Origin of the sequence: Oleiagrimonas soli, assembly GCF_000761445.1 — a bacterium.
Lineage (GTDB): Bacteria > Pseudomonadota > Gammaproteobacteria > Xanthomonadales > Rhodanobacteraceae > Oleiagrimonas > Oleiagrimonas soli.
The window spans coordinates 654,519-769,861 of record NZ_KN196470.1 but is presented as its reverse complement, the minus strand read 5'-3'; the positions used below and the strand labels follow the sequence as shown (position 1 = coordinate 769,861).

General features: G+C 63.9%; 102 protein-coding genes, 1 tRNA gene and 2 pseudogenes (2 of these 105 cut by a window edge). 47 read left to right on the top strand and 58 right to left on the bottom strand.

All coding sequences use genetic code 11. From position 1 onward, the window contains the following. The 13 genes from LF63_RS03350 to LF63_RS03290 form a co-directional block, all read left to right on the top strand. On the top strand, positions 1-929 hold the 3' portion of the coding sequence (locus LF63_RS03350; RefSeq protein ID WP_043099628.1) for an electron transfer flavoprotein subunit alpha/FixB family protein. It extends 16 nt beyond the left edge of the window; only the last 929 of its 945 coding nucleotides appear in the window; the start codon falls outside the window, past its left edge; its stop codon occupies positions 927-929. A gap of 64 nt (positions 930-993) precedes the next feature. After that, positions 994-1,818 carry a class I SAM-dependent methyltransferase gene (locus tag LF63_RS15450; RefSeq protein ID WP_081945065.1) on the top strand — a complete coding sequence of 275 codons (825 nt, stop codon included), beginning with the start codon at positions 994-996 and terminating at the stop codon, positions 1,816-1,818. A gap of 204 nt (positions 1,819-2,022) precedes the next feature. Beyond that, positions 2,023-3,975, top strand: a complete 1,953-nt coding sequence (locus LF63_RS03340; RefSeq protein ID WP_043099624.1) for an acetoacetate--CoA ligase — start codon at positions 2,023-2,025, stop codon at positions 3,973-3,975. A 97-nt stretch (positions 3,976-4,072) separates the two neighbouring features. Further along, the gene (locus tag LF63_RS03335) at positions 4,073-4,786 is read left to right on the top strand and encodes a phosphoadenylyl-sulfate reductase (RefSeq protein ID WP_043099622.1); all 714 of its coding nucleotides are present in this window, start codon (positions 4,073-4,075) and stop codon (positions 4,784-4,786) included. Between the two features lie 236 nt (positions 4,787-5,022). Continuing rightward, positions 5,023-5,961: a glycosyltransferase family 2 protein gene (locus LF63_RS03330; protein ID WP_052394633.1), complete on the top strand. Its 939-nt coding sequence runs from the start codon at positions 5,023-5,025 to the stop codon at positions 5,959-5,961. Positions 5,962-6,058: 97 nt separating this feature from the next. Continuing rightward, positions 6,059-7,009: a DapH/DapD/GlmU-related protein gene (locus LF63_RS03325; RefSeq protein ID WP_161782317.1), complete on the top strand. Its 951-nt coding sequence runs from the start codon at positions 6,059-6,061 to the stop codon at positions 7,007-7,009. Continuing rightward, the gene (locus LF63_RS03320; RefSeq protein ID WP_043099619.1) at positions 6,999-7,559 is read left to right on the top strand and encodes a hypothetical protein; all 561 of its coding nucleotides are present in this window, start codon (positions 6,999-7,001) and stop codon (positions 7,557-7,559) included. The genes LF63_RS03325 and LF63_RS03320 overlap by 11 nt, the downstream gene beginning before the upstream one ends. Further along, complete coding sequence (locus tag LF63_RS03315; RefSeq protein ID WP_043099617.1) at positions 7,556-8,482, top strand: ketoacyl-ACP synthase III; 927 nt, start codon at positions 7,556-7,558, stop codon at positions 8,480-8,482. The genes LF63_RS03320 and LF63_RS03315 overlap by 4 nt, the downstream gene beginning before the upstream one ends. A 19-nt stretch (positions 8,483-8,501) precedes the next feature. Then, positions 8,502-8,747, top strand: a complete 246-nt coding sequence (locus LF63_RS03310) for an acyl carrier protein (RefSeq protein WP_043099616.1) — start codon at positions 8,502-8,504, stop codon at positions 8,745-8,747. A 152-nt stretch (positions 8,748-8,899) separates the two neighbouring features. Then, entirely contained in the window at positions 8,900-9,229 is a 330-nt protein-coding gene (locus LF63_RS03305; RefSeq protein ID WP_152569239.1) for a hypothetical protein, read from the top strand. Continuing rightward, positions 9,226-9,534: a DMT family transporter gene (locus LF63_RS03300; RefSeq protein WP_043099612.1), complete on the top strand. Its 309-nt coding sequence runs from the start codon at positions 9,226-9,228 to the stop codon at positions 9,532-9,534. The genes LF63_RS03305 and LF63_RS03300 overlap by 4 nt, the downstream gene beginning before the upstream one ends. Before the next feature lie 21 nt (positions 9,535-9,555). Continuing rightward, entirely contained in the window at positions 9,556-10,689 is a 1,134-nt protein-coding gene (gene rffA / locus LF63_RS03295) for a dTDP-4-amino-4,6-dideoxygalactose transaminase (RefSeq protein WP_043099610.1), read from the top strand. Positions 10,690-10,723: 34 nt separating this feature from the next. Next, a complete protein-coding gene (locus LF63_RS03290) occupies positions 10,724-12,259 on the top strand; it encodes a hypothetical protein (protein ID WP_043099609.1) in 1,536 nt (511 codons plus the stop codon). A gap of 153 nt (positions 12,260-12,412) precedes the next feature. Here the strand turns inward: LF63_RS03290 and LF63_RS03285 are convergent. The 13 genes and pseudogenes from LF63_RS03285 to cyoA all read right to left on the bottom strand — a co-directional run bounded on the left by LF63_RS03285 (position 12,413) and on the right by cyoA (position 29,300). Beyond that, positions 12,413-13,475 (bottom strand): annotated as a pseudogene (locus LF63_RS03285) (IS3 family transposase). 286 nt (positions 13,476-13,761) lie between these two features. Continuing rightward, entirely contained in the window at positions 13,762-13,950 is a 189-nt protein-coding gene (locus tag LF63_RS03275) for a hypothetical protein (protein ID WP_152569238.1), read from the bottom strand. A gap of 242 nt (positions 13,951-14,192) precedes the next feature. Then, a complete protein-coding gene (locus LF63_RS03270) occupies positions 14,193-16,328 on the bottom strand; it encodes a glycosyltransferase (protein WP_081945064.1) in 2,136 nt (711 codons plus the stop codon). Between the two features lie 21 nt (positions 16,329-16,349). After that, positions 16,350-17,486, bottom strand: coding sequence for a non-hydrolyzing UDP-N-acetylglucosamine 2-epimerase (gene wecB, locus LF63_RS03265; protein ID WP_043099603.1), 1,137 nt, complete (start codon positions 17,484-17,486; stop codon positions 16,350-16,352). Between the two features lie 32 nt (positions 17,487-17,518). Beyond that, positions 17,519-20,806, bottom strand: coding sequence for a glycosyltransferase (locus LF63_RS15160; RefSeq protein WP_081945063.1), 3,288 nt, complete (start codon positions 20,804-20,806; stop codon positions 17,519-17,521). Next, positions 20,803-22,230 (bottom strand): ABC transporter ATP-binding protein, encoded by a 1,428-nt coding sequence (locus LF63_RS03255; RefSeq protein WP_043099601.1) that lies wholly within the window; start codon positions 22,228-22,230, stop codon positions 20,803-20,805. Before LF63_RS03255 ends, LF63_RS15160 begins: the two co-directional genes overlap by 4 nt. Then, positions 22,220-22,972, bottom strand: a complete 753-nt coding sequence (locus tag LF63_RS03250; RefSeq protein WP_052395167.1) for an ABC transporter permease — start codon at positions 22,970-22,972, stop codon at positions 22,220-22,222. The genes LF63_RS03255 and LF63_RS03250 overlap by 11 nt, the downstream gene beginning before the upstream one ends. 139 nt (positions 22,973-23,111) lie before the next feature. After that, entirely contained in the window at positions 23,112-24,278 is a 1,167-nt protein-coding gene (locus LF63_RS03245) for a trans-sulfuration enzyme family protein (protein ID WP_043099600.1), read from the bottom strand. Between the two features lie 223 nt (positions 24,279-24,501). Beyond that, on the bottom strand, positions 24,502-25,287 hold the full coding sequence (locus LF63_RS03240) for an SURF1 family protein (RefSeq protein ID WP_200877529.1): 786 nt from the start codon (positions 25,285-25,287) through the stop codon (positions 24,502-24,504). Then, a complete protein-coding gene (gene cyoD / locus LF63_RS03235) occupies positions 25,284-25,670 on the bottom strand; it encodes a cytochrome o ubiquinol oxidase subunit IV (RefSeq protein ID WP_043099598.1) in 387 nt (128 codons plus the stop codon). The genes LF63_RS03240 and cyoD overlap by 4 nt, the downstream gene beginning before the upstream one ends. After that, entirely contained in the window at positions 25,667-26,284 is a 618-nt protein-coding gene (cyoC, locus tag LF63_RS03230; RefSeq protein ID WP_043099596.1) for a cytochrome o ubiquinol oxidase subunit III, read from the bottom strand. The genes cyoD and cyoC overlap by 4 nt, the downstream gene beginning before the upstream one ends. Beyond that, positions 26,281-28,299: a cytochrome o ubiquinol oxidase subunit I gene (gene cyoB / locus LF63_RS03225; protein ID WP_235205261.1), complete on the bottom strand. Its 2,019-nt coding sequence runs from the start codon at positions 28,297-28,299 to the stop codon at positions 26,281-26,283. The genes cyoC and cyoB overlap by 4 nt, the downstream gene beginning before the upstream one ends. 14 nt (positions 28,300-28,313) lie before the next feature. After that, on the bottom strand, positions 28,314-29,300 hold the full coding sequence (cyoA, locus tag LF63_RS03220) for a ubiquinol oxidase subunit II (protein ID WP_052394629.1): 987 nt from the start codon (positions 29,298-29,300) through the stop codon (positions 28,314-28,316). Between the two features lie 212 nt (positions 29,301-29,512). Here cyoA and LF63_RS03215 point away from each other — a divergent pair, with 212 nt between their 5' ends. The 6 genes from LF63_RS03215 to LF63_RS03195 all read left to right on the top strand — a co-directional run bounded on the left by LF63_RS03215 (position 29,513) and on the right by LF63_RS03195 (position 43,518). Beyond that, on the top strand, positions 29,513-30,877 hold the full coding sequence (locus tag LF63_RS03215; RefSeq protein WP_043099595.1) for an MFS transporter: 1,365 nt from the start codon (positions 29,513-29,515) through the stop codon (positions 30,875-30,877). Between the two features lie 126 nt (positions 30,878-31,003). Further along, complete coding sequence (locus LF63_RS15715) at positions 31,004-31,303, top strand: hypothetical protein (protein ID WP_152569237.1); 300 nt, start codon at positions 31,004-31,006, stop codon at positions 31,301-31,303. A 105-nt stretch (positions 31,304-31,408) separates the two neighbouring features. Then, the gene (locus tag LF63_RS16430) at positions 31,409-31,621 is read left to right on the top strand and encodes an MbtH family protein (RefSeq protein WP_081945062.1); all 213 of its coding nucleotides are present in this window, start codon (positions 31,409-31,411) and stop codon (positions 31,619-31,621) included. Between the two features lie 70 nt (positions 31,622-31,691). Then, positions 31,692-34,838 (top strand): amino acid adenylation domain-containing protein, encoded by a 3,147-nt coding sequence (locus tag LF63_RS03205; RefSeq protein ID WP_161782316.1) that lies wholly within the window; start codon positions 31,692-31,694, stop codon positions 34,836-34,838. Continuing rightward, on the top strand, positions 34,835-41,914 hold the full coding sequence (locus LF63_RS03200; RefSeq protein ID WP_052394627.1) for an amino acid adenylation domain-containing protein: 7,080 nt from the start codon (positions 34,835-34,837) through the stop codon (positions 41,912-41,914). The genes LF63_RS03205 and LF63_RS03200 overlap by 4 nt, the downstream gene beginning before the upstream one ends. Continuing rightward, positions 41,911-43,518: an MBL fold metallo-hydrolase gene (locus tag LF63_RS03195; RefSeq protein ID WP_043099589.1), complete on the top strand. Its 1,608-nt coding sequence runs from the start codon at positions 41,911-41,913 to the stop codon at positions 43,516-43,518. Before LF63_RS03200 ends, LF63_RS03195 begins: the two co-directional genes overlap by 4 nt. A 276-nt stretch (positions 43,519-43,794) precedes the next feature. Here LF63_RS03195 and glmS read toward each other — a convergent pair whose 3' ends face one another. The 5 genes from glmS to LF63_RS03170 form a co-directional block, all read right to left on the bottom strand. Continuing rightward, entirely contained in the window at positions 43,795-45,624 is a 1,830-nt protein-coding gene (glmS, locus tag LF63_RS03190; RefSeq protein ID WP_043099587.1) for a glutamine--fructose-6-phosphate transaminase (isomerizing), read from the bottom strand. Positions 45,625-45,724: 100 nt separating this feature from the next. Next, positions 45,725-47,095 (bottom strand): pyridoxal-phosphate dependent enzyme, encoded by a 1,371-nt coding sequence (locus tag LF63_RS03185; protein WP_043099585.1) that lies wholly within the window; start codon positions 47,093-47,095, stop codon positions 45,725-45,727. A 254-nt stretch (positions 47,096-47,349) separates the two neighbouring features. Beyond that, entirely contained in the window at positions 47,350-47,577 is a 228-nt protein-coding gene (locus LF63_RS03180) for an HP1242/YdcH family protein (protein WP_043099583.1), read from the bottom strand. Between the two features lie 312 nt (positions 47,578-47,889). Then, on the bottom strand, positions 47,890-48,852 hold the full coding sequence (locus LF63_RS16015) for an OmpA family protein (RefSeq protein ID WP_161782315.1): 963 nt from the start codon (positions 48,850-48,852) through the stop codon (positions 47,890-47,892). After that, positions 48,853-49,263 (bottom strand): DUF4398 domain-containing protein, encoded by a 411-nt coding sequence (locus LF63_RS03170; RefSeq protein WP_052394625.1) that lies wholly within the window; start codon positions 49,261-49,263, stop codon positions 48,853-48,855. It abuts the gene before it with no gap. A 202-nt stretch (positions 49,264-49,465) separates the two neighbouring features. Between LF63_RS03170 and LF63_RS03165 the strand changes: the two genes are divergently transcribed. Continuing rightward, entirely contained in the window at positions 49,466-50,575 is a 1,110-nt protein-coding gene (locus LF63_RS03165; protein WP_043099581.1) for a PilT/PilU family type 4a pilus ATPase, read from the top strand. Positions 50,576-50,638: 63 nt separating this feature from the next. Here LF63_RS03165 and maiA read toward each other — a convergent pair whose 3' ends face one another. After that, a complete protein-coding gene (maiA, locus tag LF63_RS03160) occupies positions 50,639-51,301 on the bottom strand; it encodes a maleylacetoacetate isomerase (RefSeq protein ID WP_043099579.1) in 663 nt (220 codons plus the stop codon). Positions 51,302-51,474: 173 nt separating this feature from the next. Here maiA and LF63_RS03155 point away from each other — a divergent pair, with 173 nt between their 5' ends. The 5 genes from LF63_RS03155 (at position 51,475) to rfbD (ending at position 56,197) form a co-directional block, all read left to right on the top strand. Continuing rightward, positions 51,475-52,656 carry a phosphoglycerate kinase gene (locus LF63_RS03155; protein WP_043099576.1) on the top strand — a complete coding sequence of 394 codons (1,182 nt, stop codon included), beginning with the start codon at positions 51,475-51,477 and terminating at the stop codon, positions 52,654-52,656. Between the two features lie 115 nt (positions 52,657-52,771). Further along, the gene (rfbB, locus tag LF63_RS03150; protein WP_043099574.1) at positions 52,772-53,833 is read left to right on the top strand and encodes a dTDP-glucose 4,6-dehydratase; all 1,062 of its coding nucleotides are present in this window, start codon (positions 52,772-52,774) and stop codon (positions 53,831-53,833) included. Beyond that, entirely contained in the window at positions 53,830-54,717 is an 888-nt protein-coding gene (gene rfbA / locus LF63_RS03145) for a glucose-1-phosphate thymidylyltransferase RfbA (protein ID WP_043099572.1), read from the top strand. The genes rfbB and rfbA overlap by 4 nt, the downstream gene beginning before the upstream one ends. Continuing rightward, entirely contained in the window at positions 54,714-55,271 is a 558-nt protein-coding gene (rfbC, locus tag LF63_RS03140; protein WP_043099571.1) for a dTDP-4-dehydrorhamnose 3,5-epimerase, read from the top strand. Before rfbA ends, rfbC begins: the two co-directional genes overlap by 4 nt. Beyond that, complete coding sequence (rfbD, locus tag LF63_RS03135; protein WP_043099569.1) at positions 55,268-56,197, top strand: dTDP-4-dehydrorhamnose reductase; 930 nt, start codon at positions 55,268-55,270, stop codon at positions 56,195-56,197. Before rfbC ends, rfbD begins: the two co-directional genes overlap by 4 nt. A 207-nt stretch (positions 56,198-56,404) precedes the next feature. On the opposite strand, the gene tkt is transcribed toward rfbD, so the two are convergent. Continuing rightward, positions 56,405-58,405 carry a transketolase gene (gene tkt / locus LF63_RS03130; protein ID WP_043099567.1) on the bottom strand — a complete coding sequence of 667 codons (2,001 nt, stop codon included), beginning with the start codon at positions 58,403-58,405 and terminating at the stop codon, positions 56,405-56,407. 251 nt (positions 58,406-58,656) lie between these two features. Between tkt and LF63_RS03125 the strand changes: the two genes are divergently transcribed. The 4 genes from LF63_RS03125 (at position 58,657) to LF63_RS03110 (ending at position 61,837) form a co-directional block, all read left to right on the top strand. Further along, the gene (locus LF63_RS03125) at positions 58,657-59,247 is read left to right on the top strand and encodes a porin family protein (RefSeq protein WP_043099565.1); all 591 of its coding nucleotides are present in this window, start codon (positions 58,657-58,659) and stop codon (positions 59,245-59,247) included. Between the two features lie 332 nt (positions 59,248-59,579). After that, a complete protein-coding gene (locus LF63_RS03120; protein ID WP_043099563.1) occupies positions 59,580-60,164 on the top strand; it encodes a porin family protein in 585 nt (194 codons plus the stop codon). A gap of 176 nt (positions 60,165-60,340) precedes the next feature. Then, positions 60,341-60,967 carry a porin family protein gene (locus LF63_RS03115; RefSeq protein ID WP_043099561.1) on the top strand — a complete coding sequence of 209 codons (627 nt, stop codon included), beginning with the start codon at positions 60,341-60,343 and terminating at the stop codon, positions 60,965-60,967. A gap of 249 nt (positions 60,968-61,216) precedes the next feature. Next, entirely contained in the window at positions 61,217-61,837 is a 621-nt protein-coding gene (locus LF63_RS03110) for an outer membrane beta-barrel protein (protein ID WP_043099560.1), read from the top strand. 94 nt (positions 61,838-61,931) lie between these two features. Here the strand turns inward: LF63_RS03110 and LF63_RS03105 are convergent, their stop codons facing one another. The 9 genes from LF63_RS03105 to LF63_RS03065 form a co-directional block, all read right to left on the bottom strand. After that, positions 61,932-62,936 (bottom strand): class I fructose-bisphosphate aldolase, encoded by a 1,005-nt coding sequence (locus LF63_RS03105; protein ID WP_043099558.1) that lies wholly within the window; start codon positions 62,934-62,936, stop codon positions 61,932-61,934. 146 nt (positions 62,937-63,082) lie between these two features. After that, positions 63,083-63,520 carry an energy transducer TonB gene (locus tag LF63_RS03100; protein WP_043099557.1) on the bottom strand — a complete coding sequence of 146 codons (438 nt, stop codon included), beginning with the start codon at positions 63,518-63,520 and terminating at the stop codon, positions 63,083-63,085. Between the two features lie 78 nt (positions 63,521-63,598). Further along, on the bottom strand, positions 63,599-65,065 hold the full coding sequence (gene pyk / locus LF63_RS03095) for a pyruvate kinase (RefSeq protein ID WP_043099556.1): 1,467 nt from the start codon (positions 65,063-65,065) through the stop codon (positions 63,599-63,601). 67 nt (positions 65,066-65,132) lie between these two features. Further along, positions 65,133-65,993: a S1/P1 nuclease gene (locus LF63_RS03090; protein ID WP_043099555.1), complete on the bottom strand. Its 861-nt coding sequence runs from the start codon at positions 65,991-65,993 to the stop codon at positions 65,133-65,135. A 70-nt stretch (positions 65,994-66,063) separates the two neighbouring features. Then, positions 66,064-66,516: an OsmC family protein gene (locus tag LF63_RS03085; RefSeq protein WP_043099554.1), complete on the bottom strand. Its 453-nt coding sequence runs from the start codon at positions 66,514-66,516 to the stop codon at positions 66,064-66,066. Next, positions 66,513-69,779, bottom strand: a complete 3,267-nt coding sequence (locus tag LF63_RS03080) for an efflux RND transporter permease subunit (RefSeq protein WP_043099551.1) — start codon at positions 69,777-69,779, stop codon at positions 66,513-66,515. Before LF63_RS03080 ends, LF63_RS03085 begins: the two co-directional genes overlap by 4 nt. Continuing rightward, positions 69,776-70,858 (bottom strand): efflux RND transporter periplasmic adaptor subunit, encoded by a 1,083-nt coding sequence (locus tag LF63_RS03075; RefSeq protein WP_043099549.1) that lies wholly within the window; start codon positions 70,856-70,858, stop codon positions 69,776-69,778. The genes LF63_RS03080 and LF63_RS03075 overlap by 4 nt, the downstream gene beginning before the upstream one ends. Positions 70,859-70,921: 63 nt before the next feature. Beyond that, entirely contained in the window at positions 70,922-71,128 is a 207-nt protein-coding gene (locus tag LF63_RS03070; RefSeq protein ID WP_043099548.1) for a YgaP family membrane protein, read from the bottom strand. A gap of 25 nt (positions 71,129-71,153) precedes the next feature. After that, on the bottom strand, positions 71,154-72,434 hold the full coding sequence (locus tag LF63_RS03065; protein ID WP_043099547.1) for an NAD(P)/FAD-dependent oxidoreductase: 1,281 nt from the start codon (positions 72,432-72,434) through the stop codon (positions 71,154-71,156). A 171-nt stretch (positions 72,435-72,605) separates the two neighbouring features. On the opposite strand from LF63_RS03065, the gene LF63_RS03060 reads away from it, so the two are divergent. The 4 genes from LF63_RS03060 to LF63_RS03045 all read left to right on the top strand — a co-directional run bounded on the left by LF63_RS03060 (position 72,606) and on the right by LF63_RS03045 (position 75,897). Continuing rightward, a complete protein-coding gene (locus tag LF63_RS03060; protein WP_043099546.1) occupies positions 72,606-72,965 on the top strand; it encodes an ArsR/SmtB family transcription factor in 360 nt (119 codons plus the stop codon). A 26-nt stretch (positions 72,966-72,991) separates the two neighbouring features. Beyond that, on the top strand, positions 72,992-73,435 hold the full coding sequence (locus LF63_RS03055; RefSeq protein ID WP_052394624.1) for a protein tyrosine phosphatase family protein: 444 nt from the start codon (positions 72,992-72,994) through the stop codon (positions 73,433-73,435). A 121-nt stretch (positions 73,436-73,556) separates the two neighbouring features. Then, positions 73,557-74,570, top strand: a complete 1,014-nt coding sequence (gene gap / locus LF63_RS03050) for a type I glyceraldehyde-3-phosphate dehydrogenase (protein WP_043099545.1) — start codon at positions 73,557-73,559, stop codon at positions 74,568-74,570. 148 nt (positions 74,571-74,718) lie between these two features. Then, complete coding sequence (locus LF63_RS03045; protein ID WP_043099544.1) at positions 74,719-75,897, top strand: lipase/acyltransferase domain-containing protein; 1,179 nt, start codon at positions 74,719-74,721, stop codon at positions 75,895-75,897. A 23-nt stretch (positions 75,898-75,920) separates the two neighbouring features. Here LF63_RS03045 and tpx read toward each other — a convergent pair whose 3' ends face one another. From tpx to hmgA, 4 genes are all read right to left on the bottom strand, one after another. Continuing rightward, positions 75,921-76,421 carry a thiol peroxidase gene (tpx, locus tag LF63_RS03040; protein ID WP_043099543.1) on the bottom strand — a complete coding sequence of 167 codons (501 nt, stop codon included), beginning with the start codon at positions 76,419-76,421 and terminating at the stop codon, positions 75,921-75,923. An 83-nt stretch (positions 76,422-76,504) separates the two neighbouring features. After that, positions 76,505-77,905 (bottom strand): oxygen-independent coproporphyrinogen III oxidase, encoded by a 1,401-nt coding sequence (gene hemN, locus LF63_RS03035; RefSeq protein WP_043099540.1) that lies wholly within the window; start codon positions 77,903-77,905, stop codon positions 76,505-76,507. A 101-nt stretch (positions 77,906-78,006) separates the two neighbouring features. Beyond that, positions 78,007-78,990 carry a fumarylacetoacetate hydrolase family protein gene (locus tag LF63_RS03030; protein WP_043099538.1) on the bottom strand — a complete coding sequence of 328 codons (984 nt, stop codon included), beginning with the start codon at positions 78,988-78,990 and terminating at the stop codon, positions 78,007-78,009. Between the two features lie 34 nt (positions 78,991-79,024). Next, positions 79,025-80,338: a homogentisate 1,2-dioxygenase gene (gene hmgA / locus LF63_RS03025; RefSeq protein ID WP_043099536.1), complete on the bottom strand. Its 1,314-nt coding sequence runs from the start codon at positions 80,336-80,338 to the stop codon at positions 79,025-79,027. Positions 80,339-80,488: 150 nt separating this feature from the next. Between hmgA and LF63_RS03020 the strand changes: the two genes are divergently transcribed. Further along, positions 80,489-80,857 (top strand): DUF5362 domain-containing protein, encoded by a 369-nt coding sequence (locus LF63_RS03020; RefSeq protein ID WP_043099534.1) that lies wholly within the window; start codon positions 80,489-80,491, stop codon positions 80,855-80,857. 52 nt (positions 80,858-80,909) lie between these two features. On the opposite strand, the gene hppD is transcribed toward LF63_RS03020, so the two are convergent. Beyond that, on the bottom strand, positions 80,910-82,004 hold the full coding sequence (gene hppD / locus LF63_RS03015; RefSeq protein WP_043099533.1) for a 4-hydroxyphenylpyruvate dioxygenase: 1,095 nt from the start codon (positions 82,002-82,004) through the stop codon (positions 80,910-80,912). A 124-nt stretch (positions 82,005-82,128) separates the two neighbouring features. Between hppD and LF63_RS03010 the strand changes: the two genes are divergently transcribed. Then, positions 82,129-82,563, top strand: a complete 435-nt coding sequence (locus tag LF63_RS03010) for a MarR family winged helix-turn-helix transcriptional regulator (protein ID WP_043099531.1) — start codon at positions 82,129-82,131, stop codon at positions 82,561-82,563. Here LF63_RS03010 and LF63_RS03005 read toward each other — a convergent pair. From LF63_RS03005 to LF63_RS02995, 3 genes are all read right to left on the bottom strand, one after another. Next, positions 82,560-83,597, bottom strand: coding sequence for a hypothetical protein (locus tag LF63_RS03005; RefSeq protein ID WP_235205260.1), 1,038 nt, complete (start codon positions 83,595-83,597; stop codon positions 82,560-82,562). The genes LF63_RS03010 and LF63_RS03005 overlap by 4 nt on opposite strands. 71 nt (positions 83,598-83,668) lie before the next feature. Beyond that, positions 83,669-85,141, bottom strand: a complete 1,473-nt coding sequence (locus LF63_RS03000; RefSeq protein ID WP_043099530.1) for a peptide MFS transporter — start codon at positions 85,139-85,141, stop codon at positions 83,669-83,671. A gap of 66 nt (positions 85,142-85,207) precedes the next feature. Next, positions 85,208-86,056: a tryptophan 2,3-dioxygenase gene (locus LF63_RS02995; RefSeq protein ID WP_043099526.1), complete on the bottom strand. Its 849-nt coding sequence runs from the start codon at positions 86,054-86,056 to the stop codon at positions 85,208-85,210. A gap of 404 nt (positions 86,057-86,460) precedes the next feature. Between LF63_RS02995 and pdhA the strand changes: the two genes are divergently transcribed. From pdhA to LF63_RS02970, 6 genes and pseudogenes are all read left to right on the top strand, one after another. Then, positions 86,461-87,552: a pyruvate dehydrogenase (acetyl-transferring) E1 component subunit alpha gene (gene pdhA / locus LF63_RS02990; protein ID WP_043099525.1), complete on the top strand. Its 1,092-nt coding sequence runs from the start codon at positions 86,461-86,463 to the stop codon at positions 87,550-87,552. A 3-nt stretch (positions 87,553-87,555) separates the two neighbouring features. Then, a complete protein-coding gene (locus LF63_RS02985; protein WP_043099522.1) occupies positions 87,556-88,536 on the top strand; it encodes an alpha-ketoacid dehydrogenase subunit beta in 981 nt (326 codons plus the stop codon). Between the two features lie 58 nt (positions 88,537-88,594). Further along, a pseudogene (locus LF63_RS16215) lies at positions 88,595-89,163 on the top strand (biotin/lipoyl-containing protein); the annotation flags it as partial. A gap of 1 nt (position 89,164) precedes the next feature. Next, on the top strand, positions 89,165-89,903 hold a 739-nt coding region (locus LF63_RS16210; protein WP_338047202.1), incomplete at its 5' end, for a dihydrolipoamide acetyltransferase family protein. Between the two features lie 230 nt (positions 89,904-90,133). Next, the gene (locus LF63_RS02975; protein WP_052394622.1) at positions 90,134-91,738 is read left to right on the top strand and encodes a tryptophan halogenase family protein; all 1,605 of its coding nucleotides are present in this window, start codon (positions 90,134-90,136) and stop codon (positions 91,736-91,738) included. Then, the gene (locus tag LF63_RS02970; protein ID WP_152569234.1) at positions 91,735-92,478 is read left to right on the top strand and encodes a hypothetical protein; all 744 of its coding nucleotides are present in this window, start codon (positions 91,735-91,737) and stop codon (positions 92,476-92,478) included. The genes LF63_RS02975 and LF63_RS02970 overlap by 4 nt, the downstream gene beginning before the upstream one ends. 182 nt (positions 92,479-92,660) lie before the next feature. Here the strand turns inward: LF63_RS02970 and LF63_RS02965 are convergent, their stop codons facing one another. The 10 genes from LF63_RS02965 to LF63_RS02925 all read right to left on the bottom strand — a co-directional run bounded on the left by LF63_RS02965 (position 92,661) and on the right by LF63_RS02925 (position 103,593). After that, positions 92,661-93,677, bottom strand: coding sequence for an FG-GAP repeat domain-containing protein (locus LF63_RS02965; RefSeq protein WP_152569233.1), 1,017 nt, complete (start codon positions 93,675-93,677; stop codon positions 92,661-92,663). 96 nt (positions 93,678-93,773) lie between these two features. Beyond that, on the bottom strand, positions 93,774-94,880 hold the full coding sequence (locus tag LF63_RS15440; RefSeq protein WP_081945057.1) for an FG-GAP repeat domain-containing protein: 1,107 nt from the start codon (positions 94,878-94,880) through the stop codon (positions 93,774-93,776). 111 nt (positions 94,881-94,991) lie between these two features. After that, positions 94,992-96,518 (bottom strand): hypothetical protein, encoded by a 1,527-nt coding sequence (locus LF63_RS02960; protein ID WP_152569232.1) that lies wholly within the window; start codon positions 96,516-96,518, stop codon positions 94,992-94,994. A 9-nt stretch (positions 96,519-96,527) separates the two neighbouring features. Then, entirely contained in the window at positions 96,528-96,890 is a 363-nt protein-coding gene (locus LF63_RS02955) for a DMT family transporter (protein ID WP_043099516.1), read from the bottom strand. Beyond that, entirely contained in the window at positions 96,887-97,588 is a 702-nt protein-coding gene (locus tag LF63_RS02950) for a WbqC family protein (protein WP_043099514.1), read from the bottom strand. Before LF63_RS02950 ends, LF63_RS02955 begins: the two co-directional genes overlap by 4 nt. Beyond that, positions 97,585-99,252 carry an HAD-IA family hydrolase gene (locus tag LF63_RS15155; RefSeq protein ID WP_152569231.1) on the bottom strand — a complete coding sequence of 556 codons (1,668 nt, stop codon included), beginning with the start codon at positions 99,250-99,252 and terminating at the stop codon, positions 97,585-97,587. The genes LF63_RS02950 and LF63_RS15155 overlap by 4 nt, the downstream gene beginning before the upstream one ends. Continuing rightward, positions 99,243-99,983 carry a methyltransferase domain-containing protein gene (locus tag LF63_RS02940; protein ID WP_043099512.1) on the bottom strand — a complete coding sequence of 247 codons (741 nt, stop codon included), beginning with the start codon at positions 99,981-99,983 and terminating at the stop codon, positions 99,243-99,245. Before LF63_RS02940 ends, LF63_RS15155 begins: the two co-directional genes overlap by 10 nt. Then, complete coding sequence (locus LF63_RS02935; protein WP_043099510.1) at positions 99,973-100,950, bottom strand: glycosyltransferase family 2 protein; 978 nt, start codon at positions 100,948-100,950, stop codon at positions 99,973-99,975. The genes LF63_RS02940 and LF63_RS02935 overlap by 11 nt, the downstream gene beginning before the upstream one ends. Before the next feature lie 970 nt (positions 100,951-101,920). Then, complete coding sequence (locus LF63_RS02930) at positions 101,921-102,238, bottom strand: hypothetical protein (protein WP_043099509.1); 318 nt, start codon at positions 102,236-102,238, stop codon at positions 101,921-101,923. Further along, the gene (locus LF63_RS02925; protein WP_043099507.1) at positions 102,235-103,593 is read right to left on the bottom strand and encodes a tryptophan--tRNA ligase; all 1,359 of its coding nucleotides are present in this window, start codon (positions 103,591-103,593) and stop codon (positions 102,235-102,237) included. The genes LF63_RS02930 and LF63_RS02925 overlap by 4 nt, the downstream gene beginning before the upstream one ends. A 126-nt stretch (positions 103,594-103,719) precedes the next feature. Between LF63_RS02925 and LF63_RS02920 the strand changes: the two genes are divergently transcribed. Then, entirely contained in the window at positions 103,720-104,049 is a 330-nt protein-coding gene (locus tag LF63_RS02920) for a YegP family protein (protein ID WP_043099505.1), read from the top strand. Between the two features lie 66 nt (positions 104,050-104,115). Here LF63_RS02920 and rocF read toward each other — a convergent pair whose 3' ends face one another. Further along, positions 104,116-105,036, bottom strand: a complete 921-nt coding sequence (gene rocF, locus LF63_RS02915) for an arginase (RefSeq protein ID WP_043099504.1) — start codon at positions 105,034-105,036, stop codon at positions 104,116-104,118. A 166-nt stretch (positions 105,037-105,202) separates the two neighbouring features. Here rocF and LF63_RS02910 point away from each other — a divergent pair, with 166 nt between their 5' ends. Then, positions 105,203-105,400, top strand: coding sequence for a hypothetical protein (locus tag LF63_RS02910; RefSeq protein ID WP_043099503.1), 198 nt, complete (start codon positions 105,203-105,205; stop codon positions 105,398-105,400). Positions 105,401-105,457: 57 nt separating this feature from the next. Here LF63_RS02910 and LF63_RS02905 read toward each other — a convergent pair. The 4 genes from LF63_RS02905 to LF63_RS02890 all read right to left on the bottom strand — a co-directional run bounded on the left by LF63_RS02905 (position 105,458) and on the right by LF63_RS02890 (position 108,015). After that, positions 105,458-105,533: transfer RNA gene (locus LF63_RS02905), tRNA-Thr, on the bottom strand. A 52-nt stretch (positions 105,534-105,585) separates the two neighbouring features. Further along, positions 105,586-106,257 (bottom strand): SPOR domain-containing protein, encoded by a 672-nt coding sequence (locus LF63_RS02900; protein WP_043099502.1) that lies wholly within the window; start codon positions 106,255-106,257, stop codon positions 105,586-105,588. A 40-nt stretch (positions 106,258-106,297) separates the two neighbouring features. After that, complete coding sequence (locus LF63_RS02895; protein ID WP_043099501.1) at positions 106,298-107,053, bottom strand: type III pantothenate kinase; 756 nt, start codon at positions 107,051-107,053, stop codon at positions 106,298-106,300. Beyond that, complete coding sequence (locus tag LF63_RS02890) at positions 107,050-108,015, bottom strand: biotin--[acetyl-CoA-carboxylase] ligase (RefSeq protein ID WP_043099499.1); 966 nt, start codon at positions 108,013-108,015, stop codon at positions 107,050-107,052. The genes LF63_RS02895 and LF63_RS02890 overlap by 4 nt, the downstream gene beginning before the upstream one ends. Before the next feature lie 193 nt (positions 108,016-108,208). Here LF63_RS02890 and LF63_RS02885 point away from each other — a divergent pair, with 193 nt between their 5' ends. Then, the gene (locus tag LF63_RS02885; RefSeq protein WP_152569230.1) at positions 108,209-108,586 is read left to right on the top strand and encodes a hypothetical protein; all 378 of its coding nucleotides are present in this window, start codon (positions 108,209-108,211) and stop codon (positions 108,584-108,586) included. A gap of 16 nt (positions 108,587-108,602) precedes the next feature. Here LF63_RS02885 and LF63_RS02880 read toward each other — a convergent pair whose 3' ends face one another. From LF63_RS02880 to dusA, 4 genes are all read right to left on the bottom strand, one after another. Further along, the gene (locus tag LF63_RS02880; RefSeq protein WP_152569229.1) at positions 108,603-109,982 is read right to left on the bottom strand and encodes an ATP-binding protein; all 1,380 of its coding nucleotides are present in this window, start codon (positions 109,980-109,982) and stop codon (positions 108,603-108,605) included. A 72-nt stretch (positions 109,983-110,054) separates the two neighbouring features. After that, positions 110,055-110,750 (bottom strand): response regulator transcription factor, encoded by a 696-nt coding sequence (locus LF63_RS02875; RefSeq protein ID WP_043099496.1) that lies wholly within the window; start codon positions 110,748-110,750, stop codon positions 110,055-110,057. 13 nt (positions 110,751-110,763) lie between these two features. Continuing rightward, the gene (locus LF63_RS02870; protein ID WP_052394620.1) at positions 110,764-111,057 is read right to left on the bottom strand and encodes a PepSY domain-containing protein; all 294 of its coding nucleotides are present in this window, start codon (positions 111,055-111,057) and stop codon (positions 110,764-110,766) included. 87 nt (positions 111,058-111,144) lie between these two features. Beyond that, on the bottom strand, positions 111,145-112,182 hold the full coding sequence (gene dusA / locus LF63_RS02865; RefSeq protein ID WP_081945240.1) for a tRNA dihydrouridine(20/20a) synthase DusA: 1,038 nt from the start codon (positions 112,180-112,182) through the stop codon (positions 111,145-111,147). Positions 112,183-112,318: 136 nt separating this feature from the next. Between dusA and LF63_RS02860 the strand changes: the two genes are divergently transcribed. Further along, on the top strand, positions 112,319-113,095 hold the full coding sequence (locus tag LF63_RS02860; RefSeq protein WP_043099495.1) for a ferredoxin--NADP reductase: 777 nt from the start codon (positions 112,319-112,321) through the stop codon (positions 113,093-113,095). 74 nt (positions 113,096-113,169) lie between these two features. Continuing rightward, the gene (locus LF63_RS02855; protein ID WP_043103012.1) at positions 113,170-113,652 is read left to right on the top strand and encodes a DUF456 domain-containing protein; all 483 of its coding nucleotides are present in this window, start codon (positions 113,170-113,172) and stop codon (positions 113,650-113,652) included. Between the two features lie 6 nt (positions 113,653-113,658). On the opposite strand, the gene trhA is transcribed toward LF63_RS02855, so the two are convergent. Further along, positions 113,659-114,354 carry a PAQR family membrane homeostasis protein TrhA gene (gene trhA, locus LF63_RS02850; RefSeq protein WP_043099494.1) on the bottom strand — a complete coding sequence of 232 codons (696 nt, stop codon included), beginning with the start codon at positions 114,352-114,354 and terminating at the stop codon, positions 113,659-113,661. 117 nt (positions 114,355-114,471) lie between these two features. Next, a complete protein-coding gene (locus LF63_RS02845; RefSeq protein ID WP_043099493.1) occupies positions 114,472-114,909 on the bottom strand; it encodes a hypothetical protein in 438 nt (145 codons plus the stop codon). A gap of 151 nt (positions 114,910-115,060) precedes the next feature. On the opposite strand from LF63_RS02845, the gene LF63_RS15150 reads away from it, so the two are divergent. Next, positions 115,061-115,343: the beginning of a universal stress protein gene (locus LF63_RS15150; RefSeq protein ID WP_052394619.1), read on the top strand. It continues 545 nt past the right edge of the window; the window shows 283 of its 828 coding nt (coding positions 1-283); the start codon lies at positions 115,061-115,063; its stop codon lies beyond the right edge, outside the window.

Sequence of the window (115,343 nt, the reverse complement as noted above, 5' to 3'; positions counted from 1 at the left end):
TCATCGCCGAACACCTGGACGGCAAACTCAACAGCGCCACTGCGCGCGTGGTCAGCGCCGCCGCCGCCGTCGGTGGCGACGCCATCGACGTGCTGGTGCTGGGCGACGCGCCCGACGCCATCGCCGCCGAGGCCGCCAAGATCGAGGGCGTCAGCCGCGTGCTGACCGTGACCCGCGCCGAGAACGCGCATATGCTGGCCGCCACCGCCGCACCGCAGATCGCCAAGGCCGCCGAGGGCTACAGCCACGTGTTCGGCCCGTCCACCACCACCGGCAAAGACCTGATGCCGCGTGTGGCCGCGCTGCTGGGCGTGGCCCAGGTCAGCGACGTGATGACGGTCGAGAGCAGCCACGTCTTCACGCGTCCGATCTACGCCGGCAACGCCATCGTCACCGTCGAGGCGCCGACCGACCATACCGTGGTCGCCACCATCCGCTCGGCCTCGTGGAAGGCCGCCGACAACGGCGACAGCGCCGCGCCGGTCGAAGCGCTGACACTGGACATCGAGCTGCCGGCGCACACCCGCTTCGTCGAACTCAAACAGGACAAGAGCGACCGCCCGGACCTGCAGAGCGCCCCGCGCGTGGTCTCCGGCGGCCGCGGCGTCGGCTCGAAGGAAAACTTCGACATCATCTACAAACTGGCCGACAAGCTGAACGCTGCCGTCGGCGCCTCGCGCGCCGCGGTCGACGCCGGCTACGTGCCCAACGACATGCAGGTCGGCCAGACCGGCAAGATCATCGCCCCCGAGCTGTACATGGCCTTCGGCATCTCCGGCGCCATCCAGCATCTGACCGGCATCAAGGACGCCGGCACCATCGTCGCCATCAACAAGGACGCCGACGCGCCGATCTTCGAGATCGCCGACATCGGCCTGGTCGGCGATCTGTTCAAGATCATTCCCGAGATCGAAGCGGCACTGGGCTAGACGATTCCGCAATACTCTGCATCAGAAGCATGCACCATGCATGCCAGCCATCGAAGGGGCCTAGATGGATATCGAAAGCATCGGATCAAACTTGCAGCGTGATCGGCACGGCATTTTCGTGACAAAGCATAAAAAGGATGTCTCGTATCCCGAAAACGGTCACGCTACGTGTTTCCAGATCGAAAACGATTCGTTCTGGTTCAACCACCGCAACACTTGCATCGAGCATGTAATCCAGAACCACCCCTTCGAAGGGGCACTGCTCGACATCGGCGGAGGAAATGGCTTCGTATCCGCCATGCTGCAGGCACGCGGGTATGAAGTCGTGCTGCTCGAACCCGGCTACGAAGGTGCGTTCAACGCACGTACAAAACGCGGAGTGAATCACGTACTTTGCGCCACACTCGAGGAGTGCGGATTCGCGCCATCCAGTTTCGGCGCTATCGGCCTTTTCGATGTCATCGAGCACATCCGAGAAGACCGTGAGTTCCTTAGAAGCCTCAAACCCGTTCTGAAACCCTCTGGCATGCTTTATCTGACCGTGCCGTGCCATGCATGGCTCTGGTCGCAAAGCGACATAGACGCGGGGCATTTCCGTCGGCATACCTCAGTTACCATGCGACGGCTGCTGGAACCCGATTTCGATATCGAATACCTCAGTTACTTCTTCGCCCCCTTGGTCATTCCCCAACTCGCATTCCGTGCATTGCCGTATCGTGTCGGTGCCGGCCGTCACAAGAACGCAGAGAACGCCCGCGCGCACGGCACCAGGAAGGGACTGACCACACGCACCATCTCACGCCTTTTGCGTGTGGAGGCCACCAAAATTGCCAGGAACCGAAGCCTGCGTTTCGGTTCTAGTTGCCTGGTGGCAGCCCGTCTACGCTAACCGCCGTGTCCCGTGGCTAATCGAAGATTCACGATACACGCACGCCGGGAAAACTCGTACAGAAGGTGTACTCCGGCCCGAACATTCGGCGCTGTTTGACCAGTGATGCCCACCGGTATGTACGGAAGTATTATCGATTGGAAGTACCGCTAACTGTTATCTTTTCGATTTGCCCTCCTCGCGTCACCGTCTACAGGATTGAGCATGACCAGTCCCATCTGGGAACCCAGCCAAGACCGCATCGACCGCGCCAACATGAATCGCTTCGTGCGTTTCGTGCGCGAGCAGACCGGCAACGAGGACATCCAGCGCTACGGGCCGCTGTACGACTTCTCGATCCGTTCGCCCGAGAAGTTCTGGCCGATGGTGTGGGAATTTTGCGGTATCCGCGCCAGCGGTCAGTTCGAGCCGGTGCTGGAACACCCCGAGCAGATGCCCGGCGCGCGCTTCTATCCGAACGTGAAGCTGAACTTCGCGCAGAACTTGCTGCGTTTCCGTGACGACAAGCCGGCGCTGATCTTCCGTAACGAATGGGGCCACGAGCGCGAATACAGCTACGCGGAGCTGCACGTCGAGGTCGCGCGGATGGCGCGCGCGCTTAAACAACTTGGCGTCCATGTCGGCGACCGCGTGGCCGGCTTCCTGCCCAACATGCCCGAAACCGTGATCGCCATGCTGGCGACGACCTCGCTCGGCGCGGTGTGGTCGTCGTGTTCGCCGGACTTCGGCATCAACGGCGTGGTCGATCGCTTCGGTCAGATCGAGCCCAAGGTGCTGTTCTGCGCCGATGCCTATCCCTATGGCGGCAAGACCTTCAGCTGCCTGGACAAGGTCCGCGGCGTGCTCGACAAGATCGACTCGATCGAAAAACTGGTCGTGATCCCGTACAGCGGCGAGCCGCTGGAGCTGGACGGTTTGCGCGATGCCGTGCCCTGGCCGGACTTCGCCGGTGACGGCGAGCCGCCGCTGGAATTCGTGCCCACCGAATTCAACCATCCGCTGTACGTGATGTACTCCTCCGGCACCACTGGCGTGCCCAAGTGCATCGTGCACGGTGCGGGCGGCACCCTGCTGCAGCACCTCAAGGAACTGGTTCTACACACCGACCTCAAGCGCGAGGACCGCATCTTCTACTACACCACCTGCGGCTGGATGATGTGGAACTGGCTGGTGTCCAGTCTGGCCGTGGGCGCGGCCGTCGTGCTCTACGACGGATCGCCGTCCCACCCCGATGGCAACGCCTTGTGGGACCTGGCGGACGAAGTCGGCATCAGCATCTTCGGCACCAGTGCCAAGTGGATCGCCGCCATCGAGAAAGCCGGCGTGAAACCGCGCGAGACCCACAAGCTGCAGACCTTGAAGACGATTCTGTCCACCGGCTCCCCACTGGCGCCAGAGAGCTTCGACTACGTCTACCGCGACGTGAAGGAACGCGTACTGCTGGCCTCCATCTCCGGCGGCACCGACATCGTCTCCTGCTTCGCGCTGGGCAACCCGCTGCTTCCCGTCTATCGCGGCGAGCTGCAGTGCCGCGGCCTGGGCATGGCCGTCGAAGCGCTCGACGAAAACGGGCAACCGGTGCGCGGTGAACCCGGCGAACTTTCCTGCCTGAAGCCCTTCCCGTCGATGCCGATCGGCTTCTGGAACGACCCGGACGGCGAAAAATACCGCAAGGCCTACTTCGACAAATTTCCGAACGTGTGGAGCCACGGCGACTACGTCGAGATCACCGCGCACAACGGCGTGATCATCTACGGTCGCTCCGACGCCACGCTCAACCCGGGTGGCGTGCGCATCGGCACCGCCGAAATCTACCGCCAGGTCGAACAGATCGACGAAGTACTCGACTGCGTCGCCGTGGGTCAGAAATGGGAAGACGACGAACGCGTCATCCTGTTCGTGCGTCTGCGCGAAGGCGTCACGCTGGACGATGCGCTACGCGACCGGATCCGCAAGCAGATTCGCGCCAACACCACGCCGCGGCACGTGCCAGCCAAGATCGTCCAGGTTCAGGATATCCCGCGTACGGTTTCGGGAAAAATAAGTGAAATTGCGGTCCGCGATACCATTCACGGTCGTTCCGTGAAAAATACGGACGCACTCGCCAACCCTGAATCACTGAAGCAATACAGAACGTTGGACGCACTTCGGCAATAAACCGCCAACCCTATCCGCCGGACAATCCGGGCGCGGATGCCATGCATTCCGTAAACTGCAACCTGCATCCTCTGCACAAAAACGCGTATATAACACCATGGAGCTATCCGAAATCGAACTTGCGGTCAGGGAAGCCGCTTCCACCCTCGACCATATCGCCGATAATTTTGCGCCTGCCGCGCTGGTCACCGCTTTCGGTCCCGAGAGCATGGTGATGATCGATCTCATCGCCAAGCACGAGCTTGGCATCCAGATTCTCTCAATGGACACAGGCCGGCTACCTGAGGCCACACATACGCTGATCCAGCGAGTCCGGGAGGTTTACGGCCTTCCGATCCGATTGCTGCATCCAGACCCGATCGAACTCGGTGAATGGGTGGAAAGAAACGGAAACAACGCATTCCGCGATAGCGTGGACAAACGTCTTGGATGCTGCCGCGTGCGCAAGGTGCAGCCACTCAAACAAGCACTGGCAGGCAAGAACGCCTGGGTCACCGGACTCCGGCGCAAGCAGGCCGCATCACGCCACGACACTCAACGCAAGGAATGGGATGCCGATTACGGCCTGCATAAGTTCAGCCCTCTGTACGAATGGTCGGACGAACAGGTTTGGACCTACATCCGCGGGCATGGCGTACCGTACAATGAGCTGCATGACCTTGGCTACCCCAGCATAGGATGCGCTCCCTGCACACGGGCTGTGAAGCCCGGCGAAGATGCCCGTGCCGGGCGTTGGTGGTGGGAACACGAAACCCCGAAGGAATGCGGTCTGCACTTCAACACGACTACGGGTGTGCTCGAACGCGCCTGATGCCCTTCCTTTGCGGCGTGCGCCTCCGTCGTCCACACCCTCACCCACCTAGCGCTCGGACCGCAGCGGAAAAGCGTGATTGTCGTCCGTGCATTACGCCATCTATGCGATCATTACAGGGATTTCGGCAGCGTCGAAACGAAGGGGCATGTCCTGTAATGGCCATGGAACGGCGACCACCCGAAACATGGCGCCGAAAATCCGATATGCCGAACTTCGTTTCATGGAGCACTTGAATGACAACCAAGCCCGTAATCAGCGTGGTAGTGCCGGTCTTTCGCAGCAAGGCGACCTTGAACGCCCTATACGACCGCGTCCGTAACGTGCTCGATGACGTGGCTTCGTCCTGGGAGATCATCCTCGTTGACGACGCCAGCAATGACGGGACATTCGAAGTGATGTTGGCCCTTCATGAACATGATTCCCGCGTGAAGCTGGTCCGTTTCGCCCGCAACACGGGCCAACATCACGCAACACTGTGTGGCCTCCAGCGCGCTTCCGGGGATTACGCCTTCACTCTTGACGATGACTTGCAGAATCCGCCCGAGGAGATTCCGCGGTTCATCGAGAAAATGGAGGAAGGGTACGACATGGTGATCGGGAAAATCGTCACTAGCAAAAAACACAGCGCAGCACGGAACCTCTCGAGTCGTATCGTTCAATGGATGGTTTCGCGGATACTCGGAAAGCCCAGAGATCTCGCCCTTTCGAGCTACCGGGGCATGACCCGCCGGGCCGCCAGCAACATGGGTGCATTCACGGGAGCCCATGCATATCTCCCCGCACTCATCTTCGCCTCCGTGCCCATCGACCGCATCACCAATCTTTCCGTACCCCACAACGAGCGCGCACACGGGCGTAGCACGTACAGCCCAGGGCGGCTGATCAAGCTGGCTTCCTACCTGCTCATCAATCACTCCTATCTCCCCCTGCGCTTCATGGTCGCCTGGGGTATCATTTTGAGTGTCGCTTCGCTCCTGTATGCCGTCTGCACCGTCAGTTACGTTCTGCTCGGCGGCCATATGGCCGCTGGCTGGCCTTCCCTGGCCGTACTCATCTCATTCCTATGCGGCAACATCCTGCTTTTCATGGGCATCGTCGGAGAGTATGTCGGCAGACTCGTGGAAGAGCATTCGAGACCGCAACAATTCCCCATTTTCGAAACGCACGACTGATTCAGGTACCACCATGACAACCGTGCATGCCTTGAAGATCACCTTCCCGCACAAGGACGCGTAAGCCACCTTCCACAAGACTATGAACCATGACCGCATGCGGGAAGAGAAATACATGACATCGGGCTGGGAGGACGGCATTGCCGAAACGCTCGCCCGCCTCAGAGACGAATTCCAAATCATCCGTGTCGATCACCCGGAAAGGCTCTCGCATGCGCGGCAGACCGGGTTCGTATGGACCCGCCGTCCTGGCATCGTATGCCTGGCGGTCAATCGGTTCTATTTCCGTCTCGCAATCGACAACCCTGACGTTGACGTCATCATTGCGCCAGAGAATGTTGCTCAACGGGAACCGTGCGCGAAAAAGGCATTGATCGTCAGTCATGAACCGGAAGTGCTCTATCACTATCTGCACACAATGCAGAAGTTTGTTACTTCAGATACCTCACCCAGCATCGACGACTCTGCATATGTTGATGATTCCGCCTTGCTTCGTGGCGATATCCGAATCGGGAAACAGGTACGCATCGGCCCTCGCGTTGTCATCGAGGGGCCGGCATCCATTGCCGACGGTGTCGTGATCGAAGCGGGTGCGATCATCGGCTGCGAAGGCCTCTACGCCAAGACCATTCATGGCAACCGACGACATATTCCTCATTTCGGGGGCATCGAAATCCGTGAGGATGCCTTCATCCATGCCGGCGCGGTCATCGTGCGTTCGGCCATCATGGGTGAAAACACGCATATCGGGAAGCGCGTTCATATCGGCGTACAGAGCACGATCGGTCATGACGTGACCATCCATGATGACGCCACGATCTCCAGCAACGTGCTGATAGCAGGCAGAGCCCGCGTTGGCGCACGAACCTGGATCGGCGCATCTGCGACGATCTCCAATACAGTCGAGATAGGCGAGGACGCGAATGTCCGGATCGGTGCCGTTGTCGTCAGGAATGTGCCTGCCGGCGCCGATGTTTCAGGCAATCTCGCACGCCAACACAAGCGCGTCATGCGTGAATATATGGAAGATATCCGCGATGAACACTGAACGTGAATTCCAGTTCCGAGGCGACAGAAAGTACCTCCAGAGTGCTTCACTCTTCGACGACCTGATCCGTCTTAGGGGGACCGATGTCAAGAACATCGACTTCAAATTCCACCAGAAAACGGGGAAGCAAGTTCTCTATGCAGATGTGCGCCCCGATAGTCAAGATCAGCTAGTCGCGGAATGGAAGGACGCCTTGGGCCGCATTTTCGTGATCGAACGCGATGTACCAATCACCGAGGCGCTTCCGTACGATGAACCTGCGCTGGTAGGGAAGTTCGAACTGGATATCGCTTCGCGATCAATCAGCATCCCGGCCGTGGTCGTTCCGTTCACGAAAATCGAAGCGCTAGTTGCCGGGTTCAAACATCTTCTCAAGGCCGTCTACCCCGGTTACGAACGGAAGTACGTCTTCGTGCGCACCCGCCTGAAGCATCTGCCCGAAGAGGACGTGGTCCTCCGTTACAGCAGGGATATCGGTGATTTCTATCAGGGTGACATTCTGAGCAATAGCGAGAATGTCGGGCAGATCTTCTTTGGAGAATGGAAATGATCGGCATCAAGGCGATCGGAAGCTTCGTCGCCGGCGAGCGTGTCTCAAACCTGGACCGCCGCGACCGTGCAGGCAAGGACGAGATGTTCATCCGGGACAAGATCGGATTCGAGCAGGTCGCCAAGAAACCGGCGAGCATGGATACATCGGACATGTGCGTCGAAGCCATGAGCGAACTTGAGGCCGCTAGCGACATCAAGCGTGCCGACGTCGACTGTCTGATCGTATGCACCCAGAACCCCGATGCGCATGGCCTCCCCCACACGTCGGCCGTCGTCCACAAGAAGCTCGGGCTGAGTCAGGACGTTGCCTGCTTTGACATCTCGCTGGGGTGCTCGGGATACGTGTACGGTCTGGCAACGATCACCTCATTCATGCAGGCTCAGGGACTAAGGTCCGGCCTCCTGTTCACCGCAGACCCGTATTCCAAGATCATCGACCCTGACGACTGGGACACGGAGTTGCTGTTCGGCGATGCCGCAACCGTGACCTGGATCGGTGAGCAGTCCATATACAGCTGCCGGCCTGGGATGTTCGGCACCAACGGTGCACTCGGCCACTCTATCGAAGTCCCTGAGCGTGGCGGTACGCTGCACATGCTCGGCAGCAACGTATTCAAGTTCAGCATGACGGCTGTGCCCGAGCAGGTCGGCAACTACCTTGAGCGGGAATCGCTCGCCGTGCACGATGTCGATGAATTCCTGTTCCATCAAGGTAGTCGTTTCATCGTCGAAAACTTGGCCAAGCGCATGAAGCTTCCTGCGAGCAAGGTGCCTTTCGAGGCCGGTGAGACCGGAAATACTGTTTCATCCTCACTCCCGCTGATGCTCCAGAAGCGCCTCGAAACGACGCCGAACCGGATCCTGATGAGTGGTTTCGGCGTGGGGCTATCATGGGCGACAATAGTCCTCGAGAAGAACTGAACCCCTCATAGGAATACGCATGATCAGCAAAGAAGATTTCCGTCAGGCTTGCATCGAAAGTATCAAGCAGGTCAAGGATGTCGAGCATGTCGACATCTCCGACGACGAGGACTTTTCCAATGCCGGACTCGACTCGCTCGACAGCATGGACCTGGTGCTTCAGGTTGAATCTCATACAGGTCTGGACTTCGGCGAACTTGATCCCGCCGAAGTGAACACCATCGACAAGTTCTACGCCAAGGCCCAAGAACTTTTCGGCAACTGATCACCTGCCGGGCGAGTTGCCGCACAACCCCTATGTTCGCCCATCGCAGCCGTATGGGCGTCGTTCGTTCGCAGGAATGACTCCTAGCTTGCACTATGCACACAACACAACGAACCACGCATGCTAGGACCGGACTCTTGTTGATGCTCGTCATGGCCAATATCGCCATGCAGCTGATCAACGCGTCGATCATCAAATACGCCACACAGCTACTTCATGTCAGCCCTGTCCTCGTGGCTCTGCTCCTGAGTGCTGTCATCGTGCTCAGTTTCGGTCGCTTTCTCGTCTGGGGCGCCATGCACAAGCGATTTCCAGTCAGTGTCGCGTATCCGGCCACCGCCCTGTTCTTCCCTTGCGTGGTCGTCCTCGCCTATGTCTACGGCGAGCACGTCACCACCGCCCAGGCTTTGGGGGCCGGACTGGTCTCTCTCGGTGTCATTCTGTTGCTGCGCCCCGCGGTCCAACCGGAGCAAGACACATGAGTGGCTGGATCTATCTGGCCATCACGATCGCATCGACCGTCATCGCGCAGATCGCGTTCAAACGGCACTACATCACCAAGCGCTACCTCGACCTCATGGTGGCCATCGGTCTTTTCTGTCTAGCTGTGCCCTTCACTTTTCTTGCCGCCCATCAGATGGGCATCGGACGCGTGTATATCAGTACCGCGCTTTCTTACGTGCTGACACCGATCGCGGCGCGCTTCGCATTCGGCGAATATCTAGGCCTCCGGCAATGGGGTGCGCTGACGCTGATCGTCGCAGGCGTGATTGTCTACAATGTGTGACTGTCCATGGAATCGGCCCACATGAAAATCCCGTTCAACAAGCCCTACATGACTGGTCGCGAATTGGACCTCATCCGTCAGGCTCACGATAAGGGGCACTTGGCAGGCGATGGTGTTTTCACCAAGCGCTGTCACACATGGCTGGAAAACGAATTGAGCTGTTCCAAGGCATTGCTCACGCACTCATGCACTGCCGCGTTGGAAATGATGGCCCTGCTCCTGAACATCCAGCCCGGCGACGAGATCATCATGCCCTCGTTCACCTTCGTATCCACTGCCAACGCTTTCGTGTTGCGTGGTGCTGTCCCGGTATTCGTCGACATCCGGCCCGATACGCTGAATATCGACGAAAACCTTATCGAGGGAGCGATCACACCGCGTACGCGCGCCATTTGTGTGGTCCATTACGCCGGCGTGGGCTGCGAGATGGATACCATCACGGCAATCGCTGAACGGCACGGGCTGGCGGTCGTCGAAGACGCGGCACAGGGCATCTTCTCCAGCTACAAGGGCCGCCCCTTGGGCAGCATCGGCGAGCTTGGCGCCTTGAGTTTCCACGAAACCAAGAACATCATCTCCGGTGAAGGCGGTGCACTACTCATCAACGATATACAGTATGCCGAGCGTGCCGAGATCATCCGCGAGAAGGGCACCAATCGCAGCAAATTTTTCCGTGGGCAGGTCGATAAATATACTTGGGTAGACGTCGGCTCCTCCTACCTTCCCGGAGAGATCATTGCCGCCTTCCTTGCCGCGCAGCTCGAGGAGGGCGAATCCATCAATCAGCGACGACTGTCGCTCTGGAATCGCTATCACGACTGGGCCGAACCGTTGGAGTCAAGCGAACTCATTCGACGTCCCGTCATCCCGGAAGAGTGCACGCACAACGCACACATGTATTACATGCTTCTGCCCGATGCAGATCGCAGAAACCGTTTCATCGAAGGCCTCAGGAAGCATGAGATAGGGTCGGTATTCCACTACATCCCTCTGCACTCTTCACCTGCTGGCATGCGCCATTGCCGCACAGCCGGTTCCATGCGCGTAACAAACGACGTAAGCGAACGCTTGGTTCGCATGCCTATGTGGATCGGGCTAGATGAACACTTGCCCTACATTTTCGAGATTGCCGCACCGTTGCTACGGAACGCTTGAATGATGCCGTGATGTGCGCCGCACAGGAACTTCGATGCCCCATCTCCTCAACCGCGAATTCATGATCGAACGGCCATACCGCAGTGTGCGCCGTTGCTATGCAACCATCCTTGAGACTCCGGACTCGCTTGCTTGGATCATCTTCGCGGCTGTCGCAGCGAATACGCTTGCCTACATCGTGATGTTCAGCAACCCCGTCATTCGCTCTGATGCGTGGTACTTCCTTGACGTCTTCGTCCGCAAAGCCCTAGACGGAACGCTTCGTCTAGGCGACTTTTTCGTGCAACGCGGCGGAATGGACCATGCGCAGCCCCTGCGAAAGCTCATCTTGTTGATGGACCTTCGCTATTTCGATCTCGACTTCCGCTACGAAGCGCTAGCGGGTTGGTTCGCTGCACTAGTTTCGCTGCTGATCCTTCGTAGGCTGATCTTCTGGCATGACGCTCCGGACAAATCCTTCCGCGGCATGCGTGTATGGCTTTGGGCCGGTCTCTGCGTGGCGTTCGTCTCGCTGAACAGCACGGATGTCTGGGGCTGGCCACTCGTCACCGGAAGCTACACTTCGTACGCTCTGCTTTTCGCAACACTGCTCGGACTGTGGCGATGGCTGGCCTTGGGCCGCGCTGGTCTGTTCATGCTCTCGGCCCTCGCCTTTGACCTCGCGGCCGACGACACAGCCATGCTGGTCAACATCGCCTGTCTTCTGGCCCTCGCGATAACGATCTGGCAGAACCCTCCGATGCGCACACGTGCAATCAAGGGCGCTGCCATGCTCATCGGCTGCTTTGTCGTGGTCCGTATCGGATATGCGATTTTGTTCACCCCGCCCCCTGGGTTTCACATGGCTCTCGACAAGCGCTTGGGGAATCTATCGTCGGACTTTCTGGATGGTGGCTGGTGGCAGTGGGCGATCGTTCCTCTGGCGTCCTCTGTGAGCTTCATTCTTCCGCTCGAACATTTCACAGGCGACCGCGCCCGTATGCTTCAGCTCCTGGTCGGAATAGGCCTGCTCCTCGCACATGGCTGGTTCTGGTCACGCGTGCTGTGGAAGCGGCCGGCCATGTCGGCGCCGGCCTTTGCTGCCATCGTGCTAATGCTGGTCTTCTACGCGCTCGTAGCCGGCATCATCTACGGGCGAGTATCGATCTTCGGCAATGCCTATCTCAATCAGCCGCGCTATGTACTGGCGTACAGCTTCAACACGGTCGCACTTTTGTTGATGTGCGCATCGTGCACATGGGATGCCGCCGCCGTAGGTGGCGCCATCCGCAAGCCTGCCCTCGTCGCACTGATCGCGCTGTTGATCGCCTGGCAGATTCCGCTCTCGCGTCTCGCCTGGTCGGTTGGTCCGTATATCAAGGCTTATCAGCAGAAAATGGCTTCACAGTTGGGTGAAATGGCCCAAGACCCAGGAACAAGACCCACTCAATGTGCGCCCGAACTTGTGGTCTGCGGCTACACCGAAACCAAACGGGCTGAACTGGTGCGCCTGCTGAAACAGCACAGACTCAATGTGTTTTCACCTCGCGTTCAACGAACGACACGACTCGACCCTTATCCACCGAGGTGATCCACTTCCTGCGATGCGCCTAGTGGTCGGACGTGGCCCAGTCGCCCTGTTCGATATCAATCCGGCGCTTACACCGAACTTCCATGCGCACGGCATTGAACGAGTGCGGGCCATTTTTCACATACTGTGAATCGACTAGGATTCCGTAGCTGCTCACGAACCACTTTCTAGGAACCGCTTTTCGTACTCTACCGGCGACAGCCCCTGATTGCTGCCATGCTGACTCCGCGGGTTGTAGAACATCTCGATGTAGCCGAACACATCGCTCGCCGCATCGGCCCGGGTCGTGTAGATCCGGCGTCTGATCCGCTCGCGTTTGAGCAGTTGGAAGAAACTCTCGGCTACCGCGTTATCGTGGCAATTGCTCCGTCTCCTCATGCTGCAGACGCGATGCCAAGGGCCTTCAGGAACACCTTCCCATCGCCTCCGGTGAACTGGCTGCCCTGGTCGGAGTGCAGCATCAGTCCCCATGCCGACTTTCGCTGCCAAACCGCGAACAGCCACCCTTCATACGTGCGGACGTAGGTGATGTCCGTGACCCAGTGGATATTGGGCGCATCGACGGAAAACTGGCGTTGTAGCCGGTTGGCGCCACCGCGGTCGACGCGGTTTGGGCCGTCTTCCGTACCCAATCTGGGCGCACAGGCCGGTCAGTTTCATGAGCCGCGCCACGCGATGGCGGCTGCAGCGCTCGTCCAGATCGCGCAGGACAGTGGTGACCTTGCGCTAGCCTTAGACTGCGCGGCTTTTCAGCTAGGCCTGCTTGATCAGTCCCGTCAGGCGACCATCTTCCTTGGCACGCGTACTCGCCGGTTGCTTCAGCCAGGCGTAAAGCCGCTAGGGTGTACACCCAGCACCCGGCACATGTTGCTCAGCCGAAACGGGTGGGCATGTTCTTTCATGAATGCGTACTTCACCCGGACTGCTTGGCAAAGTACGTCCGAAGGAAGTCCCTATGGGACGCAGCGGCTTTTTTTAGGATGTCGCGCTCCCCGGTGACCCGGCGCAACTCGGCCTTCACCCGACGCAACTCCGCCGCCTGCTCAGACGACCCGTGCACTGCGCCGTTGGTCTCGCCGTAGCGTCTGATCCACGCATATAAGCTATGCGTAGTGATCCCCAACCGGGCCGCTACCTCAGCCACCCGATGGCCGCGCTCGGTCACTTGTTTGACCGCCGCAATCTTGAACTCTTCCGTATATCGCTTGCCGCTCATGTACGCCTCAGAGCCATAAAGTATGGCTCTGAGGCGTACATGAGCCTGGTCGATTCAGTTGTTGCCATACGCCCCAACGGAGCAACACCCTCATAGATGCAACAGTTGAGCGCCAGCGTCAGCACAAACATCGGTATGCAGATACATCAGCCCGAGCGCTCGATGCGCCAAAGGATACGCAGATGATCACGAAAGCCCGCAGCGCGATGATCAGCAGGGTGATGGATTCTGCATACTGCGAGAATAAACCGAGATTACGAAACAGTTGTCCGATCAACACGACATCTCACGGCATCAGGGATGCATTCATGTTTTGCAGCTTGATCGCACTCAAGATGTACAACGCAAGCGTCACTGCGGAACTGATCCAGAATATGAACAGCGTTCGCCCGCGGAGCGCATAGATCACGAACCAACCGAGCATGACAGGCCATGCATTGAGCAGCAGAAGCCCGATACTGAAGTGCTGATGCACAGCCGACTCCTTCGCAACGGCCAATGCGATGCAAAAGAGCGGAATAAGAAGAAACCAAAGCGCTTCCGAAGCGCGAATTATTTTGCGCACGACGACAAATCTCGAGGTCGATAAATGATGCCGGCCACAACTGCCTCGCCCCCACATGAATCTCTGAATGATATTTATGCTTGTTCCAGGCAGGATATTGATGTTTCAAAAATATGGCAGTAAAGCGACAGTCATGAATGCGTCCTGCGGAGTCACGCTCGTGCACATGGAAAAATACCGTTGAGCGCGTTTTGCGCGCTTTCATAAGAGAAATGGCGCTGCACATTTTCCAGCCCCTGCTCCGAGAGTTGATGCCACAAGCTGCCATCCTGATAAAGACGTACCACGGCATCACAGAATGCCTCTGGGGCATCGGCAATCAGAACATCTCTTCCGTCCGCAAGCGCCATCCCTTCTGCTGCGATCGACGAGGCGATGACAGGAAGACCATAACTCATCGCCATGTTGATCTTTCCTTTCACTCCGGCCCCGTAACGCAATGGAGCCAGGGCGATTCGGCATCGATCCATGAATGCGGACAGGTCCTCCACGAATCCGTGGACGACGACGTCCTCGCAAGCGAGTTCGCCGATTCGTTGCTTGCCCGCATGCCCGATGACATGCAACACCACGCCGGGAAGCCGGGGACGTACAAGTGGAATGATGCACTCGACCAGATACTGCACGGCATCCACATTCGGCTCGTGTTCGAAGTTGCCTAGGAAGACCAGATCCCGGCGCTCCGCGTAGGGCACCCGGCGACCGTGGATCTCATGAACATTCGCCAGTATGCGTACATCCGCGCCAGGCACGTTTTGAGCAAGCACGTCGAGCTCATGCCTGCTGACCACGAGCGTGATATCCGATTCCCGGACCAATGCGAGTTCACGCCGTTTCAGCGCATCCGCCGCGCGTCCTGCTTCGGCATCGCCATGCAACTCGGCTCCGCGCTGGAGCCGCAGGAAATGTAGATCAACCGTATCAAAAACGATTCCCGCACCGGATGCATATCTCCTCGCCAGTCGCATGAATCGATCCGCCACGCCGAATCGCGAAAGGACTACGGTGTCCAGGGTATGCCCGTATGCGAAAAACCAGCGCAGAGCCGCACGCTCCGTGGCGGCTTGAACCAGCTGAACCCCGACTTTTTCAAGCGCGCGCGCCGCCTTACTTTGGGTGTCGCCATCCATCGGGCAGAACAGTACGTGGTGATTGGACTGCCGCAGCAGGGCAAGCATGTTGAACATGCGCATCGATCCGGAGTCTCTTTCCGGTCGTGGACAACATGCATCCATCACCAGGACGCGCGATCCGGCACGATGGTCGGCGCACCCGTCGATATCGATAGCGCACATCGCTGCATCCGGCTGGTCTCGTAGCGCCGCGGCCCATTTCTCCCGGAACAGATGCCGATTGCGCTCCTGAAAACGCTTCACCCCATTGGCAGTATCCGTTCCCGCCGTTCGCCCTTCATGATGCATCACGCTGGATCGCGGCTGATAGATCACGCTCCTCCCACGTGATCGCACGGAGAACGCCAGATCGGTGTCCTCGTAATATGCTGGCGCATAGCGCGTATCAAACCCTCCGACAGCACAAAACAGCACGCGCTCGATGGCGATCGCGGCGCCCGAGCAATAATCCACCTCGCGCCTGTAATTGAACTTCGGGTCCGCCGGATCACCTCCACGCCCGTAATTGCATGCGTGCGCCTCGGAAAATACGATGCCGCCCGCTTCCTGCAACACGCCGTCGGGATAGATCAGCTTGCTTCCGACCAGACCACAACCCGGATCTTCCAGCAGCACAACCAGAAGCGCATCGAGCCAATCGTCGGTCACCTCCGTATCGTTGTTCAGGAAAACGATAAAACGTCCGCGAGCTACTTCGGCTCCAGCATTGCAAGCCGCCACGAATCCTTCGTTGCGTTCTCTCTGCAACAGTCGAACGCCCGGCATGGCCGTCACATATGCCGCTGTGTCGTCCGTGGAACCGTCATCCACCACGATGATCTCGAATGACGATCGCGTTCGGGCGACGCCCAAAGAACGAAGACAACGCAACGTATCTTCGCAGTGGTTGTAGACAGGGATGATCACCGAAGCCAAAGGCGCATCCACCGACCGTTCATCGATGGCGGCTCGAAGCATGCTCTCCTCGGACAGGGAGAAGTCACCACCTCCCCTTTCGCCGCGCTCGTCCACCTGTGGCGCAGCGGCTCTCGGCAAGGTCGTCAAAAAGCCAACCGTACGCATGTGCAACGCGCGAGCGGAAAGCGCAGCGCTATCGATCGTCAAACGAATCCGTCGGCGGATTCGTTGCAACAAGGATGCCGGAATTGCCTTCATGCACTGCCTCGAACGCGGTGTCTAGACGCTGCCGACCACGACCCCGTCAGCGCCAGCGAGGTCACGCTCGAGAATATCGGCGATTCGAGAAGCTGCATGACCATCCCCATAGGGCGACACGCCACGCGCCATCGCTGCATGCGCCTGGGCATCGCTCAAGAGTCGGCTCGCCTGCGTGAAGATTTCGTCCTCGTCGGTACCGACCAGACGCACCACACCCTCTTCCACGGCCTCGGGACGCTCGGTTTCCACGCGCATGACCAGGACCGGCTTGCCGAGCGCCGGTGCCTCCTCCTGTACCCCACCCGAGTCTGTGAGGATCAGATGTGCGCGCTTTTGTGCCTCCACGAACGGAGCGTACTCCAATGGATCGACCAGATGGATTCGCGAATGACCGGAAAGCAGTTCGGCGACCACCGCGCGTACATTGGGATTCGGATGCACCGGATAGAGCACCTCGATGTCCTCGTGGTGATCGACCAAGCGAAGGATCGCCTTGCAGATCTCGCGCAGCGGCGCACCGAAGTTCTCACGCCGATGGGCTGTCACCAAGACCAGACGACGGGCGTCGTCGAGAGGCACGTCCAGCGGCCATTCCTTTTCGGCAATCTCGAGCAGCGCATCGATCACGGTATTTCCGGTGACATGAATGGCACGCTCGTCGATGCCCTCGCGGAGCAGATTGGCGCGCGAACGCTGGGTCGGCACGAAGTGCCACCGCGCCAGATGACCGGCGACCAGACGATTCATTTCCTCGGGAAACGGATTGGCCATGTCGTGCGTCCGCAGTCCAGCTTCGACGTGCCCGAACGGAATGCGCCGGTAGAACGCGGCCAGTGCGGCGGTCATTACCGTTGTCGTGTCGCCCTGCGCCAGCACGATGTCGGGTCGAAGTTCGGCGAAAGCCTCGTCCAAGCGCGTCAGAAGACGTGAAGTCAGCTCCGACAGCGACTGGTTGTCCTTCATGATGTTCAAATCCATGTCCGGACGAATGTCGAACAGCGAAAGCACCTGATCGAGAAGATCGCGGTGCTGGGCGGTCGCCAGCACGGTGACCCGCGCCCAGGATGCCTGCTTAAGCGCCTTGATCACGGGCGCCATCTTGATGCCCTCGGGGCGAGTGCCGACGATGCACAGCAGGTGCTTCTTTTCGTTCATGCCACCATTCACGAGTACCACTTCTCCTTGGATCAATGCCGCTTCGGTTTACGATAGGAATGGGCGACCCAGGTGCCCCATTTCTTTTCGTAAAGCGCCTTGTTCGTCTCGAACAGCGCCTTGCGCTTTTCCTGCTTCATCTTGTCGAACGACGCGGACAAGTGGTGATGGATGAATACATCATCCGCGCAGGCCACGCTCCAGCCTTCCTTCTCGACGCGCCTGCAGTAGTCGTCGTCCTCGAAGAAACCCACGCCGAAGGCCTCATCCAGCGGACCCACCTTTTCGTACACTTCGCGGGGAAGCATGACGCAGAAGAATGCCGCGGTGCGCAACGGCGTGATGATGCCGGCATGCCTGCGGGTATAGCGCGCGGCCTCCACCAGCATCTGATCCATCCCCTCGTAGGAGATGTCGATGCGGGCTTCGTTGCCGATGTTGTTGGTGACCGGACCGATCATGCCCAGTTCGGGATGATGCTGCAGATGCGCCTTGAGCGTGGCGATCCAGCCCGGCGTCACGTGCGTGTCGTTGTTGAGCATCACGAGATACTCGCCACTCGCCAGCGCCAGCCCCTGGTTGTTGGCCGCGGCGAACCCTCGATTATCGTCGTTCAGAACCACGCGTCGCAGTTCACCGCCCTTTTCCCACGCACGGAGAAACGCTGGCGAACCGTCGGCCGATGCATTGTCGACGACGATGATCTCCAGGTCCGGATAGTGCGAGTGCTGCTCCAGGCTGCGCAGACACGTCTTGGTCAGCTCGAGATTGTTGTACGTAACCACGATCACGCTGACCCGCGGCGTCGGAAGCGCCTGCATGCCGGCCATGAGATCGCTCACGCGGTGCGACCAGGTCTGACGCGAAGCGAACGCCCTGCGCTGCGCAATCCACTCGGCGCCCGCTGGCGAAGCGAGCGCCTCGCCGACCGCTTCGACGAAAGCCTCGTGCGTCGACGCACGATGCACGAGATCGCCGAACTGGGCGATTTCGGGCAAGTCGACGGAGACAACCTCCTTGCCGGCCGAAAGATACTCGTAGACCTTCACCGGATTGGTCGCCAGCGTCAGCGGAATCACCTGGAAAGGCAGCAGGCAGACATCGAAGGCGGCGAGATAGCGCGGCAAGATCGCGTAGGGCACTTCGCCGATGAACTCGACATTGTCCAGATGCTCCAGCCGCTCGGCCGCACCGGCAGTATCGGCGCCGACAAGAAGCACCAAGCAATCCGCAAATCGGCGCGCGACCTTCTCGATCAGATCGAGATCGAACCACTCCGCGATCGCGCCGTAGTAGCCGATGATCTTGCGTCCTTCAGCATCGCGGTACACCTCTTCCGGCACCTCGCAAAAATGCTCGTACTCGCACGCATTGCGGATCAGCGCCACATGTTCGTTGTACTCGGCGACTTCGTCGCGCAACCAGTCGGAGGTCACGACGAGTAGATCGGACATCTGCATGAGATCACGTTCGCGCGCCAGCACTTCCGGCGTATTGTCGGCAAACCCACCGTGATGATCCATGCAGTCGTAGACCATGCGGCTGTCCGGCAGCATGCGGGCCGTCTCGAGCCAATAGGGATGCTGCACCAGCGACGCGCATCCGCAACTGTTCGTCCACGCAAGAAGCTCCGCCATGCTGGCGCGAAGCCTGTCCAATTCATCCCTGGTCGGAAGCGCATGGTAGATCGCCGGTGCACCACGCAGGTACAGGCGTATCTGGAACAGGCGACCTGCTTCGTCCAACTGCTCGACCTCGAAGCCGGGCACGTCGCGATCGATGAAATTGTTGGAAATGTAGAACACTCGGCGACCGGCCTTGGCCAACTCCCGCGCCAGATGCTGCGGACGCTGCGTCCGGAAGTGCCAGTCGATGACCGAGAAGACGAAATAGTCCCGGCAGTCACCACCCTGACTGACCGGTTGCACCATCGCGCTGCGCGCAGACGTCGACACCACGCCTGGCTCACATTCGTCATGCGCTGCGGATGCCGCCTGTATGAATGCGCTCGCCGGATGCGCCGACGCCCGCGGATCGTTCTTGAACATGCGTCGCAACGCCGCGCGATCCTCGGCTGCGAGACCTCGGTTGTGCAAGGTCCGCATGATGACTCTGAACGGCCGCATCCAGCGCCAGGAGCGGCTACCCAGGACCATGTCGAGTTCATGTTTCGCATGCTCCAGAACACGCATCCGGGCACGGGCTTTCGCGAGCTCGCCACGCAGTTGCACCGACTCGGCCGTCTTCGCAGCAAGCTCGCCTTCGAGATCGGCAACCCGTCGACTGATCGCCTCAACCTGCTGCCGAGCTTCGCTCAACCGCAACTGCAATGCACCGATCTGCTCGACATGCGCCTCGTTCTCGGCGTAGAGGCGCTTCGCCTCGCCCTTGTAGACCTCGAGATCCTTGCCAAGCTGTTCCCGCTCCCTTTGCGCGTTGTCATGCATAAAGGATGGCAGCATGTCTTGTAACAGTGGCGCGCAGAAATCCACCTTGCTCAACCATCGATCGCCATGAGCCCGCAGCTTGTCCCAGCCGGCTCCGCTGCGATCCAGCTCCTTGCAGGCAGCGTGGATATCGTCGATGTCCGACCGCCAGGCTACCGGACAGGCATCCTGCGTGGGCGAGGACACTTCGTGTCTCAAACCGGCGTCGAGGTACTGCTCCACCGGTCCGGCGCAGGTCTCGCTGAGAATCGGCCACCGCAGTTCCAGGCGGTTGGCGATCTGCTGCATGCTGGTTCGCCAGTCCGTCAACAGGGACTCGTACTCCACAACGCAGCGCGCGGTTTGTTCGGAAGCGTTCAACGGCTCCGTCAGATGCCGCAGCCACAGGATCGCGGACGTCGCCGCACCCAGACCGTTCCGGCGATGCAGCGAACCGACCACTTCACAGGGGTTACGCGAGGCAAGAATCACCGCGGGCTCGATATCGCAGCGCCCCAGAGCGCTCAGCCACAACGGCAGAAAACGGCAGATGCGCGGGTCCTTTACGGCCCACAACTCGGCATCGCCGAATTCTTCGGTGATCAGACGGCACAACTCGTCTTCGCACCCCATATCCCGTGCCTGCTGCAACCAGTCGGAGGGCAACGGCCGCGGATCGGACCAGTCCGACGCCAGCATGGACAGCAAACGCTCGTGGAATGCCACGAACCGCTGGTTCTCCCAAAACCCGCGCTCATTGTCATGGGCAGGTTCGGGCAGGTGCGTGCCCAGTGCAGCGCCATGCAGGTTGATCACGCGAGTCAGCGCGGATGTCCCGCTTCGATGCATGCCAGCAATCAGCAAGGCTCGCTTCTGCGATCTTTCCGTACTCATGCACCCGCTTCCTTCGATTCCACCATGTCCACCTGCGGCCGCACGCCGAAATCCACGATACCGGTACCCAGTCGCTCCGGTTGCGGCATCACGCGGAACATGGCTGCGTCGATCAACCGATCGACATAGGTCTCTTCCTCGCCAAGCCGAGCGAGTACTCCCGCATTCAGGAAATAGACGCCCGAATCGAGCATGCAGCGGAATCGGAATCGCGCCTCGATCTCGCACCCGGCCTCGACGACATCAAGCGATTGATCCGGAAGGCTGCTGGCTCCGCCGCCAAGATCGAGCCCGGTAAGCGTCTTGATCAGCATGCCGAAGCGCACCCGCTTCATGGCTTCGGTGAATTTCACGCGGTACACGTACACGTATTCATCGCCGGCACGCAAAACGTTCACCTTGCGTCCCGCCGGAGTCTCCAGATGAGGCTTTCCGATCAGCGCGCCGCGCGTATCGTAGCGAACCGTGCTTTTGGGCACGAGGCCCTCATCGAACCAGCCGTGCGAATCCTCGCCCTCCTCCGAGAAGGGGCGCTCACGCGAGGACTTCACCAATTGCGCATCGTCCCGATCGCTTGGTAGCAGGTCGGCGTCGTCTTCACCGCCCCCCTTGTCGCACCGCTCGTCCGCATCCGACATTTCCTGCGCGATGGCCATGCGCAGCCCCTGCAACCGCTCGGGCGGAGCGTAAAGCAGCTTGTGATAGCGCGAAACGACGAATTTCGGCGACCCTCCCACCAGCAACTCACCATGATCGAGCAATACGGCTCGATCGCAAAGTTGCGTGACGATGCCCGCCGAATGCGAGACGAACAACACGGTCGCACCCTCATCGCGGATTCGGTCGATGCGCGCAAAGCACTTGCGCTGGAAAGCCTCGTCGCCGACCGACAAGGCTTCGTCCACCACCAGGATATCGGGGGTGACGTTAACGGCGACCGCGAACGCCAGGCGCACATACATGCCGCTGGAATAATTCTTAACCGGCTGCTCCATGAACTCGCCGATATCGGCGAACGCCGCGATCTCGTCGAACCGCTGCTCGATCTCGCGACGGGTCAGACCCAACACCGTTCCATACAGGAAAACGTTCTCCCTGCCGGTGAAATCCGGATTGAAGCCGGCCCCCAATTCGAGCAGAGCGGCCACTCGTCCCGAGACATGTACGTCTCCGACCGAAGGCTGCAACGTGCCGCAGATGATCTGCAGAAGGGTGGATTTTCCGGACCCATTGCGTCCGACGATACCGAGCGTCTCTCCTCGACGAACCTCCAGACTGACGTCGTGCAACGCCCGAAACTCTCGGAACCAGCGATGCTTGGATCGACCGGGCGAAAGCATCTGCAGCAGCCGATGCGAAGGCTTGTCGTAGACCGGGAAGACTTTCGTCACACCCTCGACCCGTATCACGTGTTCAGATGACATCGGCGAAACCTCGACGCGTCAGACTGAACACCGCGAATCCACCCATGAAGATCAGGACGCTGCACACGGTGTAGACAGCAAGTCCACCCCAGTTCGGCATGTGTCCCCACAGCGTCACGGCGCGCGCCTGGTCAATGATGAAGGTCAATGGATTCAGTCGCAGCAGCCATTGATACCGGTGAGGCAAGGCATCGATCGGAAACATCGCCGTCGACAGGAACAGCATCGCGGTGGCGAGCACGCCGGTGATCTGTCCGATGTCGCGCATGTACACGCCAAGCGCCGCAAGCAGCCATGACACACCCATCGCAAGAATCACCAGAGGCAGCATGACCACTGGCAGCAACACCGTCGTCCACGTCAGCGTGTGATCGAGGATCAGGTGCAGCGCCAGGAATACGACGAAATTCATGAGCGTGTGAAAAAGCGCTGAAAGCATCATCGACCAAGGCAGGATTTCCAGCGGAAAGATCACTCGCTTGACGAAATTCGCATTGGTAGTGATCAGGTTCGGAGAGCGATTCAGGCATTCGGCGAAGAAGCCGTGCACGATCAGTCCGACGAACAGGATGATCGAGTAATGCGTGTCGTGCTGCTGCATTTGCGGCCAGCGCGCGCGCATGACGAAACCGAACGCGAACGAGTACACCATCAACATCAAGAACGGGCTGATCAGCGACCACAACAGACCGAAGCTGGCTCCGCGATATCGGCCCAGAACATCGCGCTTGGTTAGCTCCATCGTCAGCGAGCGATGCCGACCGAACACGCTCAGCGCATCCCGCCAGCGCCAGAATCGTGAGGATGTCGACGCTGTATTCAAGTCCTTACTCCGCACAAGGTCATACCGTCACCTGGCATCGGACCGATGACTAGCGTAATCAACTCAAGGCCGAGTCGAGTTCGTCCCGAAGGTCGGCAAGATCTTCCACCCCCACCGAAAGCCGGATCAACGTATCGCTGATCCCCAGCCGCTTGCGGTTGGCCGCCGGCACGGACGCATGCGTCATGATGGCCGGATGTTCGATCAGGCTTTCCACACCGCCCAGCGATTCCGCCAGGGCGAACAGGTGGCAGCGTTCGAGCATGCGCTTGGCCTTGCGCAGGCCGCCCTTGACTTCGATGCTGACGATACCGCCGAAGCCGCTCATCTGACGCCTTGCCAGAGCATGCTGCGGATGGCTCTTTAACCCCGGATAAATCACGCGCTCGACCTGCGGGTGCTTTTCCAGCCATTTCGCCAGGTCCAGCGCACTTTCGCAGTGTTGACGCATGCGCAGATGCAGGGTCTTCAGGCCGCGCATGGCGAGGAAGGCGTCGAACGGTCCGGCGATGGCGCCGACCGAGTTCTGCAGGAAGCCCATCTGCTCGGCCAGCTCGTCGCTGCCGGCCACGACCACGCCGCCGACGATGTCCGAGTGCCCGTTGAGATACTTGGTCGCCGAATGCAGCACCAGGTCCGCGCCGTATTCCAGCGGACGCTGCACCATCGGCGAGCAGAAGGTGTTGTCGACGACCAGGATCAGTCCATGCTTCTGCGCGAAGGCGGCGACCTTCTTCAGGTCGACCAGCTTGAGCATGGGATTGGTCGGCGTCTCGGCCCAGATCATGCGCGTCTCGGGCTTCAGGGCGGCCTTCAGCGCCTGGGTGTCGTTGAGGTCGACGAAGCTGAAGTCCAGCCCTGCCGAACGTCGACGCACGCGCTCGAACAAACGATAGGTGCCGCCGTAGAGATCGTCCATCGCAATGACGTGGCTGCCCGAATCGAGCAGATCCAGCACGGTCGAGGCCGCCGCCAGTCCGGAAGCGAAGGCGAAGCCGGCAACGCCGCCCTCGAGATCGGCCACGCAGCGCTCGTAGGCCATGCGGGTCGGATTCTGCGAACGCGAGTACTCGAAGCCCTTGTGCTTGCCCGGACTTTCCTGGACGTAGGTTGAGGTCGCGTAGATGGGCGTCATGATCGCGCCAGTGGACGGATCGGGGGTCTGCCCGGCGTGAATGGCGCGAGTCCCAAGCCCATGACTCGTAGGCATTTTCTTGCGATTCATGCGTACATCCCGTGGTAAGTGGCTGCGAACGGCAATTGCGCATTATGGCATGCGTCTCGGCCTGCCCGAAGCGGGTCGGCCCCGCCTTTCGCGAACCACGGCACGCGCGCACGAGCAGCTGTCTCATCACCCGCCAAACAGGGACGATCCAATCACGCATAACCCAGGATAGATGCGCAGTGCAGACCGCTCCGCAGGAGTCACCGACGACCGGACACGGTGGCTACTCTGCGTCGTGCTCGCGCCGCCCTCGCCGCTCACGCCGGACCGCCACCACGACGCCCAGCAGCGTGCCCAGCGCCATCAGATACCACGTGATGGCGTAGTTGAGATGGTGATTGGGAAAGTGGATCACGGTCTGACCGGCCAACGGCCAGGCGCCCTTCGCCGTGTCCGCATCGGCATCCACGAAGTACGGCGCGGTCTGCGCAGACGGAAGACCCCGCGCGGCAGCGATGGCCTTCACGTCGCGCGAGTACCACTGATGCTGCGCAGGTCGATTGGGCCGCATGAAACCGCCGCCGGGTTCGCTGAAGCGCAGCAGGCCGGTCAGCGTGATGTCGCCGCTCGGCGGCGCGACCTGTCGCATCGCCGACGTGCCCGGCATGCTCGCGGGAATATAGCCGCGATTGACCAGTACCACGAAGCCGCGATCCGTGCGCAGCGGCGCCAGTACCCAGAAGCCGTAGCCGTCTTTGCTGGTGCCGTGCACCAGGGTCGGCGCACCGTCGATGAAGCGACCATGCAGCGTGACGTGCAGATACTGCTGGTGACCGGCCTCGATCTGCGGCCACTGCGCGGGACCGGGCGCCGCTACGGGCGGCGCGTGTACGCGCGTATTCACGTCGTGAATCAGCGCCAGCTTCCAGTGCAGCCGCCGCACCTGCCAGTTGCCCAGCAGGATGAAACCGACGAAGGCCGCCAACGCGAACGTGGCGAAGGCCGTGCGCTTGAAGGCGCCGCGCCGCGTTCCCTGCGAAGACGGAACGTTGGGCGGCGCCGAGGTCACGAGCCTTGCTTGTGGTGCATGTACTGCGGCGACATCGGCATCATGTTCGCGTTTTCGTTGTACATGACCCAGATCGACGCGCCGAGCACGATCGCCACCAGCACGCCGGTGAAGATCAGCGCCAGCATGTTCCAGCCGTTCTCCGAACGCGTGTCCAGGTGCAGGAAGAAGATCATGTGCACGAGGATCTGCACCGCCGCCAGCGCCAGCACGATGATGATCGTGGCCTGACGGCTCTCGATGACGTGCCCCATCACCAGCCAGAACGGAATGATGGTGAGGATCGCCGCCAGCACGAAGCCGGTCAGGTAGCTGCGCAGGCTGCCGTGATGCGCGTGCATCGCGTCGTCATGCGCGTGTTCGGTCGTGGACGGGGAATTCATCGCAACACTCCCACCAGGTAGACGTAGCTGAACACGCCGACCCAGATCAGATCGAGGAAATGCCAGAACATGCTCAGGCACTGCAGACGGCGGATGTTGGCCTCGTGCAGGCCGTGCTTGCCGAGCTGCACCATCAGCACGATCAGCCACAGGATGCCGACGGTCACGTGCAGGCCGTGCGTGCCCACCAGAATGAAGAACGAGGACAGGAACGCGCTACGGTCCGGACCCGCGCCCTCGGCGATCATGGTCACGAACTCGTGGATTTCCAGCCCGACGAAGGCGGCCGCCAGCAAGCCGGACACGGCCAGCCAACCCAGCATCGCGCGCTTGCGCTTGCGCGTCATCTCCAGCATGGCGAAGCCGAAGGTGACCGACGAAACCAGCAGCAGCGCCGTGTTGACGGCCAGCCCGGTCAGATCGAACACGTCGGCCCCGGTCGGGCCGGCCGCGTAGCTGGTGCCGAGCACCGCGTTGCACGCGAAGAGCGCCGCGAAGATGAAGCAGTCGCTCATCAGGTAGATCCAGAACCCGAGCAGGGTTCCGTTGTGCCCATGCGGCTCTTCGCGGCAGTAGAAGTCCTGCGCGGTGGATTCAGTCGCGATGACGTTCATGCACGCACCTCCTGTGGATCCGTCGCCCAGTTGCCGGCGTGCTCGAATCGATTCACTTCGTCGGCAGACACGTGATAGTCACGGTCGTAATTGAATGTGTGATGGATGGCGTAGGCGATCAGCGCCACGAAGGACACCGCGGCCAGCCACCAGATGTACCAGACCATCGCGAAGCCGAACACGAAACCCAGCGCCGACAGGACCACGCCGGTGGCGGTGCTCTTGGGCATGTGGATGTCGTTGAAGCCTTGCAGCGGACGCTGGTAGCCGGATTCCTTCATGTGCGTCCAGGCATCGCGCTCGTGCACCTTCGGCACGAAGGCGAAGTTGTACGGCGGCGGCGGCGACGAGGTCTGCCATTCCAGCGTGCGGCCGCCCCACGGATCGTGGCCCACCGCGTACTTTTCGCGATGACGGATGCTGACGTAGATCTGCATCACGAACGACAGGATGCCGAGCAGGATCAGGAACGCGCCGAACGCGGCGATGATGAACCACTTCTGCAGGCTCGGATCGGTGAAGTGGCTGAGACGACGCGTCACGCCCATCAAGCCCAGGATGTACAGCGGACCGAAGGCAAACCAGAAGCCGATCTGCCAGAACCAGAAGCTGCACTTGCCCCAGAACGGATCGAGGCGGAAGCCGAACGCCTTCGGGAACCAGTAGTTGATGCCGGCGAAGATGCCGAACACCACGCCGCCGATGATCACGTTGTGGAAGTGCGCGATCAGGAACAGGCTGTTGTGCAGCAGGAAGTCGGCCGGCGCCACCGACAACATCACGCCAGTCATGCCGCCGATGGTGAAGGTGAACAAAAAGCCCATCGTCCACAGCATCGGCACGTCGAAACGCACGCGTCCGCGGTACATGGTGAACAGCCAGTTGAAGATCTTCGCGCCGGTGGGAATCGAGATCATCATTGTCGTCAACGAGAAGAACGAGTTGACGTCCGCGCCCGAACCCATGGTGAAGAAGTGGTGCAGCCACACCAGGTAGGACAGGATCATGATCGAAACGGTCGCGTAGACCATCGACGAGTAGCCGAACAGGCGCTTGCCGGAGAACGTCGAGACGATCTCGGAGAACACGCCGAACAGCGGCAGGATCAGGATGTACACCTCCGGGTGGCCCCAGATCCAGATCAGGTTGATGTACATCATCACGTTGCCGCCCAGCGCGGCCGTGAAGAAGTGCGTGCCAATGTAGCGGTCCAGCGACAGCAGCAGCAGCGTGGCGGTCAGGATCGGGAACGTCACCACGATCAGGCCGCTGGTGCACAGCGTGGTCCAGGTGAACATCGGCATCTTCATCAGCGACATGCCCGGCGCGCGCATCTTGAGGATGGTCACGACGAAGTTGATGCCGGTCAGCAAGGTGCCCAGGCCCGATAGCTGCAGGCCCCAGATGTAGTAGTCGACGCCGGGCCCGGGACTCTGGTGCAGCTCCGAGACGGGCGGATACCCCAGCCAGCCGGCATGCGAGAAGTCACCGATGAACAGCGACACCATGAACAGCAGCACGCCGGACACGGTCAGCCAGAAACTGAAATTGTTGAGAAACGGGAACGCCACGTCGCGCGCACCGATCTGCATCGGCATGACGTAGTTCATCAGGCCGACGATGTAGGCCATCGCCACGAAGAAGATCATGATCGCGCCGTGCGCGGTGAAGATCTGGTCGTAGTGATGCGGCGGCAGGTAGCCCATGTTGTCGCCGAAGGCAATGGCCTGCTGCGCGCGCATCATGATGGCGTCGGCGAAGCCGCGGAACAGCATCACCGTGGCCAGGATCATGTACATGATGCCGAGCTTCTTGTGGTCGATGCTGGTGAACCACTCGGTCCACAGGTAGCCCCACTGGCGCTTCCAGGTGACGACGCCCAGCAGTGCGGCGCCACCCAGCGCCACCACGATGAAGGTGACGACGACGATGGTGTTGTGCAGCGGCAGCGCGTCCATCGACAGGCGGCCGAGCAGGAAATTCCAGAATGCGGAACGGTTTGGCATGGCTTGCATCTCGGAAAAGCGGTTCAGTGCGTCGCCGCGTCGTGCGCGGGCGCCTGCGAGGAAGCATCGGCCGGCATGTGCATCTCGCCGTGCGCGCCCTGGGCGGCGCGGGCGTCGATCGCCATCATCTGGCTCATGCACATCTGACCGGGGTCGACGCAGCGATTGAGGATGCGGTCGTACAATCCGGCGCTGTAGTGCGCGTAGTAGTGCACGGGCTCGTCGCGGCTGGGCTGATGCAGCTGGTCGTAGGCCGTGCGGTCCAGGTCATGTCCGCCCGCGCGCACCTTGGCGACCCACTGCTCGAACGCCTGCGGGCTGAGACCGTGGAAACGGAAGCGCATGTCGGTGAAGCCGTGGCCGCTGTAGTTGGCGGAGAAGCCGTCGAAATCGCCCGGCTTGTTGATCACCGCGTGCAGCACGGTCTGCATGCCCGGCATGGTGTAGATCTGTCCCGCCAGCGCCGGCACGAAGAACGAATCCATCATGTCGCTGGAGGTCAGCTTGAACTGGATCGGCCGATCCACCGGCGCTGCCAGCTCGTTGACCGTGGCGATGCCGTACTGCGGGTAGAAGAACAGCCACTTCCACTTCAGCGACACCACTTCGACCTGCAACGGCTGGCCCTTGACGTCGGCGGCGCGGCCTTCGGCAATGCGGGTCAGCGGACGGTACGGGTCGAGCTGGTGCGTGCCGATCCAGGTCATCGCGCCCAGCGCGATGATGATCAGCAGCGGCGCCGCCCACACGATCAGCTCGAGATAGGTGGAATGATCCCACTCGGCATCGTAGACGGCCTTCTTGTTGGAAGCGCGGTAGCGCCAGGCGATCACGCCGACGGCGATGAGCACCGGCACGATGATGAGGGACATCAGGACCGCCGAGGCGATCATCAGGTCGCTTTGCTGGCGCGCGACGTCGCCGGAGGGGTCAAGCAGCACGTAGTGGCAGCCGCCCAGCGCTAGCGCCGGGAAAAGCAGCAACAGGCCGCGCAGTCGTTTCACGGACATGGGCACTAGTATACGGGGGGAGGGGGACAGCTTTCGTATGGTAAACGCTCGGGGCGTGTTTGCCGATTGGACAATTTGTCTCATGTTCGATCCGCGCGGACGGGTGCATACTTGTAGAGCAAGCGCGTCGAGGCTCCCCGTATCGCCCTCCCGCCGCGCCCTTCTGCATGTTCACGCCGGCCCATAGCCCGCAAACGACCCACGGAAACACCATGTCGACCCCTCACGTCCCGACCGCCGGTCAGCCGACCGCTCCGCCCCGCGAAGACGCGGCGCACGCTCATTCCTCGCATGTCACGCCCGGTGAAATTTCCATCGGCGTGGTCATCGGGCGTATCTCCGAGTTCTTCGATTTCTTCGTCTTCGGCCTGGCCTGCGTGCTGGTCTTCCCGAAAGTGTTCTTCCCGTTCGCCAGCGAACTGGACGGCATTTTCTATTCGTTCGCGATCTTCGCGCTGGCGTTCATCGGACGCCCGCTGGGCTCGCTGTTCTTTCTGCTGCTGCACCGCGAATTCGGTCGCGGCGCGAAGCTGACCACCGCGCTGTTCCTGCTCGGCACGACCACCGCCGGCATCGCCTTTCTGCCCGGCTACGACGCACTCGGCACCTGGGCCATCATCGCGCTGGCGGTGTTGCGCTTCGGCCAGGGCTTCGCCATCGGCGGCAGCTGGGACGGCCTGGCCTCGCTGCTGGCGCTGAACGCGCCGCGCCAGCGTCGTGGCTGGTATGCCTCCATTCCACAGCTCGGCGCGCCGATCGGCTTCATCCTGGTGGCCGCCCTGTTCGCCTACCTGCTGCTGAACCTGACCCAGGACGAATTCTTCAACTGGGGCTGGCGCTATCCGTTCTTCGTGGCCTTCGCGATCAACGTCGTGGCTCTGTTCGCACGCCTACGTCTGGTGGTCACGCCGGAATACGCGACGCTGCTGAAGCTGCGCGACCTGGAACCCTCGCCGGTCGGCGAGCTGGTGCGCTCGCAAGGCCGCGCCATCGCGCTGGGCGCCTTCGCGCCGCTGGCCAGCTACGCGCTGTTCCATCTGGTGACCATCTTCGCGCTGTCGTGGGCGCTGCTGTTCACCAAGCAGTCCGTCGCCACCTTCCTGATCGTGCAGTTGATCGGCGCCGCCGTGGCCATCCCCTGCATGTTCATCTCCGGCCGCATCGCCGACCGCTTCGGCCGACGCATGACGCTGGCCGTGTTCGGCGTGCTGATCGCGATCTACAGCGGCTGGACGCCGGTGATGCTCAACGGCGGCACCACCGAAGGCTATCTGTTCATCATCCTCGGCTTCGGTCTGCTGGGCTTCTCACACGCGCAGGCGGCCGGCGCGGTGAATTCGAGCTTCCGCACCTATTTCCGCTACACCGGCGCGCTCATCACCTCCGACCTCGGCTGGCTGATCGGCGCCGGCTTCGCGCCACTGGTGGCATTGTCGCTGTCGGTGTACCTGGGCGTGGGCTACGTCGGCCTGTACCTGCTGTCGGGCGCCATCGGCACCCTCGGCGCGCTGTGGATCAGCCGCGCGGGCGGCCTGCCCAACGACTGGCCGCAGGAACAGGAAACGCCGGCGTCCTGAGTCCGGAACCTTCCTTGCCTACATGAACGGCCGGCATCATGCCGGCCGTTCTTTTTTGCCTGCGCGTTGGCATCGAACGGCGAACGCTATGCACATCCCTGCAAGGTATCGCGCCATCAAACGCCCATGTCCCGCCTGCAAAGAGCAGCGCGCACGCGCCAAGCCTGCGTGCAACGCGTGGTCGACGACGAACGAACCAGAGCGACGCACTTCGCACACGAAACATCCGAAAAAATCGCCAAAGAGCTGGCCTCGCCGGCAAACATCAGTCAACGGTATCCGCATGAGCGCATGAATTTTCACGACGTCTCGGCCATGAATAAAGCGACACCATGCCGCCTTACTCAAGCATTCAATACGCCAAATCGAGTGACGCCTTTCACAAATATGCAAAATACCTGGTGCTATTATTTTTTAGCTCGGTGATCAATAGCGCCCCGGCACCCTAGGCAAAACCCAGCGAAGGGTTGCGCCAGCAATCTACTGCATTCTCGCGAAGTTCGTGTTGACACCATATGGAGATGATGTGTTGTGACGAATCCTTTCGACGACAACGACGCCCGCTTTATCGTTCTGGTAAACGACGAGGGCCAGCATTCGCTATGGCCCCACGCCATCCCCACCCCTGACGGGTGGTCGCACACCTTCGGTCCAGATAACCGGACAACCTGCCTGAATGAAATCGAAACGCATTGGGTAGATATGCGCCCACGCAGTCTGGTTGACGCGGAAAACGCCGCTTAAACCCATACCGGCGAGATAACCGAAACCAATATCGCAGAACCATAATGGTTTTGCACGGGAGAGTATGGCCATGGAAAGCGCATTCGCGGGCGCGGTCAATGCACATGCATGTGTGCGTACGAGCGGCGGGAACAATGTTCACGACCGATCAGCCGCCACCACCGTTGTCGATCTTCTCGAAGCCCAAGCCGCCCGAACACCGCATGTCATCGCGCTGGTGCATGGTTCCACCCAACTCGACTACGCACAGCTGCACGGCCGCGCAGACCGCCTGGCGCAGCAATTGACGGCACACGGCATCGGACCAGGTGACGTCGTCGCCCTCGCCCTGCCTCGCTCGGTGGGACTGGTTGTGGGGCTGCTCGCCGTTCTCAAGGCCGGCGCGGCCTATCTGCCGCTGGACATGGAATATCCAGCCGACCGACTGGCGCTGATGATCGCGGACGCCCATCCCCGGCTGACGCTGACTGGCGTAACCCGCGAAGACAAGCTTTCCGACACCCTGCAATGGCGAATCGACGATGAAGGGCTGAGCGTCGAATCGCCAGCCTCGCCATCCACGCCCACCACCACCGAAAAACGACCAGGGGCGCTGCAGCCGCAACACCTGGCGTACGTCATCTACACCTCTGGATCGACGGGCCGCCCCAAAGCCGTGGCCATGCCGCATGCGGCGCTGGTGAACTTGATGGCCTGGCATCATGCCACCGTGCCCGGCACCCCAGGGACCATCGTGGCGCAGTTCACGGCCATCAGCTTCGATGTCTCGGCGCAGGAAATCCTTTCCGCACTCACCGCCGGGAAGACGCTGGCCATACCGGCCGCCGATATCCAGCGCGATCCCTCTCGATTCGCCCACTGGCTGGCCGAATACCGTGTGCAGGAACTGTATGCCCCGAACCTGGTGATCGATGCCGTGGGCGAAGCCGCTGCCGAGCAATCGCTGGCCTTGCCCGACTTGGCCGACATCGCGCAAGCCGGCGAGGCGCTCACGCTCAGCCGACCGCTGCGTGGGCTCTTCCGCGATACGACCGAGCGTCGCCTGCACAACCACTACGGACCGACCGAAACGCATGTCGTGACCGCTCACACGCTTCCAGCCGACCCCACGACATGGAGCGATCGTCTTGCTCCATCGATCGGGCGGCCGATTCCGAACACCGACATCTACGTGCTGGATCAACAGTTGCAGCCCGTGGTCGATGGAGACGTCGGCGAGCTGTACATCGCTGGAATCGCTCTGGCTCGAGGTTACCTGCACCGCCCTTCGCTGACGGCCGAGCGCTTCGTCGCCAACCCGTTCCGACCTGGCCAGCGCATGTATCGCTCCGGTGATCTGGCGCGTTGGCGCGAGGACGGCACGCTTGAATATGCCGGCCGCGCCGATCATCAGGTCAAGATTCGCGGCTTCCGCATCGAGCCGGGAGAAATCGAGGCCACGCTGCGGACACATCCGTCCGTCGCCCAGGCCGTCGTGACTGTCCGCGAGGATCGCCCCGGGCAGAAACAGTTGGTCGGTTATGTCGTGCTGAATGCCTCCAATCCCACCCAGCCCCGCGACACCGAACAAGAATCCCGGCAGATCGACGAGTGGGATGCGGTCTACCGCCTGTACTACGACACCCCCGCCACAGAGACCAAGCAGCCCTTTGGCGAAAATTTCAACATCTGGATCGGCAGCTACGACGGACTGCCGATCCCTCTGTCGCAGATGCAGGCATGGCGCGAGGCCACCGTGGAACGCATACGTGCGCTGCGACCGCGACGCTTGCTGGAAGTTGGCGTAGGCAGCGGACTGCTGCTGGCCAAGCTTGCGGACTGCTGCGAGAGCTATTGGGGCACCGACTTCTCTGCAGCGATCATTCGCACCCTGCAACAGCAGGTGCAGACACAGCCGGAACTGTCATCGCGAGTGACCTTGCGAGCGCAGCCTGCCCACATCGCGGAAGGGCTGCCCAGCGGCTTCTTCGATGTGGTGGTGATCAATTCGGTCATCCAGCACTTTCCCAATGCCGGATATTTGATGCAGGTCTTGCGCAGCATGCTGGATTTGCTCGTCCCTGGTGGCGCGATATTCATCGGAGACGTGCGCAATCTGGATCTGCTGCCCTGCTTTGCCAGCGCTGTGCAATCGAACCAGGCCGCACCCGACACACCGGTCGGACAACTGCAGCACCATATCCGCCAGGCCATGCTGACGGAAAAGGAATTGATCGTCGCCCCGTCATTCTTCGCCCAGTTGCCGCAGCACCTGGATGACCTCGGCGCCGTCGACATTCAAGTCAAGAAGGGGCGTTACGCAAACGAGCTCAATCGTTATCGCTACGACGTCGTGCTGCGCAAGGGTCCCGTTTCGGCGCGTTCCGCGAACTCATTTCCGCAACGGTCCTGGGAAGAACACATCGGCAGCACGAAGCAACTGGCGACCTATTTGGAACAAAACCGACCGCGGTTCTTGCGCGTCGAAGACATACCCAACGCGTTGCTGACGGAAGAGTGGTCTGCGATGTGCCGCATCGAAGCCGGCGACACCGCGACCGGCGCGGATGCAAAGAATCATGCCGATCTGGCACCGGCGTGCGAAGAGGCCACGATCGATGCGTTGCACGCCCTGGGCGAAGCCATGGGCTATCGCACGGCCGTCACCTGGTCCAGTCGCCCGAACCGTCTTGACGCCATCTTCATCCACGCCGACGAAAGCGACTCGGTGCTGACCGACATCTATCTCCCACGCGCCAGCCGCAAACTCTCGGCCTGCGTGAACGAACCGGGTCATTTCGACCGCCTGAGCGATGTCCGCCGCCACGTCGCGAGCAAGCTGCCCAAGCACATGCAGCCGATCCTGGTCCACCTTCCGGCCTTGCCGCTGACGCCGAACGGCAAGCTCGATCGCCGCGCCCTGCCCGCCCCCCATGTCGCATCGACCGGCATCAAGGGACCGCGCAACCCGCGCGAGAAACGTCTGTGCGAATTGTTCGCGGACACCCTGGGGCTGGAACGCATCGGCATTGATGACAGCTTCTTCGACCTCGGCGGCCATTCGCTTCTGGGCATGCGCCTGCTTGCCCGCATCCGCACCGCGTTCCAGATCGAGCTGACCATGCGCGCGCTGTTCGACGCTCCGACCGTTGCACAACTGGCGATGTCGCTCGACCGGACAACACTCCCCAACCGCGCACCACTGCGACCCATGCGTAACCGGAGGATCGAATCATGACGCTAGCGCTCTCCTACGCCCAGCAACGGCTGTGGTTCCTGCATCAATTGCTTGGCGCCAACGCGGTTTTCAATATTCCGGTGCTGGCGCGGATACAGGGTCCGCTCGACACGAACGCCCTCGGCGCTGCACTGAATGACGTCGTCGCGCGACACGAAAGCCTGCGCACGCTTTTCGCGCACGGCGAAGGAACCGGGGAGCAGAAGATTCTGGAAAACGCCGAGGGTCGGCTGGTCTTCGATCGCGTGGACGTCGACGAAACCGCGCTCGAAACCGAAACGCGCAAACGCGCCACGCATGCCTTTGACCTGTCCGGCGAGCTACCGATTCGCGCCACCCTGTTCAGACTCGGCGAAGAACGGCATGCGCTGCTGCTGGTGATGCACCACATCGCCAGCGACGGCGCCTCACTGGCGCCCCTGTTCAGGGATATCGGTCAAGCCTATGCGGCGCACTTGCACGGCAAAGCCCCGGATTGGACAGCGCTCCCCGTGCAATATGCCGATTACGCGCTCTGGCAACGAGAATATCTGGAAGGCGAAGAGGACTCGAACAGCACCGCGGCACAAGAAGCGGCGTTCTGGCGGGAAACGCTGGCGGATCTGCCCGACCAACTCAATCTTCCGTACGATCGATCACACCCAGCGACACCGAGCTATCGCGGTGCACTGACGCGCTTTGTTCTCGACGAACAAACCGAACAGCGCCTGATCGCTCTGGCACGCGGCGCGCAATCGAGCCTCTACATGACCTTGCATGCCGCCCTTGCAGCGCTGCTGACACGGTACGGCGCCGGCGAGGACCTGCCGATCGGCACATCGGTGAGCAGCCGCAACGACGATGCGCTGCATGATCAGATCGGTTTCTTCGTCAATCTTCTCGTCCTGCGCACCGACACTTCGGGCAACCCGACCTATCGCCAGCTTTTGCAACGGGCGCGCGACACCGACCTGGCGGCTTTCAGCCACCAGGAACTGCCATTCGAACGCGTGGTGGATATCGTCAAGCCTGCGCGCTCGGCCGCACGCCACCCCCTGTTCCAGGTCGCGTTGATCCTGGACAACCACCCGGCCGATTTCGCCTTGTCCGGCACGGTCGCACGCTGGCAACACGTACCCACCGACACCGCGAAATATGATCTGGCCTTCAGCTTCGTGCGCGACGAAGCCAGTGCCCGGCTCGCCTGCGAACTCGAATATGCCTGCGACGTGTTCGATGCGGCCACCGCTGCACGCATCGCCACGCATTTCGAGCGACTGCTGCGGACCGCTGCCGCACAGCCCGACCTGCCGATCGCGGAAATCGCGCTGCTCGACGAAGATGAGCGTCATGACGTGCTGCAAGCACGGAACGATACCGCGAGACCACAGACCCAAGGCACGTTGCCGGACCTGTTCGCCGCGCAGGTCAACGCGGCGCCCGATACCGTGGCAGCCATCGCCGGCGAGCGGCAATGGAGCTACCGCGAACTCGATACGCGCGCCAATCGACTGGCGCATCACCTGCTTGCACTGGGCGTGGGGCCGGACACCCTGGTCGGCTTGTGCGTGGAACGGTCGTTCGACCTTCTTGTCGGCACACTCGGCATCCTCAAGGCGGGCGCCGCCTACCTGCCCTTGGATCCGGAGCACCCTCCAGAACGTCTGACCCACATGCTCAACGAAGCCATGACGCCGGTGCTTGTCACCACATCGGCGCAATTGGACCGCCTGCCTTCGCACTGGTGCAGTCTGGTCGTGCTCGACGAGCAGTCCGACGAAATCGCGTCACACCCGGAGCACGCGCCCGAGATCGCCTTGCAGCCGGATCACCTCGCCTATGCGATGTATACCTCCGGCTCGACCGGAACGCCCAAAGGCATCGCGATCACGCACCGCAACGTGATCGAGTTGGCTCGCGACAGCCGCTGGCAGAACGACCGGCAACAGCGCGTGCTGATGCACTCTCCGCAAGTCTTCGACGCCAGCACCTACGAGATCTGGGTCCCGTTGCTCAACGGACGCCAGATCGTGATCGCACCACCGGGCAAGACCGACACGGCAGTGCTGTCCCGAGTCATCCGTGAACAGAACGTCACGGCCGTGTTCCTCACGACCGCGCTGTTTCGGATCCTGGCCGATGAACCCGAGTGTCTTGGCGCGGTGCACACCGTGTGGAGTGGTGGCGAAGCCGCCTCGCTCGAAGCGTTCCGGAATGTGCTCGAGCATTGTCCGAACACCGAGGTCGTTCATGTGTATGGACCGACCGAAACCACGACCTTCGTGACCAGTCACTCGATGCGACCCCCTTGCAGCATCGGCACCAGCGTGCCCATCGGCACGCCGATGGACAACACGCAGGCCTATGTACTGGATGCCACCCTGCAGCCGGTGCCGATCGGCATTCCCGGCGAGCTGTATATCGCCGGAAGCGGCCTGGCCCGCGCCTATCTGCAGCGTCCCGCGCTGACCGCCGAACGCTTCATCGCCAATCCGTTCGGCCCTCCAGGCAGCCGCATGTACCGCACGGGCGATCTCGTGCGCTGGCGTCAGGACGGCGCACTCGACTTTGTGGGGCGCGCCGATCAGCAGGTGAAAATCCGTGGCTTCCGGATCGAGCTGGGAGAAATCGAGAATGCCTTGCTCGCCGTGCACGGCGTGCGAAACGCCGCCGTGATGGCCAGGGAGGATCAGCCGGGTCGCAAGCAACTGGTCGGCTATGTCGTATCCGAGCCTGGCGTGGAGCAGGATTCGCGCACACTCCGTGTAGCGCTGGCGGCTCGACTTCCCGAATACATGTTGCCGAGCGCCATCGTGTTTCTCGATGTGTTGCCGCTGACGATCAACGGCAAGCTCGATACCCGGGCGTTGCCGACTCCCGATTTCGTGTCCGTCAGCCAGCGCGATCCACGCACGCCCAAGGAAACGAGTCTGGCTTCGCTGTTCGCCGAGATACTCGGCCTGCAGCGTGTCGGCATCGACGACAGTTTCTTCGACCTGGGCGGCGATTCGATCCGCGCGATCCAGCTCAAGGCTCGTGCGCAGAAGCTCGGGCTGCATTTCGAACTGGCTCAATTGTTCGAGCATCAAAACGTGGCCTCGCTGGCCGAAGTTGCTGACCACGACGATCAGGACACCGTTCCCGGCATCGAGCCGTTCGAACTCATCGCCAGCACGGACCGGGAAAACCTTCCGGATGACGTGGAAGATGCTTATCCGTTGAGCCAGCTGCAAACCGGCATGCTGTTCCATAGCGGCTTCGAGAACAGCACCACGCTCTATCACGTGGTGTTCCGAGCCACCATGAATCTTCCCTTCGAGGAATCGGTGCTTCGCGAAGTTCTGGATCAATTGAGTTCGCGCCATGAGGTGCTGCGAACCGGCTATGACCTGGATCGCTACAGCGAACCCCTGCAGCTTGTATACAAGCAAGCGACGATTCCGCTGCACGTCCACGACCTGCGCGATGTGCCTGCGTCCAGGCAAGACGATACCTACGGCCAATGGTGCAAGCAGGAAGCGCGCACGCCGTTCGACTACGGTACGCCGCCTGTGCTGCGGGTCTTCATCCATCGTCTGTCTGACACCCGCTTCCACCTCTCCCTGAGCTTCAACCATGCATTGATGGACGGCTGGAGCGATGCCAGTCTCCTCACCGAACTCTTCCAGCACTACGGCGCCAAGCTTGACGGAGACTCGTTCGCAAGTCCCACGCTCAACGTGAAGTATCGCGATTACATCGCCCAAGAGCGTGCCGCCTTGAACAAGGCCGAAGACCGGGATTTCTGGAAGACGTTTCTGCAGGGCTACGAACCGCGCGACTTCATGCATACCCCGCCTGCCGAGAGCACCCCGAATGGCGCCTTGAAAGCCTCCGCGCATGCGCGCATCGATCCGGCGACGGCTACCGGCCTGCAGAAACTCGCCCGACAGGCGAAGGTGCCGCTGAAGAGCATTTTCCTGGCCGTGCACATGGCCGCCTTGCGCAGTTTTGCGGGCACGATGGACGTCGCCACCGCACTGGTCACCAACGGACGCCCGGAAATCGCCGGCGGCGATCGCATGATCGGTCTGTTCCTGAACTCCGTACCCTTCCGCATGCGTGTAGACGGTTGCAGCTGGCTGGAGTTGATCGAACGGGTCAAGAACACCGAACAAGCCATGTTCCCGCATCGTCGCTACCCGTTACCGGCCATCATGCGCGATGCAGGATGGCGCCAACCGCTCCCCGTCGTTTTCAACTACACGCATTTTCATATCTACCAGGAGCTCGGCGGATTGTGCGACGAGCTGACCGTGCAAGGTGTGGCCGGCGACGACAGCTTTGGCCTTACCGTCAACGTGCAGCTGGATGGCGAGCACATGGCTTGCTGGCTTACGGGACGACGCTCGATCTACGATCAGGCCACGCTGGAACGTTACGCGAACGTCTACCGACGCATGCTGAGGGCTGTAGCGGACAATCCCGATCAAGCGGTCAACCGCATCGATCTGCTCTCGGATACCGAAAGACAACAACTTCAGGCCTGGAATGCCAGTGATCGCGCGCTGGACGTCAAGCATTTCGCCGGCATGTTCGAACAGCACGCCATGGCAACTCCCGAACGGGAAGCCATCGCGCATGCACATACCAGCCTGAGCTACGGTCAACTCAATGCGCGCGCCAATCAGCTGGCGCATCGGCTGATCGCGGACGGCATCGGCGCGGAGCATCGCGTGGCCATCGCGCTTTCGCGCTCCCCCGAACAGATCATCGCGACGCTCGCGGTACTCAAGTCCGGCGCGGCCTATGTGCCGATGGACCCCGGCTATCCGGCCGAGCGGCTCGCTTACATGCTGACTGATGCCAAACCCGCCATCCTGCTCAGCAGCAACGAAGACAGCGCCTCGCTTCCCGATCTCGCTCCGAAGCTGCTTCTGGACACGTTCCCGTTCGAAGAACGTGATCCCGGCAATCCCACGGATGACGATCGCCTCCAACCGTTGCACGTGCAGCAGCCGGCCTACCTCATCTACACATCGGGGTCCACGGGACGACCGAAAGGCGTGGTCGTGACTCACGCCGGCTTGAGCGGCCTGGTGCATGCCATGACGGAGCGTTTCGCGCTCGATGCGAACGCTCGCGTCCTGCAATTCGCCTCCTGCAGCTTCGATGCGGCGACACTCGAGTCGCTCATGGCCATTGCTCATGGTGGATGCCTGGTCATTCCCCCACAGGGACCACTGGCCGGCGAGGAACTCGCCGAGACGCTGCAACAGCAACGCATCACTCACAGCCTGATCCCACCCGCCGTACTGGCCACGATCGAACAACCGCCCAAGGGATTTCCGGCGACGCTCATCGTTGGCGGAGAAGCGTGCCCGCCCGCCCTGGTGAAGCGCTGGGCAGACGACAGGCGCATGTTCAATGCCTACGGCCCCACCGAGACCACGATCTGCGCGAGCTTCAGCCAAAGACTGCAGGGCGTTGGCTTGCCGCCCCCCATCGGCGAGCCGCTCCCCAACATGCAGCTGCATGTACTGGATGAAACGCTGCAGCCCGTTCCGCCAGGTGTGGTCGGCGAGTTGTACATTGCCGGCGACGGACTAGCCCGGGGCTACCTTGGACGTTCCGCGCTCACCGCAGAGCGTTTCGTCGCGAACCCGTTTTCGGTTCCTGGCAGCCGCATGTATCGCAGTGGCGATCTCGCATGCTGGCGCGAGGATGGTCAACTCGAATTCGCTGGCCGCAGCGACCGTCAGGTGAAGATTCGCGGCTTCCGGATCGAACCCGGCGAGATCGAAGCCGAACTCCTGCGCATGCCGGAGGTGCAACAGGCCGTGGTGCTCGACCTGGAGAATCGTTCCGGGCACCGGCAACTCGTCGCCTATGTGGTGCCCTCCACAGGATCGCTGTGCGAGCCGGAAGCCTTGCGCTACGAACTGGCGACGCGCTTGCCCGATTACATGCTCCCGGCAGCCATCCTGATCCTTTCCACGCTGCCCATGACCGCCAACGGCAAGCTGGATCAGAAGGCACTGCCCGCCCCTAGCTTCCAAACCATGCACCAGCGGATTGCACGGACGCCGCAGGAAGAGACGCTCGCGGCGCTGTTCAGCGAAGTGCTGGAATTGGATTCCGTCGGTATCGACGACAACTTCTTCGCCGCAGGCGGCGATTCGCTCCGGGCCGTTCGCCTGACCAGTCGCATCGCGGCCACGTTCGGCGTCAGATTGCCGATCCGGCAACTCTACGAAGCACCGACCGTCGCCGGCCTGACCAACTTGATCGACCGCAGCCCCGATGCGCATGCGCGACAGACCCTGTTGCCACTACGCGTCACCGGCAGCCTGCCGCCGCTATTTTGCCTACCTCCCGCGGGCAACCTTCCGTGGTGCTACGCCGGCCTGATCGCCCACATCGAAACCGACTGCCCCATCTATGGACTCGGCGTGCCGAACGCGGACGATTTCGAGCAGATCACATCATGGCAATTGGAGCAGATTCGCCGCATCCAGCCACATGGCCCCTACCGTCTCCTGGGCTGGTCACTGGGCGGCCTGTTCGCACACGCGATCGCCACACGCCTGCAGGAAAGCGGAGAAGACGTCAGCCTTCTCGCGTTGATCGACGCCTATCCGAATGCCCACGAACTCCAGGCGTTACCCGACACGGGCGCGGAAGACTCGGCGCTACTTCAGCGGCTTCTCTCCAGACTTGGCGTCGACCCGATGTCCATGCACGAGGAGTCTTCGCCCGTGCTTCTCGAGCGTTTGCAGGCCCAGGAAAAGCTTTCCAGCCAAGAGGCGGATGCTGTCGGAGAGATGCTCAGCGCGCTCGAACGCGGTGGCGCACTGGCATCCACGTTCCGACCGAAAAGCTTCAAGGGGAGCGCGCTGTTCTTCCGCGCCTCCATCGCAACGACCACGCCTGTGCCCTCCGTCGACGCATGGACGCCGTACATCGATGGCCACATCGAGGTGCATGACATCGACGCGGATCACTACGGCATGCTCGATCGCGAAGTGCGCGCGCCGATCGGCCGCCTCGTGAGTCGAGTCCTGAACAACGACATGGACAGATGCGGCGACGTCGCCGCGGCAATGGAGAAGTCATGAACTCGGTCCCTGCAGACGAGCTGATCTACCTGGACAGCGATACCAAGATCGAGCCGCTGGCTTTTCGCTGGTACGCATGGGGACATCTGGTGTCCCCCGTTCAGCAGGCGCTGAACCTGGCTTTTCGCCATGTACCGATGCTGCGCTCCTTCGTCGCCAATCCCGCCGTGCATGAAGCGGCTTCGAAGAACCCGGCGATGCTTGGCGGTTCGTTTCTGGAACTGCGCCGACAGGAACGGGACGATGTACGTGCGCTGTTGCAGGACATCACCCAACGGGGTGCCCGCATGCTCGGTTTCGCGGAGGCTCTGATCTCCTTCGATCGTCAGCTGCAGGCCAGTGAAACCGGACACAGTCTCGATCATCTTTACGAGAAACTTCCTGATCCGCTGGCCGGACTGGTGGAGGTGAATTACGACCTCAACAATCGCCCGTCCCTGCGCGTACTGGAAGAGCTGATCCGGTCCGAGGACTGGGTCGATACGCCGACCCAGGAAATCGCGTTCTCGCGCACACCGGACGACCAGCGCAACTTCTTCATCAACACGCCAAGACTGGCTTCGCAGGAGCGTCTGATCCTGGCAACGCCCTTCGACGACAAGTGCTTTGATCTGCTCACCCGAAGCCGCATCGAACCCACGCCTTTTACCCAGATCGCCGATGCCCTGCAGGTGATGGACGACGATCAACGCGCACGGCTTCGAACCTACTTCAGCCATGAACCGCCCGTGCGCAATGAACCCGAATACCGCGGAGAACAGTTGCGCATACGTTACTTCGGCCATGCCTGCGTTCTGATCCAGAGCGCCGACGTCTCCATCCTGGTCGATCCCTTCCTCACCTGGGATCGGGATGACGCCGACGGAAGACTGACGTTCCACGACCTTCCCGACCACATCGACTACGTGTTCCTCACGCACAATCACCAGGACCATTTCAGCGTCGAGACGCTGCTGCAATTGCGCAACCGTATCGGCACCATCCTCATACCGCGCAACAACGCCAACAGCCTCGCCGACCCGTCGATGAAACTTGCGCTGCGTGGCATCGGCCATACCGAAGTCCGGGTCATGGACCCGATGGATCGCATCGACATGCCCGGTGGAAAAATCACCAGCCTGCCCTTCTACGGGGAACATGCCGATCTCAGCATCGCCAGCAAGCACGGGCTGAGCATCCACCTGCACGGCCGCCATTTGCTTTTCCTTGCCGATTCCGACTGCAAGGACCGCATGCTCTACCGCCACATCGCCAAGCGGATCGGCAAAGTGGATGACCTGTTCATCGGCATGGAATGCGACGGAGCGCCCCTGACCTGGCTCTACGGCCCCTACCTGAGCCATCCGATCAGCCGCAAGGACGATGAATCACGCCGTCTGTCCGGCTCGGACAGCGATCATGCCTGGGCGATCGTCGAAGAATTCGAATGCCGCCATGTCTACGTCTACGCGATGGCTCAAGAGCCTTGGCTGCGCTTCGTCGCGGGCCTGGAATACACGCCCGAGAGCAAGCAAATCGTCGAATCCGACAAACTCGTCGCTCGCTGCCGCGAAGCCGGATTGCACGCCGAACGCCTGTCGGGGTCGCGAACCATGCTGTTGTAGGCAACATCGAGGATATCGCTCCGCCATGGGACCATGCGATGGAGCGCGCTCATCTTTACGGGCCGTTCGGTTTGATCCGAACGGCTTCGGCTGTCTGGGATTGGCTCTGCGCATCCGTGGAACGGTGCCCGGCAGTTCCGTTCCCGTCCTGAACCACCTGCCGAAAGACCCTAGGGAGACCGAAATCCCTGACATCCCGCCAGACATCCCGCCCGCCTATTGCTCAGCCCCACGCCCGCATGCGCTCTTGAGGCGGACACCGTCCGTGCAGGTCGATCACTCCACCGTGACGGATTTCGCCAGATTGCGTGGCTGATCGACATCCGTGCCGCGCAGCACGGCCACGTGATAGGCCAGCAGTTGCAACGGCACGGTGAATACCACCGGCGCCACGAAATGACCGCCCAGCGGCACCTCGATCACCTCGCCACGCTCGGCGTCGATCTCCATGCCGGTGTCCTTGCCCGCCAGCACGTACAGCTCGCCGCCGCGCGCGCGCACTTCCTGCAGGTTGGACTTGAGCTTGTCGAGCATGGCGTTGTTGGGCGCCACGGCGATGACCGGCATGTCCTCGTCGACCAGCGCCAACGGTCCATGCTTGAGCTCGCCGGCCGGATAGGCCTCGGCGTGGATGTAGGAAATTTCCTTCAGCTTCAACGCGCCTTCCAGCGCCACCGGATACTGCGCGCCGCGGCCGAGGAACAGCGCGTGCTGGCGATGCACGAACTGCTCGGCCAGCGCCTCGATCGCCGGTTCGCACTGCAGCGCCGCCTCGATGGCCGCCGGCAGGTGCTTGAGCTCGGCCGTCAGATGGCGACGCCGCGTCTCGTCGAGACCATGCAGACGCCCCAGCTCCAGCGCCAGCAGCGCCAGCGCGGTGAGCTGGGTGGTGAAGGCCTTGGTCGAAGCCACGCCGATCTCGGGACCGGCGCGCGTCATCAGCTTCAGATCCGCCTCGCGCACCAGCGAGGACTCGGGCACGTTACAGATGCCCAGCGTGCCGAGATAGCCACGACGCGCGGTTTCGCGCAGGGCCGAAAGCGTATCCGCGGTCTCGCCGGATTGCGAAATGGCGACGAACAGGGTGTCCTCGGGCACGACCACGTCGCGGTAGCGGTACTCGCTGGCCACCTCGACCGAGACCGGTAGCCGCGCCAGCGATTCGATCCAGTATTTGGCGACCATGCCGGCGTGGTAACTGGTGCCGCAAGCGACGATGTGCAGCCCGCGCACGCGCGTCAGCAGACTCTCGCCGTCGACGCCGAACACGTTGGGCAGCACGCCGTCCTCGCCGAGACGACCTTCCAGCGTATCGGCCACGGCGCGCGGCTGCTCGAAGATCTCCTTCTGCATGTAGTGGCGATACTCGCCGCGTTCGACGGCGTCGGAAGACAGTTCGCTGGTCTGCTCCGCGCGCTGCCGGGGAGTGCCGTCCATGCCGAAGACCTCGACCGACTCGCGGCGAATCTCGACCAGATCGTTCTCTTCCAGATAGATGACGCGACGTGTGACCTGGATCAGCGCCTGCACGTCCGACGCCAGGAAATGCTCGCCGATGCCGATGCCCGCGACCAGCGGGCTGCCGCGACGCGCGCCGACCACCACGCCGGGCGCCTCGACATCGAGCACGGCGATCGCGTAGGCGCCGTGCAACTGGCCGACGGCCTCGCGCACGGCCTCGCGCAGCGACTTGCCCTGCGCCAGCGCCTCGTCGACCAGATGCGCGATGACTTCGGTATCGGTGTCCGAAGCGAATTCACGCCCGCGTTCGCGCAGGGCTTCACGCAACGCGGCGTGATTTTCGATGATGCCGTTGTGCACCACCACCGCACGCCCGGAGGCATGCGGGTGGGCGTTGCGCTCGCTGGGCGCGCCGTGGGTGGCCCAGCGCGTGTGCGCGATGCCGGTGCCTCCCGGGAACGGGTCGGCCTCGTACAGCGCCTCGACCTCGCGTACCTTGCCCTTGGCGCGCAGGCGCCGCAGATGCGCGCCGTCGAGCACGGCGATGCCGGCCGAGTCGTAGCCCCGATATTCGAGGGCCTTCAGACCGGCGATGAGGATGGGCGCGACATCGCGCTGGGCGACGGCGGCGACGATTCCGCACATGAGCTATCCGTCCATTGTCGTGCAGGCCGGCGCGCAGGACGACGGCCCGTTGTTGCCATGAAACCCTGCACCGAACATGTAGCCGATCGGCGCAGCGCGATCAATTCACCTTTCGGCGCAGGTAATTCAGCAGGTCAATACGCGTGATCAGACCGACGAACGCGCCGCTGTCCATGACGATGGCGACATGCCCGCGGTCGAACACCGGCATCAGGTCCTGGATCGACGATTTCACGTCGAGTTTTTCCAGGTCCGACACCATCGCCGCCGACACCGGATCGTTGAAACGGGCTTCGTCGGCATGCACGTGCAGCAGCAAATCCGATTCGTCGACGATGCCGACGATCTGGTCGCCGTCCATGACCGGCAACTGCGAGACGTCATACAGCTTCATGCGCGTGTAGGCCGTCATCAACTGTTCCTTCGGCCCGACCACCACGGTATCGCGCAGCGCATAGGGCCGCAGGATCAGGTCGCGCAGGTCGCCGTGCTGCTCGCGCTCGAGAAACCCGTTGTCCAGCATCCAGTAGTCGTTGTAGAGCTTCGACAGGTACTTGTTGCCGGTATCGCACACCAGGCTAACCACACGCTTAGGCTCGGTCTGCTCGCGGCAGTAGCGCAGGGCCGCGGCCAGCAGCGTGCCGGACGACGAGCCGCCGAAGACGCCTTCCTTCGCCAGCAGTTCGCGCGCAGCCAGGAAACTCTCCTTGTCGGAAATCGCGTAGGCCTTCTTCACGCGCGAGAAGTCGCTGATGCTGGGCAGGAAGTCCTCGCCGATGCCCTCGACCAGCCAACTGCCGGACTTGGTCGACAGCGTGCCTTCGTTGATGTACTGCGCGAGGATCGAACCGACCGGATCGGCCAGCACCAGCGCGGTATTCGGCGAGGCCTTGGCGAAGAAGCGCGACAGGCCCGTCATCGTGCCCGAGGAACCGCAGCCGAACACCACGGCGTCCACGCGCCCATCCATCTGCTCGAGAATTTCCGGTCCGGTGCTGGCTTCGTGCGCCGCCGGATTGTCCGGATTGCCGAACTGGTTGATGAAGTACGCGCCCGGCGTCTCCTCGGCGATGCGCGCGGCCATGTCCTGGTAGTACTCGGGATGCCCCTTGGCCACGTCCGAGCGCGTCAGCACCACTTCGGCGCCCATCGCCTTGAGGTTGAAGATCTTCTCGCGGCTCATCTTGTCCGGCACCACGAGGATCAGCTTGTAGCCCTTCTGCTGCGCCACCAGCGCCAGACCGATGCCGGTGTTGCCCGCGGTGCCCTCGACCAGGGTGTCGCCGGGCTTGATCTTGCCGGCGCGCTCGGCGCCCTCGATCATCGACAGACCGATGCGGTCCTTCACCGAGCCGCCCGGATTCATGCTCTCCAGCTTCAGGAACAGCTCGCACGGCCCGGTGTCGAGGTGCTTCACGCGCACCATGGGGGTCTGGCCGATCAGTTCGAGAACACTGGATTGAACGCTCATGCAGGCTCCGTCGATAGTGGTTTCGGGATCGGGCGCGACGGCAAGAGCCGGGCGATGCGCATCGATCACGGTTAAGGGCAGGATCGGCATGATAACCGACCGCCCGCTGCACATGCTGGCGATGGCATGGCGACTCGCGGCCTGGCGCGGCCGCAAACGCAAGCGCCGGACGCATCTGGCGTCCGGCGCGGTGGGGCATCCGGTGCGGCGCTCAGCGCCACGACACCGGCATGCCGGAGTGTTTTCGGTTCAGTTCAGTGCAGCGAGGTGCGGCGTTCGCCCCACATTCGCAGTAGTCGATCCTTGGCCTGCAGTTTTTCCTTCTTCATGCAGGCCAGCGTAACGTCGTCCATGGGCAGTACGCCGAGTTCCGCGTCCTGGACCTTGCTGTCCAGTTCCTGGTGATGCCGATACAGACGGCGGAATTCCGTATCGGCCTTCATCAAGGCTTCCAGATCCTCATGAGACTGGTTTTCGAACATGGATCGCTCTCCTGTCGTGCAAGTGCACCGCACGCGCCGGACTGCCGCACGGCGGCGCTGGGGGAGAAAGGCACGCACGCAGCCGCGTCTCGTACCGGGAAGGGGTCGAGAACGCGAGGCTGGACGGGTGCATGCATGATGGGTGTCGCCTGAAACCCACGGGCGCGGAAATGGCCCGTGGCGACTTCGACCCTACTCCGCTCGACGGCGGCGCGCAAGCGTGCACCGCAACATCGATGAACCACGTAAGAATCGCGTTAAATCATGCACTTGCGAAGCCGCCGCCGCGCAAAGCTGCGGCGGCGAAAAGGCTTACTGATCGCGCAGAATGACCACCACGCGGCGGTTCATCGCCCGCCCGGAAGCGGTAGCGTTGGAGGCCACCGGATCGGCTTCGCCCATGCCCACGGTGCTCATGCGCGAAGCGCTCACGCCCGCCGCGATCAGGGCATTGCGCACGGCCTGGGCGCGCTGCTGCGACAGGGCCTTGTTGGCCGAGGCCGAACCGGTGGCGTCGGTATAGCCCTCGATGCGAATCGGCTTGGACGGCTGGCTCTGCACGAACTGGATCAGCTTGCCCAGATGCTGCCGGGCTTCCGGCCGCAGCGTGGACTGACCGGGTGCGAAGGCGTCGCCGGTCACGGTCATCTGCCGACCCTTGCTGCCCTGGTGCGCCGTCATGCCCTCCATGCGAGCACGCAAGGCCCGCGCGGCGGCCACCGCCAGATCAGCCTGCTTGCGCGCCAGCGCCGCGGAACGCGACTGCGCCTCGGCCAGCTTCTTGGCCTGCTCGGCCTCCGCGCGCGCCTGTTCGGCGGCCTCGGAATAAGCCTGACCCTGCTCCTGCAGGCGCTGCGTCTCCTCGGCGGCGAGCTGGTTTTCCAGCCGCTGACGTTCCAGCTCGCGACGCGTGGCCTCCGCGTCCTGACGGCTGGCTTGCAGCAGAATCTTGTCGTGCTCGCGACTCAACTGGTTCAGCTGATGCTGCGCGTCTTCGAGCTGGGCCGAAGCCTTGGCCTGATCGACGCTGCGTTCGGCCAGATACAGGGCGTGCGGGCGCTCGCTCGAACCGGCGTCCTCCAGACGCTGCACGGCGACGCGCGCCAGCGAACGCTCGGCCTGCGCGTACTGTCCGAGGGTCGGATCGTTGTCGAGCTGATTGAGACTGGTGGTGAGGCGCTGGACATCGAGATCGTCCTTGCTGCCGGCCAGGGCGTTCGCGCTGAGCAGGGCGAGGCTGGCCACAACCAGCAGGCGGATCATGCGCACATTCATTTACTGCCCCTCCGGCATGGCGTCGGTCGAACTGGCCGGGGCCGGACTGGCCGGCGACGGCAACACGGTCTGCGGCAACTCCTCCACGCCGGACGCGGACGAGGCCGGCGCGGGCGCCGACGACGCCTGCGCCTTGGCGGCATCATCCAGCAATTGCTTGCGCAGTCGCGCGTTCTCGGCGGTCTGCGTGCGGATCTGGCCGCGCAGCGTCGCCAGCCGTGCCTTGGTCAACGCGAGCTGACTGTCGGCGATGGATTCCTGCGCCAGATCGGCGGCCTGCTGGTTCTTGCCGTCGTTCAGCGCGGTCTGCGCCTGCTGGTACTTGCCACGCGCAAATTCCAGATCGACCGGATCGGCGTCGCCGGCCCCGGCCTTCTGCGCGGCCTGCAGACTGGACTGCGCGCGGCTCATGGTCGCGGTCGGCGGAGGTATAGTGGCGCAAGCGGCCAATAGCGTTAGGATGGCCGTAGCGGAAACCCACGACAGGGCGCGGACAGGGATATAAGCGTTGGCGTGCTTTCGGAGCATGAAAACGTGACCTTTGCGGCGTTTTGCGCGTAGGGTGAACCCGCACAATCTATCATCATCAATCGGGTAATCCACACGGTCGCCAATGGACATCGGTTACTTTCTCAAGCTGATGGTCGACAAGGGCGCGTCGGACATGTTTCTGACGACAGGCGCCCCGGTCAACATCAAGGTCGAGGGCAAGCTCTATCCTCTCGGCAATACCGGCCTGCCCAATGGCATGGTCAAAAAAATCGCCTACTCGTTGATGGACGAGGGCCAAGTTCCGCAGTTCGAGCGTGACCTGGAGCTGAACATGGCACTGGCCGTGAAGGACGCCGGCCGTTTCCGCATCAACGTGTTCAAGCAGCGCGGCGAAGTCGGCATGGTGATCCGCGCCATCAAGAGCGACATCCCGGACATCGAGCAGCTGCGCCTGCCGCCGCTGTTCAAGGAAATCATCATGGAGCCGCGCGGCCTGATCCTGGTGGTCGGCGCGACCGGCTCGGGCAAGTCGACCACGCTGGCGGCGATGATCGACCATCGCAACACCCACAAGCCGGGTCACATCCTCACCATCGAGGATCCGATCGAGTATCTGCACCGGCACAAGAAGTCGATCGTGAACCAGCGCGAGGTCGGTCTCGACACGCACAGCTATCACGAAGCCCTGCGCAACGCGATGCGCGAAGCGCCGGACGTGATCATGATCGGCGAGATTCGCGACACCGACACCATGGAGGCGGCCATCTCGTTCTCCGAGACCGGCCATCTGTGCCTGGCGACGCTGCATTCCAACAACGCCGACCAGACGCTGGAGCGCATCCTCAACTTCTTCCCCGAATCGGCGCACAAGAACATCTTGATGAACCTGGCCCTGAACCTGAAGGCCGTCATCAGCCAGCGTCTGGTCGTGGGCAAGGACGGGCGCCGCATTCCGGCGGTCGAGGTGCTGCTGAACACGCCTTTGATCCGCGACATGATCCGCCGCGGCCAGATTCACGAGGTCAAGGAAGCCATGGACCGCAGCCTGCAGGACGGCATGCGCACCTTCGACCAGTCCCTGTACACGCTGTACAAGGAAGGCCGCATCGAGCTGGAAGAGGCGCTGTCGAAAGCCGACTCGCGCGACGGCCTGGCACTGAAGGTGCGCCTGGCCGAGGGCGCCGGCGACAGCACCGAACTGAACGAGGCCGATCCTTACGGGGCGTTCTGAACTCCCTGGACAGCAGCTTCATCCCGCGCGCGCAGGACATCGCCGCGCGGATGCCTGGGTGCCCTAGCGCGGCGCATCCGGCTGCGATTCCGGCGCGGCGGCGCGGAACGCGGGCAAGGCGTCGCAGGCTTCGTGAATGCGGCGGATGGTCGGATACGCGTCCATCGGCGCTTTCCAGCGATGCGCGTTGTAGACCTGCGGAACCAGGCAGATGTCTACCAGACCCGGCGTGTCGCCCATGCAGTAGGTGCCGGTATTGGGACTCTGCACAAGCATGGCTTCGAGCGCGTCGAAACCGACCGTGATCCAGTGCCGCATCCACTGCTCGCGCTCGACCTGAGGCATCGCGCAGTCGCGTTCCAGATACTGCAGGACCCGCAGATTGCCCAGCGGATGCACGTCGCAGGCCAGCTGGAACGCCATCGCGCGTGCGTGAGCGCGGTCGCGCGGCACCGCCGGCAGCAGCGACGGGCCGTCCGGCCAGATCTCGTCCAGGTATTCTATGATCGCCAGCGACTGGGTGATCACGCGCTGACCGTGCAGCAGCGTCGGCACCAGCTCCTGCGGATTGATGCGCCGGTATTCGTCGGCATGCTGTTCGCCGCCGTCGCGCACCAGATGCACCGGGCGGTTCTCGTACGACAGTCCCTTGAGTTCCAGCGCGATGCGCACGCGATAGGCGGCACTGGAACGCCAGTATCCGTACAGCGTCAGATCGTTGTTCATGGGCCTCTCTCGATCCCTGCCATGCGGTGAATATGCGGATCGCGGCATTCTACGCATGTCCTTGCAACGCTGTCTCGTCGCCGACCCGTCACCTGCATTTGCATCCGCGCACCGAGGCCGCCGACAATAGACCGCTTCCATGGCCTCCGGCCTTGTTTTGCGAGGAAATTTCCGTGTCCATCATCCGCATGAGCGACCTCGATCTGCGCGGCAAGCGCGTGCTGATCCGCGAAGATCTGAACGTACCGCTGCAGGACGGCCGGATCACCTCGACCCAGCGCCTTCAGGCCGCGCTGCCGACCCTTCGCGCTGCGCGCGACGCCGGCGCGAAGGTCATGGTGCTCTCGCACCTGGGCCGGCCGAAGGAAGGCACGTTCGACGAAGCCGCTTCGCTGGCGCCGGTGGCCGCCTGGCTGGGCGAAGCGCTCGGCGCGCCGGTGCGTCTGCAGCGCGATTACCTCGACGGCGTCGACGTGGCCGAAGGCGAAGTGGTGCTGCTGGAGAACTGCCGGATGAACGTCGGCGAGAAAGCCGACGACGAAGCGCTGGCGAAGAAGTACGCCGCGCTGTGCGACGTGTTCGTGATGGACGCCTTCGGCACCGCGCATCGCGCGCAGGCCTCGACCCATGGCGTGATCCGCTTCGCGCCGGTGGCCGCCGCCGGGCCGCTGCTGTCGGCCGAACTGGACGCGCTGGGCAAGGCGCTGGACGATCCGCGCCGTCCGCTGCTGGCGATCGTCGCCGGCTCCAAGGTTTCGACCAAACTCACGCTGCTGGAGAACCTGGTCGGACGCGTCGACCAGTTGATCGTCGGCGGCGGTATCGCCAATACCTTCATCGCCGCGGCCGGCCATGCCGTCGGCACCTCGCTGATGGAGAAGGACCTGATCGACGCCGCGCGTAAGGTTATCGAGCAAGCGCGTGCACGTGGCGCGGAAGTGCCGATCCCGGTCGACGTGGTGGTCGCCGACACCTTCTCGGCCACGGCCAAGGCCACGGTGAAGCCGGTCGACAAGGTCGGCGAAAACGAGATGATCCTCGACATCGGTCCCGAGACCGCGCGCCAGTACGCCGAACGCATCGCCGCAGCCGGCACGGTGGTCTGGAATGGCCCGGTCGGCGTGTTCGAGTTCGACGCCTTCGGCAAGGGCACCGAGACGCTGGCGCGCGCCATCGCCGCTTCCGAGGCCTTCTCGATCGCCGGCGGCGGCGACACTCTGGCCGCCGTCGACAAGTACGACATCGCCGATGGCGTGTCCTACATCTCCACCGGTGGCGGCGCCTTCCTGGAGTTTCTGGAAGGCAAGGAGCTGCCCGCGGTGGCCGCGCTGCGCGCCCGCGGCGCGGCGGCGTGACCGCACCTTCTGCGAACACAGGGACACGTATGCTTCAGCGAAAGCGTGTTTCACTGCACGGATCGATGGGTGCGCACGACGCATCAACCATGACAAGGCTTGAGGACCGAGCTTGATGAAAACCCTACTCGTGACCGGCGGTGCCGGCTTCATTGGCGGCAATTTCGTGCTGCAGGCCATCGCCGACGGCCTGCGCGTGGTGAATCTGGACAAGCTCACCTACGCCGGCAATCCGGAAACCCTGGCTTCGCTGCAGGACAACGACGCGCACGTCTTCGTGCAGGGCGACATCGGCGATCGTGACCTGCTGCAGCGCCTGCTGCGCGAGCACCGCCCGGACGCCATCGTCAACTTCGCCGCCGAATCGCACGTGGACCGTTCCATCGACGGACCGGCCGAATTCGTGCAGACCAACGTGGTCGGCACCCTGGCACTGCTGGAAGCCTCGCGCGATTACTGGCGCGAACTGGAAGGCGATGCACGCAACGGATTCCGTTTCCTGCACGTCTCCACCGACGAGGTCTACGGCTCGCTGGGCGACACCGGCAAGTTCACCGAGACCACGCCGTACGCGCCGAACTCGCCGTACTCGGCGTCGAAGGCTTCGTCGGATCATCTGGTGCGCGCCTTCCACCATACCTACGGGCTGCCGGTGCTGACCACCAACTGCTCCAACAACTACGGCCCGTACCAATTTCCGGAGAAGCTGATTCCGCTGATCCTGCACAAGGCGCTGGCCGGCGAAGCCCTGCCCGTCTACGGCGACGGCCGCAACGTGCGCGACTGGCTCTTTGTCGGCGACCACTGCGCCGCGATCCGGCGCGTACTGGAAGCCGGCCGCGTCGGCGAGACCTACAACGTCGGCGGCAACGCCGAGCGCGAGAACATCGTCGTGGTGAAGACGCTGTGCGCGCTGCTCGACGAGCGCCAGCCGTTGACCGACGGCCGCAAGCGCGAAGAACTGATCACTTTCGTCAAGGATCGCCCCGGACACGATCGCCGCTACGCCATCGATGCCTCGAAGCTGGAGCGCGAACTCGGCTGGACGCCCAGCGAGAGCTTCGATTCGGGCATGCAGCGCACCGTCGATTGGTACCTCGCGCATCAGGCCTGGGTGCAGCACGTGCTGGACGGCAGCTACCGCATGCAACGCCTCGGCGAAGGAGCGGCGGCATGAAAACCACGCGCGGCATCATCCTCGCCGGCGGTTCCGGCACGCGGCTGTATCCGATCACGCAGGCCATCAGCAAGCAGCTGATGCCGATCTACGACAAGCCGATGATCTACTACCCGCTGGCAACGCTGATGCTGGCCGGCATCCGCGAAGTGCTGATGATCAACACGCCGCACGAGCAGGCGCTGTTCCAGCGTCTGCTCGGCGACGGCTCGCAATGGGGCATCGATATCCAGTATGCCGTGCAGCCATCGCCGGACGGCCTGGCGCAGGCTTTCCATATCGGCCGCGACTTCGTCGACGGACATCCGAGCTGCCTGATCCTGGGCGACAACCTGTTCTACGGCCACGGCCTGACCGACCTGCTGCGCCGCGCGACGCAGCGTGAACGCGGTGCGACCGTGTTCGGCTACTACGTGACCGACCCGGAACGCTACGGCGTGGCCGATTTCGATGCCGACGGCCGCGTCGTCGGGCTCGAGGAAAAACCGGCCAAGCCGCGTTCCAACTACGCGGTGACCGGCCTGTATTTCTACGACGAACGGGTCTGCGATTTCGCCGCCGACCTGAAACCGTCGCCGCGCGGCGAACTGGAGATCACCGATCTCAACCGCTGCTACCTGGAAGACGGCTCGCTGATGCTGGAGCAGCTCGGCCGCGGCTACGCCTGGCTGGACACCGGCACGCACGACTCGCTGGTCGAGGCATCCAACTACATCGCCACCATCGAAAAGCGTCAGGGACTGAAAGTCTGCTGCCCTGAGGAAATCGCCTTCGTCAACGGTTGGATCAGCGCCGAACAGGTGCTCAAGCTGGCCAAGCCGCTCGCCAAAACAGGATACGGCATGTATCTCAAGCGCCTGGTGAAACAGGGAACCGTCCGTTGAAGCGCATCGATACCGACCTGCCGGGCGTCTGCGTGCTGGAACCGAAGGTCTTCGGCGACACCCGCGGATTCTTCTACGAAAGCTACAACCGCGACACGTTTGCCGCGCAGGGGCTCGCGCTGGATTTCGTGCAATCGAACGTCTCCCGCTCCGCACGCGGTGTGCTGCGCGGGCTGCACTACCAGTGGCCGAATCCGCAGGGCAAGCTGGTCAGTGTGCTCGAAGGCGAGGTCTACGACGTTGCCGTCGACATCCGCCGCGGCTCGCCCACCTACGGCCGCTGGGCTGCCGCCGTGCTCAGCGCCGAGAACCATCGCCACTTCTGGATTCCGGAAGGTTTCGCGCACGGCTTCTGCGTGCTTTCCGAACACGCCACCTTCACCTACCAGTGCACGGCGCTGTACGACGCCAAGGCCGACGCCAGTATCCGCTGGAACGACGCCGCACTGGGCATCGACTGGCCGATCAGCGAACCGCAGCTTTCGGACAAGGACCAGCGCGCACCGCTGCTGGCCGACGTGCCTTCGGACCGCCTACCGGTGTTTGAAAAATGAAGATGCTGATCACGGGGGCTCGCGGCCAGGTCGGCCGTGCGCTGCTGCACAGCCTCGCGATACATGGCGAGGTCGTTGCCGCCACACGCGACGGCAGCGTCGACAACGTCACGCTGCCCACGACCGCTCTCGACCTCGGTCGCCCCGCTGCACTTGCGGACATCCTCACTCGCATCGATCCGGACGTGATCATCAACGCCGCGGCGTATACCGCCGTCGATCGTGCGGAAAGCGAGCCCGAACTGGCGCACTGCGTCAACGCCGAAGCCGTCGGTGCCCTGGGCCGCTGGGCCGCGGATGCCGGCGTGCCTGTGGTGCATTACTCCACCGACTACGTCTTCCCCGGTCAGGGAGATTGCCCGCTGCGGGAATCCGATCCGACTGGACCGCGCAGCGTCTACGGCCACAGCAAACTGGCCGGCGAAGCCGCATTGAGGGAGAGCGACGCCGATCATCTGATTTTGCGCACGGCTTGGGTCTACGACGCACAGGGCAAGAACTTCCTGCGCACGATGCTGCGCCTGGGCGCCGAACGCGACCGTCTGACCGTAGTCGACGATCAGCACGGCACGCCGACCTCGGCGAATCTCATCGCCACCGCCACCGCGCACGTCCTGCAGCACTGGCTGGCAGCCGATACGGCCACGCGCCACGCGCAATCGGGTGTCTACCACCTGGTCGCCGGTGGTCGCACCACCTGGTGCGGCTTCGCCCGCGCCATCATGGATCGCGCCGTGCAAGTGGGGCTGCTGGCGCGTGCGCCGCAGGTCGAGCCGATCACCACGACGGATTTTCCGACACCGGCCCGACGGCCGGCCTGGTCGGTGCTCGACACGACCCGCATCCGCGAAACCTTCGATATCGAACTGCCGGCATGGGAAGTCGGGCTCGACGCGGTGATCGCGGAGCTGACCGGGGCGCGCTGAGACGCGCCTGCCTTCCGCGCACAGTCCAGCCGCGCTGGAGATCGTAGGCAGGCTTCGCCTTGCTCGGCCCGATCTACGTCACTGCCGATGGCAGCCTTACTTCTTAATTCTCACTTAGGTTCCGCTCGACCGACACCGAGCGGAACCCCAAACAACAATCAGCGATCGGAACGGCCTGCCCGGAAATGACTCCGGGACAGGGAAAGCTCAGCCGATCACGCGCCGCACGGCATCGGCCACGTTGGCCACGGTGAAGCCGAACTTCTCGAACAGCACGCCGGCCGGCGCGGAGGCGCCGAACGTGGTCATGCCGATGACTTCGCCGTCCAGGCCCACGTACTTGCGCCAGTAGTCGGCGATGCCCGCCTCGACCGCGACGCGTGCGCGGCAATGGCCCGGCAGCACGCCTTCGCGATACTCGACCGGCTGCGCGTCGAACACTTCCGCGCAAGGCATCGACACCACGCGCACGGGAATGTCCTGATCGGCCAGATGGCGCATGGCTTCCATCGCCAGACCGACTTCCGAGCCGGTGGCGATCAGGATCGCCTTGAACTGCGTGTCCGCCGGATCGTGCAGCACGTAGCCGCCGCGCTCGATCTGCGCCAGCTGTTCGTCCGTGCGCTGCTCGTGCTTGAGCGTCTGGCGCGAGAACACCAGGCACGACGGCGCGCCGCGGCGTTCGATGGCCGCCTTCCAGGACACCGCCGACTCCACCGCGTCGCACGGCCGCCAGACGTGATTGTTGGGGATGTAGCGCAGGCTGGCCAGGTGCTCGATGGGCTGATGCGTCGGGCCGTCCTCGCCCAGGCCGATGGAATCATGGGTATAGACATGGATCGAGTGCGCCGGAATCAGCGCGCTCATGCGCACGGCGTTGCGCGCGTAATCGGAGAACACCAGGAACGTGGCGTCGTACGGAATGAAACCGCCGTGCAGCGCCAGACCGTTGCCGATCGCGGTCATGCCGAACTCGCGCACGCCGTAATGGACGTAGTTCACGTCCGGGCCGTTCTCGGTGACGCTGCGCGATCCCTTCCAGATCGTCAGGTTGGAACCGGCCAGGTCGGCCGAACCGCCGATCAGTTCGGGCAGCATCGGGCCGAACGCGTTCAGCGCCATCTGCGACGCCTTGCGTGAGGCGACCTCGGGGCCTTCCGCCTGGGTCTTGGCGATGTAGGCCTGCGCCTGCGCGGCCCAGTCGGTCGGCAGCTCACCGGCCATGCGGCGCTTGAACTCGGCCGCCAGTTCCGGGTGCGCCTCGGCGTACTTGTCCAGCAGCGCGTTCCACGCCGCCTCGTGCTTCTTGCCGGCTTCGCGCGCGTCGAAACCATCGTAGATGTCCTGCGGAATCTCGAACGGCGCGTGGCGCCAGTCCAGCATGTCGCGGGTCGCCTTGACCTCGTCCGCGCCCAGCGCCGCGCCGTGGCTGCTTTCCTTGCCTTCCTTGTTCGGCGAACCGAAGCCGATCAGGGTCTTGCACATCACCAGGCTCGGCTTGCCGGTTTCGTCCTTCGCCGCCTGCAGCGCGGCCTTGATCTGCTCGGCGTCGTGGCCGTCGACGTCGCGGATGACGTGCCAGCCGCAGGCCTCGAAGCGAGCGGCGGTGTCGTCGGTGAACCAGCCCGGCACTTCGCCGTCAATGGAGATGTTGTTGTCGTCGTAGACCATCACCAGCTTGCCCAGCTTCCAGGTGCCGGCCAGCGAGATGGCCTCCTGCGAGACGCCTTCCATCAGGCAGCCGTCGCCCAGGAACACCCAGGTGTGATGGTCGACCAGATCGAAGCCCGGCTGGTTGAAGCGCTCGGCCAGCACCTTCTCGGCCAGCGCGAAGCCGACGCCGTTGGCGACGCCCTGCCCCAGCGGCCCGGTGGTGGTTTCCACGCCCGGGGTGTCGGCGGCCTCGGGATGACCCGGCGTCTTCGAGTGCCACTGGCGGAAATGCTCCAGCTCGCGCATCGGCAGGTCGTAGCCGGCCAGATGCAGCAGCGCGTACTGCAACATCGAACCGTGGCCGTTGGAGAGCACGAAACGGTCGCGGTTGAACCACTTCGGGTTGCCCGGATTGTGGCGATGGAAGTCGTTCCACAGCACCTCGGCAATGTCGGCCATGCCCATCGGCATGCCCGGATGTCCGGAATTGGCCTTCTCGACGGCGTCCATGGCAAGAGCGCGGATGGCGTTGGCGAGTTCGCGGCGGTTCGGCATCGTCAATCTCCAGGTGCGGGGCGTGGCAACGAAAGCGCCCATTGTCGCCGATATGCGCGCCGCTGTCGCCGTGGGGCCGGGCCGTTCAGGCTGATTAACGCCCACTTAATTATGTACCGGCGGGTATTGGAACCATTCATGCGGACCCCTATCTAATCCATCCGAAGCCGTCGCCGTGGGCCGACGGCCTTGTTCGAACCGCCCACCGGCTGTCCCCGAGCCGACACAAAAAAGATCTAGGAGAAGTCCCCATGAAAAAGACGCTGATTGCTCTCGCTTTCGTCACCGCCGGCATGGCCGCCGTCCCCGCATTCGCGCAGACCGCGCCGACCGACAACAGCGGTTGGTTCGTCGGCGCCAAGGTCGGCCAAGCCAACCTCAACAAGGGCAACTACGACGGTAGCGATACTGGTTACGCGATCAACGGCGGCTACCGCTGGTCGGTCACGCCGAACACCGCGCTGGGCCTGGAGGCCGGCTACAACGACCTCGGCAACATCAAGCTGAAGAATGCGTTCAACAGCAATCCGGTCGTCTCCGATCCGAAGTCGAAGCTGCACGGCTGGACCTTCGGCGCGAACGGCAAGTTCAACTTCACGCCGAACTGGTACGCCACGGCCCGCGCCGGCATCTACCAGTGGAAGGGTCACGGCATCAGCAACGACCAGAATCCGCTGTACCGCAGCCTGGACAAGACCGACTGGTACGGTGGCGTCGGCTTCGGCTATGACTTCACCAACAACTTCAGCCTGGGCCTGAACTACGACTACTACCAGGCCAAGAAGGATCATCTGAATCTGAGCACCAACCTGGTGTCGGTCGGTGCCGAATACCGGTTCTGATCCACAGGCGCGACGGACCGGCCTCGGCATGTCGCCGTGGCCGGTCGACACCGCACGCAACACGGACGGGCGCCGCGCAAGCGGTGCCCGTCTGCGCATGAACGGCCTTTTCCGACACGCGGGCGCGATCCGGCTATACTCCGCGCCCCTTGTCGGCAGACAAGACCGCACTACACAACGACGGAACGGCATCCTGAAGCGATTCAGGACCACACCGTCCTCGGCAGCGACTTCGTCGATGCGCGCCACAGCACATCGATGACGCAGCCACCCTCGCGCAACGGCCTCGTGCCGGACGCGAACCATTCATCACCACAGGAAGGAACTCCACGATGAACAAGAAAATCCTCGCTCTCGCCCTGATCGCATCCTGCGCCGCCATTCCGGCCGTCAGCATGGCCGCACAGCCGGGCGATGGCGCCTTCATCAGCGTGCAGGCCGGTCAGTCCCGCCTGCAGGGCATGAGCGCCACCAACGACACCGACACCGGCTACGGCCTGGACGTGGGTTACCGCTGGGCGCTTTCGCCGATGGCGCAGGTCGGCTTCGAAGTCGGCTATCTGAACCAGGGCACGTTCACCGACGACTATTTCGGCAGCCGCGTCAACGCCAAGGTCCACGGCGCCAAGGCCGGCGTGAACGCCAAGTTCAACTTCACGCCGAACTGGTTCGTGATGGTCCAGGGCGGCTACTTCGACGCGCGCAACAAGATCAGCGTCGATAGCGGCAACCTGAGCTACAGCGACAACAAGAGCAAGGGCACCTGGTACTCCGGCGTCGGCTTCGGCTATGACTTCAGCAACAACACTAGCCTGAGCCTCAACTACAACTACATCGACGACAAGTACAACGACCAGGGCACGCACCTGGACCTGAGCAGCGACCAGGTCGCGGTGCGCTTCGAAGCCCGCTTCTGAGCTATCGCTGGGCTGTGCGACCATTGCACACGCGGATCCAGAGTACGGGGCGGGAGAACCTCCCCGTACTCTGCGTTGAATGTATGCATCACTCTGCTTAGCATGGGCTGATCGCGAAACCTTGCAAGCCTTTATAGGCCCTAAAGGAAATTTCAAAGAAGAATAAGGAAATCCTCTTGAACAGAAAAATTATCGTCATCGCCCTGCTATGCACGGGCAGTTGTTCAGCAACCGCGGCGCAAGCCGAGAATCCAAGCGGCTGGTTCGTCAATACAGGCGTAGGCACTGCGCACTACGACGCTAAGATCAACGGCTACAAGATGGGCGGCAATGATTCGCACTCCAGCTTCCAAGTGAACGCAGGCTGGCGATGGGAAGCCATCGGCGTAGAAGCCGGTTACGTGAGTCTCGGCAGTATCACCCAGTCGCTACAGTCGAGCGACTTCGCCAGCTATCCGTACAGTACGCCTTACCGCTCAGACAAAACCAAATTGTCCGGCGATGGCTGGACACTGGGCCTGAACGGCCACTTCAACCCCACCGAAAAGTGGTATGTCTCCGCACATGGTGGCTTGTTCATGTGGAAAGGCCACGAAAGCATGACGCTGGTACCCATCACCGGTACGACAGAACATTACTCGTATGACACCCGGTCTACCGACTGGTACGCCGGTGTTGGCACCGGTGTGGATTTCACCCGACACATCAGCCTGGGTGTGAACTTCGATTACTACAAGATGAAGAAAGGTCGGCTGGACATCGGTAACCGCGTGTATTCGGTGAATCTCGAATACCGGTTTTGAGTCCGACGCTATATCGCGCCCGTGCGAGAACGACGGCCTTGAATGAGGGCCACCGTTTTCGTGAATCTTTTCGACAACCGATTCTGAAGTTGCTGCCTTCAATCCGCTGACAAGAAAACGGGCGCCCTCGCGGCGCCCGTTTTCTTGTCAGCGGCACGTCTCCCCTCTAAAATATTCGCGCCGTCACGGAGTGGACGGAACTCGGCGCAAGGCCGGGGTTTGAAGGAACTCAATCATCAAGGGGATGACATGTTCAACAAGAAAATCACGGCGCTCGCGCTGCTGTGCGCGGGTGCGTGCGTGGCGTCCAGTGCGCAGGCCAAGAATCTCACCGGCTGGTTCGTGAATGCCGGAGCGGGCAGCGCCCACTATCACGCCACCGTCAACGGCATGGATGCCGGCAGCGAATCCGACACCAGCTTCCAGTTCAACGCCGGCTGGCGTTCGCAGTTCATCGGTGTGGAAGCCGGCTACGTCGATCTGGGCAGCGTGTCCGGGCATGCCAGCTACTACTACGATCCGAACCAGTCGCTCGGCTACAGCTCCATCCGCAACAAGCTTTCCGGCGACGGCTGGACGCTGGGTCTGAACGGCCATTTCAACCCGACCGACCAGTGGTACATCTCGGCGCGCGGCGGCCTGTTCATGTGGAAGCTGCACTACAAGGAGACCGACACGCCGATCAGCGGCTCGGAGCAGCACTACGGCTACAGCACGCAGTCGATGGACTGGTATGCCGGCGTCGGTACGGGCGTGGATTTCACGCGCCACACCAGCCTGGGCCTGAACTTCGACTACTACAAGATCAGCAAGGACGGCGTGGATATCGGCAATCGCGTCTATACCGTCAATTTCGAGTACCGCTTCTGATCGACACGCATCCATGCGCGATGCCAGCAAAAAGGGCGGCCTGCGGGCCGCCCTTTTTCTTCATGCAATGCGTGAGTGAACCCGCCGGATGCGATCAGCCTTCCCACTGACCCAGCGCGGCCAGACCGTTCTCGCGGGCACGCTGCGCCACGGTCTTCTGCGCGGCGGCGTAGTTGCCGCGCATGTCCTCGCCCCACAGCTTCAGCGCGGCCTGCTGCATGGCGCGGCCGTAGGAGAACGACAGCGGCCACGGATGCGGACCCAGCTGGTTCATCGCGTTCAGGTGCGCGGTAGCGTCCTCGTCGGACTGGCCGCCGGACAGGAACACGATACCCGGCAGCGTGGCCGGCACGGTGGACTTCAGGCAGCGCACGGTGGCCTCGGCCACGTCCTCGCGGCTGGCCTGCTGCTCGCAGTTCTTGCCCGAGATGACCATCGACGCCTTCAGGATCGTGCCTTCGAGCATGATGTTGTGCTCGTACAGCGCGCCGAACAGGCTGCGCAGCGTGGCCTCGGTGACTTCGTAGCACAGGTCGATGTCGTGGTTGCCGTCCATCAGCACTTCCGGCTCGACCATCGGCACCAGACCGGCTTCCTGGCACAACGCGGCGTAGCGCGCCAGCGCGTGGCAGTTGGCCTCGATGCAGGTGGAGCTGGGGCTGTCCTCGTCGATGCCGATCACCGCGCGCCACTTAGCGAACTGCGCGCCCAGCTTAGCGTACTCGGCCAGACGCTCGCGCAGCCCGTCCAGCCCCTCGGTGACCAGCTCGCCCGGAAAGCCGGCCAGCGGCTTGGCGCCCATGTCGACCTTGATGCCGGGAATGATGCCGGCCTCGCGCATCACGCGCGTGAACGGCACGCCGTCCTTGGTGGACTGGCGCAGGGTCTCGTCATACAGGATCGCGCCGGAGATGTGATCGCCGAGGTCCGGCGTGGTCAGCAGCATCTCGCGGTAGGCGCGGCGGTGTTCCTCGGTGTTCTCCACGTTCACCGACTCCAGCCGCTTGCGGATGGTGCTGGTGGATTCGTCGATGGCGATGATGCCCTTGCCGGGCGCGACCATCGCCTGCGCGATGCTTTCCAGATCTTCGATGCTCATGACGACTCCGTCGGTGTGACTGCGGTCAAACCGCTTGGCAACGTGGGCACCACCAGTGATGGTGGGGAAAGGCGCGGATTATAGGCCAGAACGTCGCCATTCTCGACCTTCCGGACGACCGATCTCGCCGCCGCCGCCGCGAGGCGTCAGCCGTTGTCGTAGCCCGGCAGCTTGCACTGCGCCAGCAGGGCGGCGCGGGCGGCGGGGTCGGAAGGCATGTTGAAGCGCACGATGTAGTAGGTCGACACCGGCACGCTGGCGGTGTTGTCGTCGCTGGGCGCGTAGCGGAAATTGCGCACCAGGCTGACCGCGATCGAACCGAAATCGCTGTCCGCAGGCACCACCTTGCGCGCCTTCAGGTTCCGCGGCACGCCGTCGCTGCCGATCATGTAGCTGACCGCGGCGCAGCCCGGCTGGTCGAGCTTGCGCCCGACGTTCGGCACCTGGCCGTCGACCTCGCTCTTGGTCATGTTCCAGTAGCCGGGCAGCCGGTCCGGCGCGACCGTGCGCGTCTGCGCGAAGGCCGGCGTCGCGAACAGGCCGACGCAGAGCAGCGTCAGGAACGTGGAAGTGGTGCGATGCATGGCGTGCCTCCGGCAGGAAATTTCCGGTCCCAGTCTAGCGCGCGGCGCGGGCGTCGACGGGGATCGGGAGACGGTTCTTCACAGGTCCTTCAGGCTCTCGGCGATGCCCTGCTCGCCCACGTGCAGCAGCTTGAGCGTGTTGGTCGCGCCGCCGTGACCGGTGTGGTCGCCGTGGGTGAGGATCACGCGATCGCCTGCGTCCAGCTTGCCCAGCTCGAACAGGCTCTGTACCGCGGCGCGCGCCGAATGCGCAGGGTCCATGCGGCCGTGATCGAAGGCGATCGGCTTGACGTCGCGCAGCACCAGCATGCGTCGGCGCGCCTCGGCACTGGGCGACAGCGCGTAGATCGGCACCGCGAAACGGTAGCGCGACAGCCACTGCGCGGTGGCGCCCGATTCGGTCAGCGCGACGATGGCGCGCACGCCCAGGCGCGCGGCCAGGAACACCGCCGCCAGCGCGATGGCCTGATCGCTGCGGTCCAGGTTGTGCGATTCCGCGCGCAGGTCGTCCTGCGGCTCGAACTGACGCTCGGCGCCGAGACAGATGCGGCGCATGGCCTGCACCGCCAGGTCCGGATGCGCGCCGGCCGCGGTTTCCTGCGACAGCATCACCGCGTCGGTGCCGTCGATGACGGCGTTGGCCACATCCAGCACCTCGGCGCGGGTCGGGATCGGCGCCTCGACCATCGACTGCAGCATCTGCGTCGCGGTGATGACGGCGCGGTTCAGACGCAGCGCCTCGCGGATGATCTTCTTCTGCAGACCCGGCAGCTCGGCGTCGCCGATCTCCACGCCCAGATCGCCGCGCGCCACCATGACCACGTCCGAGGCCTCGATGATCTCGGCCAGTACCGGAATCGCGTCGGCACGCTCGATCTTGGACACCAGCGAAGCCTCGCCGCCGGCCTCGCGCAGCAGCCGACGCGCCTCGTGCATGTCCTGTGCGGTGCGCACGAAGGACACGGCCAGGAAGTCGGCGCCGATCTCGGCGGCCAGCTTGATGTCGGCCTTGTCCTTGTCCGACAGCGCATCGACGCTGAGGCCGCCGCCCTGGCGGTTCAGGCCCTTGCGGTCGGACAGCTTGCCCGGCACCGACACGGTGGTGTGAATCTCGGTGCCGTCGACGTGCCGGACTTCGAGCGCGACCAGACCGTCGTCCAGCAGCAGGATGTCGCCCTCGGACACGTCGTTGGGCAGGCCCAGGTAGCTGCAACCCACGCGCGTGGCGTCGCCGGACGGCGCATCGTCGCGGCAGTCCAGCACGAAGGCGTCGCCTTCCTTCAACTGCACGGGGCCGTCGGCGAAGCGCTCGATGCGGATCTTCGGACCCTGCAGATCGGCCAGCACGCCGACCTCGCGACCGACTGCGGCGGACACGCTGCGCACCGCGGCGGCGCGCTTGCGATGATCGTCGTGCGTGCCGTGCGAGAGGTTCAGGCGAACGACGTCCACGCCGACTTCGAGGATGGCCTCGAGCATGCCGGGCGCGTCCGTGGCGGGACCGAGGGTGGCGACGATCTTGGTGCGGCGAATCTGTTGAGTCATGGAACTGTCCTGCGGATCGGCCGGTGGTGCGCCGGCCTTGCTGCGTGATGATTCGGAAACGGACGGCTCAGCGCAGCGCGGCGTTGAGCACGGCGCCCAGGCGCACGCCGGCGGCTTCCAGCTGCGTGCGCACCACCGGCCAGGCCTTGGCCTGATACCCCTGCTCCCAGTCGCCGACGCGGCGCTCGGGCAGGTCGGCGTAGGCGACGTCGCGCGCCAGGGTGTGCGCCTGATCGGACCAGCGCACGGCCTCCGCGTCGATGTCCTTGTCGGCATGCGCCGGCGTCCAGCGCGCGCGCTGCGCGGCGCCGATGGCGTCGTCCATGCCCACGGCGATCTTGCGCGTGGCGGCGTGATCGAAGCTGTAGTCCGGCTGCATGCGCAGACCGGTGGCCTGCTCCAGGATGCCGGTGTCCCAGATCCGGTGCAGGTTGGTCTGCTCGCCGAAATAGACCAGTTTGACGGTGTTGCCGCCCTTGTCGTCGTGGTCGTTGTTGTGCAGCGGCTGATGGATGTCGCCGACCAGATGCACGACCCACTTCAGCGCTTCCAGACGCACCTTCGGCGAAGCCTTGCGGTCGGCCAGCACGCGCACGTAGTGCGGCAGCTTGGTGACGATGCAGTCGCCCTGCGGGCAGTCGCGGCGGCGGTTGTAGTCGGGCGCGCGCAGCGGGATGTCGACGTAATGCCAGGGGCCGGTCTCGGGATGATCGCGGCGGATCTCGTCGGGCCAGGACGACACCTGATCCAGGCGTGTCTTGCCTTCCAGCGCCAGCAGCTGATGGACTTCCGCGGCGGCCGCAGGCGTCAGGTGACGCTGGGCGATGTCGGCGACGATGGCATGCCCTTCCGGGCCCCAGCCGAACGCAGCCGGTGCGGCCAGCAACAGGCCCGCGACCACGGCGAGCAAACGAAGGCGACTGAACATGATGGACGGGATCGCATGGGAGACAAGTGGTCGATTATTGCACAGCCCCGTGACGACGCCGCGTCCCCGTTCAGTGCACCACCTGCCCCTCCGCATCGGTCACGCGCACGTCCACCGCGACGCCTTCGCGCACGCTCTGGGTGACGATGCAGAAGTCCTCGAACTGCTCGAGAATCCGTGGCAGATGTTCCAGCGAGTCGGCCGCGTCGGACAGATGCAGGTCGACCGCCACATGCGCCACCCGCCAGCGCCCCTGGTCGTTGCGCTCCATCGTAGCCTTGGCCTCGGCGCGCAGCGGCCCCGGCTCGTTCTTGAACTTGCGCAGGGCGAACAGCAGGCTCGCGGCCAGGCAGTTCGCCACCGCCGTGACCAGCAGCCGCGACGGATTCGGTCCGGCGTCGCCGCCCAGCGGCGCGGATTCGTCGGTGATCAGATCCGGCACCGACGTCTCGTCGAAACGCACGCGGAATTCGTAGTGGTCGATCTGTTCCAGCGACAGACCGAACGTCTGCGTCTCACTCATGCCTCGTCCTCCTCGACGACGGTGCCGGGCAGGCGCGGGTGCTCGCCCTGGCGATGCAGCCAAGCGTAGTACAGCAGCGGAATCACCAGCAGCGTCAGCACCGTCGACACCAGGATGCCGAAGATCAGCGACACCGCCAGTCCCTGGAAGATCGGATCGTCGAGGATGAAGAAGCCGCCCAGCATCGCCGCCACGCCGGTCAGCACGATGGGCTTGGCGCGCACCGCGGCGGCGTCGATCACCGCCTCGCTGAGCGGACGCCCCGCGCTGACGGACTGATTGATGAAGTCGATCAGCAGGATCGAGTTGCGCACGATGATGCCGGCCAGCGCGATCATGCCGATCATCGAGGTGGCGGTGAACTGCGCGCCCAGCAGCGCATGCCCCGGCATCACGCCGATCACGGTCAGCGGAATCGGCGCCATGATGATGAGCGGCACCACGTAACTGCGGAACTGACCGACCACCAGCAGGTAGATCAGGATCAGACCCACCGAGTAGGCGATGCCCATGTCGCGGAAGGTCTCGTAGGTGATCTGCCACTCGCCGTCCCACTTCACCGCGTAATGCGTCGTGCTGGGCGGCTGGTCGATGAAGTACTGCGACAGCGTGTGGCCGTCGATCTTGCTGTCGTCCAGCTTGCCGACCAGCGAAAACATGCCGTACAGCGGGCTGTCGGTGGCGCCGGCGTCGTCGCCGGTGACGTAGGCGTAGGGCAGCAGGTCCTTGTGGTAGATCGCCTTCTCCCAGTCGGCCTTGCGCACCGAGACCACTTCCGACAGCGGCACCAGCTTGCCGTCGCGGGCGCGCACCCGCAGCGACAGCAGATGGCTGAGCGAGGCCTGATCGGCCGCCGACAGACGCAGGCGCACCGGCACGGCATAGCGCGCGTGGCCGTCCATCACGTAGGTCGCGTCCTCGCCGGACAGCGCCGTGCGCAGGGTCTGCGCGATGGCCGCCTGACTCAGACCCAGCCGCGCGGCCCGTTCGCGATCCACCACCACGATGTCGCGCGGCGAATCGGCTTCGACGCTGGTGTCGACGTCGACGATGTCCGGATTGGCCTTGAAGTCCTTCTCCAGCCCCAGCGCCACCTTGCGCACGGCGGTGTAATCCGGTCCGTAGACCTCGGCCACGATGGGCGCCATCACCGGCGGTCCCGGCGGCACCTCGACCACCTTCAGCGACGCGCCGTAGCGCTGGGCGATCTTCTGCAGCGCCGGCCGCACGGCCAGCGCGATGGCATGGCTTTGACGATCGCGCTCGTGCTTGTCGACCAGTTCGACCTGCAGGTCGCCGACGATCGGACCGCGCCGCAGGTAGTACTGCCGCACCAGTCCGTTGAAGGTGATCGGCGAGGCCGTGCCCGCATAGCCCTGCCAGGACTTCACTTCCGGCACCTTGGCGATCACCCGCGACAGGTCGCCGAGCAGCGCGTTGGTGGTCTCCAGCGTGGTGCCCTCGGGCATGTCGACCACGATCTGGAATTCGGACTTGTTGTCGAACGGCAGCATCTTCAGGATCACCGCCTCGACCACCACCAGACCGGCCGCGGCGAGCACCAGCGCGCCCATCGCCGCGAACAGCAGCCGCCGTCGGCGCGCGGCGCGCTCGCCGGCCACGAACGGATGCATCAGACGATGGAAGAAGCGGTGCAGGCGGCTGCCCTTGGGCGCGGCCGCGTGATGATCGCCGTCGCCGTCTGCGGACGACTCGTGCCGGTGATGCCGCAGCAGTTTCAGCGCCAGCCACGGCGTCACGATCAGCGCCACCGCCAGCGACAGCAGCATGCCGGCCGAGGCGTTGATCGGGATCGGCCGCATGTACGGACCCATCAGACCGGACACGAAGGCCATCGGCAGCAGCGCCGCGATCACCGTGAAGGTGGCCAGGATGGTCGGCCCGCCGACTTCCGACACGGCCTCGGGAATCGCCTGGCGCAGACTGCGGCCGCCCAACGCCATGTGCCGGTGGATGTTCTCCACCACCACGATGGCGTCGTCGACCAGGATGCCGATGGAGAAGATCAACGCGAACAGCGACACGCGGTTGATGGTGAAGCCCATGCCCCACGAGGCGAACAGCGTCAGCATCAACGTGATGATGACGGCGCTGCCGACCACGATGGCCTCGCGCCAGCCCAGCGTCAGCAGCACCAGCAGCACCACCGACAGCGTCGCGAAGATCAGCTTGTGGATCAGCTTGTCGGCCTTGTCGGTCGCGGTGCGGCCGTAGTCGCGCGTCACCGTGACGTGCATGTCGTCCGGAATCACCACGCCGCGCAGCGACTTCAGCCGTGCGCGGATGGCCTCGGTGATGTCGGCCGCATTGGTGCCGGCCTTCTTGGCCACGGCGATGGTCACCGCCGGGGCGGAGCCGGTCGCCGGGCCGGCACGGCCCTTCGGCGTGCCGTACCACACGTAGCTGGATGGCAGATCGGCGCCGCGATGGATGCTGGCGACGTCGGACAGGAACACCGGCTGGCCGTGGTGCAGGCCGATCACCAGATCGCGAATCTGATGCGCGTCGGCGAGGAAGGTGCCGGCGGTGACCGGCACGTCGCGGTTGTTCGTCACCCGATCGCCGGCCTGGGTGACCAGGTTGGCCGCCTTCAGCGCCGAAGCCAGATCGTCGATGGACAACCCGTACGAGGCCAGCCGCGCGGGATCGAGCTGCACCACGACCGCCCGGTCGGGCGCGCCGATGGTGTAGACGTCGCGCGTGCCCTTGATGCGCTTGAGCACGGTTTCCAGCGAATGCGCGACTTCGGCCAGCTGGGTCGGGCTCTGATGCGGGTCGTCGCTCCACAGCGTCAGCCCCATCACCGGCACGTCGTCGATGCCCATCGGCCGGATCAGCGGCTGCCCGACACCCAGCCCCTGCGGCACGAAATCGCGGTTCTGGAAGACCTGGTTGTACAGCCGCACGATGGCGGTCTGCCGCGGCACACCGACCTTGAACTCGACCGTGATCATGGCCATGCCGGGACGGCTGACCGAATACACGTGCTTGATGCCCTGCAGCTCGGAGAGCTTCTTCTCCAGCGGATAGGTCACCAGGTTCTCGACGTCGTGCACGTCGGCGCCGGGGAACGGCACCATCACGTTGGCCATGGTGACGTCGATCTGCGGCTCTTCCTCGCGCGGCGTGATGATCGCCGCGGTCAGGCCCAGCAGCAGCGCGGCCAGCGCCAGGATCGGCGTCAACGGCGAATTCTGGAAGGCGCGTGCGATGCGCCCGGAGAAGCCCAGCCCGCTCTTCATGTCTTCGGCTCCGTGCGTTCACCGGACAGGTAACGCGCCGCGGCGGCCGGATCGGTGACCACGCGCTGGTTCGGCGTCAGGCCCGACACGACTTCGACCCGCGTGCCGAAGCGCTCGCCCACGCGCACCTGCAGCAGACGCACGTCCTGACCTTCCAGCACGTACACGCCGGTCATCTCGCCCTGGTGCCAGAGCGCGTCCATCGGCACCAGCAGACGCTTGGTGTCGCCGACCGCGAAGGCCACCTTCACGGTCATTCCCGGATACAGCGTCGCGTGCGAGCCGTCCAGTTCCAGGCGCACGTTGAAGGTGTGCGTCTTCGGGTCGGCATACGGAAACACGATGACTTTGCTCGCCGCCAGACGCTGGCCGTCGCCGAGCAGAAGTTCCGCATGCTGATGACGGCGGATCGCCTCGACCGCACTCTGCGGCACCTGCACGGTGACGCGCAGATCGTTCAGCGATTCCAGCCCGATCAGCGGCTGCGGCGACGGCGGACCGGCCTGCACGGCCTCGCCCACATGCACGTAGCGACGCGTGACGATGCCTGCGTACGGCGCGCGGATGACGGTGTAGTCGACCTTCTGCCCAGCCTCGCTGTACTGCGCCTGCGCCGCGTTCAGCGCCGCCTGCGCGGCATCGCGTTGCATGCGCGCCTGGTCCAGGTCCGCCTGCGCGATGAGGCCCTTCGAGAAGATTTCGGCGATGCGCTTGTAGTGCGCGTCGGCGTTGCGCAGGCTGGCGCGCGCCGAGGCGATCTGCGCCTGCGCGGCGCGACGCGCCGACTGCTGCTCGACGTCGGTGAAGCGCACCAGCACGTCGCCCTTGGCCACGGTGTCGCCAACGTCGTGCGGCAGTTCCAGCACGCGCGCGTTGGTCTGCGCGGTCAGCGTGACTTCGTTGACCGCCTCGACCACGCCGTCCCAGACCTGCTCGCGGTGCGCGGTCTCCGACTTCACGGTGACGGTGGGCAACGAGGGCGCGCGCTGCTGCGCCGTCTGCGGCGAGGTCTTGTCGCCACAGCCGGCCAGCGCGGTCAGCAACAGCGCGGCGAGCGCGAGTCGAGTGCTGCGGATCATCGGTCGGTTCCTTTGCATCATGCGTTCATGCAGGCCGCGGACGGCCGTCGGTCTGCGTCCGGCTCAGCGCGGAAACGCGCAGCCGGCTTTCAGGCCCAGCTTGCGCAGGATCATCGCCAACGGGCAGAACCCGGTGAACGAGGCCTGCAACAGGTTGGCGCCGACGAACAGCGTCAGCAGCAACCACCACGGCGAGACGAAATGCGCCAGCGCCACGCTCACCAGCACCACGGTGCCGGCGAACCCCATCACCACGCGATCGATGTTCATCGGTGTTCTCCTCGAAACGAATGCATCACTTGGGCGCCTTCAGGCGCAGGATGCCCAGCGCCTTGAGCACGTATTTCTCGTACACCGGCTCGGTGTTGCCGGTGCGCACCTTGCGCAGGTAGTACTTCTCGAACGCGACCTTGGCCAGATGCACCCACTTGCCGACCTTGGCCCACGTCACGTTGCGCGGCGGAATCTGCGGTAGCGCCACGAACGCCACGCCGGTATCGCCCATGTCGGCCAGGCAGATCGCGTTCCAGGTGGCGCGGGTGTCGGCCGGACCGCCGTGGATGTCGTCGCGGATGTTGTGCGCGATGGCGGTCACCATCGACTCGATCATGAAGCCGGTCTTGGGCGCGCCGGTCGGCACCGGCGTGGCCTCGACCGGCGGAATCGCCACGCAGACGCCGGCCGAGAAGATGTTGCGGAAATTCGGGTTGCGCTGATGCGCGTCGATCAGCACGAAACCGCGCGGATTGACCAGGCCCTCGACGCCGCGCACCGCGTCCACGCCAAGGAACGCCGGCAGCATCATCGAGTAGGCGAACGGCAACTCCTTCTGTTCGACCACCTGCCCCTGTGCGTCGATCTGCTCGACCTTCATCGTGCCGTCGGCAATCTCGGTGACGCGCGCGTTGGTGATCCAGTGGATGTGGCGCTGGCGCATCTCGCGCTCCATCAGGCCCTTCGAGTCACCCACGCCGCCCAGGCCCATGTGACCGATGTACGGCTCGGACGTGACGAAGGTCATCGGCACGCGGTCGCGCAGTTTGCGCTTGCGCAGGTCGGCGTCGACGATCATCGCGAACTCGTAGGCCGGGCCGAAACAGCTGGCGCCCTGCACCGCGCCGATCACGATCGGCCCCGGATGATCGAGAAACTTCTGGTAGTTCGCCCACGCTTGCTCGGCATGCGCCGTGGTGCAGATCGACGCGGTGAAGCCGCCCTCGGGTCCGAGTCCCGGCACTTCCGCGAAGGCCAGCTTCGGGCCGGTGGCGATCACCAGGTAGTCGTAGTCCACACGGCGTCCGTCGCTCAGCAGCACGTGATTCTCGGCCGGATGCACCGAAGCGGCCGGTACGTCGATGAAGCCGATGTCGCGGCGTTCCAGCGGCTCGCTCATGTCGATCTGGATGTCGTCGGGCTTGCGCCAACCCACCGCCACCCACGGATTGGATGGCGTGAAGCTGAAGCGCGGGCCGTCGCCGATCACCGTGATCTCGTGCGTCTTGCCCAGCTCGGCACGCAACTCGTATGCCGCCGCCGTGCCCCCGATACCTGCACCCAACACCACGATCTTGGCCATGATTCGATTCCTCCGCCTCCGCGTCATCGCGGACTCTGGTTGTTCGCGCGGGCCGCTGTTCGCATGCCCTCGCGCCATGGGATGAATTCTAATTTAGCTTTTACTTATTTAGCAAGCGTGATAAATTCCCCGCGTCGCCGCTGCCGATCCAACGTACGCGAGGAACACCCCATGGGCCTGCCCGAGAATTTCGACCCAACCCACATGCAAGAACGCGCCAACGAAGCGGCGCGACTGCTGAAGACGCTGGGCAACCCGCAACGCTTGCGCCTGCTGTGCCTGCTGGTCGACGGCGAGCGCTCGGTCGGCCAGCTCAACGAGGAACTGCCGGAACTGAGCCAGTCGGCGCTGTCGCAGCATCTGGCGCGTCTGCGCGAAGACCGGCTGGTGCGTACGCGCCGCGAGTCGCAGTCGATTTGGTACGCGCTGGAAAGCGGTCCGGCGCAACGAATCATCGCCACGCTGTATGGCATCTACTGCGCGCCGGACGCGGAAGCCAGCCTGTGCACACCGGTTTCCGGACGCGAATGAATCCACCCCTGCCCTTCGGAGCACGCATGAACGACTTCCACTTCGCCCCCAATCAATGCCGTCCCGGCGCTGGCGCCTACTGCGGCGGCCAGCCTAGCGAGGAACAGCTCGCCGCGTTCGCCCGCGAGGGCGGGCAGTGCGTGGTCAACCTGCGCCCGCAGGCCGAACAGGGCGACTGGAACGAGGCTGCCGCGGTGCAGGCACAGGGCATGACGTATGTGCACATTCCGGTCGCCAACCCCGACGACCTGACCCGCGCCGCCGCCGCCAGGCTGGCCGAGGCGATGCAGCAGCACGAAGCCAGCCGCATGCTGGTGCATTGCGCCAGCGGTCAGCGCGTGGGCGCCCTGGTCGCGCTGAAAGCCGGCTGGATCGACGGCCTGTCGGTCGAGGATGCCGTGGCGCATGGGCGCGAGGCCGGACTGGACCGTCTCGAACCCGTCGTGCGGGCGAAACTGCAGGCCGGCTGAACCCTGCGGACGTCTTATGACCGCACGGGGTGAGCGCGCGGTCCATTCCGGCTAAAATGGCCCTCTGCGCGACCCGCTCCCGGGCCGTATCCGCCTTCACCGCATCAGAGGAAGTTGCTCCATGGCCATCAAGGTTGCCATCAACGGCTACGGCCGCATCGGTCGGAATGTGCTGCGCGCGCTCTACGAGAGCGGACGCACGAACGAGATCCAGATCGTCGCCGTCAACGACCTCGGCGATGCCGAGACCAACGCGCACCTGACGCAGTACGACACCGCGCACGGCAAGTTCCCGGGCGAAGTGAGCGTCGAAGGCGGCGATCTCGTCGTCAACGGCGACCGCATAAAGGTCTGCGCCGAGCGCGATCCGTCCAAGCTGCCGTGGGGCGCGATGGGCGTGGACGTGGTGCTGGAATGCACCGGCCTGTTCACCACCAAGGAAAAGGCCGGCGCGCACATCGCCGCGGGCGCGAAGAAGGTCATCATCTCCGCGCCGGGCGGCAGCGACATCGACGGTACCTTCGTCTACGGCGTCAACCACGACCAGCTGACCGCCGACCATCAGGTCATCTCCAACGCCAGCTGCACCACCAACTGCCTGGCGCCGCTGGCCAAGGCCCTGAACGACGGCATCGGCATCGTGCACGGCCTGATGACCACGATCCACGCCTACACCAACGACCAGGTGCTGACCGACGTCTTCCACAAGGACCTGCGCCGCGCCCGCTCGGCGACCATGAGCCAGATTCCGACCAAGACCGGTGCCGCCGCCGCGGTCGGCCTGGTGCTGCCGGAACTGAACGGCAAGCTGGACGGCTTCGCCATGCGCGTGCCGACCATCAACGTGTCGGTCGTCGACCTGTCCTTCGTCGCCGCGCGCGAGACCACCAAGGAAGAAGTCGACCAGGTCGTGAAGGCCGCCGCCGACGGCCCGCTGAAGGGCATCCTGGCGGTCAACACCAAGCCGCTGGTGTCGGTCGACTTCAACCACAACCCGGCCTCCTCGACCTACGACGCCACCCAGACCCGCGTCATGGACGGCACCCTGGTCAAGGTGCTGTCGTGGTACGACAACGAGTGGGGCTTCTCCAACCGCATGCTGGACATGACCAAAGCACTGATGGCGGCCAGCTGAGTCCGGGGATCTGCCTCGACAGACAAGGCAACGTCCCATCCCCAAAAGCCCGCATGTTCTGACATGCGGGCTTTTTGTCGACCGCGCGTCGCTCGCTGAACGACAGGCACGATAGACTCGAAAGCCCCCGCGACCACAGCATGCGCTCATGGCCATTCTCTTCCTGCCCGGCATCAAGGGCTCCGAACTCGTCGACACCTACCCGCTGGACTGGCCCCGACGCTGGTCGCTGGAGGACATGGTGATCGGCGACATCATCGAGAATCCGCTCGACTTCGCCCTCACCGAAGGCCGCTATGACGCCCACGACGGGCACTGGATGCGGCCTTCGCGCCTGATCCACTACGCCTACGGTTCGATCATCGACAAGCTGCGCGCGTGGCAGAAGCCGGAGCCGGTCTATGCGCTCAGCTACGACTGGCGCAAACCGCTGGAACTGTCCGCCGCGAATCTGGTGCGGGCCATGCACGAGATCGCCGGTCGCGAGCAGGCCGCCGGTCGCTCGCCGGAATTGAAGTTCGTCACCCACAGCCTGGGCGGGCTGCTGCTGCGCTCCGCCTTGGCTCTGCGCAACGCGCGCGATCCGTTCGACGGTATTGGCCGCGTGGTGTTTATCGCGCCGCCGTTCCGCGGCGCGATCGGCGCGCCCTATGCGCTGGTGGTGGGCGAGAAGGACGGCTGGTTCGGCACCGACGAAGACTATCGCCGCATCGCCCGCACCTTCCCGTCCGTGTACCAGATGACGCCGTCCTGGGCGCAGGCCGCGGTGGACGAGAACGGCCGCGACGTCGACCTGTTCGATCCCGCGAACTGGCAGGCCAACGTGCGCGACAACAGCGAATTCCAGCCGTCCTTCCTGCGCGACGCCGAAGCCTTCATCCGCGGCCGCCGCGCACGTCAGAACGGCAGGAGCACCGCGCCCATGCTGAGCGATGCGGCGCTGGCGCGCGCCGCCGACAAGGTGCTGGTGCTGTGCGGCGCCGGCCTGCCGACACACCACACGCTGCCGGTACAGACGCAGAACACCCGCAACCCGAACTGGTTCGATTTCGCGCATGCCGTCGCCGACCGCCACGGCGACGGCCGCGTGCATGTCCTCAGCGCCGCGATCAAGGGGGTGACGCTGGCGGCCTTCGGCGATGCCGGCGAACACGCGCTGCTGTGCCGCAACGAGCGCGTCACCAACCTCACCTCGCTGTGGCTGGAAGGCAAACGCGCGCTGCGCATGACGCGACGCGGCCCACAGCATTCCGTGGACCGCGCGGGACGCAGCTATTTCGAGCCGTGGGACGGCACGCCGTCCAGCTTCGACGCACACATCGCCTGATCGCGATGCGGCGCGTCCGGAGTTCAGCGCAGCGCCGCCAGCGCGGCGTCGTAGTCCGGCTCCTCGGCGATCTCGCCGACCAGCTGGGCATGGATCACCTGGTCCGACGCGTCCAGCACCACCACGGCGCGCGCGGCCAGACCGGCCAACGGGCCTTCGGCCAGCACGACGCCATAATCGTTGAGGAACGCACGGCCGCGCATCGTCGACAGCATGGCCACGTGGTCCAGGCCTTCGGCGCCGCAGAAACGCGCCTGCGCGAACGGCAAGTCGGCCGAAATGCACAGCACCGCGGTGTCGTCGAGATCCGACGCCAGTTCGTTGAAGCGGCGCACCGAGGCGGCGCACACGCCGGTGTCGACGCTGGGGAAGATGTTCAGCACCTTGCGCTTGCCGGCGAAGGCGTCCAGGCCGACGTCCTGCAGGTCCTTGTTGACCAGCGTGAAGGCGGGCGCGTGCTGGCCCTTGGACGGAAACGCACCGTCGACGCGGATCGGCTGACCCTGGAACGTGACTTCGGACATGCTGCACCTCGTGAGGGAATGAAAAACCAGCCCTCAGGATAACGCAGCCGAGGCCCGCGCCGACGGCGTTCGCGACGCGCCGTTCAGATCGCCTTCGAATAGCGTGCGCGCTTGTCGCCGCCGTGCAGATAGGCGTCGAAGCACATCGCGATGTGGCGTATCAGCAGCCGCCCTCGCGGGGTCACGCGCACGCACGCGCTGTCGACCACGGCCAGACCATCCGCCACCAGCGGCGCCAGGCGTTGCAGGTCGTCGGCGAAGTAGGCGTCGAAACGCAGATCGTGACGCGCGCCGAACACGGCCTTGTCGACCTCGCCGTGGCACATCAGCTCGCCGATCAGCTCGCGGCGGATCAGGTCGTCCGTGGTCAACTGCAACCCGCGCACCACCGGCAGATGACCGGTGTCCAGCGCGCTGTAATACGCGGCCAGATCGCGCGCGTTCTGGCTGTAGGTCGAACCGATGCGGCCGATCGAACTGACGCCCAGGCCGACGATGTCGCAGTCGCCGTGCGTGGAATAGCCCTGGAAGTTGCGCTGCAGCGTGCCGGCGCGCTGCGCCTTCGCGAGATCGTCGTCGGCGCGGGCGAAGTGGTCCATGCCGATGTAGACGTAGCCGGCCTCGGTCAGTCGCTCCAGCGTGCGCCCGAACAGCGCCAGCTTGGTCGATGCATCCGGCAGCGCTTCGCGCTCGAGTCGCCGCTGCGCCTTGAACAGCTGCGGCAAATGCGCGTAGCTGTAGGTCGCGATGCGATCGGGCTGCAACGCGATGACCTGATCCAGGGTGTGCGTGAACCGCGCCACGGTCTGGTGCGGCAAACCGTAGATCAGATCCACGCTGATCGAACCGAAACCGTGTTCGCGGCCGGCGCGCATGATGGCGGCGACCTGGGCCACGCTCTGCACGCGGTTGACCGCGCGCTGCACCTCGGGATCGAAATCCTGGATGCCGATCGACATGCGGTTCATGCCCGCCTCGCCCAGACCGCGGATGTAGTCGACGTCGACATAGCGCGGATCGATCTCGATGCCGAACTCGCGGTGCGCATCGCCGCTCAGGTGGAAGTGGCTGCCCAGCACGTGCAGCACCTCGCGCATGCGCGGCAGATCGAGAAAGTTGGGTGTGCCCCCGCCGAAATGCAGTTGCCGCACCACCCGGTCGCGGTCGAACAACGGCGCGGTCAGCTCGATCTCGCGGTACAGGCGTTCCAGATAGGCGTCGGCGCGACCGATGTCGCGCGTGATGATGCGATTACATCCGCAGTAGAAGCACGGACTGAAGCAGAACGGCACATGCACGTACAGCGACAGCGGACTGGGGATCGGCTCCTCGTTGGAAATCTGGATCGCCGTGCGCAGGGCCGTCTCGTCGAAACTGTCGACGAAGTGCGGCGCGGTCGGGTAGCTGGTGTAGCGCGGACCGCTGGTGTCGTACCGCGCGATCAGCTCGGGATCGAATACGGGAGCGTCGGAGGCGTTCATCATGGGGCGCAGTCTGCGCCCGCAGCTCCGCGGCGATCTTGACTCTGATCAAGTCCGGACGCGAACGCCGTCCGCATCGTGTCCCGATGCGGACGGCGCGGGATTCAACGCAGCGGCGCGACCGTCTGTTCGATGGCGCCGAAGATGCTCTTGCCGTCGTTGTCGGTGATCTCGATGCGCACGCGGTCGCCGTACTTCAGGAACGGGGTCTTCGGTTCGCCGTCGCGCAGTTTCTCCACCGTGCGCTGCTCGGCCAGGCACGAAGCGCCCTTGGACGTGTCCTGGTTGGCGATGGTGCCGGAACCGACGATGGCGCCGGCCGACAGCGGACGGGTCTTGGCCGCGTGCGCGACCAGCTGGCCGAAGTCGAACTGCATGTCGACGCCGCACTCGGCCTCGCCGAACCACGCGCCGTTGATCCAGGTGCGCATCGGCAGGTGCAGCTTGTGGCCCTGCCAGGCCTCGCCCAGCTCGTCCGGCGTGACGAACACCGGCGACAGCGCCGAACGCGGCTTGGATTGCAGGAAGCCGAAGCCCTTGGCCAGCTCGCCCGGAATCAGGCCGCGCAGCGACACGTCGTTGACCAGGCCGATCAGCTGGATGTGCTCGGCGGCTTCGGACGGCGAGGCCGCCATCGGCACGTCGTCGACCACCACCACGACCTCGGCCTCCAGATCGATGCCGTAGTCCTCGCTGGGCACGACGATGTCGTCGCGCGGTCCGAGGAAGCCGGCGCTGGTGGCCTGGTACATCAACGGATCGGTGTAGAAGCTCTCCGGCACCTCGGCGCCACGCGCCTTGCGCACGCGCTCGACATGCGGCAGGTAGGCGCTGCCGTCGAGAAACTCGTAGGCGCGCGGCAGCGGCGAGGCCAGCACGGTCTCGTCGAGATCGAACGCGCCGTCGGCCTTGCCTTCGTTCAGCGCATCGTAGAGCGCGTTGAGGCGCGGCGCGGCGTTGGACCAGTCTTCCAGTGCGGCCTGCAGCGTCGCGGCGATGCCGTCCGCCTTGACGGCGCGGGTGAGGTCGCGGCTGACGACGATCAGGGTGCCGTCGCGGCCGCCGGCTTTCAGGGAACCGAGTTTCATCGCGAATCCTTTTTTCTGGGTGTGCGTGCGGCGCTCAGGGCGCCTTGAAATGCTTCTTGAGGTCTTGCCAGCAGCGGTAGTAACCCGACTGCAGCCGCGGCGACTGCAGCGCCTGGCGCGTCGGATGGATCACCGCGCGGGTCTCGAACATGAAGGCCATGGTATCGACGATGTGCTGCGGCTTCGACGTGTCGCCGGCCGAGGCCTTCTCGAAACTGGCCGCGTCGGGACCGTGCCCGCTCATGCAGTTGTGCAGCGACGAACCGCCCGGCACGAAACCGTCATTCTCGTCGCCGGCTTCCTTGGCGTCGTACTCGCCGTGCACCAGGCCCATGTACTCGCTGGCGACATTGCGGTGATACCACGGCGGACGGAAGGTGTCCTCGGCCACCAGCCAGCGCGGCGGGAAGATGGCAAAGTCCATGTTCGCCGTGCCAGGCGTGTCGCTGGGCGAGGTCAGCACGGTGAAGATCGACGGGTCCGGGTGGTCGTAGCTGATCGAGCCGATGGTGTTGAAGCGGCGCAGATCGTAGCGATACGGCGCGTAGTTGCCGTGCCAGGTCACCACGTCCAGCGGGTGATGACCGAGCGCGGTGCGCCACAGCTGGCCCTGGAACTTGGCGACCAGCTCGAACGCGCCCTCTTCGTCCACGTAGGCCGCGACCGGCGTCTCGAAGTCGCGCGCGTTGGCCAGGCCGTTGGAGCCGATCGGCCCCAGCTCCGGCAGACGCAGCATGGCGCCGAAGTTCTCGCAGACGTAGCCGCGTGCGCTGCCGTCGGGCAGCGTCACCGCGAAGCGCACGCCGCGCGGGATCACCGCGATTTGCTGCGGCTCGACCTCCAGCACGCCCATCTCGGTGGCGATGCGCAGCCGGCCGGCCTGCGGCACGATCATCAGCTCGCCGTCGGCGTCGTAGAAGAAGCGGTGGTGCATGTCGCGGTTGGCGGCATACAGATGAATGCCGATGCCGTTCTGCGCCGCCGGGCCGCCGTTGCCAGCCATGGTGAACAGGCCGTCGACGAAATCCGCCTCGCCCTCGGGCATCGGATGCGGCCCCCAACGCAGCTGGTTCGGCGAGGCTGGCGCCTCGTCGAAGCGGTTGTGCAGCGTGGCGTGCGCCAGCGGCTCGAACGGCGGATGCATCGCCGCGGGCCGGATGCGGTACAGCCAGCTGCGGCGGTTCACGTGACGCGGCGCGGTGAACGCCGTGCCGGACAGCTGCTCGGCGTACAGCCCGTGCGCGACGCGCTGCGGCGAGTTGCGGCCCTCGGGCAACGCGCCAGGCACCGCCTCGGTGGCGAACTCGTTGCCGAAACCGGTCTGATATTTCAGCGATGTAGTGTTCATGCGGTGAGCTTCCTTCCGCGCCCGCGGGCGCACTGGATTGAACGGAAAACCATCGACGTGCGTTGCGGCCCTGCTCCGGCCCGCTTACTCTTGAAACCGGCTGGCGGCCGGGGGGCCGCGCCACAACGAAGCAAGGGGAGAACACGATCCATGAATGACGACCGTAGCGCCATCGTGCGCGAACTCAGCACGCCGCTCGCCGGCGCCAAGGGATGGATGAAGTTTCTCGGCATCATGTTCATCATCCAGGGTGTCTTCACCGCCTTGTCGATCGTGGGCATTCTGATCGCCTGGTTGCCAATCTGGATCGGCGTGCTGCTGAATCAGTCGGCCGGTGCGCTCGAGCGTGCCCATGCGTCCGGCGATGAAGCGGCGTTCCGCATGTCGCTCGACAAACTGCGCAGCTACTTCGTGATCCAGGGCGTGCTGATGCTGATCGGCATCATCCTGGGCGTGCTGATGATCCTGTTCTACGGCGCTGTGATCGCCGCGATGATCAGCAGCGGCAAGTTCCACTGAGCCATGCGCGGTGCGCGGGCCCATCGCCTGCGCACCGCCTGCGCGACCTCGCTCAGAGCACGCCGCGCTTCATCTGGTCGCGCTCGATGGACTCGAACAGGGCCTGGAAATTGCCCTCGCCGAAGCCTTCGTTGCCCTTGCGCTGGATGATCTCGAAAAAGATCGGGCCGATGCAGTTCTGCGTGAAGATCTGCAGCAGCAGGCGCTTCTTGGTCTCCGGATCGGCGTCGATGAGAATCTTGTTCTTGGCCAGACGCGGGACGTCCTCGCCGTGGCCCGGAATGCGCTGGTCGATCACCTCGAAGTAGGTGTCCGGCGTATCCAGGAATTCCATGCCGGCCGCGCGCATCTTCTCCACCGTGGCGTAGATGTCGTCGGTGAAGCAGGCGATATGCTGGATGCCCTCGCCGTGGTACGCGTCCAGATACTCGTTGATCTGCGACTTCGGGTTGTCCGACTCGTTCAGCGGGATGCGCACGATGCCGTCCGGCGCGGTCATGGCCTTGGACACCAGACCGGTCTTCGCGCCCTTGATGTCGAAGTACTTGATCTCGCGGAAGTTGAACAGCTTCTCGTAGTAGTCCGACCACTTCGCCATGTTGCCGAAGTACAGGTTGTGGGTCAGATGATCGATGAAGGTCAGGCCGAAACCCTTCGGATCCTGCTCGGCACCCTCGATCGGGCTGAAGTCGCCGTCGTAGATGCTGCCGGCGTCGCCGTAGCGATCGATCAGGTACAGCATGCAGTCGCCGATGCCCTTGACCACCGGCGCGTTCACCGCCTTGGAGGCTTCCTTGTGTTCGACCGCCTCGCCGCCGTTGCCGAGCACGGTCTGATAGACCTCGCTGGCCGGCTTCTGGAAGCGGATCGCGAAACCGCAGGCGCACGGGCCGTGCTGGGCCGCGAAGTCGGCGGCGAAGGAATCCGGATCCTCGTTCACCAGCAGGTTCACGCCGCCCTGGCGGTACACCGTGATCGGACGGCGGTTGTGGCGCAGCACGGCGGTGAAGCCCATGCGCTCGAACAGCGCATGCAGCTCGGCCGCCTGCGCGCCCGGCGCGGCGAATTCGACGAACTCGAAACCGTCGATGCCCATCGGGTTCTCGAACGTGGTGACCTGCATGCCGAGATTGGGTTGTGCGTTCATGGGACGGCTCCTCCGTGTTCTGTAAGTGGCTGGCGCCCGCCGCACGATCCGTCGGTCGCAGGCTTGCGCATCGCAGACCGTCGTTATAGTTTCATCTGTAACCATTTGCAAGGCGCAACGCCGCATGACCGAACACGCCCCGTTGAAACTGGAACGGTTTCTGCCCTACCGGCTGTCGATCCTGTCGAACACGGTCAGCCAGGCGATTGCCCGCGAATATCAGCAGGAATTCGGCCTGTCGATGACCGAATGGCGGGTCATGGCGGTGCTGGCGCGCTTCGAGCCGCTGTCGGCGCGCGAGGTGGCCGAGCACACGGCAATGGACAAGGTCGCGGTCAGCCGCGCGCTGTCGCGCCTGGTCGACGCCGGCCGCGTCGACCGCGAACGCCACGACGGCGACCGCCGCCGCTCGGTGCTACGTCTGAGCGAAGAAGGTTGGCGCGTGCACGATGCCGTCGCGCCGCGCGCACGCAAGCATGAACGCGAGATGCTGGCGCAGCTGACGACCGAGGAAATCGACGTGCTGGCGCGCATCCTGGACAAGCTCGCGCCGGTCTAACTCTTCCTGCCGCCGCCGGAAGCCTTCACGCTGGACGCGGACGCGTGCGATGGCACAGGTCGGCATCCGCGCATGCATCTGAACCAGGCTGCGCCGTGCGGATAGTCCAGCGTCATGACGAAGTGCCGGAACAGATTGGCGCCGGCCGAACCGTCGACGCGTCGATCGGTGTACTGCGAGATACCCTGATGGAAATTGACGTCGGCGCGCTCCGTGAACCACACCGGGCCGACGCGCCAACCGGCGACATCGACCTCGGGCACTTCGATCATGCGGGTGGCATGGCCCGGCCCGAACAGATCGTCGCCGTCCGCCACCACGCGCCAGTCCGGATGCTCGCGATGCCAGCGCTCCAGCACGCTGCTGACGATGTAGGACGTCACGCCGATGCCCTGCGCCGTCGTGGGCTCGTGGCTGGCGCGTTTGCCCGCCGCCGTCGGCTTGCCGGTGGCGCCGGTGTCCAGCAGCAGGTCCAGCGGCCGGCCATCCACGCGGATGCGCAGACGCGGGAAACCGGTGGCCCAGCCGTGGCCGTTGCGCACGTGGCCGAGCGTTGTCCGATGCGCGTCCGAGCGGGGTTTCCAGTCCGCAGCCTCTCGCCACAACCGCTGTCCGGGGTAATCGAACGTCCAGACATGCCCAGGCAGGTATCCCGCCCCCAGCGTGCCGTCCACGCCGGTACCCCGTCCGATGCTTGTCGAGACCAGCGCCGCCGAATCGCAAGGCGTATGGCGGGACGCAGGCCAGCCCTTGCCTGGCACGAAAGGCACCGAACGGATCACGTTCAGATGCGCCTCGCCCAGGGTGCACGAGGCCGTTGCCAGGCCCAGTCTCCGCACCGCCGCGGCATCGACGACATACCACCCGCTGCCGCCGGCGCCGCCGCTGTCGACCAGGAGCTTGAGATGGCCGCCTCCCCGCAGCGTGCCATCCACGTAGACATGCCCCGCCTCGTAGACCGTCGGCATCAAATAGCGCGAAGCGCCGGCAGAACCGTGGCCGGCAAGCGCCGCCAGCAGCAGCAACGACATCATCCTTCACCCCCGTCCATCATCGGTCGCCGCCGTCCGGACGAACGGCGGCATCGTGATCCATCGTGCCGCAATCAGCGCACGCCGTGCATCAGACGCCGGATGCCCGGCGCGGCCAGCAGGAACACCACGGCGACCACCAGACCACCCCAGAACAGGCGCGCGTAGACGTGGCCGTAGTCGGCGAAACCCTGCAGGGCGGTGCCGCCGGAGGCGGTCTGCGTCGCGATCCAGCCGGCCAGCTGATAGGCCAGCGCCGTGCCGAAGAACCAGCCGCCCATCGCCAGCGAGGCTTCCTCGGGCGCGGCCAGCTGTCCGACCAGGGCGTAGCCGATCGGCGACAGGGCCAGCTCGCCCAGCGTCTGCAGCAGGTAGCACAGCGCCAGCGGCAGCCAGCCCACGCGGTCGCCCGACGCATGGGCGATGGCCCAGGCCAGCAGACCGTAGCTCAGCGCCACGAACAGCACGCCGATGCCGAACTTGCGCGGCGTCGACGGATCGCGTCCGCGTCGCTGCAGCCACGGCCACAGCATCGCCATGAACGGCGCGAACAGCAGGATGTAGAGCGGATTGGCCGACTGGAACAGCGTGTAGTGGAACGGCGCGGCGACGTGATCGCGGGCGAAGAAGTTCAGCGAGGTCACACCCTGCAGACTCAGCGCCCAGAACACCACCATCGCCACGAACAGCAATAGCAGCGCCAGGTAGCGCTGAGTCTGCACGCGGTCGCCACGCTGGATGCAGCGCACCACGAAGTAGATCACCAACAGCGCCATCAGCACGTACATCGCGGTGCGCAGCACGGTCGGATACGCCAGCAGCAGCGCCACCGGATAGGTCAGCGCCAGCATCGCCAGCACCACCCAGACCGTGGCCATGCGGCCGTGCAGATGCGCGCCATCCGGCAGGATCGGATCGAGCTTGTGCTTGCGCCACTGGAACAGCGCGGCCGCGATCAGCATGCCCGCCGCCGCCGCCACGAAGCCCCAGCGGAAACCGTAGCGCTGACCGATCAGGCCGGCGCAGATGAACGGCGTGACGAAGGAACCTAGATTGATCGCCAGGTAGTACAGCGTGTACCCGCCCTCGCGGCGCGGATCGTCCTTGGCGTAGTTGCGCCCGATCAGCACCGTCAGCGGAATGCCCAGGCCAGTCGACAGCGCGAACAGCGCCAGGCCGAGCTCGAACCCGAACAGGCTGGGCGCGGCCATCAGCAGCAGGCCGACCACGCACAACCACAGCGACGTGGCCAGCGCGCGCGTCTCGCCGAGCAGCTTGTCGGCCACGTAACCGCCGATGATCGGCGTGGCGTACATCAGCGCCAGGAAACCGCTGGCCAGCAGATCCGCCTGCTTCTGCGCCGCCGTCGCGCCCAGCGAGGCGAAGAAGGTATCGGCGATGTACGGCGTCAGGAACGCGCGAAAGCCGTAGAAGGCGAAATTCAGCCCGACGGTGACGCCCAGCAGCATCCACAACTGCCGCGGATGCCCCCAGAAGCGTTCCTGCGGAAGGTGCTCGGGAGCGTCGGCGGCGTCGGTGGCATGCATGCGTGATTCCTGTCGTGGGGAAAGTGCGGCCCACGATCAGACTGCACGCGGTCGATCAAAGTTCGCTTAGCCCAGCTGTGCCCGCACGTCGAGCAGCTCGGGGAAGAAGGTCAGCTCCAGCGCCTTCTTCAGGAAACCGACGCCGGACGAACCGCCCGTGCCGCGCCGATGGCCGATGATGCGCTCGACCGTCTTCATGTGCCGGAAACGCCACAGCTGGAAGTTCTCCTCCATGTCCACCAGGGTTTCGCACAGGTGGTACTCGGGCCAGTGCTGCTCGGGATCGCGGTAGATATGCTCGAACACGGGCAGCAGCGCCTCGTTGCGGGCGTACGGCTCGGTCCAGTCGCGTTCGAGGCAAGCCTCGGGCACCGCGTGTCCCTTGCGCGCCAGCCAGCGCAGCGCCTCGTCGTACAGGCCCGGCGCTTCCAGCGCGGCGCGCAGCCGCGCCTGGCCCTCGGCGTCGTGTGCGAACACATCCAGCATGTCGGCCTGCTTGTTGCCGAGCAGGAACTCCAGCAACCGGTACTGCAGCGACTGGAAGCCCGAAGCCGGCCCCAGCCGATCGCGGAACTTCAGGTATTCGTAGGGCGTCATGGTCTCCAGCACGCCCCACTGTTCGTACAGCTGATGCTGGATCTGCTTGACCCGCGCCAGCACCTTCAGCACCTGCCCGATCTGATCCTCGCGCAGCAGCCGCAATGCGGCCTGCAGCTCGTGGATCGCCAGCTTCATCCACAGCTCGGCGACCTGATGCTGGACGATGAACAGCATCTCGTCGTGGTAAGCCTCGCTCGACACCGGCGCCTGCGCCGACAGCAACGTGTCCAGCCGCAGGTAGCCGGCGTAGGTCAGGCGGTTGCCGAGGTCGCGCTCGATGCCGGCCTCCAGATCGCGACGATTGTGCTCGGCCATGCGATGAATTTCCGTGCGGAGGGAAAGAGCGGAAGCGTATCAGCATCGCCGCGGCATCGGCACGGCACGACCAGACCAATTTGCCGCATCCATTCACAAATCATTGTTTATGCATGGAATTCAACAAAATATCATGCAGACCAGCGCGCGCAGATGCTGCGCCGTACCTTGCGATGCAGCATGCGAATTTGTTATCAAGGGCGGCCAACCGGGCAAGCCCCGCGCCGGCTCCGCTGGATGGGCCGCCGACTTGCCTACCGACTCTCGCGCCCGCGGCGTGGGATAATCGTCGTCTTCGTCACAACCCAAGCAGGCCGCGCAGCGCCGGATTCCGCGCACTGCGTTCGCGCTCGCCCGCAGGGCCGGTGCAGGTCCGCTCCGTACCACCGTTCCGGGAGGATCTCGTGTCCATCGCCGCCAAGTTTGAAATCGAATACCTGCAGTACCTCGATCCCGAGGGCAAGCTGGTCGTCAAGGAGAAGGACCTGCCGGCCTTCGCCAAGGATCTCGACCACATGGTCGAGCTGTACAAGCTGATGGTCTCCACGCGGGTGTTCGACACCAAGTCCATCGCCTTGCAGCGCACCGGCAAGCTGGGCACCTACGCCAGCTGCCTGGGCCACGAGGCCGCGCACGTCGGCATCGGCAGCGCCATGAAGGACGAGGACGTCTACGCGCCCAGCTACCGCGAATACGGCGCGCAGCTGTACCGCGGCGTGCAGCCGCGCGAGGTCTACACCTACTGGGGCGGCGACGAGCGCGGCAACGACTACCAGAAGGAACCGGCGCGTCACGACTTCGCCTGGTCGGTGCCGATCGCCACGCAGTGCCTGCATGCCGCCGGCAGCGCGCTGGCCTTCAAGATCCGCAACGAGAAGCGCGTGGCCGTGTGCACCGTCGGCGACGGCGGTTCGTCCAAGGCCGACTTCTACGGCGCCATCAACCTCGCCGGCGCGCAGCAGCTGCCGCTGGTTGCCGTGATCGTCAACAACCAGTGGGCGATCTCCGTGCCACGCAGCATCCAGACCGGCGCCGAGACGCTGGCGCAGAAGGCGATCGCGGCCGGCCTGCCGACCATCCAGGTCGACGGCAACGACATCATCGCCGTGCGCAAGGCGATGGAAGACGCGCTCGAGCGCGCCCGCAAGGGCGATGGCGCCAGCGTCATCGAGGCCGTCACCTACCGCCTCGGCGACCACACCACCGCCGACGACGCGCGCCGCTACCGCGGCAGCGAGGAAGTCGAGGAAGCGCGCGCCAAGGAGCCCATCAAGCGCCTGCGCGCCTACCTGGAATCGAAGAAGGTCTGGGACCAGGCCAAGGAAGACGCCTGGCAGGCCGAGTGCGACGATTGGATGGACAACGAGGTCAACGCGTACCTGGAAACCAAGACCCAGCCGGTCACGGCGATGTTCGACTACACCTTCGCCGAATTGCCCGAAGACCTCGCGCGTCAGCGCGCCGAGGCGATCTCGCTGGAATCCAAGGAGCACTGACCGATGGCACAGATCACCCTCATCGAAGCGGTCACCCAAGCGCTGGCCTACGAAATGGCGCACGACGATTCGGTCGTCGTGCTGGGCGAGGACGTCGGCGTCAACGGCGGCGTGTTCCGCGCCACCCAGGGCCTGCAGGAAAAGTTCGGTCCGCTGCGCGTGCTCGACACGCCGCTGGACGAAACCACCATCGCCGGCGCCACGGTCGGCCTGGCCGTGCAGGGCATGAAGCCGGTCGCCGAAGCGCAGTTCGAGGGCTTCATCTATCCGATGATGGAGCACATCAACTGCCACGCCGCGCGCATGCGCAACCGCACCCGCGGCCGCCTCAGCGTGCCGGCCGTGTTCCGCGCCCCGTGGGGCGGCGGCATCCGCGCGCCCGAGCATCACTCGGAGGCCAACGAGCACCTGTTCACCAACGTGCCGGGCCTGCGCGTGGTCCTGCCGTCCTCGCCGGCGCGCGCCTACGGTCTGCTGCTGGCGGCGATCCGCGATCCGGACCCGGTCATCTTCCTCGAACCCAAGCGCATCTACCGCCAGTACAAGGAAGAAGTGCCGGACGACGGCGAAGCGCTGCCGCTGGACGTGTGCTTCGTGCTGCGCGACGGCACCGACGTGACCCTGGTGACCTGGGGCGCGCAGGTGAAGGAAACGCTGGAAGCCGCCGACGAACTGGCCGAGGAAGGCATCAGCGCCGAGGTCATCGACGTCGCCACGCTGACGCCGCTGGACTTCGACACCATCGCCGAATCGGTCAGCAAGACCGGCCGCTGCGTGATCGTGCACGAGGCCCCCAAGACCGCCGGCTTCGGCGCGGAGATCGCCGCCCGCCTGGTCGAGGAATGCCTGTTCGACCTGCTGGCGCCGGTGCAGCGCGTGACCGGCTACGACACGCACATCCCGCTGTTCCAGCTGGAAATGAAGTACCTGCCCAGCGTGGAGCGCATCGTCGCTGCCGCGAAGAAGACGCTGGCGGTCAGCTAAACCCCTCGGGGCGGGTCGCCCGCCCCGCTAAAGTCACGAATCTTCACGGATCAACACCATGGCCGACATCAAGACTTTCAACCTGCCCGACCTCGGCGAGGGCCTGCCCGACGCCACCATCGTCGAATGGCACGTCAAGGAAGGCGACGACATCAAGCTCGACGCGCCGCTGGCCTCCATGGAAACCGCCAAGGCCGTCGTCGACGTGCCCTCGCCGTACACCGGCAAGGTGGTCAAGCTGTACGGCGCGCCCGGCGACGTGATCGAGACCGGCGCCGCGCTGGCCGATTTCGAGCCGGACCCGAACGCCAAGCAGCGCGCCGAGTCGCAGGACACCGGCCATAGCCATGGCCCGAAGAAGAAGAAAGCCGCCGAACCCGCGCCGGCGCCCGCGCCGGCCGCTTCCGGCGACCGCGAGGACGAAGGCACCGTGGTCGGCGCGATGGCCAGCGGCAACACCGTCCACGTCGAGCAGGTCAGCAGCGCCGGCGGCGTCAAGGCCGTGCCGGCCGTGCGCGCGATGGCAAAGAAGCTCAAGGTCGACCTGACCCGCGTGCAGCCGACCGGCGAAGGCGGCGTGGTCACGCTGAAGGACGTCAAACAGGCCGCCGCCGACGGCAGTGCACCNGCCGGCCCCCGCGGCCGCCGCGCCGATGGGCACCGGCCAGCGCACCGCCGTGTCGCAGGCCGGCAAGCCGATGCGCACCGCGCCGCCGTCCGTGCAGGCCAGCGGCCAGCCCGAGCAGCTCAAGGGCGTGCGCCGCAACATGGCCCGCGTGATGGCCGACGCCCACGCCAACGTGGTGCCGACCACGCTGGCCGACGACGCCGACCTGCACGCCTGGATCGGCAAGCAGGACATCACCGCGCGCCTGATCCGCGCCATCGTCGCCGCCTGCAAGACGGTGCCGGCGCTGAACGCCTGGTTCGACGGCGACAACCTGACCCGCACCCTGCACCCGCACGTCGACATCGGCATCGCCGTGGATACCGACGACGGTCTGTTCGTGCCCGCGCTGCGCAACGCCGACATGCTCGACGCCAACGGCGTGCGTCAGGGCATCAACCGCCTGCGCAACCAGGTCATGGACCGCAGCATTCCGTCCTCGGAGCTATCCGGCTACACCATCAGCCTGTCCAACTTCGGCATGTTCGCCGGCCGCTATGCGACCCCGGTCGTGGTGCCGCCGTGCGTGGCCATCGTCGGCGCGGGCAAGCTCAGCCACGACGTGGTCGCGGTGATGGGCGGCATCGAGGTGCACCGCCGCATGCCGATCAGCATCACCTTCGATCACCGCGCCGCCACCGGCGGCGAAGCCGCGCGCTTCCTGAAGGCGCTGCTAGACGATCTGGCGATGCCGCAGTAAGGGCTGCGCCCAAGCTGTTTTGAACAAAAGGGACGCCGCAGCGTCCCTTTTGTTTATCCGCAGCGCGCTGCCATCGCGGATCGGACCGGCTGCTCACTGCACCCCGACCGGCGCAGATGCACTCCGAATCCGTGTAATCACACGGCCCGGAAAGTGGACTTCCACCGCCGACTTCTGGGACGCTCGTCGTGTCTGCGCCCGCCTGCGGGCCGCCCTGCGATGCGCGAGCCATGACCGACGCCACCACCGTCTTCAACCAGAACCCCCAGCCGCGCAGCGCGCGCACCGACGCCGAACCGCCGGTTCGCAGCATCGTCGTAGCCGGCGGCGGCACCGCCGGCTGGATGACCGCGCTGCTGCTGGCTCATTCCGCCTACGGTCCACGCCTGCAGATCACGCTGCTGGAATCCCCGCAGGTCGGCGCGATCGGCGTCGGCGAAGGCTCCACGCCCTGGCTGCGCGGCTTCTTCGACGAACTGGACATCGAGGAAGCGGAGTGGATGCCCGCCTGCAACGCCACCTACAAGAGCGGCATCACCTTCGAGGGCTGGTCCACGCGCCCCGGCTTCGAGAGCTACTTCCACTCGTTCGCCTCGATGCTCGACAACCTGACCATGCCGCAGTTCGTCGACAACGTACACGCGCGCCTGAACCGCGCCGACGTGCATGCGCATCCCGACCGTTTCTTCATCTCCACCAAGCTGGCGCGCGACTGCCTGGCGCCGAAGCCACAGCGCAGCTTCCCGTTCGACGTCTGGTACGGCTACCACTTCGATTCCGTGCTGCTGGGCCGTTTTCTGCACGACAAGGGCGTGCAGCGCGGCGTGCGGCACCGGGTCGGCCACGTCACCGCGGTGCAGCAGCACGACAACGGCGACATCGCCTTGCTGCGCCTGGACGACGACACCACCCTGGCGGCCGACTTCTTCGTCGACTGCACCGGCTTCGCCTCGCTGCTGATCGGCAAGACGCTGCAGACGCCGTTCGTGTCTTACGCGGAAAACCTGTTCAACGATGCAGCGGTCGCGTTGCCCGTGCCGCACGACGGGCCGATCATGTCGCAGACCGTCTCGACCGCGCTGCGCAACGGCTGGTCCTGGAAGATTCCGCTCACCCATCGCCACGGTCACGGCTACGTCTACAGCAGCGCGTTCTGCTCGGCCGAGGACGCCGAAACCGAACTGCGCGCGCATCTGGGCCTGCTCGACGCGGACGTGCCCGTGCGCCACCTGAAGATGCGCGTCGGCCGCATGCAGAAGCACTGGCACCGCAACTGCGTCGCCAACGGCCTCGCCCAGGGATTCATCGAACCGCTCGAGGCCACGGCGCTGCTGTTCGTGCAGCGCACCGCGACCCTGCTGGTGCGGGCGCTGGAAAAGGGCGACCTGGGCGAACGCGCGCAGACGGACTTCAACACCACCGTCAACGACCTGTTCGAGGGCACGCGCGATTACATCGTCGCGCACTACAAGACCAACACCCGCACCGACACCGACTACTGGCGCGAGAATGCGGCCAACACGCGCCTGTCGCCCTCGCTCGAACGCCTGCTGCGCACCTGGCTGGCGAGCGAGCCGATCATTCCGGGTCTCAACGGCGGCGCCTTCGGCAAGGGCTACCCGATCATGTCCTGGTACAGCCTGCTGGCCGGCATGGGCCTGTTCCCCAACGCCGGGCAAATGCGTCCGGCGACCAAGGAGGAGGCCAGACACGACCTCGCGCAGATCGACAACCTGATCGAACGCAGCGCCACCAATTTTCCCGATCATCGCGAACTGCTGCAGAACATTCCGCTACGATCGCGGGAAAATTCGTTGCAGGCCTACTTCTGGTGAAATACGCACACCTCATGCGACCGTTGCGTCGCCACGAGGAACGAGAAGACACGCGCCGATGCAGCGGTGCGCGTCGGACGGCAACAGATTCCCGCCCGGTTTCACGCTGCGTATTCGCGCTGCTGCTGACCTTGAGTTTCGGTACCGCAGCACATCCCGCCGGCAAGCAGCCCACCACGTTTGGCAACCTGCGCGCATCCACACACAGCGTCGTCACAACGCACGGACTCGACCACGCATTGCGCATGCCCCATCGCTTCCACGTGGCATCGCCCGAACACCGGACCGACACATTCAACGGCCATCCGTTCCGTATCTCGCTGACCGCGTTCCTGAGCAAGGACGCCGCATTGATGGTGCACGCAGAAACCGTTGCCGACGACAGTGGCGCATCAAACTACGACGCGCTGCCCATGGCCACTCTTGCCGGACTGACGTTCCATCGCCGTCCGGACCAATGCGTGAATCTGAGCAAGCAGCAATTGGAAGGCGAACACGATCTGCTGTGGCTCGCCGACCACGGTTTTCCCCCGACCGGTCCACTACAGGTGCGTCAGTACCTGACCAACAACCCGCAACACGACCGCGAGATCGTGCTCACCTTCATGCTGCGCGTGGCGGACTGCACGCATGCCGAACGCAACCGGTTACGCTTGCACGCGTTGATCGGTCTGTTGAAAATCGATGGAAAACAAGTGTTTTCGGCGACGGAGCATGCCCCCCGCAACTGGCATCCATGATGCTGTCGCCTCTCGCATGCATCACGGTACATACGGCATCATCGGGCCGCCAGACCCGATGATGCCGCTCTCCGCAATTCACATTTCGGCATGGATGCAGATCCTGACAGGACCCAAGGAATACCCGGACTTGCAGGGCCCATCAGCTGGGAACGACGTCGTTACAGACTTCCTTCGACAGCTCAGGGAATCGCGTGGTATCCGACCGGGAACCATCCCGATGCGAGGGACATGTAGGCACACGTACGGTTCGGCTCGAGCGTGATCGAATCGTACGCCTGATCGGACGGCATGCAGACCATCGCCCTCGCATACGTGCCGGTTCCAGATTGATTAAGCACACTGGTATCGAAAGTCACTGGAGCTGTGTTGTCGAACCCCTGTGCTCTGACTACAAAACCACCGGAATACTCGGTTGACGAATGGCCAGCGGTACCGAACGTGCCCTTGGTCCATGATGACTGAGCGCCGCTGATCGAGAAGTTTCGATTGAAATCGCGGAACACGAGTCCGCTATTGCCTGCCTGCACGTAATCGAAGGCCATCCCCCTTCCCTGCCGACCTCCGCCCAAGCGATACACGTAATCATTGGCCGGAAAATCGCCCAGGTCGAATTCACTGAAGCCATTGCCGGTGCTATCCCATACGTGGATCGCGTGCTCGCCATCCATCCATGTGATGGATGCACGGCTGGTCAGGCTGTAGTAACCGATCGACAACGGCGTGTAGTCGCAAGCCACGGGAAGGATTTTGGTTGCCACGTGCTTGCCGTCTTTCATCCTCCAGTAGCCGAACTGGCATGCTGCAGGGTTTTGCCAAAGCAGGTCGTCGGTGCCGTCACCATCCACATCCGCCGATCCGAGCAGTACCCAGCCAGCAGGATAGGTACCCAGGTAAGCCGGCACAAATCCATGTATCGGATCGATTTTCCAGACATACAAGTCATGCTTTGGACTGGTGAATATCAGGTCGGCCCTGCCGTTTCCATCCACATCCCCCGTACCGGCAATGACATAGCCTGGCGTGATCGACACGGTTCGCACATCACGGGTAATCGTAGTCTGATCATCGCTCAATGAGAGATACCAGATCTGGAATTGACTCGAACCCGGGGAAAACCAAAGCAACTCTGAGAGTCCATCTCCATTGAAATCGTTCGGAGTGGACGTCCGTCCGGGAATGGTGCTGTTGGCGATCAACGCAGGCTGGTCGGCAAAAATTCACACTCTGCGCATGCGCGGTTGAGGCCAACGCCATCAATAGAACGAATGCTGCGCTTTTTGATGTCCACTTGATCATGGCGTCAGCTCCTCGCCCCGCGGGCCTGCACCATTACCGGGAGCGCCAACCATGAACCAGTCGCGCGGAAAACTATAAGAAGCACAGTCTCCAGACTGCGGCGGAGAAGATGCCTGCGGCATACAAACGTCCATGGAGCCATTGCCCTGTTGTTCAATCAGAGCCCCACCTTGCGGGGCTCTACCCGAAATGATCGAGCCTCCGACACTCCACGGCAAACCGACAGATTCCGTTGTCGGGCTTGACCATGTGAAAGCCGTTTGATGACCTGAGGTGTCGAAGGTACGGCCCAGGGTCATATACGTAACGAACGTACTGTAACTGCCATCCGGAAAGTTCTGACGGTAAATCGCCGATATACCCTGGCCGGCCACTCCTCCACCAAAACCAATCAACACATTACTGGTTGCCGTTTGAGTGACGTTGTACGAACGAAATCCAGCACCCATGCTGTCCCAAATCCATAAGTCGTGCGCGGAACTCGTCCAGACAATGGAAATGCGTGGGTTGGGTGAAAAGTACCCAATCGCTACTGGCGAATAGCCACACGCGACAGGAATCGTTCGAATGCCTGCCCGGACTCCTTTCTTGATCAACCAATATCCAAACTGGCAGCCCCCCTTGTTGAACCAGAGCAGATCGTCCTGGCCATCCCCATCTACATCACCCGCCCCAAGCAGCTGCCAGCCTGAGGAATAGGGCGCAAGAGATGAGGCCACGAATTTCCCGGAGAGATTATTGGTCCAAAGAACTAGATCTCTGTCCGCATTGGTCAAAACCATATCGGCGAATCCATCCCCGTTGAAGTCGCCGACCGCACCGACAAAATTCCCTGCCCCCATGTCCAAGACGACGGAACTTTTACGCTCCACCTCGCCGGAAGAATTAAGCCCCATGATCCAGTAGCCCACCTGGTGCTTGAACGGATTGGTCCAGACCAAATCCGAAAAGCCATCTCCATTGATATCAGAGGGCGTGTGCGCCGAACCCGGAATCGGGGTCGTTGGAATCAATGCCTGCAACGTATCGACTCTGACTTCCTGCGCGTGCACTCCTGCTGCAGCAAACAGAAATAAGCCTACGCATCCATGAATTATTTTCACGTTGAACTACCCCACCCCTATTTATTTGTAGATAATAGATCGAAGCACCATCGCACCTACGCCTTAACCTAGGGTTCGGGGCGGTGCCGAAGAGTCATATCGACCTAGCTCTCAACGGGGCGGCACATAGAGTTCCATGCCCATCCTGCCCGGCACGGGCTTCTTGGTGTATTGCTGTTGCAGGAACCGATAAATCTCCGGATGCGTCATCGGATACGTCAGCGCTTTCCGCCGATCCAGCGCTGCGCGGGAAACCAGGATGGCTGCCGGTTTTGCCGCGCGCAATCGGGCGATTTCCTTCTCCTCGAATACCGGCTTGCGCGGAAACAGCGGATAGATGCCCCAGATCGGCGACTTCTCATGCAGGGCGGCCATCAACCCCGGAAAGTACGGAACGGCCAGTACCGTCCCGTTGACATACTCCTGCATCGCCACCTCCAACAACGCGTGCGTGGGCTGCGAAACCATGACGCGATCACCCTGGACGTTCATGGGAACGAGCCGAGCACTGCGTGAAAGCGCCATGCGCGGCTGCAGCGGCAGCGCAACCGGAAGTGAAACCAGAATCAGGCCGCTGACGATCAACGGCTGCCAACGACTGCGCAGACCGAAGAATGCCGGCATGGCAATGGCAAGCAGAAGGTACGGCACCATGGCCTGTGCCAGGTGTGCAGGATCGGCTCTGGAGAACGCCACATTTGCGTACGGCACGGCAACGGTAAAGGCTGCCACGAACAGCGCCTCGTGCCCCTGGATTCCTCTGCGCACGCGTCGAACAATCGCGATGAATGCAAGCACCAGACTGATCGGCAGCGCCACAAAAAACAGCGACAGCATCACCCGCGCGAAACTGCCGTGCGCCGCATGTGTCCAGGGCCACGGAATGGGCAGCGGCAGATTCGTCCCCTTGTACTCGAACAGGATGTAGTGCAAGGCACTGATTTCGGCCTGCACGAACCCATGCGCGATGAGCGCAGTCAGCAGTACGGGCAGGTAGCCGATAATCACGCCCAGACCCCATGCCAGCAGGGAGGGAATCGACAACGCCCCGGACCTTTCCGCCCACAGACAGGCAAACGCCAGTACTGCAGCCACCAGACCGTATGCTCCGTGGTTCTGGCCAATGGTGGCCGCCACACCCACGATCAGCCCGAACTGGAAGAACCGATCCTTGCCCGGTTTTCGCAGCATTCGGTACACGCCGAGCACGAGCAAGGCCGATATGGCGATGTCGAACACTTTGTGCCGCGGCACCAGCCACTCCGCGAAAAGCAACGCCACCGGGATCATCCACCACACGCGCGATTCCCGGGTGGCTGCCCCCGAAAGACCGATGCTTATGCCCAGACTGATGGCGGCGACCATCGCCAGCACGGCGCGCAAGGCAAGCAGCCCGTCCGTGCCGAACGGATAAAGGAGCAATCCGGAGAAGTAGTAGCGTCCGACTTCGTAGGACATGAAGTCACGAACGGGGACCTCACCGGAAAGCACGCGCTGGACCCCGTACCAGAGGTAACCCTCATCCGCCAGGAAGTCGCCGAAGGCCCGATTGATCCTGTACAGCACCGCGGCAACAATCACTGCCAGCAATGCCGCGATCAAGACATTCCGGCGCCGGCCGGCATCGGCTTGCAGCATGCGCATCACTCACCCCCGACTCGTAGCGATCAACCCGACGAAAACGAACAGCAGCCCGACGAGCTTCCAGCGCGTCATGGGTTCCCCGAACAAGGGGACGGCCAGAAGTCCCACGACGACGAAATTCAACGCCATGAACGGATAGATTCGACTGAGCTCGAAACGCGAAACCGCCACGATCCAGCAGGCCGATGCCAGAAAAGCTGCCGCCAGACCGACGATCACCCAGGGGCGGAAGAACATGCTCACGACATAGCCCAGCAAGGCCCCTCCCGCCTGCGGTGGCGGCGGCACAAGACCAACCTGCCATTTCAGTAGAAGCTGTCCAGCGACCGTAAGAACGACCGTCATCACGACGAACAGATAACTCATGCCCCCCCCTCCTCTCGCCAACCCCAGATATAGCGGGGAGCTTCCGGGCCAACGTGAAAAAGCAGATCGAGAATGGATACCGCATGCTCGAAGGAACCATGCGTCTGCGGATACTCCGGATAGCCGGAATAATCCTTGTAGGCAAGCGCGATACCCGCTTCAGCGAAGCGCTCATCGATGATGTATTCCTGTGCGGACGGTCCGGAAAGATACGCTGACGCCCCGCATTTGCGGACGAGATCGATCAAACGATCAAGCTTGCGCCCCTCAGCGGAAAACTCGCGCGAATCGCAGAACCGAGTCGTGATGCCCAGACACTCGCGCGCGATCGTCCGTGTGAACCATTGGTTCATCTCCGAGAGATTGCTCCAGATGCGTCCTCGGTAGAATTCTTCGATCAGCGCCGCATAATGCGAAAAATACGGCGTTTTTGAGTACGCGTGCACGAGAGCCTTCCAGTGCTTTTCCTGCCAGACCGCATCCGGAATCGCCACTTCGTGAATCAATCTCCGGGTATCGTTGCCGACGGGCACACTCAACCACTTCAAGCCCTGCCGGGTCTTGATCCGGTTGCGCGAACGCCAATCGCGCACGGTGTACTGCACATCATCGAGAAAGATGAAGGTGTCAACGCTGCGGATGATGTCGAAATATCCCTTCCACGGGATGTAGCTGGACTGGATCGCCGCAACCTTCATGACCCGTACGCTCCTTCCTGCATCAGGCGCACGGCAAGCGGCAACCCCCTGAGATCCTCGGCCACCCATACTCGCTCGGCCACAGACGGCGCGTATCGCCGCAACAGATCCACACGCACGCGATAGCGTCCTCCCGGCCGTTGCAGAAGAAGGCACGAACCAAAACCCGCGCGGACGGCGCCTAGCGCATCGCGAGCGGGATTGTCTCCGACCATCATCAGGAATTTCGGTTCGCATCCAAGCCGTTGCGCGACGATCTCGAAGGCACTGGATGCGGGTTTTTCCGCACCATGCTCACGCGCGAAGACCACCGTGTCGAAAGCGTCCGCGAGATTACCGCTGGCCACGAGTTTCGCACGCTGCGTCTGCGGTGGATTGTCTGTCAGAAGCGCCAGCGCCAGCCCCTGATCTCGCAAGCAACGGAGGATATCCGCAACCTCGGTAAACAGATGCGCACGTAACGGCCGCGCTTGCCGGTAAGCCTCCAGCAATCGATGTCGGAGATCGTCCCGCTGCAACCTTTCGCAGATGGCATCGATCAGGCGCGCATGCTCCCCCTGCTCCAGCGCGAAGTACGCATGCGCGAGCACATCGTCGACATCCACTTCACCGGCAAGCATGGAGGCCGCAAGCTTCATGCGATCGAGCATCCAGCGTTTCTGATCGAGCAGCGTGTCGTCCAGATCGAACACCACCCCCTTGACCCTCTCCGGCGCAAACAGGGGCAACGTTTGCTGAGTCAGCGAACGCACGGTACGCACATACCTTCGCGGCCGGATGTCCTTGTCCTCTGCGCGTCCTAGAAGAAAAGCCACGAGGTTGACACCTTCCGCCAGCGCATGCCCGGACGAAGTACCGTGCCGCGGATTGAGATCCGAGAGAAAGCACGTTCCGTCCGGAAGCTTCAGCCATTGCACGTTGAACAGGCCGCATGCGCCTTGTCCGCGCAACCAATCCGCAAGCAAGTCGACCCGTCGCGCGAGATGCGGATCTTCGATCGACTGACTGACGACCGCGAACCCCCCCGAGGTGCGCATGCGCTGCCGGAGCGTCACCCGCGATACGTTGCCCTGAAAATCGATGGCGAAATCGGTGGAAATTTCGTCGAACTGGTCGAAGTAAGTGGTCCACAGGTACGAACGCGCCAGATCATCGCGTTCGACTTCGTGAATCTCGTCGAAAGCGCGCACGACCCGGCTCTCACGCCCGCCCCAACCCTCGCGTTCACGGCCGAACAGCGGATAGGGCGCGTCCGCAACCAACTCAATAGGCGACTGCACTTCGAAGCCTTGCGCGCCCAGGGCCGCGTACAGCTTCTTCTTGTCCAGCAGGGTGTCGAGAAGGTTGGGAGGGCACACCGCAGTACGCGCACCGGCATTCAGGAGCCGCTCGTGCATGCACGCGAGGCAGCGCAGTTCTCTCTGCGTCGCCGGAATGATCAGGTCGATGCGTTCACTGCGCACCAGCTCGATAAGCGAGGCTTCGAATGCCGCGGCTTCGCTCAAGGGCGGGCACTGCACATAGCGATCCGCCTGCAGTTCACCGAGCGCATCGCTCGTGCTGTCGACGACGACGACGCGCGCACCGTCAATGGCATGAACCGCATCGATGATGCCCTGTCCCTGAAAGCCGCCCCCGGCGACCACGGCAACGGTCACTGACACGCGCGCGCTTCCAGAAAGATCCCGTTGCAAACGTCCGGAAGCTCGAAACCCACTTCGTCCATCGCCTGCACGATCGCGTCATCCAGCTTCAGAGAGGCCAATTGATCGCTGGTGAACGGCTTCAGCATCAACCCCGCCCGTCCCACGACTTCGAGGCCGCAGGACTCAATCAGTGCCTGGATGCTCACCGGATCGAAATAATGCTGATGACCGAGTGCGCGGTCGGCCTCGCTCAAGGCATGCACATCCGGCATAAGACCGGCCTGGAAACCGATCTTGCGATGCAGCGAATGCGCATTGGGAACGGCGATCATGATCCTTCCCTGCTGCGCGAGCATCGTGCTGAAACGCCGCAGCACGAGGCCGGGATCGGCAACATGCTCGAGCACGAACCCCATCTCGATGACATCGAAGCGGCGATCGGTTTCGAAGGTCTCGAAATACGACTGCTCGAGCCGCACGTATGGAGGCACCGGCGTTTCCCGACGGAACATCTCGATGATGCTCTCCGACCCCTCGACAATGAGGTAGTCGCGCAGACGATCGCCCAGCCGCTCGATGAGACCGTGCACCGTCACGCGATGACCGACCCCCAGGCTGAGCATGGAGAAGTGCTGCAAATTTCGTGTCCGGCGAATCATTTGCTCCAGCGCTGCATGCAACAAGCGCAGGTTGTCGTCGTAGAACCGGAATCCCGGCATGTACGCGGTGCTGTCTTGCTCAATCGTCATTGCAATGTGGTTCTGAAGCGGAGGGTTCGATGTCCTTCACGATGAAGAGCGGGCGCTGCTGGGTCTGCACGAAGATGCGCGCGACATAGATTCCGACCACGCCAAGACTGATCATCAGAAGACCGAAAAAGGCCGTAAGCAACGCAACCACAGAGGGATAGCCGAGCGCTGTCGACGCAGGATCGATGAGCTTGTTCACAACGACATAGCCGGCATTGGCGAACGAGATCAGCAATGAAATCGCGCCGACCCACAGACTGGCATACAGCGGTTTTGCTGAAAACGAGGTCACGGCCTCGAGCAACAATGCCGCGCGCTTGTAGAGGGTGTACGAAGATCTGCCAGAACGACGCAACTTCTCGACCGGCAGTCCAAGTTGCACGAATCCGGTCCAGGACATCATTCCGGCCAGGAAGACATTGCGATCCCCAAGACCGAGCAACGCGTCCACATAACGTCGCGTCATCAGTCGCTCGGTCACGACGCTTTCCTGCACCGGAGAGTCGCTCAGGCTGTTGAACAGCGACCAGAACAGTTTTCCGCCCCACCGTTCGATCCAGCCACCCTTGCGTACTTCCTGGTAGCCGTAGACCACATCGGCCGCAGAATCCCGCATTCTCGACCACAGCCGCTTGAGGAACAAGGGCGGCACCTCGAGATCGCAATCGATCAGGAACACGCGTTCGCCGCACGCATGCGCGAGTCCGGCCAGTGCGGCCTTGTGATGGCCAAAATTGCGCGACAACTGCACCAGGCGCATCCGCGGGTCCACCCGGCACTGCTCACGCACCCAATGCGCCGAATCATCCGGGGAGCCGTCGTCGACAAAGACGATCTCGAACTTGTCGATATCCAATTCGGCAAGCACTTCATGGCATTGCGCGACGAACTCCGGGAGAAACGTTCGCGAACCATAGAGCGTGCTGACCACGCTCAGAACGCAGGCTTCGTCGCCAGGGGCCTTCACAGGGCATTCGTTGAGATTGGAAAGGGACGCTGGGTGCACGGTAGTTATCTTGTGAACAAATCAGGATGGCTAACGTGACCTCCCTGCCCTACACGCGCCTCGCTTCGGCATGATGCCGCAAGCCTGCAGTTCGGAGACGTTCAATTGAAGAGCTTCGCATGTCTCGCGAATGCTCGCCAAGTTCGTCGACGAACAAGCCGGCCGCACAAGCTCACTTCTTGCGGATATCCGCCAATGCTCGTGGACTTCAAGCACCGGTACGAAGCATTGCAAAGCAACAATCCAACCCGTTATGGGCAAACACGCGTCGATGCAGCTTCATTTTCACCCGTCGACCGGCTATTGCGGTACGAACTGGATCGCATCCGGACCGCGCATGATACCGAGATTCCACGCTCGCATGTTCTCGGCCAGCAAGAAGCCCATCTCCCCGAACTTTGTTCGAGGGCGAAAATTGCTCCTCCGCAGTGAGCATCGTCGGATTCGCGTACCCATGCGGTAATCGGCGGTCAATTGTACGAAGGAGTCGGTCGACTCGGCACGAGAACCTTGTTCACGTTGAGACTCATCATACCGGTGCTTCACCCTGATGCGATCACGCGACGAGCTCTCTCGAGGAACCAGTATCCGGCCCTTGCCAACAACAATCTCGTACCCAGCAACGGCCGGTAGATTGGAACCATCAAGAAGATACTCAATGCCCAAACAGGAGCGTCAGTCCCAGCTGGTGTTTAAGCAAGATGTCCAGCGGCATGTATGACGGCATGGACTCTTTAACGGTAACGCACGCAAAGGCCCATGCGAAGACTGGCAACATGAGCCCTCGATTGGGTGCATATCTGTACGCCTTGACGCGCGTCATGTGTATTTCGCTTCATGCAGCGGACTCGAACCGAGGTCACGCACGACCTGCCGGTACGCCCGATAATGTCCGTGACCCAGAAACATCTTTCGCTTCGCCCCTGAAGCATCAGGCATGGACGCCCCGTTGCCAGAGCACATGCCGTGCGATCAGACCCAGCGCCATGACGAAGGAAAACCCGCCGTAGGCATACAGCACCGGTGCCACCATCTGCCACACGCCCAGGTGCCCCGGAAGCGCGTGATCCGCTGCGGACACGAACCCGTAATGGGTCAGGGCGATGGCCGCCAGGGTGGCCGCCGACAGCACGACCGCATCGAACAGGCGACGGCCGCGCGTGCGCGGCAGGGACTTCGGGAAGCTCCAGTAGGCCCAGGCCAGAATCACCAGCCACGGCCCGAGCAGAATCAGGCCGAGGTAACTCATGCGTCGCCGTCCTCGGCCGCCAGCGCCGCCAGTTCGGCACGCAGACGGTCGATGCCGGCGTCGCGCGCGTCGGCGTCGGCGAAGACCGGACTCTCGGCCACCGATGCGCCGTTCAGGGTAACGACGAAGGCGTTGTCGGCCGGTACGACCGCCAGCGTGTCGCCCATCGCCACGATCTCCTGGATGCACGCGCCGGCGGCTTTCGGATCGGCGAAACCGCGCGACAGCGCCAGCTCCTCGCCATCCGCGGCAAGCATGCGAAAGCGGAAGCTGCCGTCCTGCTCGCGGAAACTGACCATGCGCATCTGCTTGCCCTTCTTCTTGCGCTTTTCCTTCTTCGCCGGCGCCTGCACCGCGCCGCGACCGAGACCGACGGCCTCGCGCAGGGTGTCCAGCAGCGGTTCGGAGGTCTTGCGCGCGCGCGCCGCGCCGGCCATGAGGATCGCCTCGACCTCGTCCAGATGCGCCATCAGATGCGCGTAGCGCTCACGCATCGGCGCCAGCTCGCGATCGATGCGCGCGAACAGGTGCTGCTTGGCGTCGCCCCAGCCCATGCCGCCTTCGAGATCGGCGCGGAACGCCGCGGTCTCGTCCGGATCGGCGAACGCACGGAAGATCGTGAACAGCGCCGAGCCGTCGGCGTCCTTGGGCTCGCCCGGTTCGCGCGAGTCGGTGACGATGCGCATGATCGCCGCACGCGTGGCCTTGGCGCCGCCCTCGAACAGCGGAATGGTGTTGTCGTAGCTCTTGGACATCTTGCGACCGTCCAAGCCCGGCAGCGTCGCCACGTGCTCCTCGATGGCCGCTTCCGGCAGCACGAAGAACTCGCGCCCGTACAGGTGATTGAAGCGCTGCGCGATGTCGCGCGCCATTTCGATGTGCTGCACCTGATCGCGACCGACCGGCACCTTGTTGGCGTTGAAGGCGAGGATGTCGGCCGCCATCAGTACCGGGTACATGTACAGGCCCGCGGTGACGCCAGCATCCGGGTCTTCGCCGGCGGACGTGTTGGCGTCCACCGCCGCCTTGTAGGCATGCGCGCGGTTGAGCAGCCCCTTGGCGGTGACGCAGGTCAGCAGCCAGGTCAGCTCGGGAATCTCGGGAATGTCGGACTGGCGGTAGATGGTCGCCTTGTTCGGGTCCAGTCCGCAGGCCAGCCAAGTCGCGGCGATGGCCAGGCGCGAATGCTGCACGCGCGCCGGATCGTCGCACTTGATCAGCGCGTGGTAGTCGGCCATGAAGTAGAACGCATCGACGTCCTCGCGCCGACTCGCGGCGACGGCGGGACGGATCGCGCCCACGTAATTGCCCAGATGCGGGATACCGCTGGTGGTGATGCCGGTCAGAACTCGCATAAATCATGCTGCGTCGCGCAAACAGCCGTTGAGTTTACGGCATACCATGGTCCGTGCAATCGCTGCGCGGTTGCGATCCGAAGCAGTCCTTGTATCCACGTCGTTTCCACCACCGGGAGATTCACGATGGCAGGCAAGTTTGAACTGTTCACCGCCAAGAACGGCAAGACCCACTTCCACCTCAAGGCCGGCAACGGCGAGGTCATCCTCGCCAGCCAGGGCTACGCCGCGCGCAGCGGCGCGCGCAACGGCATCGAATCGGTGCGCAAGAACGCCGGCGACGCCAAGCGTTTCGAGAAGAAGACGGCCAAGAACGGCAAGCACTACTTCGTGCTCAAGGCCCGCAACAGCCAGGTGATCGGCACCAGCGAGATGTACGAGAGCGAGCGCGCCTGCGACAACGGCATCGCTTCGGTCGCCAAGAACGCGCCCGGCGCCAAGCTCGCCGAGGGCTGATCGCGTTTCACGTCAGGGGCAGGACGCGGCGCTCCGCAAGGAACGCCGCGCATGCCGTTGCGCGCATCAGCCGCGAATCAGCGTGGACTTGCCGAACAAGCTCTCGACCAGGTCCACGGCCACTTCCGCGGTGCGGTTGTGGTCGTCGTAGGCCGGGTTCAGCTCAACCACGTCGAGCGAACCCATGCGGCCGGTGTCGGCGATCATCTCCATGCACAACTGCGCTTCGCGGTAATTCGGGCCACCCTGCACCGTGGTGCCCACGCCCGGCGCGATCGACGGATCGAGGAAGTCGACGTCGAAGCTGACGTGCAGATGCGTGTTCTTGTCCAGCCCGGTCAGCGCCTCTTCCATCGCGCGTTTCATGCCGAACTCGTCGATGTAGCGCATGTCGTACACCTCCAGCCCGGCCTCGTGGACGAACTTCTTCTCGCCCTCGTCGACCGAACGGATGCCGATCTGCCGCACCATCGACGGATCGATGGCCGGCTTGCTGCCGCCCAGCTCGGTCAGGCCCTGCGGACCATGACCGCACAGGCACGCCACCGGCATGCCGTGGATGTTGCCCGACGGCGTCAGCTCGCTGGTGTTGAAGTCGGTGTGCGCGTCCAGCCACAGGATGCGCAGCTTGCGACCCTGCTCGCGGCAATAGCGCGCCACGGCGGTGATCGAGCCGGTGGCCAGACAATGGTCGCCGCCCATCATGATCGGCAGGCGCCCCTGGTTCAGCTCGGCGTAGACCGCCTCCATCGTCGCGCGATTCCACGCAATGACGCCGTCCAGGTGACGGTAGCCGTCCTTCGGCGGCAGCCACGGATTGACCGGACCGCTGAGATTGCCGCGGTCGACCACGTCCAGACCGCGCGCGCGCAACGTCTTGTCGATGTCGGCCACGCGCAGGGCATCCGGCCCCATCAACGCGCCACGATGGCCAGCGCCGATATCGGTAGGTACGCCGATCAGCGAAACAGGCGGAAAACGATTCATGAAACCTCCATGCATCCGGGTTTGGGCCGCATCGGCGCGGCCACGTCATAGCCATTCAGTATAAGGGAAGCCCGCCGGGCCTTCCGGACACGCCTCGGCACACCTGCGCGCCACGCGTCCGGGTGACGTATGATCGCGGCGAAAAGCGCATCCCGGGGAATCCGCCATGAAACGCGTGCTGTCGTTCCTGTACACGGTCGGCTCGATCGCGACCTTCGTCTACCTGATGTTCTTCGACAAGCACGGGCTGTACCAAGGCTGGAACTGGTTCATCAAGATTCCGCTGAACGTGTTCCTGGCCAGCCTCTGGCCGCTGTACTGGATCGCGGCCTACTTCCTGCACTGGATTCCGGCGTTCCACTGAATCCGGCAACGCGCAACCACGCCCGGAGGATTCGCGGCGCGATGATGCCTCGGGAAATGGTGCCGACACTCCGACTCGAACGGAGGACCTACCGCTTACAAGGCGGTTGCTCTACCAACTGAGCTATGCCGGCATGGCGCGGCATTCTAGCAGGCGTCGCCGTGCGCGCGGAGTGGGAGCGGCGCTCAGAAGCAGGAAACCGGCTTGGCGCTGATGTCCGTGCGCGTCAGGTACCGGTGCCAGTCGAAATCCGACTTGGCCGGCAACGCGACGTCGACCCAGTATTCGGGCAGGGTCTCGGTGCGCTCCTTCAGTTCCGGCTTGAAGCCCAGGTCGATCAGCTGCTGCTGGCGGCGACGCGCGTTGTCCGGGTCGTGGAACAGGCCCAGCGAGATGGTGTTCTGACGATCGCCGGCGGTGACCACGTAGTAGTCGCTGACGCCCTTGGCGGAAAGCTGACGCGCCATCGCCAGCGCCTGGTCGCGCGACGGCAGCGGCGGTAGGTAGACCCACCAGCCGGTCGACTGCGTGGTCTGCTCCTGTCGGTACTGGATATCGGCCACGTGCGCGGTGAGCGCGTTCACCGCATCGCGCGTGTCCGACTGGGTGTCGAAGGGACCGATGCTCAGACAGCGGCTGCCCGCCTGCACGGGGCGCTTGGGTGCACCGCTCGCGGCAGCCGTCGCGGACACACCGCCGCCGGACGCGCCGCCGCTTTCCGACAACAGATGCAGCGCCGGCACGCCGGGATCGGTCGGCGCCGGCATCGACCGATGGCTGCCGTCGCCAAGCACCAGCCAGGCGCCGACACCGACGTTGAGCGCAATCAAGAGCAGGAACAGCAATCGGACGAACATCGAACACCCTCGATCGAGACGATCATTGTAGCCATCGCCTTCATGACGCGGATGTCTGCGCAGCGTCCCATGCCGCCAGACCGTGAAGCACCATATCCGGACGCACCTGCGCCGGCACTCGCAACTGCTCGGCGATGGCCTGAGCATCGCCGCCCGACAGCAGCAGCGTTGCTCCATCGCCGAGATCGGCGGCGCTGCGCGCATGGAAGCGTTCGACCAGCGCCACCGCCGCCTGCCAGCACCCCGAGGCGATGGCCGCTTCGGTGTCGTCGGCGCGGTCGCGAATCGGCGCGTCCTGCGGCGGCGGAAGCTGCGCCGCCGCTTCATGCAACGCGCGCTGCATCAGGCGCGGACCGGGCGCGATCAAACCGCCGAGATGTCGCCCGTCGGCCGTCAGCGCATCGAGCGTCAGCGCCGTGCCCGCGCTGACCACCACGCACGGCGCCAGTCCATCGCGGTAGGCTGCCACCATCGTCAGAAAACGGTCCACGCCGAGTTTCGACGCCTTCGCGTAGCCGTTACGCACGCCGCAGGCCTCGACCGGGGTACGCACCCAGCGCGGCGCGGGCAGGCCGTGCGCGGTCAGCGCTTCGACCACGCGTTGCTCGCGCGCCGAACCCGCGACGGACGCACCGAGCACCCCGTGCCCATCGCGACGCACCGCCTCGATCAGCGGATCCAGCGCACCCGCCACATCCAGCGTATGCCACGCCAGCGCATGCACGGCCTGCATCCCCGCACCATCGTGCATGGCCCATTTCAGCCGCGTGTTGCCCAGATCCAGCAGCACCGTCATGACGCGCGCACCGTGACATCGGCGCTGTCCACCAGCACCGGCTCGCCAGCGCGCAGCACGCGCAGGGCGCCGCGCGCATCGACGCCGTCGCCGATGGCCTCGAACTGGCCACGTGCGTCGCTCAATCGCAGCACCCGCGAACGCAGCAGATCGCGCGCCGCGTAGTCGTCGAGAAACGCCTCGAAACCGTGCGCATCGAAGGTCTTCAACGCCTTCAGCAGATGGTCGATCACGCTGCCGATCAGAAGGTTCCGGTCCGGCGGCGGCTCGCTGCCCAACTCGGCCAGATCGGCGACCGCCTGCCCGGCCTGTGCGCGCAGCACCTCGGGCAGACGCAGATTCAGACCGATGCCGATGACGGCCGCGCTCGGCCCCTGGTACTCGCCGCTCAGTTCGACCAGGATGCCGGCCAGCTTGGCGCCGCTGTCGCGGACCAGCACGTCGTTCGGCCATTTCAGACCGATCCCGGCATAACCGTGTGCCTCCAACGCACGTACCAGCGCCACGCCGACCGCCAGCGATAGCCCGGACAGAGCCGCAAAGCCGCGGTCGAAACGCTTCAGGCACGACAGATACATGTTCAGCCCCGGCGGCGACAGCCAATGCCGACCGCGCCGACCGCGCCCCGCATGCTGGGTCTCGGCCAGAATCACGCTACCGTCGGCCAATCCGCTCGCGCGCCGCTGGCACTCGCTGGACGTCGAATCCAGCGACCAATGCACCTCCAGCGCTCCCGGCTCGATGGCACAGTGCTTGCGAATGAGGCGCGCGTCGAGCAACTGAACCGGCCACGGCAGCCGATATCCGGCACCGCGCCGCGCCTTGATCGGCAACCCCTGCTCGCGCAACTGCTCGACCTGCTTCCACACCGCCGCACGCGTAAGACCCAGCTGCCGGGCCAGTTCGGCACCGGACAACGGCGCGCCCGCCGCGAGCGCGGCCAGCAGGTCACGCGGCTGCATGCGCGGACCTCGAACGGGGGACGGAAAAACGCAACATGAGGGGAATGGCGGTCGAATGGCGATGACAAACCCCGATTGCACCATGCGCAGCGCACGGACGGAAGGGTGGCGGTCGCGCATTCGGGGTCACTGGCATCTTGGCTAGCATTCTGCGAGTATTCAGAGTCTGGCCCGGATTTCCGAGGTTGGCCCCATGAAACCCACCCATGCATTGTCGGTATTGCTGTTCAGCGGCGCGTTCCTCGCGGCGCCGGCGGTGTACGCCAAGAACGACGGCGCGGTGGGACACGGCACGGGACACGACAGCGCGCAGCACAGCGCCGCACAGAGCAGCGGCACGAGCAACGACGCCAACGGCGACGCCAGCATCGGCGCCACGCCGACGGCACCGCCCGCGGCCAGCACGCCGTCGACCGGCGGCAATAGCCAGGGCGGCTGCGACGACCTGTCCGCCAGCGTCTCGACCGGCATCGGTCATTGCCACGATGGCGGCAGCGGCAGTGCCGACCGCTCCGGCGACGCGCATCCCAGCCTCGGCTGGCAGTCCCTGCTGCCGGGCTCCATCCAGTAACAACAACCGGGAACGCTCAGACCGCGCTGAAGTGGATGCGGAACTGGGCGCCGCCCAGCTCATCCGAACGCGCGACCTCGAGCGTGGCATTGTGCGTGTTGACGATGTCCTGCACGATCGACAACCCGATGCCGTGTCCCTGCACGCGCTCGTCGCCGCGCACGCCGCGCTGCAGGATTCGCTCGACCTGATCCGCATCGATGCCGGGGCCGTCATCTTCCACGCAGATCTCCAGCCCGGGACGCCGCTTGCCACGCTCGGGCATCGGGCGCGCGCTGAGCAGCACGCGATGCTGCGCCCACTTGAAGGCGTTTTCGAGCAGGTTGCCGAGGATTTCCAGCAGATCGCCGGCTTCGCCGTAGAAGCGTGCGTCGACCTCGATCTCGAATTCGCACAGCACGTTGCGCGAGGCGTGCACCTTCTCCAGCCCCTGCACCAGATCCTCGGCATGCGCGGCCACCTCGACCGGCGCCACGAACGTGGGCACGCCCGACGATGCGCCGCGCGACAGCTGATAGGCAACGATGTCGTCCATCCGCTGCACCTGGTCGGTGATGTCCTTGCGCGCCTCGTCGTGGACGTCGCCCAGCTCCAGGCGCGAACGCACCACCGCCAGCGGCGTCTTCAGGCTGTGCGCCAGATCGGCGAGGATGTTGCGGTTGCGGGTCAGACTGCGGCGTTCGTTCTCGATGAAGTTGTTGAGGCTGTGAGTCAGGCCGGACAACTCGATCGGATAGGCGCCTTCCAGCCGGTCGCTGTCGCCGCGGTCGACGCGCGCCAAATCCGAAGATACCCGTCGCAGCGGGAACAGGCTCCAGCGCAGCAGCAGCAGCTGCAGCAACAGCAGCACCAGGCCCAGCGCAGCCAGCCACGTGTAGAGGGTGCGCCGATAGACGCTGAGCTGACTGACGAACTGCGTCTCGGTCTGCGCCACGGTGAAGGTCAGATCGACCGGCTGCCCGCGCGCATCGTCGTAGGCCACGCCGAGGCTGTAGATGTACATGCCGCCGACGCTGCTCTGCACCGGACCGCGGAACGAATTCTCGCCGGGCCGCAGATGCTCCTGCAGGCCCAGGCGACGCCCGACCGCCGATGGCGATTCCCAGTGGTAGCCGTTGTCGCCGTCGATGACCGCGTACAGTCCCGAACCGGGCTGCAGAAAATCCGAATGCGGCGGCGGCGAATCCGGTGACAGCACGCGCCCGCCCCGGCCGACGTCGGTCGAGGCCAGGTAGGCGTAGACGTAGCCCTGCAACCGGTCGCGCAACGCCGCACGCGCACTCTCGAAATAGGCACGATCCAGCGACAGGCCGGCCAGACCCAGAAAGGCAATCAGGGCCAGACCCGTGGCCAGTGTCGAGCGCGTGATCAGCGACAGCGGACGGCGGGAACTCATGCTTGGATCATGCCCCATGCCGCCCACCCCCGCAGCATCGCACGCGGACCGTCGGGCGGATGGCGGGGGACGTCATTCGTCCTCTTCGACCTCGTCGCGCGGAATCGCGAAACGATAGCCGCGACCGCGCACGGTCTCGATCGGCTTGATCTCGCCGTCCGGGTCCAGCTTGCGGCGCAGGCGGCCGATGAAGACTTCGAGCACGTTGGAATCGCGGTCGAAATCCTGCTGGTAGATGTGTTCGGTGAGATCGGCCTTCGAGACCAGCTCGCCGGCGTGCATCATCAGGTATTCGAGCACCTTGTATTCGTAGCTGGTCAGATCGACCGGCTTGCCGTTGACCGCGACGGTCTGCGCGGTGGTGTCCAGATGCACCGGGCCGCAGGCCAGCACCGGACGCGACCAGCCGCTGGCGCGGCGCACCAGGGCGTTGATGCGCGCCAGCAGTTCCTCGACGTGGAACGGCTTGATCATGTAATCGTCGGCGCCGTGCTTGAGGCCTTCGACCTTGTCCTGCCAGCTGGAACGCGCGGTCAGGATCAGGATCGGGTAACGCTGCCCGTCCTCGCGCAACGACTTGACCAGCTCCATGCCGGACATCTTCGGCAGACCGAGATCGATGATGGCCAGATCGAACGGCACCTCGCGGCCCAGATACTGGCCCTCTTCGCCGTCGGATGCCGCGTCGACGGCGAACCCGTCGCGCTTCAGCCGCGCCGCCAGCGTCTCGCGCAGCGGCGCCTCATCCTCTACCAAAAGGATTCGCATGGATGTCTCTCCTTCAATTCGAGTCCGTGACGCGCTGGTCGCTTCGCAGCGTCACCACGCGCACATGCCCCTTGGGCGTGAGTACCTTGATCCTGTATTCGACGATCCGGCCGAAATTGCGCGAATCGGCCTTCAGCACCTTGCCACCGGTCTGATTCTGCACGCGCGCGACCGCCTGTTCCAGCGTCAACGGCGCCTTGGCCTGCGGCTTCGCCTCGCGCGCATGCGCGGGCGCGTGCTGCGCAGCCAGTACCACGCCGGTGAAACAGAACAGTGCAGCGGCCAGAATGCGTGCGCTGGCAGTCATCAAATACCCCCTGCGGGATGCGTACGGACGGATCAATGCTGGCCCCCATCATGACGGGCGGCATTGAATTCGTGCTGAACCGCGGTTTCAGGCCGCGTCACGCGCTGCCGGGCCGAGTGCGGCGATGGCCTGCTCGACCAGTGCCCACCCGGCTTCCGGCCGGTGCGCGCCCTCGCTGAGCACGCGCCGGAACCGGCGTGCGCCGGGCGCGCCGTGGAACAGTCCGAGCATGTGCCGGACCACGTGCTTGAGCTGGCCGCCGCGCGCCATCTCGGCTTCGATGTAGGGCCGCATGCGGCGCAGCAGTTCCACGCGGTCGGGACGCGGCGTGCCCCACAACCGGGTGTCGAGCTCGGCCAGGATCCACGGATGTTGATAGGCCGCGCGCCCCAGCATCACGCCGTCGACGTGCTGCAGATGTGTCTGCACGGCGTCGGCATCGACGATGCCGCCGTTGATGATCACGCTGAGCTGCGGAAAGGCTTCGCGCAACCGGTACACGCGACCGTAGTCGAGCGGCGGCACCTCGCGGTTCTCCTTCGGACTGAGTCCCTGCAGCCACGCCTTGCGCGCATGCACGATCAGCACCTCGACGCCGGCCTCGACCATGCGCTCGGTGAAGCGCTGCAGATCGCGTTCGCTGTCCTGTTCGTCCACGCCGATGCGGCACTTCACCGTCACCGGCACGCGCACCGTTTCGCGCATGGCGCGCACGCAGTCGGCCACGCGTTCCGGCTCCAGCATCAGGCAGGCGCCGAAACGGCCCGACTGCACGCGGTCGGACGGACAGCCGACGTTGAGATTGATCTCGTCGTAACCTGCCTCGGCGCCGAAGCGCGCGGCCTGCGCCAGCTCGTCCGGTTCGCTGCCGCCGAGCTGCAGCGCGACCGGGTGTTCCTCCTGGTTGTGTTCCAGCAGATGCAGGCGGTTGCCGTGTACCAGCGCGGCCGAGGTGACCATCTCGGTGTACAATCGCGCATGCGGCGACAGCAGCCGGTGGAAGTAGCGGCAGTGCCGATCGGTCCAGTCCATCATCGGCGCGACGCTCAGGCGCCAGGGGTGGTCGTCGCCCCGCGACGAGGCCACGGAGCCGGCAGTCGGGGCCGTCGAATTGACTTCGGTCATGTCGGACATCGGCGAAATACGGGATGCTGCGTGCCGCATAGGATACATGCGCACCCCGGGATACATGCGCACCCCGACCCCGCCGCGGGTCGGCGCGCAGACGTCCCGCTTTCCAACGTTTTTTAGAGATCAAGGCATGGTGGCTCTGGCTACGGAGCGCGTCCTCGACGTGCACCACTGGAACGATTCGCTTTTCAGCTTCAAAACCACGCGCGATCCGGGCTTCCGCTTCATCAGCGGGCAGTTCGTGATGATCGGCCTGCCGGTCGACGGGCGGCCGTTGATGCGCGCCTACTCGATCGCCAGCGCGCACTACGACGAGTACCTGGAGTTCTTCTCCATCAAGGTACCGGACGGCCCCCTGACCTCGCGTCTGCAGCACATGAAGGTCGGCGACGAGATCATCGTCAGCCGCAAGCCGACCGGCACTCTGGTGCTGGGCGACCTGAAGCCGGGCAAGCGCCTGTACCTGTTCGGCACCGGCACCGGACTGGCGCCGTTCCTCAGCCTGATCCGCGATCCAGACGTCTACGAGCGTTTCGAGAAGGTGATCGTGTGTCACGGCGTGCGCCAGGTCGAGGACTTGGCCTACGCGCACTACATCGAGCACGACCTGCCTGCCGACGAATTCCTCGGCGAGATGGTCCGCGCCCAGCTGATCTACTACCCGACGGTGACGCGCGAGGCGTTCCGCCACACCGGCCGTCTGACCACCGCCATCGAGACCGACGCGCTGACCGACGCCATCGGCCTGCCGCCGCTGAACCCGGACCAGGACCGCGCGATGCTGTGCGGCAGTCCGTCGATGCTCGACGACACCTGCGCCCTGCTCGACGCGCGCGGTTTCCGCATCTCGCCGCGCACGCGCGAGCCCGGCGACTACGTGATCGAGCGCGCTTTCGTCGAGAAGTAACCCGTCGCCCGCCGCCATGTCGAACGGCGGTGGGCAGCCCGTGCCGGAACGTGCATCATGACGGCATGCCCTGGATCGACATTCTTCTCTACGTGCTAGCCGGCGTGCTGGTCGTGATCGGCCTGGCCGGCGCGATCCTGCCGGCGCTGCCCGGCATTCCGATTCTCTACGCCGGCCTGTGGCTGGCGGCAGGCGTGGACGGTTACCGCCACGTCGGCTTCTGGTGGCTGCTGATCATCGCCCTGATCGGCGCACTGGCGATGTTGCTGGACCTGGTCGCCAGCGTGTTCGGCGCCAAGCGCGTCGGCGCCACGCCCGCGGCCCTGTGGGGCTCGGCCATCGGCACCGTGGTCGGCCTGTTCTTCGGCCTGCCCGGCCTGCTGCTGGGGCCGTTCATCGGCGCACTGGCCGGCGAACTGATGTCCGGCAGCAGCGTGCTGCGCTCGACCCATGTCGGCGTGGGCACCTGGGTCGGTCTGCTGCTGGGCACGCTGGCCAAGGTGGTGCTGTCGTTCGTGATGCTGGCGCTGTTCGGTTTCCGAATGATCTTCGGGTGAAACCGCTCAGCCTGCCGGCGCGTTCGGCAGCACGTACAGCAACACCGCCAGGTAGTGCAGTACGCTGCCGGCCAGCACGAACAGATGCCAGATGGTGTGGTTGAACGGCATGCGTCGGCTCAGATAGAACGGCACGCCCAGGGTGTAGGCGATGCCGCCCGCGAGCAGCAGCACCAGTCCGCCGGTGGCGACGTACTCGACCAGCGGACCGATCGCGACCAGGCCGATCCAGCCCATCGCGATGTACAGCAGCGACGCCAGCCAGCGCACCTCGTGCAGGAAACCCAGTTCGACCACGCTGCCGATCACCGCCAGCGCCCACACCGTGCCGAACAGGCTCCAGCCCCACGCCCCCGGCAGCGCCAGCAGCGTGAACGGCGTGTAGGTGCCGGCAATCAGCAGATAGATGGCGATGTGATCGAGCCGGCGCAGCCACGGTTCCAGCCGCGGCGAAGGCCGCGGATGCTGCACGCTCGAGGTGGTGTGGTAGACCGTGGACGCGGTGTACAGCAGCACCAGCGTGCTGCCGAACACGGCGCAGGACGCGATGGCCCGCGCCTCGCCGTACTTGGCGGCAAAGGCCACCAGCACCACCAGGCCGGCAATGCTGAGCAGGATGCCGATGCCATGGGTGATGCTGCTGGCGATCTCGTCGGGGAGACTGTAGCGGTCCAGCGCGGCGGCAGACGCCGAGGATGTCATGACGGAACTCCGAAACGCCGCGCCGGACGCGGCACGACTTCAACATACCCGAGCGTACGGAAACTTGCGAGCGCCCGCGGCGCGACCTGCGTCACGTCGCGGACACGCACCGGCTTCTCAGCGCTCGATGATGAATGCGCCGGCATCCACGCCGAGGTTCCAGCCCTGGCCCTTGCCGGCCAGCGCCAGGGACACGTTGCCCTTGGTGACCACGCCGGACGAGGCGCTCTTGTCGGCGACGCCGGCATGCGCGCCGGCCGTGGCGTAGTGGCCGTAGACCTGATCGATCGAGGACAGGCCGGTGAACTTGCCGATGCCGTCGTGGACCTCGGTCTTGCCGACCGTCAAGCCGCCGCCCTTGACACGGATGCGCACGTGCACGCTCTGTCCGTTGGAGCACGTCACGGTGCCACTGCCCTTGGCCGTCTTGTAGAAAATCGACCAACCGGACAGGTTGTAGTGCAGCTTGCAGGAAAGATCGGCCGCGCGCGCCGTGTGCGGCGCGGCGAAGGCCAGACTCGCCAGAAGCAGGGTCGGAATCATCCAGTTGCGCATCTCGGTAGGCTCCCTGTGAAAGATCGGAAGGCCCCATTCTGGCACCCGAACATGAACGCGACGGCAATGCGCCCGCCCCGCTCGACAAGGCTTTGAAAGCCCGCGCCTATCGGTCTAGAGTCGTTGTCAGGCCCTCGGGAGCGCGCGCGTCATGTCGAGCATGCAATGGCTGGTCAGGATCGGTTCGGACGATGCAGCAGACACCGCCTTGCGCGTGGGCGGCGCGCTGGCCCAGCGCCTGGGCGCGTACCTCGATGGCGTGGAGATCGTGCCGCTGCCGCCGGCCGCCTTCAGCGTGCCCGAAGCGGTGCCGATGCAGATGGACACCCTGCAGCGCCGCTACGCACACGCCTGCGAGCGCGACGCCTGGTTCGCGCAGCGACTCGACGTCCTGCATCTGCAGGGCCGTTGGCATGCTGCGCAGGGCGACGCGT

Coding starts and splice junctions, on each gene's coding strand:
- LF63_RS15450 (WP_081945065.1), top strand. CDS start 994: ATGGATATCGAAAGCATCGGATCAAACTTGCAGCGTGATCGGCACGGC.
- LF63_RS03340 (WP_043099624.1), top strand. CDS start 2,023: ATGACCAGTCCCATCTGGGAACCCAGCCAAGACCGCATCGACCGCGCC.
- LF63_RS03335 (WP_043099622.1), top strand. CDS start 4,073: ATGGAGCTATCCGAAATCGAACTTGCGGTCAGGGAAGCCGCTTCCACC.
- LF63_RS03330 (WP_052394633.1), top strand. CDS start 5,023: ATGACAACCAAGCCCGTAATCAGCGTGGTAGTGCCGGTCTTTCGCAGC.
- LF63_RS03325 (WP_161782317.1), top strand. CDS start 6,059: ATGCGGGAAGAGAAATACATGACATCGGGCTGGGAGGACGGCATTGCC.
- LF63_RS03320 (WP_043099619.1), top strand. CDS start 6,999: ATGAACACTGAACGTGAATTCCAGTTCCGAGGCGACAGAAAGTACCTC.
- LF63_RS03315 (WP_043099617.1), top strand. CDS start 7,556: ATGATCGGCATCAAGGCGATCGGAAGCTTCGTCGCCGGCGAGCGTGTC.
- LF63_RS03310 (WP_043099616.1), top strand. CDS start 8,502: ATGATCAGCAAAGAAGATTTCCGTCAGGCTTGCATCGAAAGTATCAAG.
- LF63_RS03305 (WP_152569239.1), top strand. CDS start 8,900: ATGGCCAATATCGCCATGCAGCTGATCAACGCGTCGATCATCAAATAC.
- LF63_RS03300 (WP_043099612.1), top strand. CDS start 9,226: ATGAGTGGCTGGATCTATCTGGCCATCACGATCGCATCGACCGTCATC.
- rffA (WP_043099610.1), top strand. CDS start 9,556: ATGAAAATCCCGTTCAACAAGCCCTACATGACTGGTCGCGAATTGGAC.
- LF63_RS03290 (WP_043099609.1), top strand. CDS start 10,724: ATGCCCCATCTCCTCAACCGCGAATTCATGATCGAACGGCCATACCGC.
- LF63_RS03270 (WP_081945064.1), bottom strand. CDS start 16,328: ATGAAGGCAATTCCGGCATCCTTGTTGCAACGAATCCGCCGACGGATT.
- wecB (WP_043099603.1), bottom strand. CDS start 17,486: ATGAACGAAAAGAAGCACCTGCTGTGCATCGTCGGCACTCGCCCCGAG.
- LF63_RS15160 (WP_081945063.1), bottom strand. CDS start 20,806: ATGAGTACGGAAAGATCGCAGAAGCGAGCCTTGCTGATTGCTGGCATG.
- LF63_RS03255 (WP_043099601.1), bottom strand. CDS start 22,230: ATGTCATCTGAACACGTGATACGGGTCGAGGGTGTGACGAAAGTCTTC.
- LF63_RS03250 (WP_052395167.1), bottom strand. CDS start 22,972: ATGGAGCTAACCAAGCGCGATGTTCTGGGCCGATATCGCGGAGCCAGC.
- LF63_RS03245 (WP_043099600.1), bottom strand. CDS start 24,278: ATGAATCGCAAGAAAATGCCTACGAGTCATGGGCTTGGGACTCGCGCC.
- cyoD (WP_043099598.1), bottom strand. CDS start 25,670: ATGAATTCCCCGTCCACGACCGAACACGCGCATGACGACGCGATGCAC.
- cyoC (WP_043099596.1), bottom strand. CDS start 26,284: ATGAACGTCATCGCGACTGAATCCACCGCGCAGGACTTCTACTGCCGC.
- cyoB (WP_235205261.1), bottom strand. CDS start 28,299: ATGCAAGCCATGCCAAACCGTTCCGCATTCTGGAATTTCCTGCTCGGC.
- cyoA (WP_052394629.1), bottom strand. CDS start 29,300: ATGTCCGTGAAACGACTGCGCGGCCTGTTGCTGCTTTTCCCGGCGCTA.
- LF63_RS03215 (WP_043099595.1), top strand. CDS start 29,513: ATGTCGACCCCTCACGTCCCGACCGCCGGTCAGCCGACCGCTCCGCCC.
- LF63_RS15715 (WP_152569237.1), top strand. CDS start 31,004: ATGTCCCGCCTGCAAAGAGCAGCGCGCACGCGCCAAGCCTGCGTGCAA.
- LF63_RS03205 (WP_161782316.1), top strand. CDS start 31,692: ATGGAAAGCGCATTCGCGGGCGCGGTCAATGCACATGCATGTGTGCGT.
- LF63_RS03200 (WP_052394627.1), top strand. CDS start 34,835: ATGACGCTAGCGCTCTCCTACGCCCAGCAACGGCTGTGGTTCCTGCAT.
- LF63_RS03195 (WP_043099589.1), top strand. CDS start 41,911: ATGAACTCGGTCCCTGCAGACGAGCTGATCTACCTGGACAGCGATACC.
- glmS (WP_043099587.1), bottom strand. CDS start 45,624: ATGTGCGGAATCGTCGCCGCCGTCGCCCAGCGCGATGTCGCGCCCATC.
- LF63_RS03185 (WP_043099585.1), bottom strand. CDS start 47,095: ATGAGCGTTCAATCCAGTGTTCTCGAACTGATCGGCCAGACCCCCATG.
- LF63_RS03180 (WP_043099583.1), bottom strand. CDS start 47,577: ATGTTCGAAAACCAGTCTCATGAGGATCTGGAAGCCTTGATGAAGGCC.
- LF63_RS16015 (WP_161782315.1), bottom strand. CDS start 48,852: ATGAATGTGCGCATGATCCGCCTGCTGGTTGTGGCCAGCCTCGCCCTG.
- LF63_RS03170 (WP_052394625.1), bottom strand. CDS start 49,263: ATGAGCCGCGCGCAGTCCAGTCTGCAGGCCGCGCAGAAGGCCGGGGCC.
- LF63_RS03165 (WP_043099581.1), top strand. CDS start 49,466: ATGGACATCGGTTACTTTCTCAAGCTGATGGTCGACAAGGGCGCGTCG.
- maiA (WP_043099579.1), bottom strand. CDS start 51,301: ATGAACAACGATCTGACGCTGTACGGATACTGGCGTTCCAGTGCCGCC.
- rfbB (WP_043099574.1), top strand. CDS start 52,772: ATGAAAACCCTACTCGTGACCGGCGGTGCCGGCTTCATTGGCGGCAAT.
- rfbA (WP_043099572.1), top strand. CDS start 53,830: ATGAAAACCACGCGCGGCATCATCCTCGCCGGCGGTTCCGGCACGCGG.
- rfbD (WP_043099569.1), top strand. CDS start 55,268: ATGAAGATGCTGATCACGGGGGCTCGCGGCCAGGTCGGCCGTGCGCTG.
- tkt (WP_043099567.1), bottom strand. CDS start 58,405: ATGCCGAACCGCCGCGAACTCGCCAACGCCATCCGCGCTCTTGCCATG.
- LF63_RS03125 (WP_043099565.1), top strand. CDS start 58,657: ATGAAAAAGACGCTGATTGCTCTCGCTTTCGTCACCGCCGGCATGGCC.
- LF63_RS03120 (WP_043099563.1), top strand. CDS start 59,580: ATGAACAAGAAAATCCTCGCTCTCGCCCTGATCGCATCCTGCGCCGCC.
- LF63_RS03110 (WP_043099560.1), top strand. CDS start 61,217: ATGTTCAACAAGAAAATCACGGCGCTCGCGCTGCTGTGCGCGGGTGCG.
- LF63_RS03105 (WP_043099558.1), bottom strand. CDS start 62,936: ATGAGCATCGAAGATCTGGAAAGCATCGCGCAGGCGATGGTCGCGCCC.
- LF63_RS03100 (WP_043099557.1), bottom strand. CDS start 63,520: ATGCATCGCACCACTTCCACGTTCCTGACGCTGCTCTGCGTCGGCCTG.
- pyk (WP_043099556.1), bottom strand. CDS start 65,065: ATGACTCAACAGATTCGCCGCACCAAGATCGTCGCCACCCTCGGTCCC.
- LF63_RS03090 (WP_043099555.1), bottom strand. CDS start 65,993: ATGTTCAGTCGCCTTCGTTTGCTCGCCGTGGTCGCGGGCCTGTTGCTG.
- LF63_RS03085 (WP_043099554.1), bottom strand. CDS start 66,516: ATGAGTGAGACGCAGACGTTCGGTCTGTCGCTGGAACAGATCGACCAC.
- LF63_RS03080 (WP_043099551.1), bottom strand. CDS start 69,779: ATGAAGAGCGGGCTGGGCTTCTCCGGGCGCATCGCACGCGCCTTCCAG.
- LF63_RS03075 (WP_043099549.1), bottom strand. CDS start 70,858: ATGATCCGCAGCACTCGACTCGCGCTCGCCGCGCTGTTGCTGACCGCG.
- LF63_RS03070 (WP_043099548.1), bottom strand. CDS start 71,128: ATGAACATCGATCGCGTGGTGATGGGGTTCGCCGGCACCGTGGTGCTG.
- LF63_RS03065 (WP_043099547.1), bottom strand. CDS start 72,434: ATGGCCAAGATCGTGGTGTTGGGTGCAGGTATCGGGGGCACGGCGGCG.
- LF63_RS03060 (WP_043099546.1), top strand. CDS start 72,606: ATGGGCCTGCCCGAGAATTTCGACCCAACCCACATGCAAGAACGCGCC.
- LF63_RS03055 (WP_052394624.1), top strand. CDS start 72,992: ATGAACGACTTCCACTTCGCCCCCAATCAATGCCGTCCCGGCGCTGGC.
- gap (WP_043099545.1), top strand. CDS start 73,557: ATGGCCATCAAGGTTGCCATCAACGGCTACGGCCGCATCGGTCGGAAT.
- LF63_RS03045 (WP_043099544.1), top strand. CDS start 74,719: ATGGCCATTCTCTTCCTGCCCGGCATCAAGGGCTCCGAACTCGTCGAC.
- tpx (WP_043099543.1), bottom strand. CDS start 76,421: ATGTCCGAAGTCACGTTCCAGGGTCAGCCGATCCGCGTCGACGGTGCG.
- hemN (WP_043099540.1), bottom strand. CDS start 77,905: ATGATGAACGCCTCCGACGCTCCCGTATTCGATCCCGAGCTGATCGCG.
- LF63_RS03030 (WP_043099538.1), bottom strand. CDS start 78,990: ATGAAACTCGGTTCCCTGAAAGCCGGCGGCCGCGACGGCACCCTGATC.
- hmgA (WP_043099536.1), bottom strand. CDS start 80,338: ATGAACACTACATCGCTGAAATATCAGACCGGTTTCGGCAACGAGTTC.
- LF63_RS03020 (WP_043099534.1), top strand. CDS start 80,489: ATGAATGACGACCGTAGCGCCATCGTGCGCGAACTCAGCACGCCGCTC.
- hppD (WP_043099533.1), bottom strand. CDS start 82,004: ATGAACGCACAACCCAATCTCGGCATGCAGGTCACCACGTTCGAGAAC.
- LF63_RS03010 (WP_043099531.1), top strand. CDS start 82,129: ATGACCGAACACGCCCCGTTGAAACTGGAACGGTTTCTGCCCTACCGG.
- LF63_RS03005 (WP_235205260.1), bottom strand. CDS start 83,597: ATGATGTCGTTGCTGCTGCTGGCGGCGCTTGCCGGCCACGGTTCTGCC.
- LF63_RS03000 (WP_043099530.1), bottom strand. CDS start 85,141: ATGCATGCCACCGACGCCGCCGACGCTCCCGAGCACCTTCCGCAGGAA.
- LF63_RS02995 (WP_043099526.1), bottom strand. CDS start 86,056: ATGGCCGAGCACAATCGTCGCGATCTGGAGGCCGGCATCGAGCGCGAC.
- LF63_RS02985 (WP_043099522.1), top strand. CDS start 87,556: ATGGCACAGATCACCCTCATCGAAGCGGTCACCCAAGCGCTGGCCTAC.
- LF63_RS02975 (WP_052394622.1), top strand. CDS start 90,134: ATGACCGACGCCACCACCGTCTTCAACCAGAACCCCCAGCCGCGCAGC.
- LF63_RS02960 (WP_152569232.1), bottom strand. CDS start 96,518: ATGCTGCAAGCCGATGCCGGCCGGCGCCGGAATGTCTTGATCGCGGCA.
- LF63_RS02955 (WP_043099516.1), bottom strand. CDS start 96,890: ATGAGTTATCTGTTCGTCGTGATGACGGTCGTTCTTACGGTCGCTGGA.
- LF63_RS02950 (WP_043099514.1), bottom strand. CDS start 97,588: ATGAAGGTTGCGGCGATCCAGTCCAGCTACATCCCGTGGAAGGGATAT.
- LF63_RS02940 (WP_043099512.1), bottom strand. CDS start 99,983: ATGACGATTGAGCAAGACAGCACCGCGTACATGCCGGGATTCCGGTTC.
- LF63_RS02930 (WP_043099509.1), bottom strand. CDS start 102,238: ATGAGTTACCTCGGCCTGATTCTGCTCGGGCCGTGGCTGGTGATTCTG.
- LF63_RS02925 (WP_043099507.1), bottom strand. CDS start 103,593: ATGCGAGTTCTGACCGGCATCACCACCAGCGGTATCCCGCATCTGGGC.
- LF63_RS02920 (WP_043099505.1), top strand. CDS start 103,720: ATGGCAGGCAAGTTTGAACTGTTCACCGCCAAGAACGGCAAGACCCAC.
- rocF (WP_043099504.1), bottom strand. CDS start 105,036: ATGAATCGTTTTCCGCCTGTTTCGCTGATCGGCGTACCTACCGATATC.
- LF63_RS02910 (WP_043099503.1), top strand. CDS start 105,203: ATGAAACGCGTGCTGTCGTTCCTGTACACGGTCGGCTCGATCGCGACC.
- LF63_RS02900 (WP_043099502.1), bottom strand. CDS start 106,257: ATGTTCGTCCGATTGCTGTTCCTGCTCTTGATTGCGCTCAACGTCGGT.
- LF63_RS02895 (WP_043099501.1), bottom strand. CDS start 107,053: ATGACGGTGCTGCTGGATCTGGGCAACACGCGGCTGAAATGGGCCATG.
- LF63_RS02890 (WP_043099499.1), bottom strand. CDS start 108,015: ATGCAGCCGCGTGACCTGCTGGCCGCGCTCGCGGCGGGCGCGCCGTTG.
- LF63_RS02885 (WP_152569230.1), top strand. CDS start 108,209: ATGAAACCCACCCATGCATTGTCGGTATTGCTGTTCAGCGGCGCGTTC.
- LF63_RS02880 (WP_152569229.1), bottom strand. CDS start 109,982: ATGAGTTCCCGCCGTCCGCTGTCGCTGATCACGCGCTCGACACTGGCC.
- LF63_RS02875 (WP_043099496.1), bottom strand. CDS start 110,750: ATGCGAATCCTTTTGGTAGAGGATGAGGCGCCGCTGCGCGAGACGCTG.
- LF63_RS02870 (WP_052394620.1), bottom strand. CDS start 111,057: ATGACTGCCAGCGCACGCATTCTGGCCGCTGCACTGTTCTGTTTCACC.
- dusA (WP_081945240.1), bottom strand. CDS start 112,182: ATGACCGAAGTCAATTCGACGGCCCCGACTGCCGGCTCCGTGGCCTCG.
- LF63_RS02860 (WP_043099495.1), top strand. CDS start 112,319: ATGGTGGCTCTGGCTACGGAGCGCGTCCTCGACGTGCACCACTGGAAC.
- trhA (WP_043099494.1), bottom strand. CDS start 114,354: ATGACATCCTCGGCGTCTGCCGCCGCGCTGGACCGCTACAGTCTCCCC.
- LF63_RS02845 (WP_043099493.1), bottom strand. CDS start 114,909: ATGCGCAACTGGATGATTCCGACCCTGCTTCTGGCGAGTCTGGCCTTC.